105 protein-coding genes, 1 tRNA gene, 1 other RNA gene and 1 pseudogene (1 of these 108 running past the window's edge) are annotated in these 115,343 nt (G+C 63.7%); 43 read left to right on the plus strand and 65 right to left on the minus strand.

What is annotated here, in order from left to right; all coding sequences use genetic code 11:
• Positions 1-221 precede the first annotated feature (221 nt).
• On the plus strand, positions 222-452 hold the full coding sequence (locus PV760_RS11845) for a hypothetical protein (protein ID WP_026267218.1): 231 nt from the start codon (positions 222-224) through the stop codon (positions 450-452).
• A 184-nt stretch (positions 453-636) separates the two neighbouring features.
• Complete coding sequence (locus PV760_RS11850) at positions 637-1,020, plus strand: LapA family protein (RefSeq protein WP_055977078.1); 384 nt, start codon at positions 637-639, stop codon at positions 1,018-1,020.
• Positions 1,021-1,143: 123 nt separating this feature from the next.
• On the opposite strand, the gene PV760_RS11855 is transcribed toward PV760_RS11850, so the two are convergent.
• Together PV760_RS11855 and PV760_RS11860 are read right to left on the minus strand one after the other, a co-directional pair.
• A complete protein-coding gene (locus PV760_RS11855; protein WP_018778105.1) occupies positions 1,144-1,443 on the minus strand; it encodes a DUF4193 domain-containing protein in 300 nt (99 codons plus the stop codon).
• A gap of 156 nt (positions 1,444-1,599) precedes the next feature.
• The gene (locus tag PV760_RS11860) at positions 1,600-4,095 is read right to left on the minus strand and encodes a beta-glucosidase family protein (RefSeq protein WP_354627815.1); all 2,496 of its coding nucleotides are present in this window, start codon (positions 4,093-4,095) and stop codon (positions 1,600-1,602) included.
• A 100-nt stretch (positions 4,096-4,195) separates the two neighbouring features.
• Here PV760_RS11860 and PV760_RS11865 point away from each other — a divergent pair, with 100 nt between their 5' ends.
• From PV760_RS11865 to PV760_RS11885, 5 genes are all read left to right on the plus strand, one after another.
• Positions 4,196-4,852, plus strand: coding sequence for a TetR/AcrR family transcriptional regulator (locus PV760_RS11865; RefSeq protein WP_354627816.1), 657 nt, complete (start codon positions 4,196-4,198; stop codon positions 4,850-4,852).
• An 83-nt stretch (positions 4,853-4,935) separates the two neighbouring features.
• Entirely contained in the window at positions 4,936-5,571 is a 636-nt protein-coding gene (locus tag PV760_RS11870; RefSeq protein ID WP_354627817.1) for a hypothetical protein, read from the plus strand.
• 95 nt (positions 5,572-5,666) lie between these two features.
• Entirely contained in the window at positions 5,667-6,272 is a 606-nt protein-coding gene (locus tag PV760_RS11875; RefSeq protein WP_354627818.1) for a copper resistance CopC family protein, read from the plus strand.
• 78 nt (positions 6,273-6,350) lie between these two features.
• Complete coding sequence (locus PV760_RS11880; RefSeq protein WP_354627819.1) at positions 6,351-6,899, plus strand: copper chaperone PCu(A)C; 549 nt, start codon at positions 6,351-6,353, stop codon at positions 6,897-6,899.
• A gap of 10 nt (positions 6,900-6,909) precedes the next feature.
• Positions 6,910-8,157: a Dyp-type peroxidase gene (locus PV760_RS11885; protein ID WP_354627820.1), complete on the plus strand. Its 1,248-nt coding sequence runs from the start codon at positions 6,910-6,912 to the stop codon at positions 8,155-8,157.
• Between the two features lie 57 nt (positions 8,158-8,214).
• On the opposite strand, the gene PV760_RS11890 is transcribed toward PV760_RS11885, so the two are convergent.
• A complete protein-coding gene (locus tag PV760_RS11890; protein WP_026267216.1) occupies positions 8,215-9,561 on the minus strand; it encodes an aspartate kinase in 1,347 nt (448 codons plus the stop codon).
• Between the two features lie 157 nt (positions 9,562-9,718).
• The gene (locus tag PV760_RS11895) at positions 9,719-10,243 is read right to left on the minus strand and encodes a DUF427 domain-containing protein (protein ID WP_179128375.1); all 525 of its coding nucleotides are present in this window, start codon (positions 10,241-10,243) and stop codon (positions 9,719-9,721) included.
• 88 nt (positions 10,244-10,331) lie between these two features.
• Between PV760_RS11895 and PV760_RS11900 the strand changes: the two genes are divergently transcribed.
• Entirely contained in the window at positions 10,332-11,459 is a 1,128-nt protein-coding gene (locus PV760_RS11900) for a hypothetical protein (RefSeq protein WP_354627821.1), read from the plus strand.
• On the opposite strand, the gene PV760_RS11905 is transcribed toward PV760_RS11900, so the two are convergent.
• From PV760_RS11905 to PV760_RS11925, 5 genes are all read right to left on the minus strand, one after another.
• Positions 11,456-12,046: a dihydrofolate reductase family protein gene (locus tag PV760_RS11905; RefSeq protein ID WP_354627822.1), complete on the minus strand. Its 591-nt coding sequence runs from the start codon at positions 12,044-12,046 to the stop codon at positions 11,456-11,458. The genes PV760_RS11900 and PV760_RS11905 overlap by 4 nt on opposite strands.
• Positions 12,047-12,082: 36 nt before the next feature.
• Positions 12,083-12,682: a recombination mediator RecR gene (gene recR / locus PV760_RS11910; RefSeq protein ID WP_018778094.1), complete on the minus strand. Its 600-nt coding sequence runs from the start codon at positions 12,680-12,682 to the stop codon at positions 12,083-12,085.
• A 33-nt stretch (positions 12,683-12,715) separates the two neighbouring features.
• Positions 12,716-15,994 (minus strand): DNA polymerase III subunit gamma and tau, encoded by a 3,279-nt coding sequence (locus tag PV760_RS11915; RefSeq protein ID WP_354627823.1) that lies wholly within the window; start codon positions 15,992-15,994, stop codon positions 12,716-12,718.
• Between the two features lie 34 nt (positions 15,995-16,028).
• An RNA gene (ffs, locus tag PV760_RS11920) (signal recognition particle sRNA small type) lies at positions 16,029-16,125 on the minus strand.
• A 79-nt stretch (positions 16,126-16,204) separates the two neighbouring features.
• On the minus strand, positions 16,205-16,528 hold the full coding sequence (locus PV760_RS11925) for a YqfO family protein (RefSeq protein ID WP_039239596.1): 324 nt from the start codon (positions 16,526-16,528) through the stop codon (positions 16,205-16,207).
• Positions 16,529-16,832: 304 nt separating this feature from the next.
• On the opposite strand from PV760_RS11925, the gene PV760_RS11930 reads away from it, so the two are divergent.
• Positions 16,833-16,917: transfer RNA gene (locus PV760_RS11930), tRNA-Ser, on the plus strand.
• Positions 16,918-16,981: 64 nt separating this feature from the next.
• On the opposite strand, the gene PV760_RS11935 is transcribed toward PV760_RS11930, so the two are convergent.
• Complete coding sequence (locus PV760_RS11935; protein WP_055977164.1) at positions 16,982-17,911, minus strand: LysR family transcriptional regulator; 930 nt, start codon at positions 17,909-17,911, stop codon at positions 16,982-16,984.
• Between the two features lie 123 nt (positions 17,912-18,034).
• Here PV760_RS11935 and PV760_RS11940 point away from each other — a divergent pair, with 123 nt between their 5' ends.
• Positions 18,035-21,496: a proline dehydrogenase family protein gene (locus PV760_RS11940; RefSeq protein ID WP_354627824.1), complete on the plus strand. Its 3,462-nt coding sequence runs from the start codon at positions 18,035-18,037 to the stop codon at positions 21,494-21,496.
• A gap of 160 nt (positions 21,497-21,656) precedes the next feature.
• Here the strand turns inward: PV760_RS11940 and PV760_RS11945 are convergent, their stop codons facing one another.
• Positions 21,657-22,577 carry an oxygenase MpaB family protein gene (locus PV760_RS11945; protein ID WP_354627825.1) on the minus strand — a complete coding sequence of 307 codons (921 nt, stop codon included), beginning with the start codon at positions 22,575-22,577 and terminating at the stop codon, positions 21,657-21,659.
• A gap of 98 nt (positions 22,578-22,675) precedes the next feature.
• Positions 22,676-24,118: an MFS transporter gene (locus PV760_RS11950; protein WP_039239599.1), complete on the minus strand. Its 1,443-nt coding sequence runs from the start codon at positions 24,116-24,118 to the stop codon at positions 22,676-22,678.
• A gap of 96 nt (positions 24,119-24,214) precedes the next feature.
• Between PV760_RS11950 and PV760_RS11955 the strand changes: the two genes are divergently transcribed.
• The 6 genes and pseudogenes from PV760_RS11955 to PV760_RS11980 all read left to right on the plus strand — a co-directional run bounded on the left by PV760_RS11955 (position 24,215) and on the right by PV760_RS11980 (position 29,840).
• A complete protein-coding gene (locus PV760_RS11955) occupies positions 24,215-24,607 on the plus strand; it encodes a MarR family winged helix-turn-helix transcriptional regulator (RefSeq protein WP_018778087.1) in 393 nt (130 codons plus the stop codon).
• A gap of 110 nt (positions 24,608-24,717) precedes the next feature.
• Positions 24,718-25,422, plus strand: coding sequence for a hypothetical protein (locus PV760_RS11960; RefSeq protein ID WP_354627826.1), 705 nt, complete (start codon positions 24,718-24,720; stop codon positions 25,420-25,422).
• 218 nt (positions 25,423-25,640) lie between these two features.
• Entirely contained in the window at positions 25,641-26,273 is a 633-nt protein-coding gene (gene sigK, locus PV760_RS11965; protein ID WP_181423317.1) for an ECF RNA polymerase sigma factor SigK, read from the plus strand.
• A gap of 336 nt (positions 26,274-26,609) precedes the next feature.
• Positions 26,610-28,157: a M23 family metallopeptidase gene (locus PV760_RS11970; RefSeq protein WP_354627827.1), complete on the plus strand. Its 1,548-nt coding sequence runs from the start codon at positions 26,610-26,612 to the stop codon at positions 28,155-28,157.
• A 95-nt stretch (positions 28,158-28,252) separates the two neighbouring features.
• Positions 28,253-28,734 (plus strand): annotated as a pseudogene (locus PV760_RS11975) (glutathione peroxidase).
• 140 nt (positions 28,735-28,874) lie between these two features.
• Positions 28,875-29,840 carry a phosphodiesterase gene (locus PV760_RS11980; RefSeq protein ID WP_018778080.1) on the plus strand — a complete coding sequence of 322 codons (966 nt, stop codon included), beginning with the start codon at positions 28,875-28,877 and terminating at the stop codon, positions 29,838-29,840.
• Here the strand turns inward: PV760_RS11980 and PV760_RS11985 are convergent.
• The gene (locus PV760_RS11985) at positions 29,818-31,233 is read right to left on the minus strand and encodes a stealth family protein (RefSeq protein ID WP_018778079.1); all 1,416 of its coding nucleotides are present in this window, start codon (positions 31,231-31,233) and stop codon (positions 29,818-29,820) included. The genes PV760_RS11980 and PV760_RS11985 overlap by 23 nt on opposite strands.
• A gap of 229 nt (positions 31,234-31,462) precedes the next feature.
• Positions 31,463-32,383, minus strand: coding sequence for a Cof-type HAD-IIB family hydrolase (locus tag PV760_RS11990; RefSeq protein ID WP_055977010.1), 921 nt, complete (start codon positions 32,381-32,383; stop codon positions 31,463-31,465).
• 145 nt (positions 32,384-32,528) lie between these two features.
• Here PV760_RS11990 and PV760_RS11995 point away from each other — a divergent pair, with 145 nt between their 5' ends.
• Entirely contained in the window at positions 32,529-32,828 is a 300-nt protein-coding gene (locus tag PV760_RS11995; protein ID WP_018778077.1) for a type II toxin-antitoxin system VapB family antitoxin, read from the plus strand.
• A gap of 58 nt (positions 32,829-32,886) precedes the next feature.
• Positions 32,887-33,531, plus strand: a complete 645-nt coding sequence (locus tag PV760_RS12000; RefSeq protein WP_354627828.1) for a LytR C-terminal domain-containing protein — start codon at positions 32,887-32,889, stop codon at positions 33,529-33,531.
• 76 nt (positions 33,532-33,607) lie between these two features.
• Here the strand turns inward: PV760_RS12000 and PV760_RS12005 are convergent, their stop codons facing one another.
• On the minus strand, positions 33,608-34,303 hold the full coding sequence (locus tag PV760_RS12005) for a TetR/AcrR family transcriptional regulator (RefSeq protein ID WP_018778075.1): 696 nt from the start codon (positions 34,301-34,303) through the stop codon (positions 33,608-33,610).
• Positions 34,304-34,420: 117 nt separating this feature from the next.
• Between PV760_RS12005 and PV760_RS12010 the strand changes: the two genes are divergently transcribed.
• The 5 genes from PV760_RS12010 (at position 34,421) to arfA (ending at position 40,409) form a co-directional block, all read left to right on the plus strand.
• Positions 34,421-35,419 carry a LacI family DNA-binding transcriptional regulator gene (locus PV760_RS12010; RefSeq protein ID WP_039239608.1) on the plus strand — a complete coding sequence of 333 codons (999 nt, stop codon included), beginning with the start codon at positions 34,421-34,423 and terminating at the stop codon, positions 35,417-35,419.
• A 182-nt stretch (positions 35,420-35,601) separates the two neighbouring features.
• Positions 35,602-36,936 (plus strand): extracellular solute-binding protein, encoded by a 1,335-nt coding sequence (locus PV760_RS12015; protein ID WP_026267213.1) that lies wholly within the window; start codon positions 35,602-35,604, stop codon positions 36,934-36,936.
• A gap of 35 nt (positions 36,937-36,971) precedes the next feature.
• Complete coding sequence (locus tag PV760_RS12020) at positions 36,972-37,919, plus strand: carbohydrate ABC transporter permease (RefSeq protein WP_354627829.1); 948 nt, start codon at positions 36,972-36,974, stop codon at positions 37,917-37,919.
• A gap of 2 nt (positions 37,920-37,921) precedes the next feature.
• On the plus strand, positions 37,922-38,818 hold the full coding sequence (locus tag PV760_RS12025; protein WP_018778071.1) for a carbohydrate ABC transporter permease: 897 nt from the start codon (positions 37,922-37,924) through the stop codon (positions 38,816-38,818).
• 52 nt (positions 38,819-38,870) lie between these two features.
• Positions 38,871-40,409 (plus strand): arabinosylfuranosidase ArfA, encoded by a 1,539-nt coding sequence (gene arfA / locus PV760_RS12030; protein WP_354627830.1) that lies wholly within the window; start codon positions 38,871-38,873, stop codon positions 40,407-40,409.
• A gap of 80 nt (positions 40,410-40,489) precedes the next feature.
• On the opposite strand, the gene PV760_RS12035 is transcribed toward arfA, so the two are convergent.
• Positions 40,490-41,188 carry a DsbA family oxidoreductase gene (locus tag PV760_RS12035; protein ID WP_425524459.1) on the minus strand — a complete coding sequence of 233 codons (699 nt, stop codon included), beginning with the start codon at positions 41,186-41,188 and terminating at the stop codon, positions 40,490-40,492.
• Positions 41,189-41,316: 128 nt separating this feature from the next.
• Here PV760_RS12035 and PV760_RS12040 point away from each other — a divergent pair, with 128 nt between their 5' ends.
• On the plus strand, positions 41,317-42,390 hold the full coding sequence (locus tag PV760_RS12040; protein ID WP_354627832.1) for a glycosyltransferase family 4 protein: 1,074 nt from the start codon (positions 41,317-41,319) through the stop codon (positions 42,388-42,390).
• Between the two features lie 52 nt (positions 42,391-42,442).
• Positions 42,443-44,578, plus strand: a complete 2,136-nt coding sequence (locus tag PV760_RS12045) for an amylo-alpha-1,6-glucosidase (protein ID WP_354627833.1) — start codon at positions 42,443-42,445, stop codon at positions 44,576-44,578.
• Here PV760_RS12045 and PV760_RS12050 read toward each other — a convergent pair.
• From PV760_RS12050 to PV760_RS12085, 8 genes are all read right to left on the minus strand, one after another.
• The gene (locus PV760_RS12050) at positions 44,575-45,105 is read right to left on the minus strand and encodes a GNAT family N-acetyltransferase (RefSeq protein WP_018778066.1); all 531 of its coding nucleotides are present in this window, start codon (positions 45,103-45,105) and stop codon (positions 44,575-44,577) included. The two genes, PV760_RS12045 and PV760_RS12050, sit on opposite strands and share 4 nt — an antisense overlap.
• A gap of 82 nt (positions 45,106-45,187) precedes the next feature.
• Positions 45,188-46,516, minus strand: coding sequence for a NosD domain-containing protein (locus PV760_RS12055; protein ID WP_354627834.1), 1,329 nt, complete (start codon positions 46,514-46,516; stop codon positions 45,188-45,190).
• A gap of 29 nt (positions 46,517-46,545) precedes the next feature.
• The gene (locus PV760_RS12060; RefSeq protein WP_079581602.1) at positions 46,546-47,487 is read right to left on the minus strand and encodes a carbohydrate kinase family protein; all 942 of its coding nucleotides are present in this window, start codon (positions 47,485-47,487) and stop codon (positions 46,546-46,548) included.
• A gap of 13 nt (positions 47,488-47,500) precedes the next feature.
• The gene (locus PV760_RS12065; RefSeq protein WP_354627835.1) at positions 47,501-49,060 is read right to left on the minus strand and encodes a glycoside hydrolase family 32 protein; all 1,560 of its coding nucleotides are present in this window, start codon (positions 49,058-49,060) and stop codon (positions 47,501-47,503) included.
• Positions 49,061-49,100: 40 nt separating this feature from the next.
• Positions 49,101-50,150, minus strand: coding sequence for a LacI family DNA-binding transcriptional regulator (locus PV760_RS12070; RefSeq protein WP_039239627.1), 1,050 nt, complete (start codon positions 50,148-50,150; stop codon positions 49,101-49,103).
• Between the two features lie 86 nt (positions 50,151-50,236).
• Entirely contained in the window at positions 50,237-51,166 is a 930-nt protein-coding gene (locus PV760_RS12075) for a carbohydrate ABC transporter permease (RefSeq protein WP_181423318.1), read from the minus strand.
• Positions 51,166-52,053 carry a carbohydrate ABC transporter permease gene (locus PV760_RS12080; RefSeq protein WP_144650214.1) on the minus strand — a complete coding sequence of 296 codons (888 nt, stop codon included), beginning with the start codon at positions 52,051-52,053 and terminating at the stop codon, positions 51,166-51,168. The genes PV760_RS12075 and PV760_RS12080 overlap by 1 nt, the downstream gene beginning before the upstream one ends.
• Before the next feature lie 74 nt (positions 52,054-52,127).
• Positions 52,128-53,414: an ABC transporter substrate-binding protein gene (locus tag PV760_RS12085; RefSeq protein WP_354627836.1), complete on the minus strand. Its 1,287-nt coding sequence runs from the start codon at positions 53,412-53,414 to the stop codon at positions 52,128-52,130.
• A 352-nt stretch (positions 53,415-53,766) separates the two neighbouring features.
• Between PV760_RS12085 and PV760_RS12090 the strand changes: the two genes are divergently transcribed.
• On the plus strand, positions 53,767-55,119 hold the full coding sequence (locus tag PV760_RS12090) for a NosD domain-containing protein (RefSeq protein ID WP_354627837.1): 1,353 nt from the start codon (positions 53,767-53,769) through the stop codon (positions 55,117-55,119).
• A 133-nt stretch (positions 55,120-55,252) separates the two neighbouring features.
• Here the strand turns inward: PV760_RS12090 and PV760_RS12095 are convergent, their stop codons facing one another.
• The 4 genes from PV760_RS12095 to PV760_RS12110 are packed head-to-tail and all read right to left on the minus strand — an operon-like array spanning position 55,253 to position 58,759.
• The gene (locus tag PV760_RS12095) at positions 55,253-55,645 is read right to left on the minus strand and encodes a universal stress protein (RefSeq protein WP_018778057.1); all 393 of its coding nucleotides are present in this window, start codon (positions 55,643-55,645) and stop codon (positions 55,253-55,255) included.
• A complete protein-coding gene (locus PV760_RS12100; protein WP_354627838.1) occupies positions 55,642-57,249 on the minus strand; it encodes a tripartite tricarboxylate transporter permease in 1,608 nt (535 codons plus the stop codon). Before PV760_RS12100 ends, PV760_RS12095 begins: the two co-directional genes overlap by 4 nt.
• Positions 57,249-57,752, minus strand: a complete 504-nt coding sequence (locus PV760_RS12105) for a tripartite tricarboxylate transporter TctB family protein (RefSeq protein WP_039239631.1) — start codon at positions 57,750-57,752, stop codon at positions 57,249-57,251. The genes PV760_RS12100 and PV760_RS12105 overlap by 1 nt, the downstream gene beginning before the upstream one ends.
• Positions 57,749-58,759 (minus strand): Bug family tripartite tricarboxylate transporter substrate binding protein, encoded by a 1,011-nt coding sequence (locus tag PV760_RS12110; protein WP_354627839.1) that lies wholly within the window; start codon positions 58,757-58,759, stop codon positions 57,749-57,751. Before PV760_RS12110 ends, PV760_RS12105 begins: the two co-directional genes overlap by 4 nt.
• 251 nt (positions 58,760-59,010) lie before the next feature.
• Here PV760_RS12110 and PV760_RS12115 point away from each other — a divergent pair, with 251 nt between their 5' ends.
• Together PV760_RS12115 and PV760_RS12120 are read left to right on the plus strand one after the other, a co-directional pair.
• On the plus strand, positions 59,011-60,588 hold the full coding sequence (locus PV760_RS12115; protein WP_354627913.1) for a sensor histidine kinase: 1,578 nt from the start codon (positions 59,011-59,013) through the stop codon (positions 60,586-60,588).
• A complete protein-coding gene (locus tag PV760_RS12120; RefSeq protein ID WP_354627840.1) occupies positions 60,585-61,253 on the plus strand; it encodes a response regulator in 669 nt (222 codons plus the stop codon). Before PV760_RS12115 ends, PV760_RS12120 begins: the two co-directional genes overlap by 4 nt.
• Positions 61,254-61,292: 39 nt before the next feature.
• Here the strand turns inward: PV760_RS12120 and PV760_RS12125 are convergent, their stop codons facing one another.
• The 12 genes from PV760_RS12125 to PV760_RS12180 form a co-directional block, all read right to left on the minus strand.
• Positions 61,293-61,769, minus strand: coding sequence for a heme-degrading domain-containing protein (locus PV760_RS12125; RefSeq protein ID WP_018778051.1), 477 nt, complete (start codon positions 61,767-61,769; stop codon positions 61,293-61,295).
• On the minus strand, positions 61,762-62,793 hold the full coding sequence (locus tag PV760_RS12130) for a Gfo/Idh/MocA family protein (protein ID WP_354627841.1): 1,032 nt from the start codon (positions 62,791-62,793) through the stop codon (positions 61,762-61,764). Before PV760_RS12130 ends, PV760_RS12125 begins: the two co-directional genes overlap by 8 nt.
• 4 nt (positions 62,794-62,797) lie before the next feature.
• Positions 62,798-63,682 (minus strand): TolB family protein, encoded by an 885-nt coding sequence (locus PV760_RS12135; RefSeq protein ID WP_354627842.1) that lies wholly within the window; start codon positions 63,680-63,682, stop codon positions 62,798-62,800.
• Between the two features lie 95 nt (positions 63,683-63,777).
• Positions 63,778-64,776, minus strand: a complete 999-nt coding sequence (locus PV760_RS12140) for a sugar phosphate isomerase/epimerase family protein (RefSeq protein ID WP_354627843.1) — start codon at positions 64,774-64,776, stop codon at positions 63,778-63,780.
• A 1-nt stretch (position 64,777) separates the two neighbouring features.
• The gene (locus PV760_RS12145) at positions 64,778-65,983 is read right to left on the minus strand and encodes a Gfo/Idh/MocA family protein (RefSeq protein WP_354627844.1); all 1,206 of its coding nucleotides are present in this window, start codon (positions 65,981-65,983) and stop codon (positions 64,778-64,780) included.
• 28 nt (positions 65,984-66,011) lie between these two features.
• On the minus strand, positions 66,012-67,133 hold the full coding sequence (locus PV760_RS12150; protein WP_055976951.1) for a Gfo/Idh/MocA family protein: 1,122 nt from the start codon (positions 67,131-67,133) through the stop codon (positions 66,012-66,014).
• Positions 67,130-67,876: a sugar phosphate isomerase/epimerase family protein gene (locus PV760_RS12155; RefSeq protein WP_055976947.1), complete on the minus strand. Its 747-nt coding sequence runs from the start codon at positions 67,874-67,876 to the stop codon at positions 67,130-67,132. The genes PV760_RS12150 and PV760_RS12155 overlap by 4 nt, the downstream gene beginning before the upstream one ends.
• Before the next feature lie 56 nt (positions 67,877-67,932).
• Complete coding sequence (locus PV760_RS12160) at positions 67,933-68,826, minus strand: carbohydrate ABC transporter permease (RefSeq protein ID WP_018778044.1); 894 nt, start codon at positions 68,824-68,826, stop codon at positions 67,933-67,935.
• On the minus strand, positions 68,826-69,788 hold the full coding sequence (locus tag PV760_RS12165; RefSeq protein ID WP_018778043.1) for a carbohydrate ABC transporter permease: 963 nt from the start codon (positions 69,786-69,788) through the stop codon (positions 68,826-68,828). Before PV760_RS12165 ends, PV760_RS12160 begins: the two co-directional genes overlap by 1 nt.
• A 15-nt stretch (positions 69,789-69,803) precedes the next feature.
• Positions 69,804-71,132, minus strand: coding sequence for an ABC transporter substrate-binding protein (locus tag PV760_RS12170; protein WP_018778042.1), 1,329 nt, complete (start codon positions 71,130-71,132; stop codon positions 69,804-69,806).
• Between the two features lie 109 nt (positions 71,133-71,241).
• Positions 71,242-72,054 (minus strand): hypothetical protein, encoded by an 813-nt coding sequence (locus PV760_RS12175; protein WP_354627845.1) that lies wholly within the window; start codon positions 72,052-72,054, stop codon positions 71,242-71,244.
• Positions 72,051-73,142 (minus strand): Gfo/Idh/MocA family protein, encoded by a 1,092-nt coding sequence (locus tag PV760_RS12180; RefSeq protein WP_354627846.1) that lies wholly within the window; start codon positions 73,140-73,142, stop codon positions 72,051-72,053. Before PV760_RS12180 ends, PV760_RS12175 begins: the two co-directional genes overlap by 4 nt.
• A 201-nt stretch (positions 73,143-73,343) precedes the next feature.
• Here PV760_RS12180 and PV760_RS12185 point away from each other — a divergent pair, with 201 nt between their 5' ends.
• A complete protein-coding gene (locus PV760_RS12185) occupies positions 73,344-74,561 on the plus strand; it encodes an ROK family transcriptional regulator (protein ID WP_354627847.1) in 1,218 nt (405 codons plus the stop codon).
• An 85-nt stretch (positions 74,562-74,646) separates the two neighbouring features.
• Positions 74,647-75,840, plus strand: coding sequence for an MFS transporter (locus PV760_RS12190; protein ID WP_079581591.1), 1,194 nt, complete (start codon positions 74,647-74,649; stop codon positions 75,838-75,840).
• A 236-nt stretch (positions 75,841-76,076) separates the two neighbouring features.
• Here the strand turns inward: PV760_RS12190 and aceB are convergent, their stop codons facing one another.
• Positions 76,077-77,729 (minus strand): malate synthase A, encoded by a 1,653-nt coding sequence (gene aceB, locus PV760_RS12195; protein WP_354627848.1) that lies wholly within the window; start codon positions 77,727-77,729, stop codon positions 76,077-76,079.
• Positions 77,730-77,986: 257 nt separating this feature from the next.
• Complete coding sequence (aceA, locus tag PV760_RS12200; RefSeq protein ID WP_275777861.1) at positions 77,987-79,318, minus strand: isocitrate lyase; 1,332 nt, start codon at positions 79,316-79,318, stop codon at positions 77,987-77,989.
• A gap of 155 nt (positions 79,319-79,473) precedes the next feature.
• On the opposite strand from aceA, the gene PV760_RS12205 reads away from it, so the two are divergent.
• Positions 79,474-80,988, plus strand: coding sequence for an XRE family transcriptional regulator (locus PV760_RS12205; RefSeq protein ID WP_020608529.1), 1,515 nt, complete (start codon positions 79,474-79,476; stop codon positions 80,986-80,988).
• Positions 80,989-81,534: 546 nt separating this feature from the next.
• On the opposite strand, the gene PV760_RS12210 is transcribed toward PV760_RS12205, so the two are convergent.
• Together PV760_RS12210 and PV760_RS12215 are read right to left on the minus strand one after the other, a co-directional pair.
• Positions 81,535-82,014: a hypothetical protein gene (locus PV760_RS12210; protein WP_144027632.1), complete on the minus strand. Its 480-nt coding sequence runs from the start codon at positions 82,012-82,014 to the stop codon at positions 81,535-81,537.
• A gap of 297 nt (positions 82,015-82,311) precedes the next feature.
• The gene (locus PV760_RS12215; protein ID WP_354627849.1) at positions 82,312-82,854 is read right to left on the minus strand and encodes a DUF6578 domain-containing protein; all 543 of its coding nucleotides are present in this window, start codon (positions 82,852-82,854) and stop codon (positions 82,312-82,314) included.
• Between the two features lie 72 nt (positions 82,855-82,926).
• On the opposite strand from PV760_RS12215, the gene PV760_RS21480 reads away from it, so the two are divergent.
• Positions 82,927-83,205 carry an immunity protein CdiI family protein gene (locus PV760_RS21480; protein WP_502921438.1) on the plus strand — a complete coding sequence of 93 codons (279 nt, stop codon included), beginning with the start codon at positions 82,927-82,929 and terminating at the stop codon, positions 83,203-83,205.
• Positions 83,206-83,944: 739 nt separating this feature from the next.
• Here the strand turns inward: PV760_RS21480 and PV760_RS12220 are convergent.
• Entirely contained in the window at positions 83,945-84,184 is a 240-nt protein-coding gene (locus PV760_RS12220; RefSeq protein WP_079581584.1) for a hypothetical protein, read from the minus strand.
• A gap of 101 nt (positions 84,185-84,285) precedes the next feature.
• Positions 84,286-85,059: an SAM-dependent methyltransferase gene (locus PV760_RS12225; protein ID WP_354627850.1), complete on the minus strand. Its 774-nt coding sequence runs from the start codon at positions 85,057-85,059 to the stop codon at positions 84,286-84,288.
• A 169-nt stretch (positions 85,060-85,228) separates the two neighbouring features.
• Here PV760_RS12225 and PV760_RS12230 point away from each other — a divergent pair, with 169 nt between their 5' ends.
• Positions 85,229-85,477: a hypothetical protein gene (locus PV760_RS12230; RefSeq protein WP_354627851.1), complete on the plus strand. Its 249-nt coding sequence runs from the start codon at positions 85,229-85,231 to the stop codon at positions 85,475-85,477.
• Positions 85,478-85,487: 10 nt separating this feature from the next.
• Here the strand turns inward: PV760_RS12230 and PV760_RS12235 are convergent, their stop codons facing one another.
• Entirely contained in the window at positions 85,488-86,102 is a 615-nt protein-coding gene (locus tag PV760_RS12235; RefSeq protein WP_354627852.1) for a TetR/AcrR family transcriptional regulator, read from the minus strand.
• 302 nt (positions 86,103-86,404) lie between these two features.
• On the opposite strand from PV760_RS12235, the gene PV760_RS12240 reads away from it, so the two are divergent.
• Entirely contained in the window at positions 86,405-87,334 is a 930-nt protein-coding gene (locus PV760_RS12240) for a cytochrome b/b6 domain-containing protein (protein ID WP_055976913.1), read from the plus strand.
• Between the two features lie 107 nt (positions 87,335-87,441).
• On the opposite strand, the gene PV760_RS12245 is transcribed toward PV760_RS12240, so the two are convergent.
• From PV760_RS12245 to PV760_RS12280, 8 genes are all read right to left on the minus strand, one after another.
• The gene (locus PV760_RS12245; RefSeq protein WP_018778029.1) at positions 87,442-88,278 is read right to left on the minus strand and encodes a hydroxymethylpyrimidine/phosphomethylpyrimidine kinase; all 837 of its coding nucleotides are present in this window, start codon (positions 88,276-88,278) and stop codon (positions 87,442-87,444) included.
• Between the two features lie 43 nt (positions 88,279-88,321).
• Positions 88,322-89,263, minus strand: coding sequence for a TAXI family TRAP transporter solute-binding subunit (locus PV760_RS12250; RefSeq protein ID WP_354627853.1), 942 nt, complete (start codon positions 89,261-89,263; stop codon positions 88,322-88,324).
• A gap of 28 nt (positions 89,264-89,291) precedes the next feature.
• Positions 89,292-90,707, minus strand: coding sequence for a sensor histidine kinase (locus PV760_RS12255; RefSeq protein ID WP_354627854.1), 1,416 nt, complete (start codon positions 90,705-90,707; stop codon positions 89,292-89,294).
• Positions 90,704-91,366 (minus strand): response regulator transcription factor, encoded by a 663-nt coding sequence (locus PV760_RS12260; protein ID WP_018778026.1) that lies wholly within the window; start codon positions 91,364-91,366, stop codon positions 90,704-90,706. The genes PV760_RS12255 and PV760_RS12260 overlap by 4 nt, the downstream gene beginning before the upstream one ends.
• Positions 91,367-91,550: 184 nt before the next feature.
• Positions 91,551-92,948: an MFS transporter gene (locus tag PV760_RS12265; protein WP_354627855.1), complete on the minus strand. Its 1,398-nt coding sequence runs from the start codon at positions 92,946-92,948 to the stop codon at positions 91,551-91,553.
• A gap of 288 nt (positions 92,949-93,236) precedes the next feature.
• Positions 93,237-93,704, minus strand: coding sequence for a hypothetical protein (locus PV760_RS12270; RefSeq protein WP_354627856.1), 468 nt, complete (start codon positions 93,702-93,704; stop codon positions 93,237-93,239).
• A 140-nt stretch (positions 93,705-93,844) separates the two neighbouring features.
• The gene (locus PV760_RS12275; RefSeq protein WP_502921440.1) at positions 93,845-94,759 is read right to left on the minus strand and encodes a TIGR01777 family oxidoreductase; all 915 of its coding nucleotides are present in this window, start codon (positions 94,757-94,759) and stop codon (positions 93,845-93,847) included.
• Positions 94,759-95,421 carry a TetR/AcrR family transcriptional regulator gene (locus PV760_RS12280; RefSeq protein ID WP_018778022.1) on the minus strand — a complete coding sequence of 221 codons (663 nt, stop codon included), beginning with the start codon at positions 95,419-95,421 and terminating at the stop codon, positions 94,759-94,761. Before PV760_RS12280 ends, PV760_RS12275 begins: the two co-directional genes overlap by 1 nt.
• A gap of 288 nt (positions 95,422-95,709) precedes the next feature.
• Between PV760_RS12280 and PV760_RS12285 the strand changes: the two genes are divergently transcribed.
• Positions 95,710-96,414, plus strand: a complete 705-nt coding sequence (locus PV760_RS12285) for a queuosine precursor transporter (protein WP_354627858.1) — start codon at positions 95,710-95,712, stop codon at positions 96,412-96,414.
• 143 nt (positions 96,415-96,557) lie between these two features.
• On the opposite strand, the gene PV760_RS12290 is transcribed toward PV760_RS12285, so the two are convergent.
• The 6 genes from PV760_RS12290 to PV760_RS12315 all read right to left on the minus strand — a co-directional run bounded on the left by PV760_RS12290 (position 96,558) and on the right by PV760_RS12315 (position 102,277).
• Positions 96,558-97,487, minus strand: a complete 930-nt coding sequence (locus tag PV760_RS12290; RefSeq protein WP_354627859.1) for a type IV toxin-antitoxin system AbiEi family antitoxin domain-containing protein — start codon at positions 97,485-97,487, stop codon at positions 96,558-96,560.
• A gap of 238 nt (positions 97,488-97,725) precedes the next feature.
• Positions 97,726-99,036 (minus strand): tRNA guanosine(34) transglycosylase Tgt, encoded by a 1,311-nt coding sequence (gene tgt / locus PV760_RS12295; RefSeq protein WP_039239673.1) that lies wholly within the window; start codon positions 99,034-99,036, stop codon positions 97,726-97,728.
• 47 nt (positions 99,037-99,083) lie between these two features.
• Positions 99,084-99,794, minus strand: a complete 711-nt coding sequence (locus PV760_RS12300; RefSeq protein ID WP_055976891.1) for an SRPBCC family protein — start codon at positions 99,792-99,794, stop codon at positions 99,084-99,086.
• 61 nt (positions 99,795-99,855) lie between these two features.
• On the minus strand, positions 99,856-100,872 hold the full coding sequence (locus tag PV760_RS12305; protein ID WP_354627860.1) for a DUF6707 family protein: 1,017 nt from the start codon (positions 100,870-100,872) through the stop codon (positions 99,856-99,858).
• 73 nt (positions 100,873-100,945) lie between these two features.
• On the minus strand, positions 100,946-101,485 hold the full coding sequence (locus tag PV760_RS12310; RefSeq protein WP_018778016.1) for an NUDIX hydrolase family protein: 540 nt from the start codon (positions 101,483-101,485) through the stop codon (positions 100,946-100,948).
• A 78-nt stretch (positions 101,486-101,563) separates the two neighbouring features.
• Positions 101,564-102,277: a hypothetical protein gene (locus PV760_RS12315; protein ID WP_354627861.1), complete on the minus strand. Its 714-nt coding sequence runs from the start codon at positions 102,275-102,277 to the stop codon at positions 101,564-101,566.
• Positions 102,278-102,361: 84 nt separating this feature from the next.
• Here PV760_RS12315 and PV760_RS12320 point away from each other — a divergent pair, with 84 nt between their 5' ends.
• Complete coding sequence (locus tag PV760_RS12320) at positions 102,362-102,976, plus strand: YdeI/OmpD-associated family protein (protein WP_354627862.1); 615 nt, start codon at positions 102,362-102,364, stop codon at positions 102,974-102,976.
• Here the strand turns inward: PV760_RS12320 and PV760_RS12325 are convergent.
• Positions 102,973-104,139 carry a glycoside hydrolase family 76 protein gene (locus PV760_RS12325; RefSeq protein WP_354627863.1) on the minus strand — a complete coding sequence of 389 codons (1,167 nt, stop codon included), beginning with the start codon at positions 104,137-104,139 and terminating at the stop codon, positions 102,973-102,975. The two genes, PV760_RS12320 and PV760_RS12325, sit on opposite strands and share 4 nt — an antisense overlap.
• A gap of 92 nt (positions 104,140-104,231) precedes the next feature.
• Here PV760_RS12325 and PV760_RS12330 point away from each other — a divergent pair, with 92 nt between their 5' ends.
• Both PV760_RS12330 and PV760_RS12335 read left to right on the plus strand, forming a co-directional pair.
• The gene (locus PV760_RS12330) at positions 104,232-105,023 is read left to right on the plus strand and encodes an SDR family NAD(P)-dependent oxidoreductase (RefSeq protein WP_039239682.1); all 792 of its coding nucleotides are present in this window, start codon (positions 104,232-104,234) and stop codon (positions 105,021-105,023) included.
• On the plus strand, positions 105,023-106,294 hold the full coding sequence (locus PV760_RS12335) for an acyl-CoA dehydrogenase family protein (protein ID WP_020608528.1): 1,272 nt from the start codon (positions 105,023-105,025) through the stop codon (positions 106,292-106,294). The genes PV760_RS12330 and PV760_RS12335 overlap by 1 nt, the downstream gene beginning before the upstream one ends.
• A gap of 23 nt (positions 106,295-106,317) precedes the next feature.
• Here the strand turns inward: PV760_RS12335 and PV760_RS12340 are convergent, their stop codons facing one another.
• Together PV760_RS12340 and PV760_RS12345 are read right to left on the minus strand one after the other, a co-directional pair.
• The gene (locus PV760_RS12340; RefSeq protein WP_018778010.1) at positions 106,318-107,145 is read right to left on the minus strand and encodes a DUF1684 domain-containing protein; all 828 of its coding nucleotides are present in this window, start codon (positions 107,143-107,145) and stop codon (positions 106,318-106,320) included.
• 233 nt (positions 107,146-107,378) lie between these two features.
• Positions 107,379-108,152 (minus strand): hypothetical protein, encoded by a 774-nt coding sequence (locus tag PV760_RS12345; RefSeq protein WP_354627864.1) that lies wholly within the window; start codon positions 108,150-108,152, stop codon positions 107,379-107,381.
• A gap of 149 nt (positions 108,153-108,301) precedes the next feature.
• On the opposite strand from PV760_RS12345, the gene PV760_RS12350 reads away from it, so the two are divergent.
• The 4 genes from PV760_RS12350 to PV760_RS12365 all read left to right on the plus strand — a co-directional run bounded on the left by PV760_RS12350 (position 108,302) and on the right by PV760_RS12365 (position 114,217).
• Positions 108,302-109,849 (plus strand): sigma-70 family RNA polymerase sigma factor, encoded by a 1,548-nt coding sequence (locus tag PV760_RS12350; protein WP_193590868.1) that lies wholly within the window; start codon positions 108,302-108,304, stop codon positions 109,847-109,849.
• Between the two features lie 95 nt (positions 109,850-109,944).
• Positions 109,945-110,784: an ATP-grasp domain-containing protein gene (locus PV760_RS12355; protein ID WP_227453677.1), complete on the plus strand. Its 840-nt coding sequence runs from the start codon at positions 109,945-109,947 to the stop codon at positions 110,782-110,784.
• A 240-nt stretch (positions 110,785-111,024) separates the two neighbouring features.
• Positions 111,025-113,823 carry a phosphoenolpyruvate carboxylase gene (gene ppc, locus PV760_RS12360; RefSeq protein ID WP_110504971.1) on the plus strand — a complete coding sequence of 933 codons (2,799 nt, stop codon included), beginning with the start codon at positions 111,025-111,027 and terminating at the stop codon, positions 113,821-113,823.
• Positions 113,824-113,911: 88 nt separating this feature from the next.
• Positions 113,912-114,217 (plus strand): hypothetical protein, encoded by a 306-nt coding sequence (locus PV760_RS12365; protein WP_018778005.1) that lies wholly within the window; start codon positions 113,912-113,914, stop codon positions 114,215-114,217.
• On the opposite strand, the gene PV760_RS12370 is transcribed toward PV760_RS12365, so the two are convergent.
• Entirely contained in the window at positions 114,214-114,873 is a 660-nt protein-coding gene (locus tag PV760_RS12370; RefSeq protein WP_035733737.1) for a DedA family protein, read from the minus strand. The two genes, PV760_RS12365 and PV760_RS12370, sit on opposite strands and share 4 nt — an antisense overlap.
• 54 nt (positions 114,874-114,927) lie before the next feature.
• Between PV760_RS12370 and PV760_RS12375 the strand changes: the two genes are divergently transcribed.
• Positions 114,928-115,343: the 5' portion of an O-acetyl-ADP-ribose deacetylase gene (locus PV760_RS12375; protein ID WP_193590870.1), read on the plus strand. Its footprint extends 121 nt past the window's final position; the window shows 416 of its 537 coding nt (coding positions 1-416); it begins with the start codon at positions 114,928-114,930; the stop codon falls past the right edge of the window.

Consider the following 115,343-nt stretch of genomic DNA (forward strand, 5'->3'; position numbering starts at 1 on the left):
AACACTCCAATGGGACACCCCAACTGAAAGACTGACCAAACTAATCGATGGTGTTGCACTAGCAAGCTGAAACCGCCGCACTCGGATTGTCATTAACTGCCAACTCGGCGCACGGCCGACCCGGAGCCTTTTCGGGCTTGCGGGCGTAAAATTGGCTCACTGAACGGCACGCACCAGCCCTGCCGCTTTTTCGCTCTCCGGTAAGAAGGGAGGTGGAAAACATGGGACGCAGAATGGAAGGCTTCGTCCACGTGACCGAGCGGCTGCAGTCCGTTTTTGGACCGGCAACCCACGGCGATACGGACAGCCCCGTGGTGCATAAGCATGATGATTTCGAATCCGCTTCCGAGGAAGATTTGAAGCACTTCGATATCGAGACTGACTCCGAGGGTCACCACTACGCAGTCCGCAACGACGATCCCGGGCCCACCACCACTGACTATGCCCTGTAGGACTATGCCCTGTAGCGGGGCATGAGATGCCGAAGGGCCGGACCGCGAACTCCGGCCCTTCCTTGCGTGCCGGCAAACGCGCCACCTTGACCCCGGTTTGGTGGCCGTGCCACTGTTGAGCAACTAGTCAGCATGCTTATTATGTAAATGCACGGTAGGTGCTGGCGTACTAAGGGGGCCGTCAATGAGTTTCCATGAAGATGCAGCAGGAGTTCCGGGCGGTTCGGCACGCCCGGACCGGGCCGGTTCCGGGCACCACGAGCGGGTGATCCCACCGTCCGCGCCAGGCCACGCCCGGCCCACCCGCACCGCAGCCCTGTGGGTAGCGGTGGCAGTCGGCCTGGTGGTCCTGGTGATGCTGATTGTGTTCTTCGTCCAAAACCAGGACATGATCACCGTCCGGTTCTTCGGGCTGGAGGGGACACTCGCCCTGGGCACCACGCTCTTCATCGCAGCGGTGGGTGGCGGAGTGCTGGTTGCCCTCGCCGGGGGAGCGCGCATCCTTCAACTCCGAATGGGCAATCATCGGCGCAAGAAGGTCGTGGGCGGTCCGGGAACGGCACCCTAGATTCATACGGCGCCCAGGTTTAACTGCGGAAGGACCGGAGCGCATGCTCCGGTCCTTCCGCAATTTAATCCCGACGCCGGCACTCCCTGACGACGTTCAGTCCGCCGGGGTGTTGGGGTCGTCTTAGCCTTCGCAGTCAGTGCAGTAGGCAACGCCATCTTTTTCGCGCGCGATCTGCGAGCGGTGGCGGACCAGGAAACAAGAGTTGCAAGTGAACTCGTCGTTTGCCTGCGGGATGACCTGGATGACCAGTTCCTCGGCGACGATTTCGCCACCGGGGCCATTGGCGTCAAGGCCGTCGGTTTCGTCCAGTTCCAGCACGACGCTCTTGGCCGTGGGGGCGCTGGCAGATTGAAGAGCCTGGAGCGACTGCTCCTGGTTCTCTTTTACATCGGTACGGAGTTCGTCGTAATCGGCTGCCACTTTTTAATGCCTCTTCGTGTTAGGGGGTTACCGGGTATGCAACGTACAGCATGCCATGAAAATTCCATACCATACCCCAGTTCTACAGCTTGTGGCGAAAACCACGTGCGTGGCGGTCAAAAAAAGGCTGCCACGCACGGAGATCCTACTCCTGTATTACCGGAGTTCTATGTCAAGGAACTGGAATTCGTCAGCTGCATGGCGACCCACCAGCAGGCGGAACGTGCCCTGCTCAAACTGCCAGCCGCCGTCGTAATGCGCAAATGCCTTGGCGGGGATCCGGACTTCCACGCTCTCGGTGCCGGCTGGAGCGAGGTGCGTTCCGGCGTAACCGGCCAACCAGCGGACCGGGCGCTCAACCGCGGAGGCCGGTCGGTCCAGGTAAACCTGCACCACTTCGCGGCCTGTACGCGAGCCCGTGTTCCTGACGGGCACGTGGACCACAACATCGTTCCCCGCCGTGACCACCTGCGGTGCGTGGGCGGTCCCGAGCTCGAACGTCGTGTATCCGAGGCCGTAGCCGAACGGGATGGCCGGCTTGGCTCCCCCTTCGGCTTCCTGCTTCAGCCATGCGCGGTAGCCGACGTGGATTCCCTCGGAGTAGACCACCTTGCCGTCAACGGGCGTGGTGCTCAGGACGGGGACGTCCTCCAGCGCGGCCGGCCAGGTTGTGGGAAGGCGGCCGCCGGGCTCTTCCTTGCCCAACAGGATGTCGGCGATCGCGCTGCCGAATTCCTGGCCTCCGAACCAGCCCAACAGGACCGCATCCACCGTGTCGAGCCAAGGCATCACCACCGGTGAGCCGGAGTTCACCACCACCACTGTCCGCGGGTTGGCTGCCGCCACCGCCTCCACCAGGTGGTTCTGATAGCCGGGGAGGTCAAGGTCCTTCCGGTCGAAGCCCTCCGATTCGATCGTTGCGTTGGTACCCACCACGACGACGACGACATCGGCCGCCCTGGCGGCCTCCACTGCCGCGTCGATCTCGGCCTGTGGATCAGCTACCACCGTTTCCTCGCCCAGGAGAATCGCGGTGAACGGAATGACCTGCTGCTTGGGCAGTTGGTATTCGGCCTCGATCCGCACGGTCTGCCCGGCAGCGGCTTCGATTGGGTGGGTTGTCTTGGGCGGGTCGAACAGCGCGGCGCCGAGGACTTCCGTGTCGTCCTCGAGCTCACTGTTGAACACCTCTGCTCCGTCCAGGGCGAAACGGATCCGGCCCACAGTACCGACGCCCAGGTGGTGCACGCCCGCTGTTTCGGCAGTCCAGTCCGTTTCCATCCGGATGGAGGCGGCGCCGTCGGGAATCCCCACGCCGAACCAGATCAGGTGGGACGCCAGGCGGTCTTCGCCCGAGATCTCCGAGCCGTCCTCCGCGAGGAACGTCACCCGGATTCCCGGAACGCCGGACACCGGGTTGTGCAGGCTCGTGCGGGGGAACGCCTGGATGCCCTCGGCCACCTTGGCGCCGCGCGCATAGGTGACTTTGACGTCGTCGGGCAATGCTTTCCGGAGGCCTTCGAGCGGGGACACGGTGTACTTGGGCATGACGGTGGCGCTGCCGCCGCCCTGCGTGCGGGCTTCGTCGGCGTTGTGGCCGATCACCGCGACGCTGCTGAGCGCCTTGGCATCCAGCGGCAGGAGGCCCTTGTTGCGGACCAGGACGGCCCCGCGGACCGCAACTTCACGCGCGACGGCGGCCCCGTCAAGCTGCGTCGGAAGCTGGGTCACCGCAGGTTCGAAACCCTCCAATGAGCCCACGCGGGCTGCCAGGCGAAGGATGCGGGTGACCTTTTCAAGGATGGCGTCACGGCTGACCCGGCCATCATGGACGGCGGCGAGTAGCTTGGGGCCCCAGTGGCCTACCGGGCCAGGCATTTCGAGGTCCTGGTGCGCGTTGGCGGCGTCGATTGAGCGGACGCCCGTCCAGTCGGAAACCACTACGCCGTCGAAGCCCCATTCGGTGGACAGCGGCGTTTCGAGGAGCTTGTTCTCGCTGGCAGTGGTCCCGTTGATGGAGTTGTAGGAGCTCATGACCAGCCAGGCGCGGGCCTCGGTGATGGCGTCTTCGAACGCCGCAAGGTAGAGCTCGCGCAAGGGCCGCTCGTCCACCACGGAGTCCGCCGTGAAGCGCTCGGTTTCAGCTTCGTTGGCGAGGTAGTGCTTGGGCGTTGCGCCGACACCCATGGACTGCACTCCGGCGACGTACCCGGCTGCCATGGTTGCCGTGAGCCGCGGGTCTTCGCTCATGCATTCGAAGTGCCGGCCGCCCAGCGGGGAGCGGTGCAGGTTGATGGTGGGACCGAGGACAGCGTGGACGCCCTTGCGCCGCGCTTCCTGGCCCAGGATCTGGCCGTAGCGGTGGGCGGTTTCGACACTCCACGTAGCCGACAACGCCGAGGAGGACGGAAGGGAAACGGAATCGTGGCGCTCGTCGAAGTCTTCGCCACGGACTCCGGCTGGGCCATCCGACAGCACCACGCGCGCCAGGCCGATCTCCGGGATGGCGTGCGTGGACCAAACGTCCGCCCCTGTCAGAAGCCGGATCTGCTGCTCAAGGCTGAGGCTTCGGGCGAGTTCGCGGATCTTCGTGTCGGCGTCCTGGCCTTCGGCGGGCGGGACGGTGACGGCGGCCGAGAGTGTCGGGTTCATTTCATGACTCCTTCGTGGCCCATCGTTGGGCATCGTTGTTGAGTCTAATCGTCAAAATCTAGTATGACTAGGTTTTGGTTTGCTCATCTACACTGAACGAATGTCATCGTCGAAGGCCCGGGGCCAGTACGCAAAGGGTGCGGAACGCCGAGAACAGATCATCCAGACGGCCACGGACGTCTTCGCTACGGAAGGTTTCGAAGGAACAGCGCTCAAGCGGGTCGCCGAGCTTGTGGGGGTCAAGGAAGCCACGCTTTTCCACTATTTCAAGGGCAAGCAGGAGCTCCTTACGGCGGTCCTCACGGAACGGGACAAGCGCTCTCTGGCGGCAACGGGGCAGAGTGACATCGGGCTGAACCACATGCCCGCCATCGCCGAACGGAATCGGAGCGAGCCCGGGCTGACCACGCTCTACGCGGTCGCATCGGCTACGGCGAACGACCCCGGGCACGACTCCCACGCGTACTTCCAGGAACGCTATTCGGTGATCGTGCGCGACGTCAGCGCGGACATTGCCCGCCGCCAGGAAGCAGGAGAAGTCCGGACGGATGTTGCAGCGATCCCTCTGGCACGGCTGGTCGTAGCTGCCTTTGACGGCCTTCAATTGCAGTGGTTGTACGACAAAGATGTGGACATGGCCGAGGGGTTGCGGCAATTGACGAACATCCTGCTGGCTCCTGGCGCTTCGGCCCCTGCCGGCGGCGCGGAGGACGACGGCGGTGCAGCTGCTGCGGGCGGCGCAGCGCCCGGATTGTGATTATGCTTGGAAGATTCTACGCTGCGTAGAATTACTTCATCATGGGAGGGCCCCCAGGCGGCCCCTCAACAGGCGGGAGGGACATGACGGCACGCACGGTGCGCTTCGCGCGCGGGTGGGCTGGAGCCGTTGCCGCCACCCTCATCGCTGCTGCCTCGCACGTGCTGTCCGGCGGCAACGCGCCGGGAGCCCCTGTCCTGATCCTGTCCTTGGCTCTTTCCGGGCTTGTGTGCATGGCCCTGGCCGGGAAAGTGCTGTCGCTATGGCGTCTTGCCACGGCCGTGCTGGTAAGCCAAACCGTCTTCCATGGCCTGTACAGCCTTGATCCCGGTGCCCACCACGACGTCGGGACCGTGGCCGCAGCAGGGCACGCCGGGCACGGGGCGCACACACTCGCTTCCGTCGCCGCCGCTCCCTCGGACCACTCCTCGCCGTCGATGGTGGTGGGGCACGTCCTCGCAGCCGTCGCCACCATCGCAGTCCTGCGGTACGGCGAGGTCACGGCTGTCCGTTTGCTGGCCGCCCTTGGCCTGCGCCTGATTCCTTTCCTGAGGATCATCCAGCCCTTGGCTGTGAACCCCGGGCCGAACGTCATCCCCTCGGACTGGGCTGTACGCCCGCTGCGCAATCTTGGCGTTCCGTTGCTTGCCATGCGCCATCGAGGACCGCCACGGCGTCCAGCAACGTCCCAGGCGCCCGGCGCCCTCATCACCCTATAAGCCCCGCCACCCCGTGAGGGGAGGCCATCCTTCCACGGACTGCCGGACCTTTTTCACAGGCAGCGGGGCGGGAAGCAGCCATGGCAAGAAAATCCTTGCGTACTTTTTCATGGCGAAACCCAGGACCCGGCGGAGCGTTCCTCCTTGCCGTCTTTGCGCTGTGCATCGCCTTCGGGCTCGTCAGCGCGCCGGCGGCGTCCGCCCATGACCAACTGGTTTCGTCCACACCTTCCACCGGCGAGCGGCTGGCCGTGCCGCCGTCGGCCATTGAACTGAAATTCAGTGCACCGTTGCTGGCCATCGGCCACGAAGTCCGCGTCGTAGATGCGGCATCAAAGAACTGGGTCCAGGGCGATTCTGCGCTGGACCGCGGGACCTTGACCCAGCCGCTCGCCCCGGGCATGCCCGACGGGGAGTACCAGGTCAGGTGGCGCGTGGTTTCCAGCGATGGCCACCCCATCAACGGCAGTTACTCATTCCTGGTGGGGGCCGGCGCCACAGCAGGTGCCATCCCGGACCCTGGAAACACGGCCACCCCCGGTGTTCCTCCCGGATCAGCCGAACCAGGAGCCACGGCCTCCACGGTCCAGGTACCCGATTGGCTGATTGCTGCAGCCCTCGGGGCGGTCGCGGGCCTCGCCTTGTATTTGGGCTGGGGCTTTTTCAAGCGCCGACGCCGGTCCGGCACGCGGGGCGGCTAAGCCACCAACCTGCCATCCCACCTGTTCCGGAGCTGATTCAGCCCGGTGCAGCACACCACTTTCACAGAGAGCATCACCATGACAAAAAGAAAAGTCATTCCCGTCGTGTCCATCCTGGCAGCGGCCTCGTTGGCCCTGACAGGTTGCGGACAAAGCAACACACCAACCACCACAGCCCAGTCCGCTTCCCGGTCCTCCCAACCATTGACGGTGAGTGACACGTGGATCAAAGCCGCGGACTCAGGGATGTCGGCCGCGTTCGGGACCATTCGGAACACGAGCGACAAGGATGTGACCATCGTCAGCGCGGCAGCACCGGTGGCCACCATGGTGGAACTGCACGAAACCGTGATGGGACCGGACGGAACCATGAAAATGCAGGCCAAACAGGGCGGATTCGTCATCCCCGCGAAGGGCGAACTCAAACTCGAGCCCGGGGCGAACCACATCATGCTCATGGACCTGACCAAGCCGGTCCAGGCCGGGGACCAAGTCACCTTCGACCTGAAGACGTCCGACGGCGGCTCGGTCACCTTTACTGCCCAAGCGAAGGACTTCACGGGTGCCAACGAGAACTACACAGCAGGCGAAGGCAGCGGTTCGGCACCCGCTGCGCCAGCCAAGTAGGGCAGCAGCCGTGGGAAGTTCCGGACGGGACAACACCACCCCCAAGCCCGGGGCCCGAGTGCGGCGGCGGCACCTCCTCTTTGGCGGTGCTGCCGCGGGCGTCGGAGCATTGGCCGCCGTGGGCACGCAACTCGCCGGGAAACCGGTCCCACCGCTGCCAAGTGATTCCGGGGACGGGGCAAACGGTGCCAGGACGGTGCCGTTTTACGGTGACAGGCAGGCGGGCGTTGGCACGGCTGCCCAGGCCCACGGTGTTTTCCTTGCTCTCGACCTGAAGGAAGGGACAACGCCTGAGCGGCTCAAGTCGCTCCTGAAGCTGCTGAGTGACGATGCCGCGAACTTGACCCAGGGAAAGGCAGCGCTGGCCGATACCGAGGGTGAATTGGCGCTTCGGCCCGCGCGCCTGACCGTCACGTTCGGCTTTGGTCCTGGCCTGTTCCGGGTTGCGGGCACCGTGCCGGTCCCGGACGGCGTATCCGGACTTCCGGCCTTCTCCATCGACAAATTGGTACCGGAGTTCTGCGGAGGTGACCTCCTGCTGCAGATATGCGCCGACGACCCCCTTTCGGTTGCGCACGCCCAGCGCATGCTGCTTAAGGACAGCCGCCGTTTCACCACGGTGCGCTGGGTCCAAACGGGGTTCCGGCGCGCCTACGGCACGGAACAGTCCGGAACGACCATGAGGAACCTTTTTGGCCAGGTGGATGGGACATCGAATCCAGTGCCGGGAAGCGCGGAGTTTGAGAAGGTTGTCTATGGCGACGGCGGTACCGGGTCATGGGCGCCCCACGGAACATCCCTGGTGATCCGCCGGATCAGCATGGACCTGGACAAATGGGACGAGCTGGACAGGTCCGGACGGGAAGAGTCCGTGGGCCGCAAATTGGCGAACGGCGCTCCGTTGACGGGCACGGCCGAGCACGACGAGCCGGACTTTGCCGCCGTCACGCCCGTCGGGTTTCCGGTCATAGCCGATTTCGCCCATCTGCGGAGGGCGCGCCCGGACGACCCGTCCCAGCGGATTTTCCGGCGGGCCTTCAACTACGACTCCGTTCCCGGGGCCGGGAGCGTGTCGGATTCCGGATTGATTTTCGCGTCCTACCAAGCGGACATCGGACGGCAGTTCGTTCCACTCCAGCGCCGCCTCGACGAGCTGGACCTGCTGAATCTCTGGACCACGCCCGTGGGTTCGGCCGTCTTCGCGGTTCCACCGGGATGCGCTCCCGGCGGTTTCGTCGGCGAAGGGCTTTTCGCCTGAAAGACATGAAGGACCGGAGCGCTGGCTCCGGTCCTTCATGTCGTCGTAGCGGCTGGCCTAGCGGCCGGTGCCGCCGTAAACGGTAGCCTCGGCGTCGCCGTCGAGCTCGAACGCATTGTGGATGGCGCGAACGGCGTCATCCAGGGCGTCGGCACTGGTGACAACGGAGATGCGGATTTCCGACGTGGAGATCATGTCGATGTTGATGCCTGCGTCGGAGAGTGCCTTGAAGAAGGTGGCCGAAACGCCGGGGTGGGAACGCATGCCTGCGCCGATGAGGGAGAGCTTGCCTACGTGCTCGTTGTACTCGATGCTCTCGAAGCCGATCTGCCCTTCAGCAGCGCGGAGGGCAGCCAGGGCGTCGGCGCCTTCCACGATGGGCAGGGTGAACGAAATGTCCGTGCGGCCCGTGCCGTGCGTGGACACGTTTTGGACGATCATGTCGATGTTCGAGTGTGCGTCGGCGATCACCTGGAAGATCGCGGCAGCCTTGCCGGGGATGTCGGGGACGCCCACAACGGTGACCTTGGCTTCGGACCGGTCGTGTGCAACGCCGGAGATGATTGGCTGCTCCAAGGCAACTCCCTCTTCAATCGTGAACTTTTCGTCGGCGCCCGGGATGACCCAGGTGCCTTCCTTCTGGCTGAATGACGAACGGACGTGCAGGGGCACACCAAAGCGGCGGGCGTACTCAACGCAACGCAGGTGGAGAATCTTGGCACCGGAGGCGGCCAGTTCCAGCATTTCCTCGCTGGAAATCCGGTCGATCTTCTGGGCCGACGTCACCACGCGGGGGTCGGCCGTGTAGATGCCGTCCACGTCCGTGTAGATCTCGCACACATCGGCTTCGAGGGCTGCGGCCAGGGCGACCGCAGTGGTATCGGAACCGCCGCGACCCAAAGTGGTGATCTCGTTGGTGCTGCGGCTCATGCCCTGGAAGCCCGCGACGATCGCGATGTGTCCCTTGTCCAGGGCGGTGCGGATGCGGTGCGGGTCGACGGCGATAATTCGCGCCTTGCCGTGGATGCCGTCGGTAATCATGCCGGCCTGGGAACCCGTGAAGGACTGCGCCGAGGCACCGAACTTGTTAATGGCCATGGCAAGGAGGGCCATGGAAATCCGCTCGCCGGCGGACAACAGCATGTCCATCTCGCGGGCAGGTGCGGAGTCCGTCACCTGGGCGGCAAGGTCCAGGAGCTCATCGGTGGTATCACCCATTGCGGAGACAACCACCACGACCTCGTTGCCGGCCTTCTGCGCATCCACGACGCGCTGTGCGACCCGCTTGATGCCATCGGCATCGGCAACCGAGGAGCCGCCGAACTTTTGAACGATCAGCTGCTTGGTAATGGCAGCCTCGTTGGAGAGCTCTTCGATCTTCACTTCGGTAGTGGGCATAGTCATGCGCGCACCCTCACTGCATCAATAGGGTTCGAACGCGGCATGCTGGATTCCAAATTGGAGCACGCCTGCGTAGCTTATTTGCCCAGTTTATCGCCGCGTGGAGTGCTGGCAGGAATTGTGACCATATGGCGGCCACACAAACAGCGGCCGGGGGAGCTCACCACCCGGCAGTGTCCGGAGCGCCCTTGAAAGGACCCACGATGTTCCGCGTAATCCAGCCGCCATAGAAGTTCCCGTCCTGGGGCGTTACCTGCTCGCCATCCACCTCGCAGGAGTCCATCCGGCCGGGGTAGAGGGCCACCCGGGTCCGCAGTGCTTCGAAACCGCGGCTGGGTTCCGGGTAGGTCCATCCGGCACGGGAAGCCACCATCCCGCCTGCCGCGACATCGAAATACCCGGCCATGCCCTTGTATTCGCAGAAGGTGGCGCCGTCCACGGGGACGAGCACCCCGGGCGCAAAGGCATCGAACGGCAGGTAGTAGACGGGCGGATGACTTGTCTCCAGTACCCGCACTGAATCCACGGTGTCAGCAATGACATGGCCACCCAGCCGCACCACGATCCGCTCCGAACGGGCCTCGACCTGCGGCGGCCGCGGATAGTCCCACACCGATTCCTGTCCAGGCGCGGGAGGGATGCGGTGCGGACGCTTGGAACGGGGGAAACCGGGAATGGGGACCATCTCTCCATGGTGCCACCTTCTCCCCGGAATGGATGTCGGTGCCGGTCCGCCCGGCGTACCATCCACATCATGAGGATTGCGTGTGGCAATGGCCGGCGTCCCTGACCATCCAGGCCGTGATGACGGCTGGAATGAGCCCGAGTACGAGGTCATCGGGGGTGGGCTGGTTGATGACCAGCCCCGTACCGGGCAGTCCGGCCATGGTTCCAATCCACCACGCGACGCCGGCTACAAGAACGCAGCCTTTAAGAACGCTGTCTTTAAGGACGCTGTCTTTAAGAACGCCGTCGGAATCGCCTGGCGGGATGCCCGGAAGTCCTTTTCATCGTGGCTGTTTTGGCTCTCATGCTGTTCAGGGGTGGCCCTCGCCGCAGGAACGGCTGCAGGACTGGTCGCCTGGGCTCTGCGGAATGGCTGGATCGAGAACGCGATGCCCGCGGCCACCTTCGTGATCATGGCGGCATTCCTGGGTTTCCCGGCAGCCGTGCTCGGCGTCGTCTGGGGATTCCGGCACGTCCATGAAAGCGTCCTGGTGATGCTACTGGCAGGGGCTCTGCGGGGGCTAGCTCTGGCTGTGGTGGCGTTGCCGTTTTTGCTCATGCTGGGCATCAGCAGCGGCGGGCCTCTCGCGCTGGCCGGTGCCGCCGTCGTCGTGGTGGTCCTTGAAGTGGCTGTGTTCGGGCTCATGGGGGCCGGTTCGCGTGCTTGCTTCGCTGCTACCGTCCCGGGCGTCGCCCTGGCCTCCGTGCTGGCGGCCTTTTTCTGCGCAGGAAATGTAGCCCTCACCGTTCACCTGCTGCCCGGAACCACGGACCTTGCCAGCGCTTCAGTCCCCGTGAACGTGGAGCGCGACGAAGCCGGGAGAATCACTGCCTATGAGTGTGTTGGCAGCTTGCACCAGGTGGAAGTTGCACACACGGACAGGGTGGCATGGTTGGCGGCGTCGCACCCGGCCTTGTTGCTAGCCAGCGTCGGGGCGGAGTTTGTTCCGCCGGACAACGACGTAGCCTGGGTTTTGTCCGGGCTCCAGTTCGCGGCTGACGGGCCTGCGAGGGAAGTCCCGTGTCTCGGCGGGGTCTCCAGCGACGGACTGGCACCCGCGGTGCCGGTGGCTCTCACGGGGTTGTTCCTGCAGGGCCTGCTCGCCGCGGTGGTGCTTGCTGCAGGCCGCTGGCTGGCCTCCCGACGGGTGACGACTGATTCGGCTTCCGGCTAGATCTTCCGCCGCACGTATTCGGAGATCACGACGCCCGAGTCGAATGCCGTGGTGCCTGCCTCGTCGAAAGCACGTGGCTGGTAGGTGCCGGGTGCAAAGAGCGGAATCCCGTCGCCAAAGAGCAGCGGGCTGCGTTTGAGCACGAGCCTGTCGATTTGATCGGCCAGCTGTGTGGCCAGCTCTCCGCCACCACAGAGCCAGATCGACCGGCCAGGCTCCGACTTCAACCGTCGCACCACCTCTACGGGGTCCTCGGAGGTCAACGTCAGGTTGGGATGTTCGCCCGGGATGTCAGCCTCGGATTTTGTCCGTGAGAACACCACTTGGCGGAGGTGTTGGTACGGGCTTGTCATGCCTACCGGCAGTCCGACGGCGTACGTGTTCCAACCCATGACTACGGTGTCGAACATGGTTCCGGTGCGCTCGATGCCCATGGCATCGGCAATGACCGTGGGGATGGCATCGGCAAAGCGTTCATTCTGGGCGGCCATATGATCGCCCTCCACGGGAAAAGCGTCGAACTCGCCTCCCGGACCGGCAATGTAGCCGTCCAGGCTGACGGCAACGTAGTAGACAAGTTCTCGCACGGGACCCCAATCACGATTGCTGTTGTGGTTGCGAGATTACAACAGGGCGTTGCGCCGGCCTTCGAAGGCGCGTCCCAGCGTGACCTCATCGGCATACTCAAGGTCTCCGCCGACGGGCAAGCCGGACGCTAGCCGCGTCACCGTGATCCCGATGGATTTGAGCATGCGGGCCAGGTAGGTGGCCGTGGCCTCACCTTCCAGGTTAGGGTCTGTGGCGATGATGATTTCCTGGATGGCGCCGTCGTTGAGCCGCGTCAGGAGTTCGCGGATGCGCAGCTGCTCGGGGCCGATGCCTGCAATGGGATTGATGGCGCCGCCCAGCACGTGGTACCGGCCGCGGAAAGAACGTGTCCGTTCCACAGCCAGCACATCCTTGGACTCTTCGACCACACAGATCACCGAAGGATCCCGACGGGGATCACGGCAGATGTTGCATGTTTCCTGCTCGGTGACGTTGAAGCAGACGGAGCAGAACTTCACGCGTTCCTTGACCGTGGTGATAGCCGTGACCAGGCGTTTCATGTCCTCGGGGTCGGCCTCCAGGATGTGGAACGCCAGGCGCTGCGCTGACTTGGGGCCCACGCCGGGAAGCCGGCCGAGCTCGTCAATCAGCTCTTGAACTGCACCTTCGTACACAATGTCCTCGTTTGTTTGAAATCAATGCCGGGATCAGCGGGTTTGCAGGGGAGAACCGTCCAAGGCGCGCTCTTCGATCAGCTTTCCGCCCAGAATACGCTCCACCGCAGCCCGCCCAAAGACCCTCGACTCTTCGATGGTTTCGTCCTCGGGACTGGGAATGTCCTCCGGCGCGGCGGCCGGCGCTGCCTGCGCCCGAACAGGCGCCTGCACACGTCCTGCCTGGGCTTCGGGGCTGTTAGTGAGCCGTTGGTACAGGCTCTGGCGTCCGTTCGGATTGCCCGACGGCGCGTCGTCCTCGAGCGTGGCGACGGAACCGCGTGCTTCCTCAGGTTGGGTCGCCAACGACGGCCACGTGGGGATGCTGCCGGCGGCCGGTGCACCCGAAACGGCCGCGCTGGGCGCCTGAGTTCCAGGCCAGTTCGACGCCGGTGCGACGTCCCAGCTGGAGCTTGGGTTCTCTTCGGCGTTGGTTGGGTGACCGTACGATGCGGCGGGGGCCGGCTCCGGGACCTGTGCCGCGGCCGGCTCATAGTCCGGGGTGTCCGCTGCTGGAGCGACGGTTTCTTCTGCTGCCTGCGGGTTTTTGCCGACGTTGGATTCCGTGCCGACCACCCACGTGCCCGGAGCTTGTTCCACCGCGCGGGACCACGGGTCATCCGAGGAGGCGTGTGCCGGGGTGGCTTGAGGCGCGGCTGTGCGTGTGGGCGCGCTTGCTGGTGCTGGTGCTGGTGCAGGTGCAGGTGTTGGGGCGGCAGAGGAGGCGGAGGCTGCTTGTGGGTAGCTCCGGGGTTCTCCCTGGTGGCCGTACGGTGGCTCCCAATCAGCCGGCGGCTCTTCCTCAAGTGGAGGGGCGTCCTCGTCCAGGGGCGGACCCCAGTCGTCGTCAGGGTAGGAGTACTCTCCGGCGGAGGAGGGGGCGGTCTCGACGACGGCAGGCACAGGCACAGGCGCAGCCTGAGCGGGGGCCGGTGGTCGTGTCGGTGTTGTAGCTGGAGCGGGAGCAGAAGCCGGAGCGGGCGTCTGGCCGGTTGCCTGAGCCGGCGCCGCAGTGGCAGGAACTGATGCTGCTGCCGGGACGGGGGTCGCCGGTGGCTGGGGCTGCTCTGCAGGAGCCACATCAGCTGCACGGGATGGCACCGAGGACGCAACTGTGCCCGCGTGAGCGCCGGCCGATGGAACGGTCCCCGAGGCAGGGGTGGCTGGAGCGAGGCCCCACGCCGAGTCGACCGAAGACACCGGAGCCGGTGCCGGCGCAGCCGTTGGCGTTGAAGCAGCCGGACTCTCCCGGCTAGTAGGCGCTTTTGGGTTTGGCTCAGAGCTCGCTGAACTGTTGCCGCCGGCCACTGCGACGATCTGGCAGTCGATGCCGATGGTCTTGTGGATTGCCTGGCGTAGGTTCTCGGAGTGGTCTGCGCGTCCAAAGGCACCAGCAAGGCCGCCGGTGGTGAACGCGAGGGTCAGCACCTGGCCGTCGAACTGGGCAACTTGGGCGTTGGGCTCAACTAGGGCCCACGTGCTGCGCTTGATCTTGGTCAGCGTTTGCAGCACATCGGGCCATGCCCGGCGAAGAGCCTCGACGTCCCCGCTGCCTCCGGCATTCGGAACCGGGGCAGCCGTGGGCTGCGGCGCTGACGCAGGTGCCTGAGATGCGGCCGGGGACGGCTGTGCCTGCGGCACTGCCTGAGAGGGCATCGCCTGAGACGGCGCTGGTTGTGACGGCGCTGCCGGGGGCGTTGCTTGTGATGGCTGCGTCTGCGGCGCTGCGGAAGCAGATGCCTGGACAGGCTCAGGCTGCGGGGTTTGTGCCGGGGTCGGAGCAGCCGCAGCACTCGGAGCAGACGGGGCCGCAGCGGCCTGGCCAGCGCGACCGGAAGACGTACGTTCCTCGACGGGCCAATCGTTGGTGGACACCCGCGGTGCTGAGATGGCATCGCGCGGACCAGCTGCGGTGGATGGTTCGGGAACGGCAGGGACTGAAGCCGCAGGGACCTGCTCCACTGCTGCGGGCTCAGTTGCAGGTGCGGGAGAAGCCGTGTGGGCCGGGGCCGACTGTGTAACGGGCGCGGCCGCCGGCGGAACAGCCGAAGCAGCCGCAGCTGTAGGCGCGCCGGCAGCAACAGCCGGTGTTCCGCCGTCGCCCGCGTAGTTCAGGCGACGTTCCACGCGATCGATGCGCGCGGCGATACCACGCTCGGTTTGTTCAGCGCTGGGGAGCAGGATGCGCGCGCACAGCAGCTCAAGGTGGAGCCGGGGCGAGGTTGCGCCCGTCATCTCCGTGAGCGCGGTGTTGGTGACGTCCGCGGCCCGGGACAGCTCAGCCGCGCCCAGGTTGGTTGCCTGGTTGCGCATGCGGGCGATCTGATCGGCGGGCATTCCTCGAAGGATGGCCTGGGCGCTTTCGGGCATCGCCTGCACGATGATGAGGTCGCGGAAGCGCTCCAGCAGGTCCTCGACGAAGCGCCGGGGGTCGTGGCCGGTCTGGATGACGCGGTCCACGGCGCGGAAAACGGTGGCGGCGTCGGCGGCAGCAACGGCGTCGACGATGTCATCCAGCAACGAAGCGTGGGTGTAGCCGAGCAGCGCCACGGCGAGCTCGTAGTCCAGGCCGTTAGGGCCGGCGCCGGCCATGAGCTGATCGAGCACCGAAAGGGTGTCCCGGACAGAACCCCCGCCAGCGCGGATAACGAGTGAGAGCACGCCGGGGGCAACAGGAACGTTCTCCTGCTGGCAGAGCAGCTCAAGGTAGTGCATCAGCGGCTCCGGTGGCACCAACCGGAAGGGGTAGTGGTGCGTGCGGGAGCGGATGGTGCCGATGACCTTGTCCGGCTCCGTGGTGGCGAAGATGAACTTGATGTGTTCCGGCGGCTCCTCCACGATCTTCAGCAGAGCGTTGAAGCCGGCAGACGTGACCATGTGGGCCTCGTCGATGATGAAAATCTTGTAGCGGTCCCGGACGGGGGCGAAGGTGGCGCGCTCACGGAGATCGCGGGCATCGTCCACGCCACCGTGGCTGGCGGCGTCGATCTCGATGACGTCCAGGGAGCCCGAACCGCCGCGGGCAAGTTCGATGCAGCTGGGGCACTTGCCGCAAGGCGTGTCAGTGGGGCCTTCGGCGCAGTTCAGGCAGCGTGCCAGGATGCGCGCGGAGGTGGTCTTGCCACAGCCGCGCGGACCGGAGAAGAGGTAGGCGTGGTTCACGCGGTTCTTCCGGAGTGCCGTCATCAGGGGCTCTGTGACGTGTTCCTGCCCGATAACGTCCGCGAAAGAGTCCGGGCGATACCTTCGATACAGGGCAGTTGTAACAGTCACAAGTGAAACCTACCTATAGGGACTGACAGTTAAAGTAAGTGACCCCTCATGCACCCGCCAGAGCCCATCTACCCTTGCTACCTTCCGGTCCTGGGGGAGTTCAACAGGATGACGCCACATGAGGGGCCGTCGATAAGCTTACCCGAACTTGGTTCGGGGTTCGAATCGGTGCGGACGGCTGTGCATAACGCTCGACGGCGGGTGGTTGGGTCACCGCCAGCCGTTCACCGGCCACGTCATGAAGGCCGGTTCCTCGTATGGGTGCGCCGCCCGCAGGGCCAGCACCACGCCGTCGAGCGCTGCCTCCTCAACCACGCACTCAACCCGGGTTTCGGGCACCTGCTCCTCGATGCCGACCGCTCCCACGAAGGGCTGCGCGCCGGGCTGGGGAGTGAACCGGCCTGTGCCCGGGGACGTGTAGAAACAGTGGGAGTAGTCGCCTATCCGTCCCGCGCCGGCGTCGCCGATGGCCAGCAGGACCTCTTCGAGATGCGACTCGGGCACGTAGACCACCAAGGCATGAAGCTGCGTCATGGGGACATCTTGTCAGCAAATTAGGCTACAAAGCGGTCTCAACCATTGCAAAAGAAGGGGTGGCAGCGGACCATGGGTATGTACACCGATTGGGGCAATCTCAAGGTTGTGAGCTGCGGGGCCTGGGGGCGAGGGGCCGGACCCGGTAGCTCAACGGTTGTGCCGCAAGAATGGGCGCGTTGGGGGCGTCCATTTTTCCGTTAAGCGGCGTGCTCCCCTGGCTGGGCAAAAGGGGCGATTCGGCCCGATTACACGATGCCGAAATTCTCAGGTACAGTAGTATCTGCTTTCGAATCGGAAGCAAGGAGAATTCGCCTAGCGGCCTATGGCGCACGCCTGGAACGCGTGTTGGGTTAACGCCCTCGGGGGTTCAAATCCCCCATTCTCCGCGTTTGGCCCCGGTCCAGTGGACCGGGGCCTTTTGCGTTCCCTGGACGCGGCGGCTGAGCCTGGCTAGCCTGCGTCCGCCTGTTGTTCGGCGTCCTGCTGTTGGGTTGCCGCCACGCGTTCCAGTACCTCGCGGCACGCTGCGGTGGCCGGGTGGATTCTGCCGGCTGTCCTGGTGGAGGTGAACACGGTCCGTTTCGGCAGGCCCGGGAGATCCAGGAGCTGGACCGTCCTGCTTCGCCCGGTCCAGACGAGGTCCGGCATGAGGGCCACGGCATTTCCGGACTCGATGAGCCGGATCTGCGCCTGGAGGTCGGCCGTTTCGTAGCGCACGTCCGGTTCGAAGCCTGCGGAGCGGCACGCCTGCTCGGCCCAGTGCCTTGAAGCGGCACCACGGGGTTCCATGACCCACGGCATCGAGGCCGTGTCGGCCAGGGTCGCAACTGTTTCGCCGCCCAGCCCGACCGGGGGAGTGGCCAGCCGGATGGCATCGCTGGTCAGCGTGACCCGGTCCAGTCCGCTGTGGTGCGGCGCGGCATGGCCGGGGTATTGCTCGGCTACCACCAGATCGAAGTCGCGGGCCCAGGTTTCGTAGAGGGCGGTCTCGGGCTCGCGCTGGGTCATTTCCACGCGCACTTCCGGGTACTCCCGGCGCATAATGCTGAGGAAATCGGGCAGCAGCGCCAGTGCTGCGGACTGGAACACGGCCAGGCGCACGGTCCCGGTCACCATGGACAGGGATGCAGCGAGCTCGGTTTCCGCCCGTTCCAGGGTCTCCAGCAGCGCCGCGGTGTGTGCCACGAGGATCTCGGCCTGGGGCGTCAACTGGACCCGGCGGCCCGCCTTGCGCAGCAGTTCCACCCCGGCTTCCTTCTCCAAGAGCGTCAATTGCTGGGATACCGATGAAGGGCTGTATTGCATCGCGTCGGCGACCTCGGCCAGGGTCCCGCGGATCTTCAGCTCGTGCAGCAAACGCAGCCTACGGACATCCAGCAAGGCGGCCTCCAAAGATTCGGGATGGGTAATCAATATTCGTCAGAAAAGATCGCTTTTCCTAATGAGATTGTAGATCCATACTGATGGAAACAAACAAACTTCTCCGTCTCAGAAGGAGCCCCCATGACCAGCACCCTCCCGGATGCCACCGCCCCGCGCACCGAGGAATCGGGGCAGTTCGATGCTCTGGCCCAGGAAGCCATTGCCTTGGTCCGCCACTGGTTGACTGAAGCCGGCAAGATCCCCGTGGACGTCTCCGCCCAGCGCCTCGCCGGCGTCCTGAAGGACCCGAACGGCCTTGACTTCACGGTTGGATTCGTCGACGGCGTCATCCGCCCCGAGGACCTGTCGGTCGCCGGCCGTAAACTCGCCGAGCTCGCCCCGAAGGTTCCCAAGTTCCTTCCCTGGTACATGCGCAGCGCTGTCCGGGTGGGTGGCGTCATGGCCCCGATCCTGCCGCAGATTGTCATCCCGATCGCCCGCCGCGTGCTCCGCGAGATGGTGGGCCACTTGATCGTTGACGCCACCGACGCCAAGCTCGGTCCGGCCATCGCCAAGATCCGCCAGGACGGCGTGCACCTGAACGTGAACCTCCTCGGCGAAGCCGTCCTGGGCGAGCACGAAGCCCAGCGTCGTCTGGAAGGCACCCTGAAGCTGCTGGCCCGCGAAGACGTTGACTACGTCTCCATCAAGGAATCCTCCACAGTTGCTCCGCACTCCCCGTGGGCCTTCGACGAAGCCGTCGACCACGTTGTTGAGAAGCTCACCCCGCTCTACCGCCTCGCAGCGTCCTTCCCCAAGCCCAAGTTCATCAACCTGGACATGGAGGAATACAAGGACCTCAGCATGACCATCGCGGTGTTCAAGCGCATCCTGGACATGCCGGAGTTCAAGAACCTGGAAGCCGGCATTGTCCTCCAGGCCTACCTGCCTGACGCACTTGGTGCCATGCAGGAACTGCAGGAGTGGGCCTCCGCCCGTCGCGCCGAAGGTGGCGCACCCATCAAGGTCCGCGTCGTCAAGGGTGCCAACCTCCCCATGGAGCAGGTTGAAGCCTCGCTGCACGACTGGCCGCTGGCTACCTGGGGCACCAAGCAGGACTCGGACACCAGCTACAAGAACGTCATCAACTACGCCCTCACCCCGGAGCGCGTTGACGCCGTCCGCATCGGCGTCGCCGGTCACAACCTCTTCGATGTTGCCTTCGCCTGGCTCCTGGCCAAGCAGCGCGGGGTTACTGAGGGCATCGAGTTCGAAATGCTCCTGGGCATGGCAACCGGCCAGGCCACCGCGGTCCGCAAGGATGTCGGCAGCCTCCTGCTCTACACACCGGTGGTCCACCCGGGCGAGTTCGACGTCGCCATCGCCTACCTGATCCGCCGCCTCGAAGAGGGTGCCAGTCAGGAAAACTTCATGTCCGCGGTCTTCGAACTCAGTGAAAATGAGAGTCTCTTCAAGCGCGAGCAGCAGCGCTTCCTGAGCTCACTGGCCAACATGAAGAGTGAAGTTCCGGGGCCCAACCGCAAGCAGGACCGCCGCCTTCCGGCCGAACCCGCCCCCACCGAGGGCTTCCGCAACACCCCTGACACCGACCCGGCACTCCCGGCAAACCGTGCCTGGGGCCGCGACATCCTCAAGCGCATCCCGGGATCCACGGCCGGGAACAAGATCGTCGAATCCACCAAGGTTTCCGACGCCGCCGAACTCGAGCAGATCATTGCCTCCGCCGTTGACGCCGGGAAGGCCTGGGGCGCCCGTCCCGCCGCCGAGCGGGCAGCCATCCTGCACCGCGCCGGTGAAGTCCTTGAGGCCCGACGCGCCGAACTCCTGGAGGTGATGGCTTCCGAAACCGGCAAGACCATCGACCAGGGCGACCCCGAGGTCAGCGAAGCAATCGACTTCGCGCACTACTACGCCGAGCGCGCCAAGGACCTGGAAACGGTCGACGGCGCCACATTCGTCCCAGCGAACCTCACCGTGGTGACACCACCGTGGAACTTCCCCGTGGCGATCCCCGCAGGCTCGACGCTCGCAGCGCTCGCCTCAGGTTCCGCCGTCGTGATCAAGCCTGCAAAGCAGGCCCGCCGGTCCGGTTCGGTCATGGTGGATGCGCTGTGGGAAGCCGGTGTGCCGCGTGACGTTCTGGCGCTGGTGCAGCTCGAAGAGCGTGAACTGGGAACCCAGCTGGTCTCGCACCCGAGCGTTGACCGCGTGATCCTCACCGGTGGCTATGAAACCGCTGAGCTGTTCCGCTCCTTCCGCCAGGACCTGCCGCTGCTCGCCGAGACCTCCGGCAAGAACGCCATCATCGTCACCCCGAGCGCCGATCTTGACCTCGCAGCCAAGGATGTCGTGTACTCGGCGTTCGGCCACGCGGGCCAGAAGTGCTCGGCCGCTTCGCTGGTGATCCTGGTGGGCTCGGTCGCGAAGAGCGCCCGCTTCCACAACCAGCTGATCGACGCCGCGCGCTCCCTGACCGTTGGCTACCCGGAGAACGCCACCACGCAGATGGGGCCGATCATCGAGCCCGCCAACGGCAAGCTCCTGAACGCCCTCACCACCTTGGGCGACGGCGAAACCTGGGCCATCAAGCCCGAGCGCCTCGACGAGACCGGCCGCTTGTGGTCCCCGGGCATCCGTTCGGGCGTCAAGCGTGGCTCCTACTTCCACCTGACCGAGTTCTTCGGCCCTGTGCTGGGTGTCATGACAGCTGAAACCCTCGAAGAAGCCATCGCCATCCAGAACGAGATCGAATACGGCCTCACCGCCGGCCTGCACTCCCTGGACTCAGCTGAAATGGGTGTCTGGCTGGACAAGATCCAGGCCGGAAACCTGTACGTCAACCGCGGCATCACAGGTGCGATTGTGCAGCGCCAGCCGTTCGGTGGCTGGAAGAAGTCGGCCGTCGGTGCGGGAACCAAGGCAGGCGGACCGAACTACCTGATCGGGCTCGGCTCGTGGGTGCCAGCCGAGGCCAAGGGCCAGCGGGGCACCGTCCTTCAGGGTGCTGCTGCCCAGCTCCTCGCTGCAGCCAAGTCCGCTGACGTGACCGCCGAGGAATACGAGACCCTCCAGAAGGCACTCTTCAGCGACGCAGCAGCCTGGGAATCCGAGTTCGGCACCTGCAAGGACGTCTCCGCCCTGACAGCAGAGCGCAACGTCTTCCGTTACCGGTCCCTGCCCGTGACCATCCGCCTCTCCGAAGGCGAGCGGCTCGCTGAGCTGATCCGCGTTGTGGCAGCCGGTGCAGTGGCGGGCTCGAAGCTCACGGTGAGCTCCGCCGTCGCACTTCCTGACGCTGTGGTGACCGCTTTCGCCGGTCTGGGCGTCAACGTGCGGATCGAGGACGACGCCGCGTGGCTGGGCCGTGCGGCCAACTTCGACGCCGGCCGGATCCGCTTGATCGGTGGCGACTTCGCCGCGCTGAGCGCAGCGATGGGTGGCCGTCCCGACGTCGCGGTGTACCACGGCGCCGTGACCCAGGCCGGACGGATCGAGATGCTGCCGTTCCTCCGCGAGCAGGCGGTGTCCATCACGGCCCACCGCTTCGGCACCCCGAACCACCTGTCGGATCACCTGATCTAGTTCGCGCGCCGAGGGGTGAGCTCTCGGCACAATAAATGCCCGTAAAAGGTTGAAAGCCAACCCCTCGGCGAACCCCACACAAGGTGAGGTCCCGCTGAGGGGTTGGCTTTCTGCATTTCGCGGGTTCCCCAAAAGGGTGAGAGCTCGCCCCTGGGTGATGTCAGGCGGCGTAGCCGAGACGTTGCAGTCTTTGCCGCGCCGCCTGTTCGCTGGGGCCGTGTGGTCCCAGAGCGAGCCGGACCATGCCCAGCACCACCCTCGCCGCCGTGATGACCGGCAGCGGGACGAAGCCCAGCTGGGCACGCTGGAGCCCCAGCAGTTCCCTGTACTTCGGTTCAAGGCTTGCGACGGCGGCCGCGAACAGTATGCGGTAGCCGGGCTTGAGGAGCGGGCTCAGGGGAGGGTGCCGAATGAACGAGACGGTCTCTGCCAGGCGGTCATCCGCCCGGAGGATGCCAGAGGCGTACCAACCCTCCAGCTCGTCACGGACCTGCGCTTCGGTGAGCGGCGGATCTTGAACGCCGATGAGTCGGCCTGCCGCAGCCCATTCGCGGACGTAGGCGTCGGCCCCGCCCGGGATGGCAGCACCCCAAATGCGGTTGGCCGTGAGGAACGAGTCGGCGTAGGTGACGTGGACCCAGCGGAGGAGTTCGGGATCATTGGCCGCGTACGGTCGTTGGACGCCGAGCCCATCCACATAGGTCCCGCGGACGCGTTCGTGGATCCTGCGCACCACGGCGGTTGCGGACTCGGCCGCTTCGGTGGATCCGTAGGTCACGGTGAAGATCCACCGGACCGTGTTAGCCAGGCGACCCAAGGGGTCCTTCTGGAAACCCGAGTGCTCATACACTCCGGCCAGCGCGCCGGGGTGGAGGGCCTGCATCAGCAGGACCCGGATGCCTGCCACGATGGTGGCGACGTGGCCGTGAACCGCCCAGACGGCCGAGCCCGGGAGGTGATATCCGGCGTCGTTCCCTTCCGCCAGGCGCGGCACCCACTCAGGCGGCGTCCCCGACGTGCCGGTGAACGTGCGCTGCAATTCGTGGCGGTACTCAGTGAGGTAATTCCTCATGCATCCCATGAGACCGCAGATTCGCCAGACCGTACAGAGGGAGTTTCTGTACAGCTAATGCCCTTATGAAGGGCTCATAAGGGCATTAGCTGTACAAAAACTCCGGGTTAGGGGCGGACGCGACGACGGGAAGGCGCTGCGGCCACCAGAAGGGCGGCAATTGCGACGGCGGCACTCAGGATAAGTCCCGGACGGTACTGTTCCAGCATGGCTTGGGCGCTGACTGTTCCCGCGGCCTGGCCGTGACCGCTGACCAATGCGGTGGTGACGGCGAGGACCAGCGCCGCCCCAACCTGGGTGCTCGTTTGGATCAGGCCCGCAGCGAGTCCCTGTTCGGAGTCCTTGATCCCGGCTGTGGCCTGGACGTTGATGGAAGGGAAGGCCAGGGCAAAACCGACGCCCAGCAGGACCACCGAGGGCAGGATGTCCAGGGCGTAGTTCGGAGTTGTGCCCACGCGGAGGAAGAGGACGTAACCCAGGCCGAGGGCGGTAAGGCCGGTGAGGATCAGCTGCGTAGCCCCGAACTTTTCGATGAGCCGGTCCGCAAACGGTGCGCTGGTGGCCACCAGAAGGCCGGCCGGCAGCAGAGCCAGCGCCATACCCAACGGTGTCCAGCCGAGGACGGACTGCAGGAACATGGTGACGATGAACTGGAAGCTCAGGTAGGACCCGAACAGTCCCACGGCGCTGAGGTTGGCCCTTGCTACCCAGCCTTCCTTCAGGATGCCGAAACGGATCAGCGGATGCTTGACCTTGTTTTCAATGATTGCAAAGGCTGCCAGCACGGCGACAGAAACTGCGAACCCGGCGATTGTTGCCACAGATCCCCAGCCCTGCTCCGGTGCTGAAACCAAGGTGTACACAAGGCCGAGCATGCCCAGTGCCAGCGTCACCGCACCCCAGATGTCGTGTCCGCTGTTTTCGGCGGACGGCTTGTCCTTGGGGATGAATTTGATACCCAGCAGGACCACGACGACGGCGATCGGGACGGAGACCAGGAAGGTCCAGCGCCAGCTGAGGCTGGTCATCAGGCCGCCGACCACCAGTCCCAGCGAGAATCCGCTGGCTCCGAACGTTGTGAAGATGGACAGCGCCTTGTTGCGCTCGCGTCCTTCGGCAAAGTTCGTGGTGATGATCGAGAATCCGGTAGGTGCGGTGAAGGCCGCTGCGAGGCCCTTCACGAAACGCGTGGCGATCAGGACAGCGGGGTCGTCCACCAGGCCGCCAAGGAGCGACGCTGCGGCGAACACCGTCAAGGCGATGAGGAAGATTCGACGGCGGCCCAGCAGGTCCGCGAGGCGGCCACCAAGGAGCAGCAGGCTGCCGTAACCAAGGACGTAGGCAGAGACGATCCACTGCAGCGAATCGGTTCCGAGGTGGAGTTCTTGTCCGATGGATGGAAGCGCGACGCCAACCATGGATACGTCCAGCCCGTCCAAGGCCAGGACGGTGCAGACGACCATCAACAGGAGCCATTGGGCCCGTGTCCAGCGAACAGCTGAAACCAAGGGCGGCTCGGCAGAGGTTTTGAGGGTGGTGGGTGAGGTCATGCGATCAATCTATATGACACGTCATTCAATGACAAGGAATATGACGCGGAATCTTATGACGTGGATTTTAAGTGGTTCATGAACTAGAATCGGGGCATGGCAACGACGCGTGACCGCCAGCTGGAAGACCGTGAACTGGTCGAGCAGTGGCGCGACATCCAGAGCTCCTACTTCCGAACCGCAGGAGCAATCGACCGCGCCCTGGAAGCCAAATTCGACATCGGCCTCAATGAGTTCGAAATCCTTGACCTCGTGGCCGAGAGCGAAGAGTCGTCGTGCCGCATGAAGTCCCTGGGGGAGCGGACCCCCATGACGCAAAGTGCTGTCTCCAAAGTGGTGGACCGCTTGGAAAAGGCGGGCTTGGTGTCCCGGCAGACCTGCGAAGAGGACCGCCGCTCGCTGTTCCTGGAACTTACTGAGGCGGGCCGTGCGCTCCACTCCACCGCCGCCGTCGAACACCGCGCGCTGCTCAAGGAAAACCTGGGCTGATCCGGCCGCGGGCAAACCCCGGGCGTCCCGGGGGGCTCCCTCAGTGGAACATTGACACTCGAAAACTTAGGCCCGTTTACACGTGCCCTATGTTGGTTCATAGTCGAGCCATGAGAGAGGCTGGCATTCTTCCTGAGGACGCCCCCGACCCCCGTGTCGCATGGGCCGACAATCTCAAACTCATGCCCATTCCGATCATTGGACTCGCGCCCCAACCTTCGCTGGAGGACACGGACTCCGTCGGGCTGACCTATTGCTTGGATGATCGTGGATACAGCGATATGACCGCGAGCATCACCTACACTCTCTGGCGAAACCCGGATGATCGCTCAGACCCGGTAAACCTTGCAGACCTCGACGAAAAGACACGCAGATCGATCGAGGAAGTTCCGCCATGGCCCCGGCCGCGCTGGCTGATCGAGCAGGTGGAGCGACTGCGCTACCCGCAATTGTGGGAGGCCGTGCGAACGGTCTGGCACCGCGATCCATCCGAGCGCTCATCGGTTCAATGCCTCCTGGTTGACCATGTCAACCACATCCTGATGAATCAGTACCGGCAGGAGATTTGGCCGGGCAGCAAACCTTGGGACCAACACGCACCCCCAATAACCGGTCGGGTGGTCAACAGTCAGGTCAGAATCGTCATCAATGGAGTCAGTGTGCCCGGTGCGGAGGTTGATATGGACCCGTTCGTCTACGGCGTCGGCGCCCAACTAGCAACCGGCGGCGTCGTGACGGCCGTGCTTCCACGCGCCGAGCTCAAGAGCATCCAGCTCCAATTCACTACCCGTGTGAAAGGGCCACAGCGCCCGTAAGTCGATCCTGTGCCGGGCGGCTGTGGATCGTACCCCCCCCGGTGAAATGGAGAAATTTCACTCGGAAAACTAGCTAGACAGACTAGTTATATGTATTCTTACGATTGTTCCTGTCGCTTCCCAACGGAGTCGTGATTGTCCTGACTACTTTCATCGAAGATCCACCGTCTGGACTTTGTAATGTCCTGGGCAAACGCACCGACATCACGGATAGCCACGTGGACCTCACTCGATCTACCCTGGACGGCACCGCTGCGCCGCAGGGTAGCGGTGCCGTCCACAGCGATACTCCCGCTCCCGAAGACCACGACACGAATCTCATCGGATTACTGCGGGCTACCGGACAGGGCAGTCAGGAGGCCTTCACAGAGTTTTACGGGCGCACCTCACCTCGGGTTTTTGGGCTGGCGCGCCGAGTGGTCCTGGATCCTGGCCTCGCCGAGGAAGTAGCCCAGGAGGTCTTCATTGTGGTGTGGCGTGACGCGGCAACCTACGATCCTGCAAAAGGTAGCCCGACCACTTGGCTGTTGACGATCGCCCACCGCAAAGCTGTGGACAAGGTTCGTTCGCATCAAAGCAGCAACACCCGCAACGCACGATGGGCCGCCGCGTCCTGGACCCGGCCCTACGACGAGGTCGCAGCCTCGTTTATGGACCGAACGGAAATGCTGCAACTCACGGACTCACTTGCAGCACTATCGCCGTTGCAACGTGAAGCGATCGTCCTGGCCTACTTCGGCTCCCTCACCTACCGCGAGGTCGCCGAAAGACTCTCAAAACCGCTACCTACCATCAAGTCGAGGATCCGGGATGGTCTGAATCAACTTCGAGGACACCTCGGACCCGTCTGAAGGTCAAAGCCGCCGAATACCCACGGTCGGTCAGAGGCCTGGGTGCCGCCGCGCGAAGACCCGCCCGCGTGAGGCCCGCCCTCAAAACTGCCGGTAAAGGGGCCCTTAACGCAACGCATTCACTCGACGGTAGAGGTGCTTTTCGAGCCTGTCGTTTCCCATGAGTATCCACAGCAAATGCGCCCCCGGCGAAGCTCAAGACGTCTTGAGCAAAAACTGATCCAACCTTTCGCTCCACGGCGCCCGCGAAGCCTTTATTTCTGAGGTGATACCCGCAACAATGGTGCTTGCACGCCAGGCTGGGGTTTGGTGCCGCTGGCTTTTGGGGAGTGTTTTGTGGGCAAGCATCATGAATCAGACCGGGCGATTGACCTGATCCGCACTGAAAAATTCCGCCGCGTTCTTATCGCCGGATGCCTTGCGGCCCTGGCCTTCTTCGCCTTCGGCTTCCAGCCCCTGATGTCCGTCCCCGCAGGAAATGTGGACGGAACAGTTGCCCAGGGCGTCGTAGGCCCCACGGCATTGGGGAGCCTTACCCCGCCGGAAGCCGAAACCATGGTCCTTGACCCCACACAGGCGCCCCCCGAGCAAACGCCCGGCACGCCAATGGTCTTCTTTGACCGGGCGATGGTCCGGACAGTAAGCAAGGACGGTTCCACCGGGCTGACGGTGGCTTCGGCCGGACTCTCCCGTCCGCCCGCCGGCAGCCTCTACGCCCCTCTCGAAGTCCTCAATCCTAGTTCCCCCTACGGTTACCGCTACAGCCCACTGACCGGGCTGGCCGGTGAGTTCCACTGGGGGCAGGACTACGCTGCAGCTTGCGGAACGCGTGTTTATGCAGCCGACGCCGGCGTGGTCCGCGCGGTTGGCTGGCACATCTGGGGTGGCGGCAACCGGGTGGAGATCGAACACGGCAACGGCCTGGTCACCACCTACAACCATCTTCAAGCCATCGGAGTGACGCAGGGCCAGTCGGTCCGCGTCGGCGAAGTCATTGCCGAGGTTGGCACCACCGGTTGGTCCACGGGATGCCACCTCCACTTCGAAACAATCGTGAACGGACTCCACACCAACCCCAACGGTTGGACGTACCTGCCCATAAAGCAGGTGGATCCGCTGCAAACCATGACGTTCGTGAACTACCAGCCGGGAGTTGGCACGGGAGCCTCCGCGCCCCAGTGGGCCGTCCCCGTTGCCGACGGCACCAACCGCGCCGTCATCGGCGGCGAACACGAAGAACCCGTCGCGCCACCAGTGGTGGTCCCGCCCGTCACGTCAGTCAACCCGCCCGGCCCTGTGGTGACGTCACCGACACAAACCACGACGCCGGTACCGTCACCGTCCGTGACGGCGACGCAGACAGCACCCGCGACGCCGACGGTCACCCCGACCCCCACAGCGACTCCCACGCCGACGGTCACCCCGACGCCGACAATCACGCCGACACCCACCGATACTCCGACGTCCCCGCCCGCGGTTCCTGAAACCACCACAGCTCCGGTTGCGCCGACGGATCCGGTATCAACCGTCCAGGCACCAACCGTCCAGTCAGCTGTCGCACCGCCGCCGGCCGCCGTCGTCGAACCACCCGCGCCGCCCGCACCCGCGGTCGTGGAGCCCGCACCCGCACCACCTGCACCTGCACCCGCGGTCGTGGAGCCGGCACCTGCGGTGGCACCGATCGTTCCTACGGTTACGCAAGCCGTGGCACCCGCTCCGACGCCTGTGGCCCCGGCACCCGCGCCGACGCCGGTGGCGGTCCTCCCGTCCGCGCTTCCGGTTGTGACGCTCCCGCCCGGTTACATCCTGATCGCACCGGACCTGGTCCAGCGGCCGGACGGCGTAATAGTGCCTTTGTCCACGCTCGTCATTCCCGCTCCCTAAAAACCGCAAGGGCCTGCATTTCGTGGCCCTCAGCCGGCTCCCGTAAGCTCGATGGCGGCGATCCCGCCAGCCGAAGACGTCAGGAAGCGAATCCCATGACCAGCCTTTACAGCATTCCCATCACGTTCAATGACGGCTCCGAAGGTGACTTCGGACGGTTCCAGGGCAAGGCTGTAATGGTGGTGAATGTGGCTTCGGAGTGCGGCTTCACCCGTCAATACGCGGGCCTTGAGGCACTTACGGCAAGTACCGCGGGCAGGGACTGGAGATTCTCGGCGTCCCCTGCAACCAGTTCGGCGGCCAGGAGCCGGGCGCAGATGCGGAGATCGCGGAGTTCTGCGAGCGTAACTTTGGTGTCACGTTCCCGCTGACCAGCAAGGCGAACGTCCTGGGCAAGGAGCAGCACCCCCTTTTCGCCGAGCTCACCCGGGACGACGACGGCCAGCCCGTCAAGGTGAAGTGGAACTTCGAAAAGTTCGTCATTAACCGGGCGGGAGAACTCGTGGGGAGATTCCCATCCGCAGTGGAGCCTGACTCCGAAGACCTTTTGACGGCAGTGGAAAAGGCGTTGGCTTAAGCCGCCAAACCTGAAGGGAGGAAAGTAATTTTCCAACATTCCGCCGGAAATTAGCCAGTTGTTGGCTTGTTGTCTGGTTGGATTGGCCCTACTGGATTGACACGGGAGACGCCGTCTCCCACCAAACGCTAAGGCAAGCTATGGAGCTCATCGAGGCAGAGTACCCCCACCCAGGTCATGTGCTTTTGCACTTAAGCGATCTTCACCTGGTGGGTGGTCCAGGCACGCTCCACGGCTCAGTCGACAGTTCTGCCCGGTTGCAGGAGATCTGCCAACAGATCATTGCTTCCCGGATCAAGCCCGCGGCCATCATTTTTACCGGCGACCTCGCGGACAAGGGCGAGCTCGAAGCCTACAAGCGCCTCCGCGTCATGATAGAGCCGGTCTGCGACGCCCTGGGTGCCAAGGCGATCTGGGCCATGGGAAACCATGACAACCGGGCTAACTTCCGCACCGCCTTCATGGACGCCTCGGAAGCAAGCCAGCCGCAGGACCCTGTTGACCGCAGCTACTTCGTCGATGGACTCCGCATCATTACCCTGGACACCACGGTCCCGGGCCACCATTACGGTGAACTGTCCGAGGCCCAGCTGGACTGGCTGGCAGCCGAGCTCGCGACCCCGGCGCCGGACGGCACCATCCTGGCGCTGCACCACCCGCCGGTCCCGTGCGTGCAGGACCTCGCGGTCCTGGTGGAGCTGCGCGGCCAGGCCGCTCTGGCCGCCGTCGTACGTAATACCGACGTCCGGACCATCCTGGGTGGACACCTGCATTACTCCACGACGGCGAGCTTCGCCGGCATCCCGGTGTCCGTCGCCTCGGCGACGTGTTACACCCAGGACCTGGGCGTGCGCGCGGGCGGGCAACGGGGACGCGACGGCGCCCAGTCCTACAACATGATCCACGTGTACGAGCACACCATAGTGCACTCCGTGGTGCCGATGTCCGGCGGGGTCACCGTGGGCGAACCCGTGGACGCGGCGGAGGTTCAACGGCGACTGGCCGCTGCCGGCATCCGCATCCCGCACGAGTCCCGTGTGGGAGCCCACACTTCCCCGGGAACCCTGACATCGTCCTTGCCGCTTATTTCTCCCAAGGCGCCTTGACCGGGAAGTACTTCTCCAGGAAGTCGGTCACCAGCTCAGCTCGTTCTTCCGAGTCAACCTCAGGGAAGCTGCCGTCGTTCAGGCAGAAGAAGTCCATGTGACGCTTGGCCAAAAGCTTGGGCAGGTAGTGCAGCCCGGCCCACATGGTGGTGTCCACATACCTGACCTTGGCGGCGGTCTGTGTCACGGCGCGGCCGGTCAGCAGGGCGTAATAGTGGTACAGCGAGTTGGTGACCGAGATGTTGTCCGCGGCGCGGAAACGGCTGCCTGCGGTCTTGGCGAACTCGGCGGGGAATTCCTTCTCCATCTGTGCCACCACGCTGCGCCGTAACGGGGCAGCGGTGTGCTCCAGGTGCCGCGTGGTGATGCGGCCGAAACGTTCCCAGAGAAGCTTGCGGTTGACGCGGGCGGCGTTCTCAAAGCCGCTGCGTTCGGCGTCGTTCTCGCCCAGGCCGATGCGGGTGTCCGCTTCGATGAACTTGGTGATGCCGCCGGGCGTGAAGAACATGTCCGGGCCCACGGGCCGGCCAAAGAACATGTCGTCATTCGAGTACAGGAAGTGCTCGGACAGGCCCTCGATGTGGTGGAGCTGGCACTCCACTGCCTGGGAGTTGTGGGTGGGCAGCACGGAAGGATCGGCGAAGAATTCCTCGCTCCGAACGATCGTCACGGCAGGGTGGTCGGCCAGCCACTCGGGGGCGGGAGAATCGGTGGCAATGAAGATCCGCCGGATCCACGGCGCAAACATGTGCACCGAACGCAGCGCGTACTTGAGTTCGTTGATCTGCCGGAATCGGGCCTCATGGTCATCGCCTTCACCAAGGACGGCTTCGGCCTGCTGGGCGCGCCTGCGTGCGATGTACTCGGGATCGCTGCCATCAACCCAGGAAAAGACGATGTCGACGTCGAAATCGATGTCACTGGCGTGGTCGGCGAACATGTTCTCGATAGTGGGCCAAGCCAAACCATGCCGCTGCACGGTTCCGCGGACGGCGTCCTGCCGGAGCATGGTCCGGCGCGTCAGTGAGTTCTCCACGGGGAGTTCCAGGTGGTCGCCTTCGAACCTCCACAGCTCAAGCTGGACGCCCAAGGCGGGGCCGTACCAAAGCCCGCCGCCGACCTCGACGCGGGGGCGGTACAGGCGGAAGATCCGGGCCTTCCTGTTGGCCGAGAGTTCGCCGTCGGCCACCAGCACGGAGGTCTTCTTCCTGGCGTCCACCGTCATGGCGTAGAAGGGCTCGTTCTTGAAGGCAGCAGCCAGTGCATCCCGGACGTCCTTGCGGGACTCCCAGTCGACGGCGATGACCGGACGTTCGTCGTTGCCCCGCACCAGGATGAAATCGATGCCTGCGGCATCCAGCGCGGCCCGCACAGCCAGGAGGTCCGAAACCATTGCCTGTTGAGGTGTCAGGTCGCTGTTGATCAGGGCGTACCGCCCACGGTGACGGACGACGTCGGACCTGTGCTTGAGATGCGCGACGACGGCAGGCGAAACCGCCTCCGCAATCGTGTCCTCTTCGACGGAAGGGCTGCCGTGGTAAATCGGATCGACCTGTGCTTGTGTGATGGCTGTTTCTCCGGGATCTTCGGTGTTTCTGGGTGTAGGTGGTGCTGCGTCGCCGCTAGATGGCCAGGGCCTCGCGCCAGCTGCGGAGGAACGCACCGCCGGCGTCGTCGTGGATCACGTCCTCTGCAAGGTCAAGGTCTGCGGCAGTCAGGATGGTGTAGGGCTTCACCGGTATGCCGTCCGCGGGCCGGACATCTACGTGCTTCACGTCATGATCGTTGTGGTGTAGCCAGTCTGCCATGGCGTAGTCCGTCCGGGAATCTCCCACGGTGCGCCAGGAGAGCGGGGTGATGCCCTGGGCGGCCAGGAGTTCAACGGCCCGGCTTGCTCCAAGGTCCTTGCCCAGGCGCACGGACTCGATGTCCGTGGAGATGATGGTGGGGTCCAGACGGTAGTCCGCGGTGTCATCGGATCCGGGCGCGTGATGGTCCAGGATGGCGGCACTGAGGCCGTGCCGTTCCATGATGCCCAGGGCGTCGGCGTCGAAGAGTTTCTGTTCAGCCAGGTAATCCGCGCTGGCTACGTTCAGGTGCTGCTCCACGGAAACCATGGCGCGCTTTGTCTCATCGAAGAACATGTGGGCGGAGTAATCCTCGGCCACAAGCCGGCGGATATCGTCGCCGTAGGCCTTAGGTACCGCGAGTTCGTGGTCCACGTGGATGGGGCCGGGGCCGTCAGCGGTGTAGCTGAACCACACGGCTCCCTTCTCGCAAATGGCGTGGATCACCGTGTTGGCGGGCATGCCGGCGGCGATCATGGGTTCCATGACCTGCTGGGCGATGAACGCGTCCGAGCGGCCCGTGTTGAAGATGACCGGGATTCCGGCTGAGGCAAGTGCCACCATGTCGGCGATGATGTCCGGTTTGACGTCGCGCGTCACAGGGCTGGCTATGGGGCCATCGACGTCCAGCAGCAGGGCCAGTGCGGGCTCGGTGCGGGCAGCGGCACGGTCAGTACCTGGGAACGGTTGGGTCATGCCCCTATTCTGTCAGTCCCGCAGACCCACCACACAGCTATGACGTCTGTGACGCCCCGCGAAGGATAGTCACCTTTTGGCTACAACCTTCCTGTGCCGCGGGTCACAAGTTCCGTTACGGCGGTATCTTCCATAGGCTTGCAGGGTGATCTTCAAAGCTGTGGGCGAGGGACGCCCGTACCCTGACCATGGATACTCCGCGCCCAGGGACTGGGCTGCCCTGCCCCCGCGCCCTGTCCGCCTGGACGATCTGGTCACCACCAAGCGGACCTTGGACCTGGAGGCATTGCTGGCGGAGGACTCCACTTTCTTTGGCGATCTGTTCCCGCACGTGGTCCAGTACCAGGGCGTGATGTACCTCGAGGACGGTCTTCACCGGGCGGTCCGCACGGCGCTGCACCAAAGGACTGCTATCCACGCACGTGTATTGGTCATCGATGGCTAGGCTGTCCGGTCCGGGGGAGGATAACTCCCGGCCAAAAAAACGTAAGCGTCCCAAAGATGTGACGCAGCTCCATGGCCACCGTGTTGTGACGGGGCCGGAGCTACGGGCAACCTTTGCCGACGACGCCCCGGTCCGGCGAGGCAGCTTCGGGCGTCGTTTGTTCCACGGCATTGTCCTGGTGGTGTTGCTCGGAGTGATCGCTGCGGGCGCAGTTGGTGCCTGGGCGGTCATGAACGGCGTCATCAAAGTCCCGACGGCGATTGCGAGCAAAGCCCCCACCAGCCTGTGCCCTTCCACCACTTTCGACTACGTACCCAACAACACCGTGCGGCTCAACGTCCTCAATGCCACGTCCCGCGGCGGACTCGCGGCAACGGTAGCCGACCAGTTCACTGCCCGTGGATACACAGTGGCGTCCGTGGGCAACAGTGACACCACGTATTCAGGCATCGCCGTGGTGGTATCCGGGGTCAAGGGCCAAGCTGCCGCCTTTAACATCCAGCGCAACCTGGCCGGAACGGACTATTTCCAGGACAACCGCGAAGACGAATCGGTGGACGTCATCATCACCCCGGGTTATGAGGGCCTGGTGGAGCCGCAGCTGGTGGATCAGACTCCCGGCAAGCTCCTCTGTCCGCGTGAGGAACTGCGGATCGCGGACAACTCCAAGTGGCCCATCATCCCCACACGACCCGCAGGCTGACACGCTTGCCGGTTTTCGCCACTCAAAGTCGTGGGCGACGCGGGGATTTGCGTGGCGTCAGCCCGTTTGGGTGGCACTAAACAGTTGGGGTAGCGGTGGCCAGCAGGACCGGCCTGCCGGCGTCGTCGAAACGCGCACCCGCACCCAACTGGATGAAACGCACGGTCTGAGCTGTCTGCGCCTCTTGCGCGGCAAGAAGCCCGACGTCGGAGGCCGGGGGCGGCGGGGGAGTCCCGCCGTCGGGCGTCCGGTTGCGTCGCGCGGCACTTGCCGACAGTGTGCCGTGGATGAGTCGCGCGAGCTGGGTGACGTCGATGTCCGGAAGGTAGCCCTGATGGACACCATCCCGGAGGATGTCCTCGAGCAAGGCGTTGAGGTCGCCCACGTGGTCTGCGAGCTTGGCGAAGGAGCCGGGGGAGAGGACGGCTGCCATGGCCGGACCCGGCGGCAGGTGGCGTCGGCTGAGGTCCTCCACCTGCGCGCGGACGTAGAGGGCCAGCCGGTCCACCGGGTTCTGGAGCGCGGCCAGGGATTCCCGGAGGTCGACGATGAAACGTTCGGTCTCGTCCAGGGCGTACGCGATGAGGAGCTGCTCCATGTCCGCGTAATAGTTGTAGACCGCTGTGCGGCCAACGCCTGCATGGCGGGCGACATCGGTCATGGTCAATCCGGGCAGGCCATGGGTGAAGAGGAGCTCGCCGAAGGCCGTGAGAATCCGACGTTGGGTCTCGGCGCGTTGGGCAGCGTTCGTGGGGGCCGTGATCCTGGGCATATAGACACTTTACAGTGATCTGTCAGCAAACCGGGTCCCGACGCGGTACCCGGGGAACCGGGCGGTAACATCGTGGAAAACGGGAAAATCCGTGAAACATTGCAGCAAGGGGGCGTCTTGCGCGCAACGGTCAAAGACGTAGCGCGCCGCGCGGGGGTCTCACCCAAAACGGTCTCGAATGTCATGAACGGAATCGTTCCGGTGAGTGGACCTACGCGGCTGAGGGTTGAGCAGGCCATGCAGGAGCTGGACTACGTCCCCAACCTCTCGGCCCGTGGACTGCGCAATGGACGCTCGGGTGTGATCGGCCTGGCATTGCCCAACCTCGGCACCCCGTTCTCTGCGGAACTCGCCCAAAGCCTCGTTGAAGTTGCCCATGCCCGGGGCTGGAGCGTGCAGATTGAAGAAACCGGTTCCGACCCCCAACGGGAACAGGAACTGATGACACGTGCGCGGGCCAACCTGATCGATGGCCTGATCCTGAATCCCGTTGTTCTCGATGAGAGTGCCGTGCGGGTGGGTGTGGCGTTGCCTCCGGTGGTCCTGTTGGGTGAGGTGTCGCAAGAACTCGCCGACCGCGTTTTTGTGGACAGCTTTGCCGCGGCCCGGGATATGACCTTGGCCCTGGCCCGCCCGGGGCGGCGCCGCATAGCGGTACTGGGCATCAACCAGGGAAGGAAATCGGCCACCGCCATCCAACGGACCCAGGGATATGAGGCAGCCCTGCGCTCCCTGGGCATCCCGCGGGACGAATCCCTCATGATCGCCTGCGATGAATGGACGCCTGGCTCCGCGGCTGAGTCCGTCATGCGGTATCTCGACAGCAACCCGCTGCCGGAGGCACTCTTCTGCTTCACGGATTCAATGGCCCTTGGTGCCTTGAACGCTTTGTGGAAGCGCGGCGTGCGGGTTCCCGAAGACATTGCTGTGGCCGGTTTTGACGATATTGCCGATGGCCGGTTCGCTGTACCGTCGCTCACCACCGTGTCCTTTGACAAGCGCATGATCGCTTCCGAGGCGTTGCGCCTGCTCACCGAACGTATGGCGGACAGGGGCCATGGACAGCGCATAGTGTCCGTTCCGTACAGCATCGAAGAGCGGGACAGCACCCGATAGGTTCCCGAAGAAAACAAATTGTTGGCGCTAACAATTTCTCTTGCCCTGCACATTACAACGATGTAATGTGAGACCTGCGTCACCCATGGGCCACCTTTTACCCACGCGTGGAGACGCAGCGAAGCCGGACTTTCGTGCAGCATTGTGTGTCCTTTCAGCGGACCCTTCCAAAGGAGTGACGGGTGAAGCAGTTTGAATCTTTGACCGGGAGAAGTTTGTCCCGGAGACAGCTATTGACAGGCTCGGCGCTGCTGGGCGGCGGGCTTTTGGCCACGGGCCTCACAGGATGCGGCGGATCGGCGGGAGCCGCGGCCGTCCCGACCATCAACTTCTGGCACCTCCTCTCCGGAGGAGACGGCACCAAGATGCAGGCCATGATCGCCAACGCCAACAGCGCCAATCCGGGCTTCAAGGTCCACCCAACGGTGTTGGCCTGGGGACCGCCCTACTACACCAAGCTGGCCATGGCATCGGCCGGCGGACGGCCGCCGGAAGTAGCCATCATGCATGCCAGCCGGGTTCCCGGCTATGCCCCCGGCGGCCTCATCGAGCCCTGGGACCTGGGCCTGCTGGCAGAGAACGGCATCACGCCGGAGAACTTTGCCCCGCGTATCTGGGAAAAGAGCCAGCAGGACGGAAAGGTGTTCTCGCTCGCACTGGACTCCCACCCGTTCATCATGTTCTACAACACGGACATCGCCGGTAAAGCGGGGCTCCTGGAAAGCAACGGCCTCTTGCAGGAAGTGAACTCGCCGGACGGATTCAAAGCCATGGCACTGGAGATGCAAAAGGTCACCAAGGCCCACGGCCTCTCCTTCGGATACCTGAACCTCGGCTCGCAAATGTGGCGCCTGTTCTACACGCTCTACAAGCAGCACGGGGCCGAGATCGTACTGACTCCAGGCCAGCCCATGCAGGCCGACAGGGACGCTGCCGTTGAGTCACTGGAATTCATGGCGTCGCTCTTTGATGACACGATCGCGGCCAAGGGCAACGACATCAACACCGGCATCGCCGAGTTTGTCAGGGGCGACTCGGGAATGCTCTTCAGCGGAGGCTGGGAACTGCCCACCATGAAGAAGGCCAAGCTCCCCGTTGACGCTGCCACCATCCCGACGCTCTACGGGACGCCCGCGTCGTACGCCGATTCGCATTCCTTCGTGCTTCCACGGCAACTCGCGGTGGATGAAGAAAAACGCAAGGACGCCTACAAGTTCGTCAGCGACATCCTTAAGGGGTCGTTGTCGTGGGCCGAGGCGGGGCACATCCCGGCATACCAGCCCGTAGTGCAGTCGCAGGCATACCGGGAACTCACCCCTCAAGTCCACTATGCCAACGCCGCAGACATCATCGCTTACGACCCCGAGGCCTGGTTCAGCGGATCAGGCTCGGACTGGCAGAACTATTTTGCCGAGTACATCCAGAACGTACTTCTGGGACGCAGCAAAGCAGCTGAGGGGTGGGACGGTTTCGTGGCCCGCACCAACGACCTTCTATCCCGGCCCAACCCGGTCTGACCGGCACAGCACACCGAGCGACAAAGGAGTCCTTCATGAGTTCCTCTACAGTGTCCCGGCAGACCAGCCAAGTACGGACAAAACCCACTCCCGGCACCAAGACCGGGCCCTCCATGCGCAACAGCAGGGACAACGTGAGCGGCTGGACCTTCGCGGCGCCGTTCCTCGTCTTCTTCCTCGTGTTCCTTGTATGGCCAATCCTGTACGGCTTCTACATGAGCCTGACGGGCAAATCCCTCACGGGAGCCAACGACGTCCTCATTGGATTTTCCAACTACTCCGAGGCCTTTGCCGATGCCGGTATGTGGCGTTCCCTGGGAAACACGCTCTATTTCACCGTGATCAGCACCGTGCCATTGGTGCTGGTGGCGTTGGTGATGGCTGCGCTGTTGAACATCGGCCTTCCCGCCCAGTGGCTTTGGCGGCTTTCCTACTTCGCGCCCTTCCTTCTGGCATCCACGGTTGTCTCCCTGTTCTTCGTCTGGATGTACAACCCGCAGCTCGGACTGATCAACGATTTCCTGTCCAAGTTCGGCATCCCGAAGATCGGGTGGCTCAACGATCCCAATGTGGCCATGTGGTCGATCGTGATTGCAACGCTCTGGTGGACCGTGGGATTCAATTTCCTTCTGTACTTGGCGGCAATGCAAAACATTCCCGCTCAGCACTATGAGGCAGCATCGCTGGACGGCGCCGGAGCCTGGCGGCAGTTCTTCTCCATCACGCTGCCACAGCTCACCCCCACCACGGTGATGATTGTGCTGCTCCAGATCCTCGCTTCCCTGAAGGTCTTCGACCAGATCTACCAGATGACATCCGGCGGTCCGGGCGGATCGACCAGGCCCGTGGTCCAGTACATCTTCGAAACCGGGTTTACCGGATACCGGCTGGGATACTCCGCAGCCATCTCCTACATCTTCTTCGGACTGATCGTGCTGGTCTCTGCCTTGCAGTTCGTCATCACCCGCCGCAGGAGTGCATAGCCATGGCAAATACAACCCTCACCCGATCCATCCCGCGCAGCACTGCCGGCCAGGTCATCCGCCAACCACGCAAGAAGCTGACAGTGGGCAAGGCCGCAGCCGTCGTGGTCGCCGCCGTCCTCGCTGTCCTCTGGTTGGTTCCCTTCGCCTGGGCAACGGTCACCGCCTTCAAATCCGAAGCGGACGCCTCGGCCTCGAAGGTCAGCTGGATCCCGCCGTCGGGCTTTACGTTCGACGCTTTTGCCAACGTCTTCCAAGCCGGCAACATCCCGCTCTGGACATGGAATTCGCTCTACACCTCCGCTGCGATCACCCTCATCACGCTGGTGATCTCCGCCCTCATCGCTTATGCATTGTCCCGGATCGAGTTCAAGGGCAAGAAGGTACTGATGACGGCCATCATCGCCAGCATCATCGTGCCGCCGCCGGTACTCATGATCCCGCTTTTCTACCAAATGCTCGCGTTCAAGATGATCGATACCCCGTGGGCCATCATCCTTCCGCAGGTGATCCACCCCGCCATGGTGTTCGTCCTCAAGAGGTTCTTCGACCAGATTCCGCGTGAACTCGAGGAAGCGGCCGTGATGGACGGGGCCAGCCGGCTCCGGATCTTCATGCAGATCATCCTGCCGTTGTCCCGGCCGATCCTGGCCGCCGTCGCGATCTTTGTGTTCATCGGCGCGTGGAACAACTTCCTGTGGCCGTTCATCTCCACCAACGACGATTCCCTGCTGACCCTTCCGGTGGGCCTGCAGACCATCAAGAGCGCCTACGGCGTGCAGTACGCCCAGAACATGGCGTCGGCATTGCTGGCCGCGCTGCCGCTGATTGTCGTCTTCCTGTTCTTCCAACGCCAGATCATCAAGGGCATTTCCACCACAGGACTTGCCGGGACCTGACCGGTCCGCATTGCTGCACCACCAGACCTGAAACACACAACCAAGGAGATACATGTCCCGCGCACGCATCACCCTCGATCGCGACTTCACCATCGGGGAGGTACCCCGCCGGCTCTTCGGCTCCTTCGTGGAGCACATGGGCCGCTGCGTCTACACCGGGATTTACGAACCCGGCCACCCGGAGGCTGACGACCACGGCTTCCGCCAGGACGTCCTCAAGCTCGTCAAGGAACTCGGCGCCACCGTTGTCCGGTACCCCGGCGGCAACTTCGTCTCCGGCTACAACTGGGAAGACGGGATCGGTCCACGGGAAAACAGGCCCCGCCGCCTGGATGGCGCCTGGCACACCGTGGAGACCAACGCCTTTGGCCTGCACGAATTCGTCGACTGGTCCAGGCGGGCCGGCACCGAAATCATGGAAGCCATCAACCTGGGCACCAAGGGAGTCGAGGAAGCCCGCGCCATTGTGGAGTACTCCAACCACAGCGGAGGCACGTACTGGTCTGACCTCCGGGCGAAGAACGGCCACAAGGACCCGTTCGACATCAAGCTCTGGTGCCTCGGAAATGAGATGGACGGCCCGTGGCAGATCGGGCACAAGACAGCCGATGAATACGGCCGTCTGGCCCAGGAAGCCGCCAAGGCCATGCGATACGTGGATCCGTCCATTGAACTCGTCGCGTGCGGCAGTTCGAATTCCAGGATGCCCACCTTCGGGGCCTGGGAGCAGACCGTCCTCACGCACACCTATGAGGAAGTGGACTATGTGTCCCTCCACGCCTACTACTTCGAGGAGGAGGGCGACGTCGGCAGCTTCCTGGCGTCCGCCGTCGACACCGACTACTTCATTGAGTCAGTGATCGCTACGGCCGATGCCGTCAGGGCCAAGGGCAAGCACAAGAAGCACATCAACCTGTCCTTTGATGAGTGGAACGTCTGGTACCAGCGCGGCCGGGACACCGAGGACCAGCTGAGCAACATCGTCAAGGCTCCGTGGCGCGAACACCCGCGTGTCATCGAGGACCAGTACAACGTGACCGACGCCGTAGTGGTGGGGACCCTGCTCAACTCGCTGCTGCGCCATGGCGACCGGGTAAAGATCGCCAACCAGGCGCAGCTGGTCAACGTGATCGCACCGATCCTTTCCGAGGAAAACGGGCCGGCCTGGAAGCAGACCATTTTCCACCCGTTCGCCCGGATGGCAGAGCTCGCCACAGGACAGATCCTGCGGCTCTCAGTTGATTCGGACAAGTACTCCAACAACCGGTTCGGGGACACCGACCTGGTGGACGTCAGCGCAACGTGGAACGAGGAAACGGGCCGGGTTGCCTTGTTCTTCGCGAACCGCGGCCTGGAGGAAGCGGCCGACGTCGAGACCGCCCTGCGAGGGTTCGACGCCCGGCAGGTGGTCCGCGCCGAGGTCCTGGAAATTCCCGACGGCGGCGACCGCTTCACCATCAACAGCCAGGACCAGCCGGGCCGGGTTGGGCTCAAGCCGCTGGACGGCGTGAAGGCGACTGGTTCGGAGCTGCGCCTGACGCTGCCCGCCTTGTCCTGGGCCGTCGTGGAGCTTGAGGTGGCGAAGGCCTAGCCCTCGCCAATAAAGCAACGCGGGGTCACTTATGGCCTATCCCAAGGGGGATTTTGGGCCATAAGTGACCCCGCGTTGGGTTAAACGCTGCAGCCGTCCGGGCCGCAGGCCTCGGCGTCGGAAGCGCCGACCGGGATCAGCGGGTTGGCTTCCTGCCATGCCTGGTTCAGGGCCTGGCTGAAAAGTTCGGCAGGCTGGGCACCGGAGATGCCGTACTTGCGGTCGATCACGAAAAACGGAACGCCGGTCACGCCGATGGCACGGGCCTCGTTGATGTCTTCATTGACCTCGTCCGTGAACTTGTCGGACGTGAAGAGTTCGGCAACTTCCTGTGCCGGCAGGCCGAGGGCTTCACCGAGCTCCGTCAGGTACTCCTGGTTGCCGATGTCCTTGCCGTGCTCAAAGTGGTCGCTGAGCAGTCGTTCCTTGGCGGCGTCCTGGCGTCCGTGGCCGGCAGCCAGGTGGATGAGGCGGTGGGCGGTGAAGCTGTTGGCCACAACCACCTTGTCGAAGTGGTAATCCAGGCCTTCGCCCTTGGCGGTCTCCGTGACGTGCGCGAACATCTGCTTGACCTGCTCCGGAGCCATGCCCTTGCGCTGGCTGAGGTAGTCCAGCTCCGTGCCGTCATAATGCCCCGGAACGGACGGATCCAGCTGGTAGCTCTTCCATTCGATGTCCACGGAGTCGCGGTGGGGGAACTCTGCCAGGGCGGTCTCGAAACGGCGCTTGCCGATGTAGCACCACGGGCACGCGACGTCTGACCAGATCTCAATCTTCATGGTTGCGTCAACCCCGCCCGGCTCCAGGGCATTCCGGCGGCGGCCTGTTATTTTCCTCACGGGACGCCTAGCCTTGAGGAGGGTTATGAAGCCAGCCCATGGTTTGGGGGTTATGCGCGGAGGCCCGGATGCGCATTGGACTCATTGTTGGACCATGGTTTACCGTCCCGCCCGAAAAATACGGCGGCACGGAAAGGGTGGTGGACGCCCTCGCCCGCGCGCTGGTTGACGCCGGGCATGAAGTCCTCCTGGCGGCGGCCTCCGACAGCACCTGTCCGGTGCCCCGCATCCCCGGTTTCGGCCCAAGCCAGCCGGATGCGCTTGGCCTGACCCTCAGCGAGCTGGACCACGTCATCAAGGCCTACCGCGGGCTGGGCGGGGTGGACGTCATCCACGACCATACGCTGGCCGGCCCCCTCTATGCCCACCGTCCCCCTGCCATCCCCGTGGTCACCACCATCCACGGCCAGTTCACCGCCCAGTCGGCGGAGCTCTACCGCGCCATGGAGCGGGACACGTCCATCATCGCCATCTCCAATGACCAACGGTCCATGTTCCCGGACCTCAACGTTGCAGCGGTCATCCACCATGGCTTGGACTTGTCCACTGTGTCCATGGGGGACGGGCTAGGCGGTTATGCGTGCTTTGTGGGACGGATGTGCCAGCACAAGGGGCTCATGGAAGCGGTAGCGGTTGCCCGCGAGGCCGGTGTACCGCTGAAAATAGCCGCCAAAATGCACGCCAAAGACGAACAGGACTTCTTCCGGGAAGTCGTGAAGCCGGCCCTGGGCCCGCAGGAGGAGTTCCTGGGTGAACTCTCCGACCCTGAAAAATACGAGCTCATGGGCGGTGCCGTGGCATTGATCAACCCCATCCAATGGCCCGAGCCTTTTGGGTTGGTCATGATCGAGTCACTGGCCACGGGCACACCTGTTGTGGCCACCCCGATGGGTGCCGCTCCGGAAATCGTCAAGCACGGCAAGACCGGCTTCCTGGGCGAAGTCCGGGACCTCGCCGGCTTCCTGGATACCGCCGCACGCTTGAGCCGGGCCGAATGCCGGCGCTCGGTGGACGAGTACTTCAGCGCCGGCCGGATGGCTGCCGAGCATCTGGCCCTCTATTCGCGCATCCTTCAACAATTCAGCAGCAAGGGGCTTCCCGACGGCGGCTACGTGGAAGAGAATCAGAGGCAGGCCTCGTAGCCAGAGGTTGCTTGTCCGCGAAACCAACCCCGCCAGAGGAGCCCTGCCGCGCATGACCGCTTGGAACGCAGACACGGAAGCCGGAGCATCCGAACTGGGGGCGGTGACCGTCGTCGAAGGCTCGTCCTTCTGCATTTCCGCCCACCCGGGCGACATCCACGCAGGCGGTTCGCAAGGCGCGTATTACCAGGACACGCGCATTGTGTCCCGCTGGGTGCTGCGCATCAACGGCGAACCCCGGGAGCCCCTGGTGGCCCGCAACCCGACGTCGTTCCAGGCTGAATACGTGGGCCGGGCGTGTACCGAGGACGGGCGCTTTGAAAGCCCGCTGCTGGTCCGGCACCAGCGCAGCGTCGGATCAGGGCTCCGCGATGACCTCACCATCACCAACTACTCCGGCACCCCGTCAACGTGCACCATCGAACTGCTGATCGACGCCGACCTCGCCGACCTCTTCGACGTCAAAGGCGGCAGGGTGGGAACCGCCGAGGAAACCATCAAGGCGGCGCGGGAGGACGGACTGCACATAGACGCCCTGCACTCAAGCGGACAGCGACGGGGAGTGCTGTTCCAGGCGCACGGGGCAAAAATCACGGAGGAAGGACTGACGTTCAACGTCACCATCCCTGCCCGGGAGCAGTGGTCGACCACCATCATTGCCCTGCCGCTGGTCAACGGTGAGGCCCCGGACGATCCCTTCACCGCAGGAACGCCCCTTAAACACAGCACGGGAGCACGCCGACAGACCCAATGGGAGGAGCACGTTCCGCGCATCACGGTCAGCGACCAAAACGTCACGGACGTCCTTGCCCAAAGTCAGCGGGACCTCGGGTCGCTGAGGATTTTCGACGACGAACACCCCGGCCGTGCCGCCATCGCCGCCGGGGCGCCGTGGTTCATGGCCCTCTTCGGACGGGACTCCCTGCTTGCCTCCTACATGTCCCTCATGGTTGATCCGAGCCTGGCCGCCGGGACGCTCCAAACACTGGCCGGACTGCAAGGCAGCAAGGTGGACCCCGATTCCGAAGAGGAGCCCGGGCGCATGCCGCACGAGGTCCGGCTCGGGATCACAGCGGGGTTGTCGTTGGGCGGCACCGCCTATTACGGCACAGCCGATGCGACGCCGCTTTTCGTCTCCACCCTGGGCGAGTTGAGCCGCTGGGGCCTGGGCGAGGACATCATCGAGTCCCTCCTCCCTCATGCTGACCGGGCCATCGAATGGATGGAGAAGTACGGCGACCGTGACGGGGACGGGTTCATCGAATACCAGCGCCCCAACAACCACGGCCTGGTGAACCAGGGATGGAAGGACTCGTGGGACGGGATCAACTTTGCTGACGGCCGGATGGCGGAGGCACCGATCGCCCTGTGTGAAGTCCAGGCCTACGCCTACGCGGCCTACGTGGGCCGGTCCCTGCTGGCGCGTGCGGCGGGCGACACCGCCGTCGAACGCCGTTGCGCGGACAAGGCCGCAGAGCTGAAAGAGGCCTTCAACAAGACCTTCTGGTTGCCGGACAAGGGTTACTTCGCCTTGGCGCTGGACAAGGACAAGAACCCCGTGGATTCGTGTACGTCCAACATGGGCCATTGCCTGTGGGTGGGCATCGTCGACGAGGACAAGGCGCCGCAGGTGGCGGAGCGGCTGATGACCAAGGAGATGTTCACCGGCTGGGGCATCCGCACCCTCGGCTCCGACATGGGTGCCTACAACCCCGTCAGCTACCACAACGGCTCAGTCTGGCCCCACGATACGGCGCTCGCCGCCACGGGACTCATGCGCTACGGCTTCGTGGACGAAGCCAGCCGGGTGGCCAGTGGACTGTTCGACGCCGCCGAGCACTTTGGCGGTCAGCTCCCTGAGCTCTTTTGCGGCTTTGACCGTTCAGAGTTCGCGGAGCCCGTACCGTATCCGACGGCGTGTTCCCCGCAGGCGTGGGCGGCTGCGGCACCGGTCCAACTGGCCCGGATCCTGTTGCGGTTCGATCCCGATTTCACGCGGGACGTGCTCCACTTGGCTCCTATCCTCCCGGAGTCCTTCGGTGGGTTCACGGCCGACAACGTGCTGCTCGGGAGTTCGCGGCTCACCGTGCGGGCGTCCGGTTCCTCGGGTACCGTCAGCGGCCTTCCGGAGGGACTCCATTTGCGCAACGACCCCCGGCCGCAGCTGGCCGGGGACTTGTTTGGCTAGAGCCTGTTCTCCATGACGAAGTCGTGTTCCACCGTGTTGCCGAGCTTGAACGATTTGGTGCCGACGCGCTGGAAACCGCTCTTCTCGTAGAAGCGGATGGCCTTGGCGTTCTCGCTGTTGACGCCCAGCCACACCCCGGATGCGCCCTTGTCCGCGGCCAGGGCCAGGGATGCCTGGATCAGCCGTGCTGCGGCGCCCTTTCCGTGGTGGTCCGGGTGGACGTAGCATTTGCTCAGTTCGGTGGAGGGCTGCGCCGAAAGCACCGAGGCGACGTCGGGGTCGCTTGCCGGCTTGGCGATCAGCATGGTGTACCCGGTGAGCTGCCCGTCGTCGTCGAGCACCATGACCGTGATGTTCGCATCGGCGAGGTATTCCGAAAAGTTGGCCTCGCTGAGTGTCTTCTCAAGGTGCGCCTGGATATCGTCCGGTGAGGAGCCCGGCGGGCACGCCAGCGGGAAGGTGATGGCGGCAAGCTCAGCCAGCTTCCCGGCGTCGTTGGCTGTTGCGGTGCGGATAGTCTCTGGCACGTGGTCCCCCTTGCGAGTTTTTGTACAGGTAATGCCCCTAAGAACGAATCTTAAGGGCATTAGCTGGACAAAAACTCCCAGGTTAAGGGGTTGGACGGACGGCGTTGCTTGCCCGGTCGGCGGTGATTTGGGTTTCCCTACCCGAGTCGAGGATAGTGTTCCGCGCTGATTCCGGGTCCACCAGGACCGCGGTCACGGCCAGGTCTTCAGCCGCATCGGTGGTCAGCAGGGCATCCACCTGGGCCTCGAAGCAGTCGTCGCTGGCGTTGGCGTGCACGTTCAAGGCCACCACGTGGTTGTTGGAGACGAAATTGCCCGCGCCTTCACGCAAGCGGATGATGACCGGCGTTGCGCCTTCCGGACGGATGCTCTCCGAGTCGATGATCTGTGAAAAGTGGTTGCCGATCACCGAGTTGTTGTTGCCGCTTACACTGAGGACCCCGTGGAGGTCATCCAGCCCGTTATCGATCCCGAGGAACGGCGTCCAGGGCTCGTGGTCGCGGAGGAAGTGATTGGTGGCCACGAGGTTTTCCGAGCTGTTCCGCTCCAGGACCACCATGCCCGGATAGAAGGAATGCAGGCGGTTGTTGGTGATGTTGGAGCGCGTCACACCGCTGAAATGGACGCTGCTGGCACCCCGTGGGAAGACGTTGTTGGCCGTGACCAGGAGTCCGCCATGGTTCTCCGCATAGATCGAGTGGCCCTTGAATCCCGCGCCGATCAGGTTGTCCGTGATCTTCGATGCCTGACCCCAGCCTCGCAATTCGATGCAGCTTCCGCATTCGGCGATGAAGTTGTTGTGGATGGAGAGGGCATCGGCGTTGTGGATGGTCAGGGCGTGTTCGAGGTAGATGAAGCCCATCTCGTTGACCCGGAAGGAGTCGTTGGCGCTGGCAACGTGAATCCCGGTCTTGCCATTGACGTATGTGTTCTCGGCCGGCAGGTCAGAGCCGTCCGGGGTGAAGTGCAGGCCATCAATGCAGAAGTTGGCGAATTCCACCGAACTGATCCGGGGGCTGCCCGCACGATGAACAAGGAACGCTGCTCCGCTGGCCGGGTCCGAGCTGTCAGCGGGAGGAAGATCCACCAGCACGCGGCTGCCGCCGGGCCACAGCTCATGAAGGCCGGACCATTCGTCCTGGGGAACGTTGAACCTGATGCTCGAGGACGTGAACCCGTGGCCTGAGCCCTGGATCCGAAGGAAGCTGATGTCGATCAGGACCTGCGTGCGCAGCCGGTAGTCGCCCGGTGGCAGGTAGATCACCGCACCGGGCTTGCCGCCGTCGTTCACATCTGTGGCGTTCTGGCGTTCCTTGACGTCGGCGATGATGCTGTTGATGACCTCGCCGACATCCTTGGACGGGTCGCCGGTGGGCCAGGTGGTCACATCGTAGTAGTTGCTGCTGGACATGGTGTGGATCCTCGTGGAGTTGGGGGTGGTCAGGTGGCGGGCTGGTGTTCGGGCAGTTCGGCCAGCAGCTCGTCCGACGTCGGCGGGTTGGCGCCCGCACGACGGACAGTGATGGCTGCGGCCTTGGCGGCCCGGCCGCCCAACGACTCCAGGGCCTCCTCATTGAGTCGGTCAACTCCGGTCTGGAGGAGCCCGTAGATCAAGGCGGACATGTACGAGTCGCCCGCGCCAATGGTGTCAGCCACGGTGGACGTCACGGAGGGAACCAAGACCTGGGCGCCGGTGGTCGAGAGCATGGATCCTTCCGAACCCTTGGTCACCACCACGAGGCCGGTCCCAAGGCCCAGGATGCGCCGTGAAGTGTCTTCGAGGGACAGGCCCGGGTAAAGCCAGTGCGCGTCCTCATCACTGAGTTTGACCACGTCGGTGAAAGGAATGAGTTCCTCGAAAGTGGTGGTCGCCTGGGCGTGGCTGCCCACCAGGGCCGGCCGGATGTTGGGATCGTAGGTGACCACACAGCGTTGATGTACCTGCTCAAGAAGATCGCGCACAGTTGCCGCTCCGGGTTCTAGGAAGGTGGCAATCGATCCTGTGTGCAGGATCTTGGGCAGGGTGGTTGGGGTGATCCGGGGAAGGTCCCACTGAATGTCGAAGTCGTAGCGTGCTGAACCGTCCGACGCCAGGGTGGCGGTTGCCGTAGCGCTGCGGACGCCTGCGCGGGCACCGGCCAGGAGTTCGACGCCGGCACCGGCCAGGTGCCGCTGGATGGCAGCACCATGGTGGTCTTCTCCAATGGAGGTCAGCAATGAGGTAGGCACGCCGAGCCTGCCGAGGCCGTAGGCCACGTTCGCCGGAGATCCTCCCGGATGCTCCACGGTGCCGTGGGTCGAGACGACGATATCCACCAGGGCCTCGCCCACAACCATGACTTCGGTTGCCGGACTGCTGGTTGGCTTTTGGATGTTCTGCATAGGAACCTGCTCCTTAGGCGGGTGTTGAGACAACGAGCTTGAGAACTGTGGCGGTGCCGCCTTGGGCGGACAACCGGGTTTCCCGGCTGTCGGCATCCGGATAGACCAGGTCCGTCAGGACCACCGTGCCGTCCTGGGCGAAGACTTCCACGGAGCACTGGTCCACCACAATGAGCAGCTTAAGGACGCCGTCTTCCAGTGCAACCGGTGCGGATTCGACGGATGCGAACTTCCCGTGGAACGAGGTGTGCCCTGACTGGGTCCGGTCAAGGGTCAGCCTGCCGCTGCCCGGGGTGTAGTTCAGCAGGGTGCCTTGGCGTCCGTCGGAGCTGGCCAGCAGTCGCAGCTCAACACGCTCTGCGGTTCCCGGCGCGATCTCAGCCTCAATAACCTGCGCCGTGCCCGGTACGGCGTCCGGCAAGGCGAGGGCTTCCGACCCCAACTCGATGGTGCCCACGCGAAACAGTTCTTCCTCCGGACCCGCGAGGACGGGGTACTGGACCAGCCGGGCGGTGCCGCTGATCGATTTCAGCTTCAGCTCGCGGGCGAGGGTCATGGAGGACCGCCACGGTGCTGTGGGCAACTGGTTGGCGTAGTCCCAGTTATTCATCCAGCCGATGATGATGCGCTTCCCATCCGGGACGTCGCTGAAGGACACCGCGGCGTAGCAGTCGCGGCCCCAGTCCAACCACAGGCATTGCTGCAGTGCCTCAGCCCTGGCAGATTCGTCCGGCAGGGAGGTGACTCCCGCTGGCGCCGCAAGGGAACCCGCGTCCGGAACGAAGCTGACGCCGTCGAACTGTCCTACGAAGTACTGTCCGCCGGAACCTCCCGCGACAGCGCCGGGATTCACGTTGACGATCAGCACCCACTTCATGTCCTCAGGATCCCCGTCCACCGCCAGGGGAAAGAGGTCAGGGCATTCCCACTCACCGGCGTCGGCGTTGGCCGGGCCAAAGTCGCTCAGGAAGTCCCAGGTTTTGAGGTCGTCGGAACGGTAGAGAACCACCTTCTGCTGTTGGGCTTCGACGGCGACCATGACCCAGTACGCGCTCGCTCCGCTGTGGTAACGGAAGACCTTGGGGTCCCGGAAGTGGGCTGAGTCCCGGGTGAGCACCGGATTACCGCCGTACTTTTGCCAGGTCATTCCCGAATCGGCGCTGTACGCCAGGGACTGCGCCTGCGTGCCGCTGTGTTCGGTCCCGGGCTTGAAAGCGCTCGTATATATGGCCACCAAAGCCGGCGCCCCGGCTGTGCCGAAACCGGAGGTGTTGCCGTGGTCCACCACCACGCTTCCGGAGAAAATGTCCTCTGTTTCATCGCCTGCGATAGCCACGGGGTGTTCGGTCCAGCGCAGGAGGTCCGGGGAGGTGGCGTGCCCCCAGGACATGTTGCCCCAGACGCTGCCGTAGGGATTGTTCTGGAAGAAGAGGTGGTACAAACCGTCGTGGAAGACCAGGCCGTTGGGGTCGTTCAGCCAGGTGTCCTGTGCCGTGAAATGGATGGCAGGCCGGAACCTGGGAGTGACGGCCGGGGCTGTTTCCGGGCGTGCGGCGTCAAGGCTACTGGACATGTGGTGCGTTCCTTTTGGGACGTTGAAGGGCTGGTTGGGCTTACCGTGGAGCCGCGACCGAGTCACGGCGAACCAGGGGACAGCCCAGGACGGTGGGGTGGAGCGCCATTAAGGAAAGATCTTCTTTGCCCTCGATGGCATCAATAAGGTGATCCGTTGCCCAAGCCCCCATCTCGTAATGGGGGAGGGCCACGGTGGTAAGGCCGGGGTAGAGGTTGGCGGCAATGAGTTCCTGGTCATCGAAGCCCACTACGGAGAGGTCCTTGGGAATGCTGAGCCCTAACTCGGCGGCTGCCCGGTAGGCGCCCATGGCCATCCGGTCGTTGTAGCAGAACAGTGCCGTCGGCACGTCAGCGCGGTCTTCCCGGGCCAGGATCCGTTTGGCAGCCGCATAGCCGCCATGAACTTCGGAGACTTCGGACTCGACCGGTGCGGCATCGCCGTCGAGCCCTGCTTCGGTGAGCATGGCCCGGAAGGCCTGGAGCCGCTGGCGGGTGGCGGGTACGTCGTCGGTGTTGTTGATGAATCCAATCCGGGTGTGGCCGGCGTCCAAGAGTGCCCCAACGGCGGCGCGGGCGCCGCCGTCTTCGTCCGGGACCACCGCGGTGATGTTTCCGCCGATGGCCACGGAGTCCACCAGGACCGACGGTACGTTTTCCAGGTTCCGGGGAAGTTCCACGTTGCGGTGGTACATGGTGGCGTACAGGATCCCGTCCACCCGCCGCTCCAGGAGGGCCTGGACGTCGGCTTGCCTCGATTCGAGACTGGCGGAGCCCGGAGTGTTGATGATCATCAGGTTGTAGCCCCGGGCCTTGGCCGCCTCATCAGCGCCGAGGATGATCCGGCCTGCATGGGGTGTGGTAGCGATTTCCTCGCTGACCAGGCCGAGCATTCCTGTCCGCTGCGTGCGAAGGGCCTGGGCCAGGCGGTTGGGGCCGTAGCCGAGCTCCTCGGCGGCATTCCGGACCTTGTCCCGGGTTTCACTGCTGATCCGTGCGTAAGAGACCTCGTTAAGGACGTGGGAGACGGTGGTGACGGACACGCCGGCGGCGACGGCAACGTCCTTGATACCGATGTTCTTGCTGCTCATGTGGCTCCCACGTCCTTATGGTTGGCGATGCCCCGGAAGGGCTATCAGTAGGCTACTCGTTGATGGTGGCAGTGGCCTTGGTGGCATTAGCCCTTGACTGCGCCCAGCGTCATGCCCGCGACGATCTTGCGCTGCAGCAGAAGCGTCAGCAGGATGACCGGAATCGAGTACACGGCGGCCAGGGCCGTCATGGATCCCCAATCCAGGCCGAACTGGGTTTGGAAGTTCGCGATCACCACAGGTGTGGTTTGCGAACGGATGGCGGTCATCAGGAGTGCGAACAGGAATTCGTTCCAGGATGCCAGGAAGGCGAAGATCGCAGTGACCGCAATGCCGCCGGACACTACCGGGATCACTACCCGCCACAGGGCGCCCAGCCTGCTGCAGCCGTCCACGGTTGCGGCCTCTTCAAGGTCCCGGGGGACGGATTCGAAGAAGCTGCACATCAGCCAAATGGAGAGCGGCAGAGAGATGGTGGTATGCGCAATGGAGAGGGCGATCGGGGTATCGGACAAGCCCGCCGAGGCCATCATGGACGCCAGCGGAATGCCGATGGCCACGGGTGGAACCATGCGGGTCACCAGTGCAGCCATGATGAATACCTGACCGCTGGGGGTCTTGTAGCGGGTAATGCCGTAGGCGGCCGGAACGGCCAGAACCAGCGATAGCAGGGTGCTGATGACGGCGGTCTGGATGCTGTTGATGAAGGATGCCACCACCCCGCTTCGGCCCAGGGCGTTGGTGTAGTTCTCCAGCGTCCATTCCCTGGGAAGGATGGTCGGTGGGACGGCGATGGTATCGATCGGCGTCTTGAAGGACGTGAACAGCAGGTACAGGAACGGGAAACCGTAGAGGACCATGGCCACTGCCAGCAGGATCCAAAGGATGGTCCGGGTGCTGCGCCGGCCGGCTTCGAGGCCTTCGCGGTTGGCCCCGCGCCGCTTGCGCAGCGGCTGCGCTTCCGGGAAGTCCGACGACGGCGGGCTGGCTTTGGTGGTGACGCTTGTGGTGCTCATCAGTTGTCCTTTCCTGGCCGCCAGATGGTGGTCACTGCAACAAAGGCAATGGCGAGCATTGCGAGGAGGTAGATGGTGCCCATGGCACTGGCCAGGCCGGGGTCGCCGAAGCGGATCATGGTGCGGTAGATCAACAGGCTCATCGTCTCGGAGGCTGACTGCGGTCCGCCGTTGGTCTGGATGAGGATGGTGTCGAAGGCCCTGGCCGCATCGATTCCGCGGACCACCAGTGCAACGGCGATCACTGGGCGGAGCAGGGGAAGGATGATCCGGAACAGGAGTGCCGGAGCCCGTGCACCATCCAGGCGGGCGGCCTCAATCAGATCGCCGGGGATGTTCTGGAGGCCTGCGAAGAGCACCAGGCACATGAAGGACGTGGTGAGCCAGATGTCCGGGATGGCCACCGAGAACAGCACGATGTTGGGGTCGGACAGCCAGCCGATCTGGTTGGGGTCCGAAAGGATCCCTGCCTGGTGGAGGAGTGTTCCGATCAGACCGAAGTTGTCGATCATCAGGAACTTCCACAGCAGGCCCGCCACGATCGGGGCGATCATCAACGGGTAGAGGAAGACGGTCCGCCAAATCTGGGATTTCTTGCCCAACGTGGTGAATAGCAGCGCCATGCCCAGGCCGAGCGCGAATTCGAGGGTCACCACCACCAGGGTGTAGGCGAACGTACGCCACCCGGCGCTGGTGAAGGCCTCGGAGGTGAAGGCGGTGACGTAGTTTTGGAACCCCACAAAATCGCGGGGCCCGCCTGCGATGGGGGAGATCTTGAAGAAGCTGTCTGCCACCAGGCGGAAGAGGGGGTAGGCCACGAATACGGCCAGGAACAGTGCCGCGGGCGTCATCAGATAGAGGGCGAAGCGGCGATCGGAGATACGCACGGTATTTCTTTTCTGCTGGTTGGGACCGCGGCCGGCACTGTCATTCAGTTGCTAACGGTGCCGGCCGCGGAGTTCTACTTCAGGAGGTCCTGGATCTGTTTCTTGGCATCGGCCAGGAGGGCTGAGGTGTCGCCACCGGCCACGGCCTTCTGCAGCAACGGGATCAGGACGGTATCAACGATCTGCTGCCACTTGGCGGTAGCGGGTCGGGTGGCCGTTGCCTGGCCGTTGAGGGTCTCGATCAGCGGCTTGAAGCTCTCGTAGCCAGGCTGGTCCTGGTATTTTTCAAACGCGCTGATACGGGAGGCCAAACCGAGCTTGGATTCGATTCCCTTGTCGTTGTAGTCATAGGCGCACTTGACGAACTTCTTGGCGGCGTCAGTGTTCTTGGTGGCTTTGGGAACGGAGAGGTACCACGGTCCCGGAACACCTGCGACGCCGGCGCTGCCGCCAATCATTGCTGCGGCTCCCACCTTTCCTGCCACCGGAGCATCGGCGGGAATCTGGCGGTAGGCGTGGGCCCAGAAGCGGGTCATGGCGGTCTTGCCCTGGTTGAACAGGTTTTGTGCTGCTGCCCAGTCAACCTGCGCTGCACCGCTCGGGGCATCCTTAGCCAAGCTCATGTAGAAGTCCAGGGCTTCCTTGTGGGCGGCGTTGTCGATGACCACATTGTTGTCCTTGTCCAAGACCATGGGGGAGCCCGCCTGAAGGACGTGCGCCAGCCATTCAGTTTCCACGGCGCCCTTGACGTCCGTGCCGTACATGCCGTCCTTGGTGAAGAACGCGGAAATGTCCTGGTACTGCTTCCACGTCTTGGGGGCGGCGAGCTCGTAACCGTACTTGGCTTGGAAGTCAGCCTTGTTCTTGGCGTCCTCGAACAGGTCCTTGCGGTACAGGATGATCTCGGCATTGGTCCAGGCCGGCATGCCGATGAAGTGGCCATCCACGTTGGCTTCCTTGACGAGGGCCGGGAAGATGTCCTTCTTGACGTCGTCCGTGAAGAGTTCGTCCAGGGGTTGCACGGCGTCCTTGAAGCTGGGAAGCCATACGGAGTCGAGTGCGGCGACGTCGAAGGAGACGTTGCCGGAGGAGAACTCGCTGGAGAGGCGGTTGAACATGCCGTCGTAGGGGAGTTCGACGAAGTTCACGTCGATGCCGGCGTCCTTCTTGCACTGCTCGGCTACGCCTGTCAGTTCGGCGTGGCCGCCGGCTTCAACCAAGACGTTGACGGAGCTGGAGCCGCCCGATCCGCCTGAGGATGGTGCGGGACCGCCGGCGCCACAACCGGTGGCAACGAGTGCGACGGCGGTGCACAGCCCGCCGAGGGTGACGAGCTTGGAGATGGTGTTTCGAGTGGACATCGCTGTCGACTCACTTTCTCTTGAACGGAAATTGCAGAGAGATGGGGATTTCACGTCTTTGGCTTGAAAAATCGTTTTGCCAAAACGACTTGGCAACACCTTAGAGCTGGAAGTTCGGGAGTGTCAAGAGCCACTTGCGGCGCGCGGTCTTGCCAAAATTACTCCTCGGATTTTGTCGTTGACAGTGTTGTTCGATGCCACTTACTGTTTGTTCCGGCTCCCGATAAAACGATTTGGCATTTTTGGCATGGACGCCACGCTCACTACGCCATTGCCCGGACGCAGGAGTCCGGGCCAATGGGGCGGGGCCAATCAAGCAACACGAATGAACAAGGACCGGCAGGAGACCAATATGGAAATTGACGAGACGCTTGACGTGAAAAACACCAGTCGTCGGATGCTCGTCGGCGCTGGAGCCGTGGGCTCGCTGGCGGCCGCGCTAAGCCTGGGGATGTCCCCGGAAGCTGAAGCTGCGCAGGATACGAAAGCCGGCCCCTTCAACTCGCCGAACACCTATGACGTCACAGCTTGGCGGATCAAGGGCCAGCCCAAGGTCACAGCTGAGTCGGATATCGGCGCCGTCATCAACGACATCATTGCCGACATCAAAAAGCGCCAAACGACGCCGGACACCAGGCCGGGAGCCGTGGTGATCATTCCCCCAGGGGACTACGACCTTCGCACCCAGGTGGTAGTGGACGTGGATTACCTCACCATCGCGGGCTTCGGCCATGGCTTCTTCTCCCGCAGCATCAAGGACAACGTGGACCCTAAGGGATGGCTGAACCTCCAGCCAGGCGGCAGCCACATCCGGGTCCTGACGCCCTCTTCCGCGCCACAGGCATTCCTCGTGCGTCGGGGCGGCAGTCCGCGCCTGTCCGGAATCGTGTTCAGAGACTTCTGCCTGGACGGGGTCAATTTCACCCCGGACGGGAACAGCTACAGGAACGGGAAAACGGGCATTGAGGTCGCATCCGACAATGACTCCATCCATATCACCGGGATGGGATTCGTCTACCTTGAGCACGCCCTGATAGTTCGCGGCGCAGATGCCCTCCGGGTCCACGACAACATGATCGCCGAGTGCGGGAACTGCGTCGAACTAACTGGTGCCGGGCAGGCAACGATTGTCAGCGACAACCTGATGGGTGCAGGACCCGAGGGTGTGACGCTTCTGGCTGAAAACCACGAGGGCCTGCTTGTCACGGGGAACAACTTCTTCCCGCGAGGACGAAGCCTCATCGAGTTCAACGGCTGTAACCGCTGCTCCGTATCGTCGAACCGGTTTCAGGGCTTCTATCCTGGCATGATGCGCCTGCTGAATGGATGCAAGGAAAACCTCATCACGTCCAATCACTTCCGCAGGGGCACCGAGGGGTTCCCCCCTTTTATCAATCGCACAAACGGTCTCGATGACCTCTACGGCGTTCTCCATACGCTGGGAGACAACAACCTCATTTCAAACAACCTCTTCGCCTATGACGTCCCACCGAACAAGGTTGTCCCCGCAGGCGCCCAGCCAACCATCATCCTGATCGCAGGAGGGGACGGCAATGTCGTAGCCACTAATCACGTGGTCAGCAACGTTGCCACCCAGCACGTGGTTCTTGACGGATCCACCACCCATTCAAAGGTGCTCGACAGCGGATCCGCAACCACCATTACGTCCTACAGCCCGGACACGGCAATCCGGCCCACACCCTAAGACCCGGAAAGGAAGGCGCGGCTTTAAGTACGACGGCGGCTGGTCACCAAGGGCGACCACCCGCCGTCGAGCGTTTTTGTACAGCTAATGCCCCTAAGAACGCCTCTTAGGGGCATTAGCTGTACGAAAACTCCTAGTCCGCCTTCACCGCAAGGACCGGGCAGTCCGCTTCCAGGAGGATGCGCTGGGAAACGCTGCCCATGATGAGCTTGCCTACCGGGCTGCGGCGGCGGAGGCCGATCACGATCAATCCGGCGTCGTGCTCGTCGGCAGCATCAAGCACCTCGGCCGCTGCGTCATGACCGCGGATGGGTTGCTTGATGATGTGCTGGATGCCGTGCTCAGCCAGCCGGTCCTCGATGCTCTGGATCTCCGGCTCCTGGGCATAACGGTTGTCCACCAGGGCGTCGCCCTTGGAGGAATTGATGACCAACAGGGTGTCGTTGCTCTTCTTGGCCTCGGCGATGGCCTGCGTCAGTGCTGCTTCGCCTTCTGGTGTGGGGACGTATCCCACCACGATGGTCATGGTTTCTCCTGCCGATGGTGTGCGGGCATGGTTGGTTCGGTCTTCGTGGTTGAAGGCGTCGCCGGGGTCTGCGGCTCATCCTGGTCCGAAAGCATGGACGGCCCTGTAAGCGCAACCGTCGGACGGTTCCGCCGGATGAGCTTGAGGACCAGCGGCCAGGCCAGGATGATTCCGATGATGACGTAAATACCGACGGCGATCGGCTCGCTCCAGAGCCCTGCCGGGTCGCCTGCACTGAGCTGCAGGGTCTTGCGGAGCTGGCCTTCCAGCCGCGGGCCCAGGATAACGCCAAGAATGAGCGGCAGGACGGGGAGTCCGAAGCGGCGCATCATGAACCCCAAAGCACCCAGTATCAGCAGGATCACCAGGTCGAAGGCCTGGAGGTTCACCGAGTAGGCGCCCAACGTGGCGAAGAACAGGATGCCTGCGTACAGGTACGGGCGGGGCAGTTGCAGCAGCTTCGCCCACAACGGTGCCAAGGGCAGGTTGATCAGCAGAAGGAGCAGGTTGCCGATGAAGAGGCTCGCGATCAGCGCCCACACCAGTGGTCCCTGGCTCGAGAAGAGCTGCGGGCCGGGCTGGATGCCGTAGGACGTGAACGCTGCCAGCATCACTGCCGCGGTTGCGTTGGTGGGCAGGCCGAGGGCCAGCATGGGAGTGAGGGTACCGGCGGCGGCTGCGTTGTTCGCAGCTTCCGGACCCGCCACGCCTTCGATGGCTCCATGGCCGAACTCTTCGGGGTGCTTGCTGAGGCGCTTCTCGGTGACGTAGCTCAGGAACGTGGGGATTTCCGCTCCGCCTGCCGGCAAAGCCCCGAACGGGAAACCGAAAACCGTGCCGCGAAGCCATGGCTTCCAGGAGCGTTGCCAATCCTTCTTGCCCATCCAGGGACGGCCAACGGGAATGACGTGCAACGGGGTGCGGCGCAGGTGTGCCGCCACCCAGAGGGCCTCGCCCACCGCGAAGATGGCCACAGCCACCACCACAATGTCCAAACCGTCGGACAACAGCGGCTGGCCAAACGTGAGCCGGCTCTGGCCCGTAACGGAGTCCAGGCCCACCAAACCGATGGCCAGTCCCAAGCCGAGGGAGGCGAAGCCGCGCAACCGCGACGACCCCAGTACCGCAGTGACAGCCAGCAGGGCCAACATCATGATCGCGAAGTAGCTGGGGGAGCCCAGGCTGACCGCGAACTTCACAACGATCGGTGCGCAGACCGCAAGGAGGGTAGTGCCAATGGTGCCTGCCACGAACGAGCCGATGGCCGCCGTCGCGAGTGCTTGCGCCGCCCGCCCCGCCTTGGCCATCTTGTTGCCTTCGATGGCCGTCACCACGGACGACGATTCGCCGGGAGTATTCAGCAGGATAGAGGTGGTGGAGCCGCCGTACATTCCGCCGTAGTAGATACCGGCGAACATGATGAAGGCGCTGGTGGGTTCAAGTGCGTACGTGACCGGGAGCAGCAAGGCAACGGTCATGGCCGGACCGAGCCCGGGAAGGACACCTACAGCGGTGCCGAGGATGACGCCGATCATGGCGTACATGAGGTTCAAAGGAGTGAGGGCGGTGGAGAACCCGTCCATCAAGGAGGACCAGACGTCCATCAGAGGATTCCTTCCAGGAGTCCGGCCGGCAGCGCAATGCCCAGGCCGAGGTAGAAGCCGTAGAAGGTCAGCAGGGAAAGTGCCACGGAGATGAGTCCGTCACGGACATAACGGCGGCTTCCGAGGGCAAGGACGCTGCCCCAGAAAAGCACCGTGCCGGAGATGACCCAACCAGCCCAATCGATCAGCAGGATGTTGAGCAGGAAGGCTCCCGCCAGCGGCAGGACGGTCTTCCAATCGGCAGGGTGCGCCAGGTCCACATCCTCGCCGCCTTCGGCCTCGCCCCTGCCGCCACGGAGGACATTGATGGCAAGCAGAACGGCGCAGGCCACCAGGAGTCCGGCAACGATGAACGGGACAGTCTTTGGACCCACAGGGTCCGATTTCGAGTACGGGGTTACCAGGCCGTTGGCGTCCAGGAAGACCAGGACTCCGACCACGCCGAGCAGGAGGGCGACCCCCAGCTCGGCGCGGCCTTTCAAGCCTGTTGCTGGAGAGCTCACGCCAAGCCAAGCTTGGTGAGGACGTCCGCCACCCGCTTGTCCTGGTCAGTCAGGAACGTCTGGAAATCGTCGCCGGTGACAAAGGCATCCGTCCAGCTGTGGGTCTTGAGTGCTTCCTTCCAACCGGCGGACTCGTGCATCTTCTCCAGCGCGGCGATCAGGGATTTCTTGTCGGCGTCGCTGATGCCCGGAGGGGCTACGACACCGCGCCAGTTGGTAAACACGAGGTCGATGTTGGATTCCTTGAGGGTGGGGGCGTCCACGCCGTCAAGCCGCTTCTCGCCGCTCGTGGCAAGGACACGGACCTCTCCGGACTTGATCTGTTCCAGGTACTCGCCTGCGCCGGAAGCTGCGAAGCCGAGCTTGTTGCCAAGGATGGCGGGAAGGAGGTCGCCACCGCCGTCGTAGGAGACAAAGTTGACCTTCGTGGCGTCGATGCCCACAGCGCCGGCCAACTGCATCGGCAGGAGGTGGTCCGGGCCGCCGGGCGAGGAGCCGCCGCCTACGGAGATCGACGCGGGATCTGCTTTCCACGCCTTCACCAGGTCATCGATGGTCTTGTAGGGGGAGTCCTTGCTGACCATGATGGCGCCCGGCTCTTCAATCAGCTTGGCCAAGGGCGTGGTGTCCGTCAGTTTCGATTGTGACTTGTTGGTGTAGCTGGCACCCACCACGCCCAGGCCCATGAGCATGGTCAGATCGCCGTTGCCCTTTTCGTTCACCACGCGGGCCAGACCCACAGTGCCGCCTGCGCCTGCAAGGTTGAACACTTCAGTGTTGTTGGCGATCTTCTCATCGTCCAGGACCTTGGCCGCTGCCCGGGCGGTGGTGTCGTAGCCGCCACCGGGAGTGTTCGGAACCATGATCTGGAGGCCGGTGATGGGTCCGGCGGCAGCGCCGGAGCTTTCGGAACCAGTGGAGTTCTTGCCGGTGGCACCACAACCGGTGGCCATCAGGGCGAGGCCGGCGGCGACGGCGGCGACTCGCAATGCGCGGATCTGGCGCATGGTGTTCCTCTTCTCAGTTTTGAATTCTCTGCAGGGCGATCAACGTTGTGCCCCGTGAACTGATGCTAGGGGCCGCAGTGACGCCGATCACTCTTGTGTTCGCAGTGATCTTTAAGTTCATTGCGTTCACGCTCCTGGACGGTCCATTACTGCTCTGGGGTATAGTTCCGATACGCCACGCGGAGCGCCCCCAGACACCTCCGGACTCTGGCACCACCAAAGGAAACCACGCAGTGACTCGAAGAAGAGGAATGTCCCTTGCCGGGCAATACCTTGTGCTGCAGTTGCTGATCGTCCTGGCGGTGCTGGTGGCGGTGGTCGCCATCTCCCTGGCGCAGTCGGCCGCCGCGTTCGAACGGACAGAGGGCAGGCGGGCGTTGTCGGCAGCCGAAGCCCTGGGCAACAACCCCACCGTACGCGCGCTGCTCCCCACGGCGGAACCGCGCGGCGGTTCGGCGCTTCCCGCCGTCGCCGAATCCGTCAGGACAGTCTCGGGTTCAGCGCACGTGGCCCTGGCAAAACTGGACGGCACAGTCATCACGGCCTCGGACCCCGGACTGATCGGCCGGCCCTTGCCACTGGGAGAGAGCCGGGTGATGGAGGGCAGGGCCTGGACCGGCGTCGTCACCAGCAACAACGTGACAGTGCTGTCCGCCCACGTGCCGGTGATCGACGACTCCGGGCAGATGATCGGCATCGCATCCATCAGCCGCAACTACCCGTCCACCTTGGAAAGACTGGGAGACGCCGTCCCCAACCTCCTCACCTACCTGGGCGTGGCCAGCGTCCTGGGGGTGGCGGGTTCGCTTCTCCTGTCCCGTCGTGTCAAACGGCAAACCCTCGGCATGGAACCGCGGGAAATCACCGGACTGGTGGAAAACCGCGAAGCCATGCTGCAGGGCCTCAAGGAAGGTGTTGTGGCGTTGGACCCCCATGAGCGGATCACGGTGGCCAACCAGAGCGCCCGCCAGTTGCTCGGATTGCCCGACGACTGCGTAGGCAGGAAGCTGCGCTCCCTCCCCGTCGAATCCGCCCTGAAAGTGGTGCTGACCCGCGAACAGTCGGACCCGGACCAACTGGTGCTGGTAGGGGAGCGGCTGGTGGTGATGAACCGGGTGGCGCTGCGCTCGCATGGGCGCGACATCGGTTCGGTGACCACCCTGAGGGACCGCACCGAGTTGTCCTCCCTTGAGAGCGAACTTGGTGCCACCCGTACGGTCACGGACACCCTCCGCGCGCAGGCCCACGAGTTCGCCAACCAGCTCCACGTCATTTCGGGCCTCATCCAGATCGGCGAGTACGATTCCGTGGTGCAGTTCGTCAACGGTGTCACCGTGGAGCGGACCCGGCTCAACGACGACGTGACCCGGCGGATCGAGGATCCCGCGCTCGCTGCCCTGCTGATCGCCAAGGCCAGCCTGGCCACTGAGCGCGGCGTCGAGTTGAAACTGGACCCCCGGTCCGCGCTTCCGCGCGTCAAGGACGAACTGTCCCGGGACATCACCACCGTGGTGGGCAACCTCGTGGACAACGCGTTCGACGCCGTCACCGGCCTCGCCGGGGCATCGGTCCGCGTGCTCGTGGAGGACTCGCCGGACGGTGTCGGGGTGACTGTCCAGGACAACGGCCCGGGAGTGCCCGCCGGTTCTGCCGAGGAGATCTTCCAACAGGGCTACTCCACCAAGGAACCGGGACCGGGGGATGCCCGGGGCTTCGGCTTGGCGCTTTCGCGGGTCATCTGCCGGCGCAGCGGGGGCGAACTGACCGTGGCCAACGACGACGGTGCAGTGTTCACCGCACGATTCAGCAAAGGGGCTCTCCACAAGTGATCAAGGTCTTGATTGTCGATGACGACTTCATGGTGGCCAAGGTTCATGCCGGGTTCATCCAGCGAAGCCCCGGTTTCGGGGTGGTGGGTGTTGCCCACACCGGCGCACAGGCCTTGGCGGAAACGCGTAGGCTGCAACCCGATCTTGTGCTCCTGGACATCCACCTCCCGGACATCAACGGCCTGGACCTCATGCACCAGTTGCGGGACGTTGCCCCGGACCTCGACGTGCTGGTGATCAGTGCAGCCCGCGAGGTTGAGACCGTGCGCAAAGCCCTCCGCGGCGGCATCGTCCACTACCTGATCAAGCCCTTTTCCCAGTCCGATCTTCAGGAACGGCTGGAGCACTACCTCAGCGCCTACCAGGGGCTGGATGCTTCCAAGGTCGAGGCTGAACAATCCGACGTGAACAGGGTCTTTGGGTTGGGTGTTTCCGAGCGGACCCTGCCGAAGGGCTGCAGCGTGGAGACCCTGGAACTGGTGGAGTCCGCGTTGAAATCAGCACCGGGTGATTTGTCAGCCGCTGAGCTTGCAGAACAACTCGGGACCTCCCGTGTCAGTGCCCGCCGCTACCTTGAGTACCTCCACGACGAAGGCGCCTTGGACGTTCGACTCAAGTACGGCGTCGGACGTCCCGAAAGGCGCTATGTGCTGAAGGAGCGGTGAGGCCAAACCAGCCCTGGCCGGGTTCGAGCCCTGCTGCCCCTAAACCCCGACCGTCTTCAGGTAGTTCCGGATGCCATCGACCACCAGTTGGTGGTCCTCGTCGGAGCTGAGGCCGGACACCGTCACAGCCCCGATCACACCTGCACCACGCACGCGGAGAGGGAAGGAACCACCCGCCAGGGTGTAGTCCTCGTGGGCCAGCCACCCGTTGCCCAGGGGGCTGTGGGTACGGGAGGCAAACAGCTCGGTCAACAGTGCCGTGCTGTGCTCGAAACGCAGCACCGAAGCTGACTTCCGGCGGATCCACTCTTCCTGGTCCGCCGTGGCGCCGGGCAGGACGCAGCGGAAGAGCACGATGTTGTGCCGGCGGATGTCGATGGCAACCCCGAACTCCGAACTGATGGCATGATTGGCGATCAACGAACCAAGGCGCCAGGCGTCATGGTGATCGAACGAAGCAAAGACCAGTTCTTCTTCCTGCCGGCGAAGCTCGGCGAGGCGTGGGGATTCAGTCACGGTGGTTTCCTTCCGGGGCGGCATCAGCGTCGTAGCTCAGCCCGATCTGGCGGCGGATCTCATCCATGGCAGCCATGACGGCAACGCTCTCGTCCGGCGGAAGGATGGTGCCTGCGGTGGAACCTTCCCGGACCAGGCGCTCCAGCTCAGCTGCCTGGAACTGCATGCCGCGACCGTTCACGGGCTGCTCGTAGCGCTCACCCACGGAACCGTCGGCCGCATGAACGGTGAAGGGGACAGGGTTGTACCAGGTGTGTTCGACGTCGATCCAGCCTTCGGTTCCGATCACCATGGCCCGGTTGGCGCTTGCTGCGTCAAGTTCGCAGTCGACGATCGCCTGCGCACCGCCGTCGTAATCGAAAACCGCCGCAGTCTGGCGGTCGACGCCGGTAGCAGTCATGGCAGCGCTGGCCCTGATCGAGGCCGGCGTGCCCAGGATGTCGAACGCGAAGGAGACCGGGTAGACCCCCAGGTCCAGCAGTGCGCCGCCGCCCAGGGCGGGATTGTTGAGGCGGTGTGCCGGGTCCTTTGGGAGGTTCTGGTTGTGGCTGGCCACCACCTTGCGGACTTCGCCGATGGTGCCTGCGGCGATGATTTCCCGGAGACGGATCATGTGCGGGAGGAAACGGGTCCACATGGCTTCGAGCGCCACGAGCCCCTTTGATTCCGCGAGTCCTACAATGTCCCGGGCTTCACGGGCATTCATGGTGAACGACTTTTCCACCAGCACGTGCTTGCCGGCGTTCAAGGCCAAGAGGGCGTTCGCGTGGTGGAAGGGGTGCGGCGTGGCGATGTAGACCACGTCAACCAAGGGGTCGGCCACCAGGTCTTCGTAGCTGCCATGCGCGGTGGCGATCCCGAATTTTTCCGCGAAGGACCTGCTGGACTCTGCCGAACGCGAACCCACCGCCTGGACAGTGAAGCCGTTCTCCTTCAAATCCTGCGTTTGCAGCCCGGCTATGAATCCGGTGCCGAGGATGCCCCAGCGGATGGTTCCGTCGGAAGTACCGTTGCTTAGGGTCACGTAGTTAGTCCTTTGCAGAGTCAGTGAGCGGGTACGCCACATACGCAAAGCGCGCGGAGTCCGGCGACCAGCTGTTGACGTTGAGGGTACCTTGGCCACCGAAAAGTGGCCATGCTTGGAGTGGGGTGGTCCAGTCCTTGGTCGAAACAAGCACGACGTCGACGGGCACGTCAGCGGGGTGTCCAACGGTACCGCCGGGGAACCGGATGTAGCTGGCGTAGTGGCCATCCGGGGACAGGTGGGGGAACCAGTCGACGGTGTCGGACTTCAGCAGCTGAGTAAAGTCGCTGCCGTCCGGTCTGATCCGTGCAAGCTGGGCATGGCCCGGTGTTGTTGAGAACGACTCCGTGTTCAGGTAGATCCATTGCCCGTCAGGCGAGTATTCGGGCCCGTCGCAGTGGCCTGAACCGACGTCGACCCGGGCGGCAGCGCCGCCGTCGGACGCCGTGGTCATGAGCTTGCCGGGCTGCTTGAAGTCGCCGGCCTTAATTCCGACGTACGCGAGTTCCGTGCCGTCGGGGCTGGCGCCGTGGAGGAAATGGAAGGAGCCGTCGTCCTCGGTGATGCGGGTGGCAGGGCCGCCCTTGAGCAGTCCACGGTAGATATGGCCGTCGTTGGCGGAGAGGAAGATGCCGGTGCCGTCCGGTGCCAGGACGTGGTCGTTGTTGAGGTCTGGGATGCCACTGAGCGGGATTTGGGCCAGTTTCGCAGTGGAAGTGTCAAGACGCCACAGTTTCCCGTCCCCGTTCAGGATGAGGGCTGAACCGTCCATGGTCCAGTTCGGGGCTTCGAGGAGAATGTGGTCAGTGGCGTAGAGGGTTTCGCTGTGGCCCGTGACCGACGCGATCCGCACCTCGCAACGCTGGCCGGGTTGAAGGGTGCGGATCACGGTTGGCTCCTTGCCACTTTGATGGGAGTTTTTGTACAGATAGCGCCCTGAAGAAGGCTTCTAAAGGGCGTTAGCTGTACAAAAACTCCGGAGGGTTAGTCCTGGCTGAAGGCGGCGTCGAAGCTGGTCTGGGAGGCGGGGAAATCGAACTTCTTGAGCGCGGCAAGGGCTTCGGGGGCGCCGTGCAGGCGGTCCATGCCGGCGTCTTCCCATTCCACGGAGATAGGTCCGTCGTAGCCGATCGCGGTCAGGGCGCGGAAGGACGATTCCCAGGGCACGTCGCCGCGTCCGGCGGAGACGAAGTCCCAACCGCGGCGCGGGTCGCCCCACGGCAAGTGGGAGCCCATGACGGTGTTCCGGCCCGTAGGGCGGAGCTTGGTGTCCTTGCAGTCCACGTGGTAGATCCGGTCCTTGAAGTCCCAGATGAAGGACACGGGATCGATGCCCTGCCACATGAAGTGCGACGGGTCCCAGTTCAGGCCGAAAGCTGGCCGGTGTCCGATCGCTTCGAGGGTCCGGACGGTGGTCCAGTAGTCGTAGGCGATCTCACTCGGGTGGACTTCGTGGGCGAAGCGGACCCCGCATTCGTCGAAGACGTCCAGGATGGGGTTCCAGCGGTCGGCGAAGTCCTGGTAGCCGGCCTCGATGACTTTCTCGGGGACAGGCGGGAACATGGCGACGTATTGCCAGATGGAGGAGCCGGTGAACCCGACGACGGTGTCCACGCCGAGCGCTTTTGCGAGGCGGGCGGTGTGCTTCATTTCTTTGGCGGCGCGTTGGCGCACGCCTTCGGGGTCGCCGTCGCCCCACACCTTGGACCCAACGATCGCCTCGTGGCGGAAGTCGATGGGGTCATCGCAGACGGCTTGGCCCTTGAGGTGGTTGGAGATGGCCCAGACCTTGAGGTTGTACTTGTCCAGGATGGCGAGTTTGGACTCGACGTAGCCGGGTTCGTCCCAGCGCCAGGCATCCAGGTGGTCTCCGGAGACGGCGATTTCCAGGCCGTCGTAGCCCCAGCCCGAGGCAAGGCGCGCGACTTCCTCGAAGGGGAGGTCGGCCCACTGGCCGGTGAACAGGGTGTACGGGCGGGGCATGTCAGGCTCCTTCGGTAGGGTTTGCGTGCAACTGGATCAGTGAGCTTTTGGCGGCTGCGGACTCTTCCACGGCGGCGAGGATGTGCTGGACGTTCAGGCCCTCTTCGAACGACGGCGATGGCTGGCTGCCGTCGCGAACGGCAAGGAGGAAGTCCCGGATCTGGTGGGTGAAGGTGTGTTCCCAGCCGATGATGTGGCCTTGCGGCCACCATGCTTCAAGGTAGGGGTGAACGGGCTCGTTGACCAGGATCCGTCGGAAGCCCTGCTCCCGGACCGGGACGGTGGCGTCCAGGAAGCCGAGTTCGTTCAGTGCCTCGAGGTCAAACAGGATGGTGCCTTTGTCTCCGTAGATTTCTAGCTTGAGGGAGTTCTTCTGGCCCGTGGCCACCCGACTGACTTCAACGGAGGCGATTGCTCCGGAGGCGAGCGTCAGCGTTGCCCAGGCGGCGTCGTCGACCGTGACATCCTCCGGACCATCCGGTCCGGGGCGTCGATCCACGAACGTCTGCAGGCGGCCGGAGACCTCGGTAACGGCATCGCCCAGAAGGAACAGGACCTGGTCAATCGCGTGCGAAGCGATGTCGCCGAGCGCGCCGGAACCGGCGGTTTCCTTACGGAGGCGCCAGGTCATGGGGGATTGCGCGTCGGAGAGCCAGTCTTGGAGGTAGGCGGCACGGACGTGGCGGACGGTGCCGAGGCGGCCCTCGGCGATGAGTTCGCGGGCCAGTGCAAGGGCGGGGACGCGGCGGTAGTTGAAGCCGATCATGGACTGCACTCCGCGTTGGCGGGCTTTCGCGGCAGCGGCGGTCATCAGTTCGGCCTCACCCAGCGTGTTGGCCAGCGGCTTCTCCACCAACACGTGCTTGCCCGCTTCAAGGGCGGCGATGGCGATTTCCGCGTGCATCCAGCCCGGGGCGCAGATATCGATGATGTGGATGTCATCGCGTTCAATCACGGAGCGCCAGTCGGTGGCGGATTCGGCCCAGCCGTACTTGGCAGCGGCCGCGGCTACCTGGGTGGCGTCCCGGCCAACGAGCACTTTCTGCTCGAAGGCCGGGACGTCGAAGAAACTGGCCACATTCCGCCACGCATTCGAATGGGCCTTCCCCATGAAGGCATAGCCGATGGCTGCAACCCCCAGGGGGGCCTTATCCTCGCTGGAAGCCAGCCTGTCGGAAGGCAGGGACGAGTGTGTGGGCGTGCTCATGGTCAGGTTCCTCGCTGTTGCTGCGGACTTAGAGTGTGGCGGTTTCGGGAGCCCAGTCCTCAGGGACTGCCGCCGAAGCCGGCGCGTTGCTGGTGACATCCACGAACGTGCCCGACTCCACGGACTCGGCGATCGAGACCATGCTGTCCAACACGTGGTAGGCCAGATCGCCGGTGGCGCGGTGCGGAGTTCCGGCCCGGAGCGCCCGGGCCATGTCCAGCACACCCAGGCCGCGGCCGTTGGCGGGGCCGGTTGCGGCGATGATCTCGGGTTCTTCCGCGCCTGGACGCCAGAGCTTCAGTTCGCCGTCGAAGTAGTTCGGGTCCGGCAGTGAGAGGGTCGCCTCAGTGCCGGTGATTTCCACGAAGCCCATCCGGAGGCGCGGCGACTCGAAGGAGAACACGCTGTGGCTGGACTGTCCGCCTTCGAACTGCGCCATCGCGGACACATGCGTGGGAACCTCGACGGCGAACTCCTCGCCGGCCTTGGGTCCGGAACCGATGACGCGGGTGGCCTTGGCGGAGGAGCCGACGGCGGCCACCTTGCGGACGGAGCCGAAGGTCTGGATCAGGGCCGTGAGGTAGTACGGACCCATGTCGAACAGCGGGCCGGCGCCGTGTTGGAACAGGAAGGCCGGGTTCGGGTGCCAGGATTCCGGACCCGGGGTCTGGAACGTGGTCATGCCGGTCAGCGGCGTGCCGATGTCACCGCGTTCAATGATGCGGCGCGCGGTCTGCAGGCCGGCACCCAGGAACGTGTCCGGTGCGGTTCCGAGGCGGATCCCCGCTGCATCTGCGGCCTTGAGGAGGCCCAGACCGGATTCACGGTCCAGCGAGAACGGCTTCTCAGTCCATACGTGCTTGCCCGCGTTGACGGCAGCGGTGGCTACCTCGACGTGCGCCGCAGGAATGGTCAGGTTCACAATGATTTCGACGTCGGGATGGTTCAGTGCCAGCTCCGGCGCGCCAAACTCGGCGATCCCGTATTCCTCGGCGCGGGCCTTGGCTGCCTCTTCGAACAGGTCGGCGATCACCAGGACTTTGACGTCCGGGAAGGTGGTGAGGTTATCCAGGTACTGCTTGCTGATGTTGCCCGCGCCGATGACGGCGACGCCTACGGGGCCCTTGCGGGTTGAGGGTGTGAAGCTCATGCCTTGGCCCCTGCCGATTCTGCGTTGAGGAATGCGAGGCTCTCCGTGATTCCTTCGAAGATGTCGCCTGAATAATCGTCGAACTCCACCACGCCCACTTCCAGGGACTTGGCAGCTGCGATGACATCCAGCACCGGAATGGTGCCCTGGCCGGCAGGCTGCTGGGCTTTGGTGTCTGTGTTGCCCGGGCCGTCCTTGATGTGGATGAGCTTGACCCGGTCACCCAGGCGGGCCAGCAATTCGACGGGGTCCTGGCCTCCGACGGCTGCCCAATACGTGTCTACCTCGAGGACGAGTTCCGGATCCAGCAGTCCTTCGAAGTATTCAAGCGCAGTGGTGCCTTCGATGGTGGACTGTAGCTCCCAGGCGTGGTTGTGGTAACCAACCCGGATGCCGTACTCGGCGCCTTTCTTCGCGGCGGCGTTGAGCTTGGCTGCCGTGCCCTGGATGGTTTCCGCATCCTGCCAGTGCTCAGCCGGGAGGAACGGATCGATGACGGTGGTGATGCCCAGCTCTTTGGCGGCAGCGAAAATTTCGTCCTGGTCCTGTGACAGGAGCGGGGCGTGACCGGACGGAGCGGTCAGGCCGTTCTCCTTCAAAGCCTTGCCGAGTTCCGAAGCTGTGGCCACGAAGTTGTACGGCTCCACCTGCGTGTAGCCGATCTCAGCGACCTTCCTGATGGTTCCAGGCAGGTCCTCCTGGATGGCGTTGCGGAGGGTGTACAGCTGGAGTGAGTAAGACATGGGTTTCCTTTTCGGGAGTGGTTTTCCGGGAGTTCGGGGACTTGGCGCCAGTCTAATCAGCGGCCGGCCAGGGAGCCGCCGATTCCGCCGACGCTGAAGTACTTGTTCAGGGTGGCGAAAACAATGATCGGCGGCAGCATCATGACCACGGCCAGGGCCATGACGGATGTCCAGTCAGTCGCGTTTTGCTGGAAGAAGGATTGGACACCCATGGGCAGGGTGAAGATCTCGTTGGAACGGAGGAACACGATGGCAACCAGGTAATCGTTCCAGGCGAGCAGGAAGGCGAAGATCGCGGTGGAGAGGATGCCCGGCAGTGAGTTGCGGAGCACCACCTTGGTGAAGGATCCGAAGACTGAGCAGCCATCGATCCAGGAGGCTTCTTCGAGGCTGATGGGGATGGAGTCGAAGTAGGCGGCCATCATCCAGGTAGCCACGGTCATGGTGGAACCGACGTAGATGATGGTGATGCCCAGGAGGTTGTCCACCAGGCCCATGGCAGCGAAGAGGATGAAGAGGGGGACCACGGAAGTGATGATCGGCAGGGACTGCATGACGAACAGGAGCAGTGAGTAACCGGACACTGCCTTGGAACGTCCGCGGGAGAGGACGTAGCCGGCGGGAGCGGCCACCGCGACCGAAACCAGGACAGTGGACAGCGTGGTGACCAGGCTGTTCTGCAGCCAGGTGGCGGCGAGCGTCCCGTTGAACACGTTGGCCAGGTTCTCGAAAGTAAACCCGGTGGCGGTGCTGTTGGCTCCGGGAGTGAAGGCCAGGACCACAGTGACCATGATGGGGACCAGGACGATCACCGTGATGGCCAGGATCAGGGCGAACCTCCACCAGCGTCCGCGCATACCGGCTTCGGAGAGCACCCGGCGGGTTTTTCCGGAGTCGGTGATGCCCAGGGCGGGACCGGATTCGGGGTGGGCGTGAAGTACTGTGCTCATTATTCGACGCTCGACTTTCGGATCTGGCGGTACAGGATGACGGAAATGACCACCAGGGTCATGGTCATCAGGAAGGCGATGGCGACGCCGGGGCCGGTGGCGAAGTCCTGGAAGACCGTGCGGTAGGCAAGGACCACCAAGGAGGTGGTGGCACTGACGGGACCGCCGCCGGTGAGCAGGTAGATGGTCGGGAAGTCATTGACGCAGAAGATCGTCATGAGGATCCACGAGATGTACGTGGAGCGGGCGATCAGCGGGAGCGTGATCTGCGTGAACTGCTGCCACTTGGAGGCGCCGTCCATGCTGGCTGCTTCGTAGACGGTGGTGTCCACCGAGGCCAGGGCCGCGGAGATCATCATCATCATGAAGGGGAAAGAGACCCAGACCTTGAACACCATCACGGTGATGGATGCCAGTGTGGGGTCGGCCAGGAAAAGCGGGGTCCCCAGTCCCAGCCCGCGGAAGATCGACGGGATCAGGCTGTCGGGGGTGGCCACCAACCAGTTCCAGGCGGTGGAGGAGACGACGATCGGCACGACCCACGGCAGGAGCAAGAGGACCTTGAAGGTATTGCCTGCGGGGATCCTGGTCCGCAGCAGCAGGGCCAGGCCCAGTCCTACCAGCCAGGAGCCGAAGACTCCGACAATCGTGAACCAGAGCGTGAACTGTGCAGCTTTCCAGAACGCCGGGGAGGACAGGACGCTGGCGAAGTTCTCGCCGCCCACGAAGTTGCCGGTCTGGAGGAGGTCGCCGTCGTGGGTGGCCTGTACCGCGGCGTGGATCAGCGGGTAGCCGTGGATCAGGACCAGCAGCACCACCGAAGGCAGCAACAGCCAGAAGAAAGTACGGGTGGTCTGCGCGCTGAGTTTGCTCTTGCGTTTGCCGGGGCCGGCCCCCGAGCCGCCGGGGGCCACTCCCCGGCGGGCCCGGGACAGGCCCGATGTTGCAGTAGTTGATGACATGGCAGAGGTACCGTTCTACTTCTTCAAGACCGATTCGAGGCCGGACTGGAAGGCCTGCAGGGCGCTCTTGGCATCAGCTGCCTGGCCGGTAAGGATCGACTGGCTGAACTGGTTCAGCGCCTGGCCGCCGTCAAGGGCTGCGAGGTTTGCGTTGAGCGTGCTGCCCTGGGCTGCGAAGGTCTTGGCGATCGGCTGCCAGTCCTTGACGATCTTGACGTTGTTGGGGTCGTCGGCAAACTCGGGCAGCTCGGTGATCGACTTGAAGACGGGCAGTGCGGACATGAGCTTCTGCTTCCACAGTTCCTTGAGCTGGCCCAGGTAGTACACAAGGAACTCTTCCGAGGCTTCCTGCGACGGGGTGTTCTTGTACATCATGATGTTGTTCGGGAACACGATGGTTGCCTTGTCACCGTGCGGACCGGTGATGGGGTCGGCCACCAGCAGGTCTCCGGAGGTGTCGCCGACGCGTTGCGGCACGTTGACCTGGAACAGGCCGAAGCCGGCCTTGCCGTCCTTCCACTGTGCTGACATGTTGTCCGTTGTGTAGCTGACGGCTGCGGGATCCACGATGCCGTTGGAGACAAGCTCGCGGACGAATTCGATGGCTTCCACGTTGCGGTCGTTCAGGAGGTCCAGCTCGCCGTCCTTGTTCCAGACACCGCCGCCGTTGTTGACCATCATCATGATCATCGAGTGGTTGCCGTAGTTGTTGCCCGAACCGGCGCCCGTGGCGAAGCCGAACGCGCCGACCTTCTTCAGCGCCTTGCCGGCTTCAAGCAGGGACGGCCAGTCGGTGGGCAGCGACACGCCCGCCTTCTCGAACAGGGACTTCCGGTACCAGAACACGCGCATGTCCAACTGCCACGGCACGGCGACGTATCCCTTGTCGGACTTGAACGGGTCCAGCACGCCGGGCAGGAAATCATCGAACTGACCGTTGGACTTCAGCTTTTCAATGACTTTGTCGGCGTACGCGATCTGGCCCTGCTGCTCGAACTGGAAGGCCTGGAAGCCGCCGCCGGTGGAAACGGCCGGGCCGGTCTTGGAAGCGATGGCCGAGGAGAACGTCTGGTAGAAGTTGTTCCACTGGATGATCTGGTAGTTGGCCTTGGCGTTGTTCGCGCCGGAGAAGCCTTCTGCGATCTTCTTGGCGGATTCGTTGTAGGCGGGGGTGGCCCACGGCATGTCCCAGAACTTGACCGTTCCACCAGCGCCGCCACCTCCGCCCTGGGTAGCCGAGCCTCCGCCGCAGGCTGCCAGCAGCGGCACGGAAGCGGCCGCCGCGGACAGGCCGAGGAAATTGCGGCGGGAGAAGGACCGGGTGGCTGCGGACTGAACATTCATAGTGATTCCTTTCGGGACCGGCGACGCTGTGCGTTGGTTTGCCGGTCCAGCTCAACTTTGAGTAGGGCAACGGATACTGAATGGCTGGTGGAACGGAGGTGCTGGTGTTTCAGGTGAGGGTTGCGATGGATTCCGAAACCGCAGCGAACTGCTGCAGATCCGAGGGGAGGGTGCCGGCGTCGAGGTGTTCCTTGAGCCGGCGCCAGGTGGCGCGGTGAGCAGATTCGTAGATCGTGGGAAGAAGCAGTTCACCGTGTGGACCGGTGACTTTCACGGTGGCCGGCCAGGCAGCCACCGGATCCGGCAGCGAAACGGCGGCGCCGCCGTCGTCTGTCAGCATGGTGATGGTGACGCTTGCGGGCCGGGCGTTGGAAAGGATGCCCTGCAGGGCCACCGGTGCGCCGTTGGCGAGTACCGCCGTCGCGGTGTAGCCGTGCGGCCTGCGGTCCAGGAGCCTGAGGTTTCCCAGCGGTCCGGTGAGACGCACGACGGCGGCAAGTTGGTCCGCGAGCAACGCGCCGCTGTCTGTTCCCACCGGAGCGGTGGCGACGACGTCGAGGACTACGGCGCGGCCGGCCATGGACCGGACTGCGTCCTCGGCTGCCGCGGTGGCCGGGTTGGACGCCCAACGTTGGTCGAGGACCACGGCCGATTTGTGCCGTGCTGCCGTCTCTGTGAGCTCGTTGACGTTTTCGGGTGAAGGGTTGACCACCACGATGCCGCGGGCTCCCGCACTGATGGCTTCCACGGCGTGCCGGGTCCAGTCGGGCTGTCCGGCGATGACCTGGACGTCGGCGCTGTTTTCATCCGCGGCCGGGCAGAACGATTCGGGCAGGGAAGCCACTGCCAAGGCAACGGCGCCTGCTTTCTGCGCCTCGGGTGTGGCCTGGACTGTGTAGTGCTCGAAGGCGGCGGCGCTCATGCGTGGACTCCTTCGGAGACTGCGGGCTGTACTGCCGTCCGGCGATCAAGGGTGGCCACCGTGGCCTCGGCGATGTCCAACGCGAACGTGAGGTCGTCAATCAGGGTTTGGGCAGACGGCGGCTGCTTGGTGCCGGCGGCGAGGGCCGCGAGTTCGCGCCATTCGCCTTCGTAACCGTTGTGCTCAAAGGGGCCAAGGATGGTTTTCTGCGACCCGCGGGAGAACGTTGCCACCGCTGAGCCGGCCTGGACGTACGACGGGGTGAAGTCGATGCGGAGGGACTCGTCGTCGGACAGGGCTTCGAAGCTCCATTCGGGCTTCCAGGTGTTGTTCATGGCTGCGCGGAGCTCAATGGTCCGGGTGGGGGTCCGGAGGGAGATGACGTAGCCGAACGGGCGGACATGGCGTGCTTCAAGCACTTCGATGTCCTTGAAGTCCCGCGTGAACCTGCGGATCAAGGGGAGGTCGTGGATGGCGAGCCCCATGACCCCGCCGCGGAGTGCGCCTTTGATGACCTCGGGGTCCGAGTAGTCGGGGGCACCGCCGGCGGGACGGGTGATGATCTCTGTGGCAAAGTCCTCAAACCGTGAGTTGGGCGGGAGGACGATGGAGGAACGGATCGTGTGTGCCTTCTCCGGAAGTTCGCCCCAGTTGTTCCGGGCGGCGAGCCAGCCGGGATCGAAGGTGTGCATGGCGCCCACGATGATCGGTACTCCGGTTGCCGCGCTGACGGCGGAGATGCGGGCAGCTTCTTCGGCGTTCATGGCGAAGGGCTTCTCGCAAAGGACAGCCTTCTTGCCGGCGTGGCATGCTGCGATGACCTGCTCGGCGTGGAACTGGTGGGGGCTGCAGATGGCCACGATGTCCACGTCCGGGTCACCCAGAAGGGCGTCGATGCTGGTGCTGTGGGTGGCGCCAACGCGGGCGGCAACGGACTCAGCCACCTTGGGGTCGACATCCATGATGTGGCGGACAGACAGGATGTGGTCCAAACGCGCCAAGGATGGCAGGTGGATGGCCTGGGTGACCGGGCCGGCGCCGAGGATGCCAACACCCAGGATTCGGGTGGCGTCTGTAGGGCTGGACAAGTTCAGTTACCTCTTCGTAAGCGGACTGGCGCATGAGCGGAACGGGAGGGATCGATGCTGTGGATCCCTGACATCGAGCGTCGTGATGTGCTGCTCATCACAACCTAGGGGGACTTTTGTCGATCGTCAAGCAAAAGTTGAAATATGGCCGACAAACTTTCATTGCATGACATGCATAAGCAATCGTGCTTCACTAAATGCATGACTCCAGCACCCGGAAACGACGCCGGAAACACCATGGTCTTAGAGGCCGGCAACCTGTCGCGCGCTGGCGATCTCTTCCAACTTCTCCGCGACGGCCAAGCCCGGACACGCGCCGAACTTGCCCTCACCACCGGACTTGCCCGCTCAACCGTGGCTTCCCGCATCGACGCCCTGATCAACTCCGGGCTGGTCGGCCCGGCCGGTGAGGCAAGCTCCAGCGGCGGCAGGCCGCCGTCGCGCTTCGCCTTCAACCCGGCCGCGCGCGTCGTGCTGGCGGTCGACGTCGGAGCGACCCACGTGATTGTTGCCGTCACCGACCTCGGGGGCAGCATCCTGGCGGAGCGCCGGCTGGGACAGGAAGTCGCCGACGGGCCCGAGGTAGTGCTGGGCCGCGTGGTTTCAGCAGGCCGGGAGCTGCTTGCCGAAGCCCGACGGGAACCGGGCGACCTCGCCGGGATAGGCATCGGCCTCCCCGGGCCCGTGGAGCATGACACCGGACGGCCCGTGAAGCCGCCGATCATGCCGGGCTGGGACGGATTCGACGTCGTCACTTACGTTCAGCGCTCGCTGCCTGTTCCCGTACTGGTGGACAACGACGTCAACATCATGGCCCTGGGGGAGCGGACCGCCTACTGGCCCGACCACGACAACTTCCTGTTCATCAAGGTGGCCACCGGCATCGGTGCGGGCATCATCAGCAGCGGTGAGCTGCAGCGGGGCGCCAACGGCACCGCCGGCGACCTCGGCCACGTCCGGGTGCCACGTGGCGACGACGTCCTCTGCCGCTGCGGCAATCACGGGTGCCTTGAAGCGCTCGCCTCCGGTCCCGCCGTCGCGCATCAACTGCAAACGCAGGGGCTGGAAGCCACCAACGGCGCCGATGTCCTGCGGCTCGTGGGCGAGGGAAACCTCCAGGCTATCCAGGCGCTGCGACAGGCCGGACGCGATGTCGGAGATGTCCTGGCAACCGTGGTCAACCTGCTCAATCCCTCCATGATCATCATCGGCGGCAGCGTGGGGGAGGCAGGCGAACACCTGGTGGCCGGAATCCGCGAAGTGGTCTACCGGCGGTCGTTGCCGTTGGCCACCACGCATCTTCGGATCGGCATTTCCATGGCCGGAGACCGCTCCGCGATCCTGGGTGCCAGCCAGATGGTGACCCAGTACGTTCTCTCGCCTGCGGTGATTGAGGCCACACTCCAAGCGACGGGCTAGGCCTTCATGGATGCCGTGGGGCGGCCGGGGGCGTGATAGCAATGAAACTGATGAAAACGCTTCCTGTCCCTTCCCGGTCCGCAACATGAGCCAGTTCCTCGCCAAAGTTCCCCGAGGCTGGCTGATCCTCGCCTGCATAGGGCTGATTGCCTTGAACATGCGCGGACCGTTCGTCGCCGTGGCGCCCGTAGTGGATCTGCTCCGACAGGACCTTGGCTTCTCCCCGGTTGAACTCGGACTGCTGACAGGCATCCCCGTGCTCTGCTTCTCCCTGGCTTCGCCGTTGGCTTCGTTGGCCGGACGCCGGCTGGGCGCCGAATTCGCCGTCATGCTCACGTTGCTCGGCGTGCTGGCCGGTGTGGTGATCCGTTCCAGCAGCGGTGGCGCCCTGGTCATGGCCGGCACAGTGGTCATTGGCGTGGCCATCACCATCGGCAACATCGCCGTGCCGCTGATCATCCGCCGCGACTTCGCTCCCCGCCGGCAAGCGACAGCGATGGGCGTCTACACCGCGGCCCTGAACATCGGTTCGTTCCTCACCTCAGTGGCCACGGCTCCGCTGGCCGAGCTGGTGGGGTGGCGGCTTTCCTTGGCTGCCAGCGCGCTGCTGGCCTTGGCGGCAATCCTGTTTTGGGTGCCCACAGTGGGTACGCGCCGGGCCTTTGTCCCAGCCGCGGTTGAGGCTGCCGTCCCTTCAGGTTCGGGACCAGTTGCGGGGGTGGGCTGGTTGACCGTCGGCCTGACGCTCGGCTTCGCCGGCCAGGCGTTCTCCTACTACGGCGTCACCGCGTGGCTGCCAAGCTTCCTGTCCGACGAACTCGCCATGGGCACGGCCGAGGCCGGCGCGGGCTCCTCACTCTTCCAGATCTTCGCGATTGTGGGCGGCCTGGGCGTCCCGCTCCTGGCCCGTTTCACCAGTACGACGACGGTTGCGGTCACCTTGAGTGCGATGTGGCTGACCGTTCCCGTTGGCTTGTTGCTGGCACCGGGCTTCTGGTGGTTGTGGTCCTCGCTGGGAGGCGTTGCCCAGGGTGGTGGAATCACGGTGATCTTCATTGCGATCATCAAGTTCGCCCGCTCGCAGGCCGCCGCAGGAAAGATGTCCGCCGTGGTCCAGGGTGTTGGCTACTGTTTTGCTGCCCTGGCGCCCACCGTTGTCGGATACGTGCACAGTGTTACCGACGGCTGGACGGGTCCGCTCTTCGTGATCCTCGGATCGGTGCTCGCGTTCTGCGTGTGCACGACGTTGTCCGTGCGCTGGGTGGCCCGGCAGCGCTAAGGGGCCGGGCCGGGCCGCGGGGCCGGCTGGGCCCCTCCAGCGGCTGATTCGGGGGTTCGCTGCACAGGATGCCGTGCGCACGGCATGGTGTGCAGCGAACCATCGAATCCGGAGGGCCTTGAGCATGGAAAAGCCCCGTTGCTGGGCTGCCTCCCCGACCATCGGGGTCACTTGTTGCGAAGAGTGCAGGCAGCCCAGCGTCGGGGCTTGGCGTGTCGACGACCAGTACAGTGCAGCTAGGCGGCGACGAGTTCCTCTTCCGTGGCCTCTTCACGGGCCTCGGTGAGGAAACGGGCGTAGGCGGGGATGGTCAGGAAGGTGGGGAATTCCTCAGCCAGGGTGACTTCCTCGAAGATGGCGCGGGCATCTGCAAAGCGATCCCCATCGAAGCGTTCCAGGCGGGCGAATTCCTCGTCCAACATGTCCTCTACCCATTCACGGCTGATGATGTCGCCCTGGTCAGTGATGGCGTGGGAGTGGATCCACTGCCACAGCTGGGACCGCGAAATTTCGGCGGTGGCGGCGTCCTCCATGAGGTTGTGGATGGCGACAGCGCCGTTGCCCCGCAGCCAGGACTCGATGTAGCGGATGCCTACCTCGATGTTCAGGCGTACCCCGGCCTCCGTGATGGTGCCCTCGGTGGTGGAGATGTCGATCAGCGCACGGTCATCCGGGGTGACGTCCTCGCGGGAACGGTCCAGCTGGTTGGGGCGGTCTCCGAGAACTGAGTCGAACACTTCGCGGCACACCGGCACCAGGTCCGGGTGGGCAACCCAGGAGCCGTCGAAACCGTCGTTGGCTTCACGGGTCTTGTCCGCACGGACCTTCTCGAACGAGGCGGTGTTGGCGGCCTCGTCCTTGCGGTTGGGAACAGCGGCAGCCATGCCACCGATCGCCATGGCACCGCGGCGGTGGCAGGCCCGGACCAGTTGCTCGGTGTAGGCCCGCATGAACGGCTGGGTCATGGTCACCTGGCCGCGGTCCGGGAGCACGAAACGCGGTCCGCGGGTCCGGAAGTTCTTGATCAGGGAGAAAATGTAGTCCCAGCGGCCGGCGTTCAAACCAGCTGCGTGGTCCCGCAGTTCGTAGAGGATCTCTTCCATCTCGAACGCTGCCGTGATGGTCTCGATCAACACCGTGGCGCGGATGGTGCCCTGCGGGATGCCGAGCAGATCCTGGGCCAGGACAAAGATGTCGTTCCACAGCCGTGCCTCGAGGTGGTTCTCGATCTTGGGCAGGTAGAAGTATGGGCCTTTGCCCTGCGCCAGCAAGCGGCGGGCGTTGTGGAAGAAGAACAGTCCGAAGTCCACGATTCCGCCGGCGATGGGTTTGCCGTCAATCAGCATGTGCTTCTCCGGCAGGTGCCAGCCACGGGGACGGACCACGATGGTGGGCAGATCCTCGGCCGCCTTGAGCTTGTATTCCTTGCCCTCGGGAGAGGTGAAATCGATCCGGCGCTCCAACGCGTCGGTCAGGTTCAGCTGGCCCTGGATGACGTTGCGCCACGTCGGCGTGGACGAGTCCTCCATGTCGGCCAGCCACACCTTCGCACCGGAGTTCAGCGCGTTGATGGTCATCTTCTTGTCCACCGGACCTGTGATCTCAACACGGCGGTCCTCCAGTCCCGGTGCCGGGGGAGCGACCCGCCAGGACGGATCATTCCGGATACCCTCAGTTTCCGGGCGGAACCGCGGATCCTGACCGGCGGCGATCTGCCCACGGCGGGCATGCCGTGCCTGCATCAGCTCCTGACGACGATCCGCCGTAGCCCTGTGCAACTTGCCAATGAACTCAAGGGCATCCGGCGTCAAAACCTCGTTCTGCCGGCAAATGGGCTGCGCGGTGATAGTGATGCCATTGATAGTGAAGTTGTCAGTGAAGCTGTTCATTTCAATCTCTCCTATGAGAAGCAAATGTTCGACGGCGGCACTTGCATGAGCGGGCCAGGTTGGAGGGGGAAACCCTCCGCGTGCTATTCCCCATCCCGGCCGCATGGCCTCGCGGGGCTCGGCCGGCGGCCGGGACAGGGCCCCTTTTACGCACGCTTCCGGGTTCCCCCGCCAAGCCGGTGCGTTCACGCTCGGGCGACAATCGCCGTCGTGCCTTCCGGTGAGCGCAGCGAACAGCTCACCTTTGGGCGTTTGGTTTAGTGGAATTGGCCCTCTTCGGTCGATCCGACCAGTGCGAGGGTGGATGCGTTCGGGTTGAGCGCGGTTGCGATGTCGTCGAAGTAGCCGGTGCCGACTTCGCGCTGGTGCTTGGTGGCGGTGTAGCCGCGGGACTCGGAGGCGAATTCCTTCTCCTGGAGCTCGACGTAGGCGCTCATGCCTTCACGGGCGTAACCGTGGGCGAGGTCGAACATCGAGTAGTTCAGGGCGTGGAAGCCGGCCAAAGTGATGAACTGGAACGTGAAGCCCATGGCACCGAGTTCGCGCTGGAACTTGGCGATCGTGGTGTCGTCCAGGTGCTTGCGCCAGTTGAAGGACGGGGAGCAGTTGTAGGAGAGCATCTGGTCCGGGAACTCGGCCTTGACCGATTCGGCGAACTTGCGGGCCAGCTCCAGGTCCGGGGTGCCGGTCTCCATCCAGATGAGGTCGGAGTACGGTGCGTAGGCCTTGGCGCGGGCGATGCAGGGTTCGATGCCGTTGCGGACTTTGTAGAAGCCCTCCGCGGTACGTTCACCGGTGATGAATTCCTGGTCCCGCTCGTCGACGTCGGAGGTGATCAGGGTTGCTGCTTCGGCGTCGGTGCGGGCGATGACCACCGTCGGGGTACCGGCGACGTCGGCTGCCAGGCGGGCTGCGTTCAGGGTCCGGATGTGCTGCTGGGTGGGGATCAGCACCTTGCCGCCCAGGTGGCCGCACTTCTTTTCCGAAGCGAGCTGGTCTTCCCAGTGAACGCCCGAGGCACCTGCGGTAATCATGGATTTCATGAGCTCGTAGGCGTTCAGCGGGCCACCAAAGCCTGCTTCGGCGTCGGCGACGATCGGGACCAGCCAGTCTTCGACGGTCTTGACGCCTTCGGCATACTCGATCTGGTCCGCACGGAGCAGCGCGTTGTTGATGCGGCGGACAACCTGCGGCACCGAGTTGGCCGGGTACAGGGACTGGTCCGGGTAGGTCTGGCCCGACAGGTTGGCGTCGGCGGCCACCTGCCAGCCGGAGAGGTAGATGGCGCGGAGGCCGGCCTTGACCTGCTGCACAGCCTGGTTACCGGTCAGTGCGCCCAGGGCGTTGGTGTAGCCGCCGGTGGGAGCTTCCTCGGTGAGCTGCTTCCAAAGCTTCTCGGAACCGCGACGGGCCAAGGTGTGCTCTTCGGAGACGCGGCCACGGAGGCGGACGACGTCGGAAGCCGAGTAATCACGGGTGACGCCTTCCCACCGCGGGTTGGCGGACCATTCGAGTTCCAGCGCTGCTGCCTGCTCGCTTGCTGTCTCCTGTGCGGAGTGCTGTTCTGCTGGTTCAAACGATGCGGTCATTGCATGTCTCCTAATAATCCAAGCGGGGCTCCCCGGGCCGGCCTCCGCTGCACCTTTGCTGCATCGGCCGGCTTACCCGGGTCTGTATTTCTTTTTCGTAAGACTTACTTTTCTGCACTTCCAAGAGGGTTGCTAGAGGAAAACTATGGAAAGAAATGCACTTCTTCGCGTATTCTCAAGAAATGTCGCCTGTGAGCTGGAATCGCGAAGTCGCGTCGCCGTCGTTGTCCCCTGCGTCCCCCGAACTGGACGTCATCAGCCTTGGCCGCCGCGTGCGCCATCTGCGCAAGCAGGCGGGACTGACGCTCGATGACCTGAGTGCCGCCGTCGGGACCGCGCCAAGCCAGCTGAGCCTGATCGAAAACGGCAAGCGCGAACCCAAACTGGGGTTGCTTCAGCAGCTCGCTGCGTCCCTCAACGTGAGCATCGACCAGTTGCTCGGGGCGGAGCCGCCGAGCCGTCGCGCGGCCCTGGAAATCGAGCTGGAACGGTACCAGCGCGGACCGCTCTACGAGTCGCTGAACCTGCCGAAAATCCGCATCAGCTCGCGGCTTCCGCTGGATGTTCTGGAGTCGCAGGTGGGGCTGCTTCAGGAACTCGAACGCAAACTTAACGAGCAAGTCGCGACGCCGGAAGAGGCCCGCCGCGCGAACGGCGAGTTGCGTGCCATGATGCGTGAGCGCGGTAACTATTTCCCCGAGTATGAAGCCGAGGCACAGAAGGTCCTCAAAGGGGTCGGGTACACCACCGGTCCGCTCAGCCAGCACGTCATTGCTGACATCGCCGAGAACCTTGGTTTCTCCCTCCATCACGTGGGCGATCTGCCGCACTCGACGCGGTCCGTGACGGATTTGAAGAACCGCAGAATTTATCTGACGCAGAACCAGCGCCAGGATCACGACCCCCGCTCAGTCCTGCTTCAGGCGCTCGGTCACTATGTCTTGGGGCATGAAACTCCGCGGAATTATGGGGACTTCCTGGCGCAGCGGGTGGCCACCAACTACTTCGCTGCGGCATTGCTGCTGCCGGAGCAGGCCACGGTGGAGTTCCTCCAAAAGGCCAAGGCCGCCAAGGAAATCGCTGTGGAGGACATCCGCGACGCCTTCGCTGTGTCCTACGAGACCGCCGCGCACCGGTTCACGAACCTGGCCACCAAGCACCTGGGCATCACCACGCACTTTCAGAAAACCCACCAGTCGGGCATCATCTACAAGGCCTACGAGAACGATGGCGTGACCTTCCCGCAGGACCACACCGGGGCGATCGAGGGCCAACCGTCGTGCAAAGCGTGGACATCCCGGGCCGTTTTCGATGTGCCGGACAAGTTCAGCGCCTACAGCCAGTACACGGATACGCCGTCGGGCACGTACTGGTGCACGGCCCGGACGGAGCGCTCGGCAGCCGGTGAATTTTCTTTGAGCATCGGGGTGCCCTACCAGCACGTGAAGTGGTTCCGCGGCCGGGAAACGACTGCCCGTGCCACATCCAACTGCCCGGACCCGAACTGCTGCAAGAGGCCCCCGGCTTCTTTGGCGAACGAGTGGGCCGGCAACGCATGGCCTTCCGCCCGGGCCCACTCGCACCTGCTTGCCGCCATGCCTCCGGGCGCGTTCCCGGGCGTGGACGAGACCGAGGTGTACTCCTTCCTGGCGGCGCACTCCGAGCGCTGACGGTCATTCTGTCAGCGCGGAAACCTGCTATCTGCATGGAACACTCTGCTATTCGATACGCAATATGGCGGCCCCAACAACGTTGGGGCAAGCGAGAGATTCCGAGGTCCCATGTTCACATAGCGTGCCCGGTAAGGGATAGGAATAGCGCACACTGCTCTCATGGCATTTCAGTACTACCGGAGGCCGTGGAACGAGTCTCGAGCTGACCAGTGTTCCTCTTGGGGCGCCGTTACTTATCACTTCGAAGTGGGTGATGAAGGCTGTCCGAGTCGCCACATCGAGGTTTACGATTCTGGCGCGACTCTTCGTTATGGTCCTGGGCATGAAGAGGACGATTTTGGTCTTCTGGCGGAGGGCCCAATGGATCCGCGAGAAGAGTGGCGGCCAGGGGCAATTACCCAGGCAGAGTTCGGACGGCTGTGACATAATCCGCCCTAGTCACTACCTGTGTCTGCTGAGGGATCCCTATCCGGACACCGCGCTTCTAGGTGCTCCGTGGGCCAAGGGGTCAGTCCTGGCTGGCGTACTGCAATCGCGGAGTCTTTACGAATCGATGATCTCGACCAAATTGGTCGCGGATACTTCAAAGCGGTATTCCGCAGAGTCGACGTCCCTGACAATTACGATGTGGCCATCAAAGGATGCCTCCTCAACTACTTCTCTGAAGTGAGCCTGGCCTCTTTCCCCATCCGGCCCAATCAGCCACATGGAGGTTTCGCACACTAGTAACCAACATGGGCCAGCAACGAAAACCACCAGGAGGTCTTCCTCATCAAAGGGGATAACTTTCGGGTCCGCATCCTTATGTGAAGGCAGAGCGATTATGCTTCTTGCCGACCATACATAGGCAATCTCACCGCTGATGCCGAAAGATACATCTCGCCAGCCCGGCACCACGAAGTCCCAACCTTGGGCCCCGCTCAAAGTGATGGTCAGTTCCGTCCGCCGAATATCAGATGTCGGTGTCTGGACGATTGAGAACACCCTGTCGTTCGCCACGAATCTGGAGATCATTGGTTTCATTTTCGCTCTGTCCTTTAGCCGATCGGCTTGCGGGCTAAAAGTCAGCGCTTCCGAGGGACGTTGGCTCGAACGTCGGCGGCTTGAACTTCATCGAGCACCCATCGTTGGTACTTCGGGTGGTCTGGGTATTTTTTACGAAGGTAGTCCCGGACGACCTTCCCTGGTCGCTGTTCGTCGGTATAGCCGAGTTCCCGAGCGAGTTCGGTAGGGTGGTAGGTAGTCACAACTCTGAGTTTAGACGCGACCTGCCCGCCGCCCGTAAGCGGACGCCGGTGCACCATTCGGAACTGCTGCATGTCACTGTCTCGGCGTTACGACGGCGCTATTCTCTTCGTCGTAGTCTGCAAGTGATAGGACATAGCCGTAGAGATAGTCGGCCTCGACGTCGTCAAAGGCACTCATTTGCGAAAACGTATTCACTGTCTGGCCTGGGCCGGTGTTGGCGGGGCTTTCGTCATGTGCAGTATCGCGCACCCATGAACCGGATGTGTCGGCTACCGGCTGCAGGGTTGCCTCGCCAGTCACGGGTACGAGGCCTTCGCGTGCCCGGGTCTGACGACAGCGCACGCTGCAAAGCTCGGCTACCTTGCCCGATACCCGACGCGAAGGCAGGTCCACCGCATCGCCATACGAATCGAACTGCCAGTCGATGACCAGACGATGACCGAACAATCGAGAAACCCAATCCCGGTCGGCCGGATACACTGTCCAATCCACCGTGTCACCCACCCTAATGAACAGGTGATCTTCCGCAATTTGCCAGTCCGTAAGCCATACAAACATGTGACCATCGTCGCAGACCTTGGTGAGGTTTTTCGTGTCCGCTAAAGGATCCTTCACCGGGGCGGCGCTAAGGGTAGTGTTGCCTTCAGGGAGCCACTGCAGACATTCGCTAGGGGCGATAATCAGACAGTGATCCAAATAGAATTTTGGCCGGACTATGGCCCAGGCCCACTGTGGGAGCAAGGAAAACCTGTGGATCTGCGATCTCTGGGGCTCCCTCGCGAGCTCTCCGAGCAGCTCATGTCTTGGAATTCTCAGTTCGAAGAAGACAAAGTCCCACTTTCGGGCCCAGGCGACGCTGGCTGGGTTGCGGAGGGAGTACGCCTTCTGCGCCAGGTTCGCCTTCTGCTGGGAACTGGCTACAACGTCGTAGTCACTGAGCCTTGGTGGGGAGAGGCTCCAATCTGAGATTGCGTTCAGTGCTCGCACAATTCAGGGCATGCAACGATCACGGAACGACGGCCTCTGCTCCCGGTCCCGGCTGTCCGATCAAAGATGGGCTTACGCAACGGTCCCAAGTTGCGCGGCAGTGCGCTCGACGGTGCCGGCTCTACTGGCTAACGGCGCGTCGGTCACTTCGGCACGAATCTACTCGATAGCTTGGACCGCCATCAGATGCGTTTGAGTTCGGATCGGGGAAAGGCGTTCCATCGAAGCGGCAATCGACCCAGCCGGATGTAGCGATTTCCGCAACCAGTTTGGAGTGCGATATTGAAAAGCGATGAGCTTCTAGCAGCTGCTGAAGCGACATCAATTGCGGAAGGCATAGATGAATGGCATAGCTTGATGAAGGTGCTGCTTAAGCATCTGTCAGTTCTGCCCATTCCGTCGGAGATCCAGTCCTCTCTGGAGACTGCTGAAGCTTATTGGAGCGGTGACCGCCCCCTCAACACCGAGGATTTAGAGTCAGCAAAGTCAAGAACTTGGGATTACGTACACTCATTCCCGGGGAGGACCGATCTAGAGACCCAGGAAGGTAGGACGGCCCGCGCCCTTTTATGTGTCACCGAACCAGACGGAGACGTCGAAATGCGGTCAATGACGGCTGACTGGTTCGCGGCAATGATTTGGAACGAGTCCTGACCTCGAATGACGTCCGGTAAAGGATCCCTTGCGGCGCGGCACAGCCAGCCGAGATGAATTTTTCTCAGGCTAGATCTTCCAATGTTGAAAGAACCAAACGACGAACGTACAGCAACTCTTCCGCCCGGTCTTCGCCGAGGTACTCCTCGATAAGAACGCCTTCCAACGCCTGAGCGGTAGAGATGGACCCGTCGCCGCTTAAGAACCTATCGGCTGCTTGCTGGAGCCTTTTTGAAACACTCATGACACCGTAAAGGTACCAAGGCGTTGGGTCATCTGATGCAGCCCGCAAGGCGGTCGGCATACGGGCACCCTGAAGACCCTGTTGTCGATGATTGGGCAAGATCCGGTCGATGATCTTCCCGCCACAGAACGCATGGACTTGCTCGGCAGTCTGCTGGACTTCTAACCCCGTAAGCAGAAATACGCCATCCCGAGTACGCCCCGGTAGCCTTCTTCATATGCAGCGCGCTGTTCCTCATGTCTCGCGCGGACGTGCTCTGCCGCGGGGTGGTCGGCATCATGTGCTTCCAGCCAGCGGGTGAACCTGTCGCGATACCCGGCCTCAAAGACGTCCCACTCCTGAACGCTTGCCTGGTCGTGGTCCACTATCTCGAAACCAGCAGCGCTAATCTGATCGCGTAGCGCATGTTCTGTCAGGTACTCGTCATCACGCCCAGCGAGTGGTGCGGTGGCGGCGGGATGAGGTGCTGCTGACCAGATTGCCTCGCCATAGACGAGCCTTCCGCCGGGCAGCACCAAAGCCCGAAGGGCCCGCAGGGCTGCGGCGTAGTCAAGCGGCTGCGCGTTCTCTACCGGCGGTCCCCAGATCTGGCTCGCACCGATGCAGATGACCGCGTCTGCGGGGCGATCCTGGGCTTCCAGCCCGGGCACTGAATCAAAAGTCACTCTCTCAAGCAGTGCACGAGCCAAGGCTTGTTGCCTGGCCCGGTTGATGAACACGGAAGCACTGTCCACTCCGCGTCCACGAGCCTGCGGGGCCGAGTCCAAGACCCGAAGGAGCAGTTCACCCCATCCGCACCCCATGTCCAGAACCTCAGCCGGCGCCGGGTCGGTCAGGAACGCCACAAGGTGTGCAGCACGTTCTTCAGAGAGCGGGGTAAGCCAGGTCAGGGACTCGTACAGGGGCGGCAGTTCAAGCGAAGTACTGTCGGTCACTCAATGATGTTCTCACGACTCACCGAAGCGACTGCTTGTCTACTCGCACTGCACTCCAGTTGGCTGCGGGGGGCGAGGAATCCAGGGAGAAGCCTCCCTCTGTCGCTGTACATTGACGTCAACAACCCCCAGAGCAGCTACCCGTGGAGAAGCCGGATAGACTCCACTTATGGCCACTACAAGCGAGTCACTGTTGATGAGGCAAAGCCGCCGGCAGAGAGCACTGGCGCTCGTATTCGGCCTGTCGATGGTGGGTTTGTTGGCCTCGATTTTCCTGACGGGTGGTAGCCCGCTCTTCCCGGGGATGACGGGACCGCTGCTGGTTCTGGTCTGCTTCCTCGCCGCCGCAGGTAGCGTCGTCGGATTGGCCATCACCAGGTCGAGGCGAGCTGCCGAGGAAGCCGTTCACGGCAACTAAGGGCCGAGCCTCAGCGGACCAAGCGGCCCACCAGCTCGGCCGCCGCACCCACAACCTCGTCCGCCTCGCGCTTGGTGGCACTCAACGCCACTTCCTGCCCCGAAACAGTCACGATGTCCGTGATCACCGCTACCGTCAATCGACCGAGGGTGTCGTCGCTGGCGCCAAGCAGGACCGAGTTCTGCCGGACCCATTCGCGTCCGCGCTCGCGCCGCAAAACCTCGAAGCCCGGGGGAGTGTCGCCCTCAATGAACACCCTCTCCAGTTCCCGGTGCTTCCAGGTGTAGTCGAAGTAGCTGCGGCTGCCCACGTTGAACAGTGCCAGCGGGTCTGTCTCGCCTGCCTTGCGTGCCTTGGCCACTGCGGAAGCCACCAGTCGCTCATGTTCATTCTGGTAGTCGTTCCACAGGGCAAGGAACAGCTCGGTCTTGCCGCCGAAGTGGTGGTAGAGGCTGCCTACGCTCGATCCTGCGCGGGAAACAATGTCCGAGATGCTGGCATTGGTGAATCCATGTTCCACGAATACCCCGGCCGCCGCGTCCAGCAAGGTGCGCTGCGTAGCCGCTGTCCGGGTCCATTGCCAGGAGCCCGCGTTGCTGGCAACTTCGGAGGTCTTGCGGACCATGGTGGGGCTCCTCCCTCAGTCAGAACGAAGACCGGTGTGTCTACTGCCTATTTTCTGGAATCCTACCCCCGGAATAATCCACATAGCGAACAGCGAACCTTGACGGACCAGTGAGTGAAAGGAAATAATTCTGGAAGTCTGTTCTAGAAATACATATTGCGGCATGTATCCGAATGCTGCGATTTTTGACGTCGGACGCCCCGAAACCCGGGTGCCGTTTTCACCGTCGGGCTGCAACTGGTTGAATCGCTATATAGCGCCAACTGGTCGCAGCCAACCAAGCCAGAGAGGAACGCGGCCTGATGTCCGTTTCAAGCAAGTCGTCCGGGATCACGTCGAACAGGTGGTTCAAGCCCGTCGTCGTCACCGCAGGAGCTTTGGTGGTGGCACTGATCCTCGTGCTCGTTGCGCAATGGCTTCGGACCCTTCAGCCGGTCCAGCAGTTCCTGACGGACTACCCCGGCCATTCCGCAATCCCCGACGGCACGCCCACGGGGTTCCCGGCCTGGCTTGGCTGGCAGCACTTCCTCAATATGTTCTTCATCGTTTTGATCATCCGTTCTGGCTGGCAGGTGCGCACCACCACTCGCCCGCCGGCGTACTGGACCCGGAACAACAAGGGCCTCATCAAGACAAAGAACCCACCCGCCAAAATCAGTCTGGACCTTTGGTTCCACCTGACGCTGGACGCCCTCTGGGTTTTGAACGGCATCATCTTCATCGTGCTCCTCTTCGCCACCGGCCAATGGTTGAGGATTGTTCCCACCAACTGGGACGTCTTCCCGAACGCCGTCTCGGCCGGCCTGCAGTACGCCTCCCTGAACTGGCCGGTGGAAAACGGCTGGAACAACTACAACAGCCTCCAGCTGCTGACGTACTTCATCACCGTCTTTATCGCCGCCCCGCTGGCCATCATTACGGGCATCCGGATGTCTGGGGCATGGCCCAAGAAAGCCGCGATCAACAAGTTCTACCCGATCGAACTGGCCCGCAAGATCCACTTCCCGGTGATGATCTACTTCGTAGCCTTCGTCATCGTCCACGTAACCCTGGTGCTGGCCACCGGTGCGTTGAACAACCTCAACCACATGTACGCCTCGAACAACGATTACAGCTGGTGGGGATTCGCCATCTTCGCAGCATCGATCGTGTTCACGGCGGCCGCTTGGTTCCTTGCCAGGCCACTGTTCCTGCGACCTATTGCCTCGCTCATGGGCAAAGTCTCGCGCTAAGCGCCTGCAAAAGAAGAGCCGCCCCGGAAGGCTTTCCAGGGCGGCTCTTTCGCGCGCAGGCGCTTGGCTTTCGTACGCAGGCGCTAGCCTCTCGCACGCAGGAGGCGCTAGCTCAGCGCGCCACCCTGCCACAGGGCATCAAACGGCGCCCCCGAGGCCACGCGGTTCTTGATACCCGCCGTCACGAAAGCTTTGGCCGTGCGGGCTGCTTCCACCGGGGTTGCGCCCTTTGCCAACTCCGCGGTCACAGCAGCGGCAAGCGAGCAACCGGCGCCCGACACGGCAACCTCGCCCACCTTCGGGGCCCGCAGGACTTCCAGCGTGTCGCCGTCGTAGTAGACGTCGACGGCGTCCGGGCCTTCCAGCCGCACCCCGCCTTTGGCGAGGACTGCCGCGCCGCTGATTTCGTGGATGCGGATGGCAGCAGCCTTCAGCGATTCTTCGTCCGTGATGGTGAGCCCGGACAGCGACTCGGCTTCAAAATGGTTCGGCGTCACGAAGGTAGCCAGCGGCAGGATTTGTGCCTTCAAAGCCTGGTCGGTGTCCAGCGCGTGGCCCGGTTCCTGGCCCTTGCAGATCAACACCGGATCCAGCACCACGTGCTTGAACGAGCCGTCCGTCAAAGCCTTCTCCACCGTGCTGATGGTTGCCGGGCTTCCAAGCATGCCGATCTTCACGGTATCCAGAACCGACGGTGCGCCGGAAGCGGCGCCGTATGCCGCCGTCGTGGCTTCCAGTTGGTCCGCGATGACCTGCTGGTCCACCGGCACGAAGCGGTGGTTCCAGTTGTCCTGCGGGTTGAAGGAAACGATGCACGTGAGGTTCGCGATGCCGAACACTCCGAGTTCCTGGAAGGTCTTGAGGTCGGCCTGGGCGCCGGCGCCACCGGTCGCTTCGGAGCCGGCGATGGTCAGGGCAATGGCAGGGGCAACGGCAGAAGTCATGACTTCATTTTGGCAGTTGCTCCGGTTTGACTCCTAAACGGGGCTAGCCGTGCAACGCCCGGTAAGCGGCCTCAGCGGCTGGATGCAGCGGCACTCCGGCAGTGTTGATCAGCGTTTCGGGACTGAGGAACTGGACCCCTGCGCTGGACTTGGGAACCAGGTCCTGGGCCTGCTCCACCAGGAGTTCGACGGTCTGCCGGACAACGTGGTCGGCAAGATCGCTCCGGCACAGGAGAAGGTTGGCGACCCCCACCGTCCAGACGGCGGGCGCGTCCCCGTAACTGTTGGCGGGGATGAGGACCCGGTCGTAGAAGAAGCCTGACTGTGCTCGCGTTGCCGGAATCAGTTCGGAGAGATCAAGAAGCCGCACGCGAAGGTCCTGCGCAGCCGCGGCGATCGGCGCCGTCGGGACCCCTCCGGACTGGATCATGACGTCGATCGAACCACCGGCAAGGGCCGCGATCGCCTGGTTCAAGCCAAGGTTGACCTGTTTCAAGGACCGGTCCGGCGTGGCGGACTGCGGTGCCAGCCCCGCTGCGGCGATGATCCTTCCGGCGGTGAGGGTGGTCCCCGAACCGACTTCGCCCACCCCCGCGGTCTTGCCGGCGAGATCCGCGAAAGACCGGATCGAACTGTCCTCCCGCACAATGCAGTGCACGTAGTTCTGATAGACCTTCCCCAAAGCCCTCAGGCGTCCTTCGCTGTGGCTGTTCGCGGCGGGTTGGGCTGCCGCATCGGCGAGGGCGACGGCGAAGGTCGCCTCGCCGGACAGCACCCGTTGGATGTTCTCAAGGCTCCCGCCGGTGGTCAGTGCCCGCGCCTTGTCGGCGATCCGTTCCCGTTGCAGCAGGTCCGCCAGGAGGGTGGCGAACTCAAGGTAGAAGCCGCCCGATTCGCCACCGGCCACCGTGAGTTCCTGCGGCCGTTCCTCCGCGGAGCAGCCAGCCGTTGACGCCAGCAGGCCGAACGACACAGCTGCCCTCATGGCATTCCTTCGCGTCAATGTGCGGCTTTCAGGCATCGGAACCGCCCTGCGGGTGCACAAACTCGAGGCGCGCCGTCAACCCGTGCGGCACGCGGGCTTCCAGCACCAACCTTGCTCCGTTTGCTTCGGCCAACCGTTCCACAATGGTCATGCCCAGGCCATTGCCCGGGATCTTGCTGTGCTGCGGCGCCCGCCAGAACCGGGTGGTTGACGCGGCGAGCTGATCGGCGGGGAGGCCGGGACCGTCGTCGGAAACCACGACGGCGGTGCCACCCGGGGTGGGTTCGGTCGCCACCGTGATGTGGGAACCTGGGGCGTATTTGACGGCATTGGCCAGAAGCTCGCCCACCATATGCGCGAGTTCTTCCGGATTGCAGGCGATGGTGATCGGCCGGCCCGGCTCGAGAAGCGTGATCGTGGCACCTGCCTGAAGTGCAGAGGGCGTGGCCCGTTCCGCCTCACCTTGCAGGACAGGAAACGGGTCGATGACCGTCAGGCGCTGGTGTCCCGTTCCCTGGTCCGCGCGGGCAGCCCCGGCAGAGGCGCGATGTTCCGCAGTGGCCAGCTTCAGCACGCCGTCGAGCATTTCCTCCACGCGCTCAAGTTCAGCGACGACGCCCGAAGCGGCGGCCTTTTCCGGTTCCGATCGCAAGGCGAGCTGCAGCAGATCGATCCGCAACCGCAACGCCCCCACCGGATTGCGGAGCTGGTGCGAGGTGTCGGCGATGAGCCGCCGCTGCGACTCCATGCTCTCGCTCACGGCCTGGGCCATGGTGGTGAAGGAGCGGCTGAGTTCGCGCAGCTCAGGCGGCCCGGCTTCAGGCAGTTGGGTGGTCGCGCCGGTGGTTTCGAGCTCGTGGACGGCCTTGCTAAGGCGCTGGACCGGGCGCAAAACCCAGCCGGTGATACGGGCAGCGGCCAGCAGGAGCAGCGCGCCAAGCGCCACGGCGGCAACGACGACGACGAGCCACCGCTCCCGTAGCTTCTGCCGGGCGGCGTCGAGGTTTACCTCCATGACAACTTCACCGAGAACCTGGCTTGCCGTGCCGAAGGACCTTGAGATGATCTCGTTGCCCGTCCCGAAGGCGCGGATTGGACTGAGCGTTGTGTCGCTCAGGTTCAGGCTTGCCCTGCCGAGCGCGTCCATGACCGCCGGTTGATCGTCGCGAAGGCCGCCGGAATGGATGCTCTGGCCTTGCATGTGGATCAGTATTCCTTCGCCGTAAAGCTCGGCGTAGCGGTCCATTTCACGCTGCAGCTGAGTGGTGTTGTTGTCCTCCAGGGCGTCACTGGCCAGCTGGGCGAAGCGGTTGAGGGCAGCGACCCTGTTGATCTGCAGCTCCTGCGTGAGCTCCCGGCTGGCCGACGTCAGGATCACGCTGGACACCGTCACCACAATCACCACCACCAGCAGGCTGAGGATGCCCAGGACCCGGAGTTTCACGGCTGCTCGACGCGGTAGCCGACGCCCCGGACATTGATGATGAAGCCGGGCAGCTGGAGCTTGGACCTGAGACCGGTCAGGTGCACATCCAACGACCGGGAGTGCGCAAGAAACGCGTCGCCCCAGAGCGCGTCCAGGATTTGTTCCCGGGTGACCACCGAGCCCGCATGCCTGACCAGCAGGCCCAGGAGGTCGAACTCCGTGGCGGTGAGGGCCAGTTGCTTGCCGCCGACCGATGCCACACGGCGGTCGAGGTCCACCTCCAGCTCACCGAGGGCGATAGTGTGTGGTGCTGCCTGGCCGCCGCGGTTGGTCCGGCGCGTCACCGCCTCGATCCTGGCCAGCAATTCCACGAGTTTCACGGGCTTCACCAGATAATCGTCGGCGCCCGAGCGAAGGCCAAGGACCACGCTCCGCTCGTCATCGCGGGCCGTCAGGATCAGGATGGGGATCTGCGTGACCTGGCGGAGTTTCCTGAGGACGTCCAGGCCATCAAGGTCCGGCAAGCCCAGATCGAGCAGGATGACCTCGTGCTGACGGTGGGCCAGGAGCGCGTCCTCGCCGCGGGAAACCCGGGTGTGCTTGTGCCCGGCAGAGGCGACGGCGGCGCTCAAGGCTGAGGCCATGGCGTCGTCATCCTCGACGATGAGCACATGCACGGTGTAGTCCTTCGGGGTTCGCTGAGCGGGGATCGCTGGTGGGTTCGTTGGTCGGGTTCGTTGGTTGGGTTCGCTGGTTGGGTTCGCTGGTTGGGTTCGCTACTAGAGCTTAACGTTGTGAGGCCCGCTCTGCGCCCTTCGGAGTATCCAAAGAGTGCAGAGCGGGCCCCAAGAGGCAGCCAAGTCAGGCGTTGACGCGATCCTTCTTGTCGCCGTCGTCGTCTGCAGCGGCCCGGGCCTTGAACGCGTGGCCCTGCTCCGCATCCAAGTGCGTCGGCTTCTTGTTCTTCAGCGCGAAGATGTACACCAGCAGCGAGATGAAGATGGCCGCCGTGACGTAGGTGAAGAACAGGTCCACCTGGTCCGACTTCTGCAAAGCTGCACCAATCAGCGGAACCGTACCGCCGAACAGCGAGTTGGCGATCGCGTAGCCGAGGCCCACACCGAGCGCACGGATGGATGCCGGGAAGAGTTCGGCCTTCACCAAGGCATTGATGGACGTGTAGCCACCCACCATCAACAGGCCGCCGAACATCAGCAGGAATGCCACGAACGGATCCTTGGTCCCGGCCAGCGCCGAGAGCAAAGGCCACGTGAACAGAACGCCCGTCACACCGAACCAGATCAGCAGCGGCTTCCGGCCGATCTTGTCCGAAAGCATGCCGTAGACGGGCTGGAGCAGCATGAAGATGAACAGCGCCCAGAAGTTGATCACGGAGGTGTCCGTCTTGGCTATACCGGACGTATCGTTCATGAACTTCAGGATGAAGTTGGTGTAGGTGTAGAAGGCAACCGTGCCGCCGAGCGTGATGCCGATGCAGATCAGCAGCGGCTTCCAATGCTTGGTGAACAGGAGCTTCATGGTGCCCGGCTGGGCTTCGCCTTCAACCTTGATGTGCGCAGCGCGCAGCTGATCGGCAGAGAGGGTCTCTTCCATGGAGCGTCGCAGCCAGAGCACTACCAGGGCAGCGACGCCACCAATCGCGAACGGAATCCTCCAACCCCACGCGGTCAGGTCTTCCTTGCTCATGGTGTTCTGCAGGATCACGAGCACCAGGAGTGCCAGCATCTGGCCGCCAATCAGCGTCACGTACTGGAAGCTGGAGAAGAAGCCGCGGCGTTTGGCCGTAGCAGCCTCGGACATGTAGGTGGCGCTGGTTCCGTACTCGCCGCCCACCGAGAAGCCTTGGACCATGCGGATGAAGACCAGGAGGATCATGGCCCATAGACCGATGACGTCCTGGGTCGGCATGATCGCAATGGCGAACGAGCCGGCGGACATCATGGTCACACTGAGAGTAAGCGCGGCTTTACGGCCCTTGCGGTCGGCGTAGCGACCAAAGAACCAGCTACCGATCGGGCGCATGAGGAACGACGTCGAGAACACGGCCATCGCTTCAAGGCCGGCTTGGAGATCGTCCGAGGAGTTGAAGAAGTGCGACTGGAAATACGCCGCAAAAGCGGTGTAGACGTATACGTCGAACCACTCCACGAGGTTGCCCGCGGAGCCTTTGAGGATGTTGCTCACTGCCTTGCGTGTCTGGGCGGCTTCGCTCAGAGGTGCAGCTTGTTGGGTGCTCATCAATGAACCTTCCTGGCGGCTGCGCATGCGGCAGCCGTGTCTTGCATGAGTTCGTTCTGTCCATGAAGCTCGTGCTCATGGCGTCCTTGCGCATGGCTCTTCGTCGACTAAGAAAGGCCCTCTTGGGGTGAAGAGGACGTATTCCAAACTATGGGTGATGCACGGCACAACCAACGTGGGAGGGGATTTCCTAACACTTCCTTAGGTTTCGGGGTGAGGTGGAGGGGGTCCCGTTCCGGGTACAACCGGCGCTTGCTCACATCCCTAGGGTTTGGTGGGGACGCTTGCTCACATCCATCCGTCCATGATCGGGAGGGGCCTATTGATGCGAACGAGCTTCCAGACTGCGAGCCGTCCGAAGCCAGCTGCAATGGCTATGGACATTGAAAAGAAGATCGCGCCGTTCGGGGAGAGCCCGCCGAATGGCGCGCAGACGAGCAACGGGGCGAGGAAAAAGACCGCCACGTGGATCCATTGGTTGGTGATGCGTCGCAGGACGAGGCCGAGCAGAGATCCGGCCGTAACACCGATAGCCCACACTGGAATCAGGCTGTATATGAAGAAGACGAGGGCCCAGCCCCCCGGTGACTGGACTGCAAGCAACAGGCAGAAAGTCAGATGCGCCACCGCGACGCCGACAGCGAGGCCTCCGCCTCCGATCACTACCGGGTCTTTCGATCCGTATCGCCGGCTATTCCGCGACCCAAGCGCCACCAGTCCGTACTCGGACTCGTCCGCCCAACTGTCATCGTTCATAGTTGCTCCCGGTTTGGTGAGTGAGGGTTGGGCGGATGGGGCGGTTTGGTGAGTGAGGGTTGGGCGGATGGGGCGGTTTGGTGAGTGAGGGTTGGGCGGATGGGATAGTTACGTGAGTGAGGGTTGGGCGGATGGGGTGGTTACGTGAGTGAGGGTTTGGGGCGCCCCGTGGCGATCTCGTTAAGCGCACCGGCCAACGATGGGTATTCAAATGCGAACCCCGCGTCGAGCAGTTTCCGGGGCTCCACCCACCGGCTCTTCAGCACCAGCTCGGTCTGGGTCCGAATGAGAACAGAGCCAGCCTCGAGCAGCCACGACGGCGTCGGGATGCCAAACGCAATACCAAGGCTCCGCCGAACCAGTGCCATCAGCTCCCGATTGTCCACCGGGTAGGGTGACGCTGCGTTGACCGGACCGGTCAGCTCAGGCCGCTCGTGGAGAAACAACACTGTCCGGAACAGGTCCTCCACATGGATCCAGCTGAACTTCTGCCTTCCGGGCCCCATGTGCCCACCCAAACCCAGCCGCGCAAGGTTCCGGAAAGGAGTCATGACCCCGCCGCCGGGACCCAGCACGATCGCAATCCTGAGCGGAATCTTCCGGGTCTCCGGCACAACAGCCGACGCCAACTCGTCTTCCCATGCCCGGGCAACGTCGACGGAAAACCCGCTGCCCAGTTCGCCTGAGATCTCTGACTGCGGACGGTCCTCGGCATGCCGATAAATGGTGCCGGTACTTGAGTTGATCCAGGTCCTGGGCGGCTCGTCACATGCAGCAACGGCCCGGCCCAATGCCCGTGTGGTCAAAACCCTGGAGTCCAGGATTTCCTGACGGTGGCGCTCGTCATAGCGGCAGTTCACGGATCGTCCGGCGAGGTTCACCAGCAGTTCCGTGCCGTCCAGCGCCTTGGTGATGGCGCCGTCGTCGTTCCATTGCGCGTCAGACGAAGGGCCGCGTCCAACCGTCCGCACCTGCCATCCGTCATCAGCAAACCGCCGTCGGAAGTAGCTGCCGATGAAGCCGCTCGCGCCCGCGATCACCACGGTCCGGGTCATCACGAGTCCTCCTTCACGCTGCGGACGAGTCCCAGGACGTCGTCAAACACCTTGCTCACTCCGGGAATTTTCGCGAGCGACAATCCACGAGCCACCAGCGGTGCCGCACCGTCGATCAGTTTTCGCGTGCGGCGTTGGCCCGCGGATTTGTCGTAAACCCAGAACAACGCGACGCCCATGTATGCCAGCCACAGCAATTCGGGCAGATCGGCGCGCAGTTTCTTAGCGACCGCGGGGGAGGAACCCTCGACGGCGGAACGGAAGATCGCGAGCGAAGCGTCGCGGGCGGCGGTGGACGCCTCGCCGAACGGGTTGACAGGGGACGTCGGCCGGATGGCCGTTGAGATGAAGTCGGAACCGAATTGGTGATACGGCGCCATGACATCAATTCCGGTGTGGAGGACCGCCTTGAGCCGGCCCGCGAGGTCTTGGACATTTTCGAGTGCCTGCGCTGCGGCAACTGCATGCTCATCCTGTACCTGGATGTATAGCTCTTGGACCAGTTCATCCTTTGACGCGAAGTAGTAGTACGCATTGCCGACCGACACCCCGGCTTCCTGGGCGATGGCGCGCATGGTGGTTTTTTCAAAGCCGACCTCGCGGAACATCTTCAGCGCGACGTCGGCCACCAGTTGGCGGGTCTGCTCACTTTTCGCGGCCATGCAGTGCTCCTGACGGAAATTTTGAACGTGTTCAGAAATGAGTATGGCACATTCTTGAACGTGTTCAAAAGAGGAGGGGGTGTGGGGTGTGAGGGAGGGGGTTGGTTGAAGGGGGTGGGGGGTGTGGGAGGGGGTTGGTTGAAGGGGGTGGGGTGTGAGGGAGGGTTTGGTTGAAGGGGGTGGGAGAATGGTGGAGGTGCCGGCTGCATGCCCCACCACCCCAGTGCTAATACAGCGGGGCTCCTCGGAACAGGATGCCTGCGCGAACCACTACGAAATGGATGACCCATGCCCTCGCCCTCCGGCTCCAGCACGCTGAGCAAGCCTGCACCCCGCTTCGCCTCGATCGGATCACCGTACTTCGGCATCATGCTTGCCGTCATGGCCGTGGTGCTGATCCTGTCCAATATCGGCGCCTCGAAGGGTGTGGTGCTCGGGCCGATCATCACCGATGGCGGGTTCTTCCTGTTCCCGCTGGCCTACATCCTGGGCGATGTCGTGAGCGAGGTCTACGGCTTCAAAGTGGCACGCAAGGCCATCATCACTTCCTTTGCCCTCTCGGTGTTCGCATCCCTCTGCTACTGGGTAATCATCATCCTTCCCGGCTTCAACGACGACTACGGAACCGCCAAGCAGGCCGCCATCGAGGGCGCCCTCGGTCCCGTGCCGCAGATCGTGCTCGCGTCGCTGCTTGCGTTCCTGGCCGGCCAGACCATCAACTCGTGGATCCTTGTGAAGATGAAGGCACGCACGGGTGAGAAGAGCCTGTGGGCCCGCCTCATGGGCTCCTCGGTGGTGGGCGAGTTCGTGGACACCCTGATTTTCTGCAGCATCGCGGCGTCGGTCATCGGCATCACCGACGCCGGCTCGTTCGTCAACTACGTCCTGGTGGGCTTCGTCTACAAGACCGCCGTGGAGTTCCTGTTCGTGCCGGTCACCGTGCTGGTTGTCGGCTGGATCAAGAAGCGCGAGCCGAGCTACGGAGTTAGCTGACTTCGCCGGAACAGCGCTGCGGACGCTGGGGCTGCGCGAGATCGCCGGACACGAGCGGCGACCTCGCACAGATCCCGCTTCCCGCACAGTCCAAACGATCTCGCGAACCAGCACGACGGCGGTCCTCGCGGCCGGCGTTGAGCTCACCGACGGAGGGCTTTCAGGACGCGCGCTTTGAACTCCTGCTCCTGAAACAGGTCCCGCCACTCCACCCGGATAAAGAACCAGCCGTCCTCAACGAGTGCTTTCTCCCGGCGTCGTTCCTCAAAGATCACCCGATCCGTACGGGCGTACTTGAAGTACTTCACCTCTCCGTCGAACTCCAGGGCAACCTTCTCCTTCTTCCACGCAAAGTCCATCCGGTAGCTGCCGATCCGGCTTTGCACCTCTACCTGCGACTCGGGCATCGGCAACTTGAGCCGCTGGAGGAGATCACGGCACAGCGTCTCACCTGCGGATTCGGAGGCGGGGTCAGCATTGGCCAAGCATCTCCGCAGGGTCGTGACTCCTCGGCGTCCCGTTGAGGCACCGGCGCACGCCATCATGAGAAGCCTGTCGGCTCCGAGCCGAAGCGCATGATCCATGATGATCAGGGCCTGCGGGTAGCTCAGGGTCATGGCACAGTCCACCACCGTTCGTTCCAGGTCCGTTACGGGTAGGTACTCCACGGTGACGATCTGGGAGGCCGGCAACCGCAGCCTGTGGCCGCGGACGTCCTTGCCAAGCCGGCCGCTGGAGGGGTTGGTGGGAAGAATGACATGGATCAGCTGGTCCACGTTCCATAGGAACAAGCCGTGCAGGCGGGCCGCGGAAGTATGGCTGTAGACGAAGTCCCCTTTGGACGTGACGAGCGTTCCGTGAGCATGCGCGTGAATCAGTTGTTTACCGCGGGCGTCGACGGGCTGTTTGTCCCACGCCGCCTTTCGGACGTAGCATCCCCGGCGTACACGGAGAAGCTCACCCTTCCGGACCAATCCGGCGATTGCGCGTGAACCAAGTCCCAGTTCGTTGAGTTGCTGTGTGCGCCACAGTGTTCCCAGCTGGGGGAGGGTCGGCATAAGTTTCTGGCTCATGTAACCAGCCTTGGCTGCGCGTCCGCCCCAAGACAGCCCCTGCTGCCGCTATGTGGAAAATGCTTGAGATCGCTGTAGTCATGCCGACGACGCGGGAGCTGTGCGAGGTCGCGGCTCAGCTCCAGCGATTTGGAACCGGACTAGCGATTTGGCGCCGGACCCGCGATCTCGGGGCGGGCGCGCCAGCGGGAGCGCGCCAGCGGGACCGGGCCGGGCCGGGAGCGAGCGCAACCCCGGCCTACGAGTAGTAGCGCCCCAGCGTCTCGGCCTTGAACTCAAAGAAGTCCCCGGATTCGATGGCAAGGCGGGCATCGTCCACCATCTTCACCACGAACCGCTCGTTGTGGATGGAGATCAGCGTTGCCGAGATCATTTCCTTGGCCTTGAACAGGTGGTGGATGTACGCGCGGGAGTAATTCACGCACGTGTAGCAGTCACAGCCGTCCTGCAGGGGGCCGAAGTCCGTCTTGTAGCGGGCACCCGACAAGTTGAAGCGCCCGAACGGGGTGTAGAACGCGGAGTTCCGGGCCACACGGGTGGGGGAGACGCAGTCGAACGTGTCGGCGCCGTTCTCGATGGCCGTAAAGATGTCGTCTGGCTCGGAGATGCCCAGCAGATGCCGCGGCTTGTCCTCCGGAAGTTCCTCGTTACACCAGCGGACGATCGTGCCCAGGTTTTCCTTCTCCAGCGCACCGCCGATTCCGTAGCCGTCGAAGGGCATGGCACCGAGGTCCTGGCAAGCCTTGCGGCGAAGATCCTCATACTGGGCGCCCTGGATCACGCCGAACAGTGCCTGGTACGGTTTGCCCACGCGGGACGCGGTCAGTGAAGCGTGCTCTTCCAAACACCGCAGCGCCCACAAACGGGTCCGCTCCAGTGACTCTTCCTGGTACGCCCGCGAATTTTGCAGCGTGGTGAGCTCGTCAAAGGCGAACATGATGTCCGCGCCGATCTGGTGCTGGACCTGCATGGAGATCTCGGGGGAGAAGCGGTGCCGGTCCCCGTTCAGGTGCGACTTGAACCAGACGCCGTCATCGTCAATGTGGGCCAGCCGCTCCTTGCCGGGAGCCACGGCGTCATCGGGGCCGGAAGAATCCACGTTCTTCATGTCGATGACCTTCTTGAACCCCGAGCCCAGGCTCATCACCTGGAATCCGCCGGAGTCGGTGAAGGTGGGCCCGGACCAGTTCATGAACGCGCCCAGCCCGCCGGCGGCGTCGAGGATTTCGGGGCCGGGCTGCAGGTACAGGTGGTAGGCGTTGGCAAGGACGGCCTGGGCGCCGAGCTCGGCTATGGACTCAGGCAGCACCGCTTTGACGGTGGCTTTGGTCCCGACGGCGATGAACGCGGGCGTCTGGATGGTCCCGTGCGGCGTGGTGATGGTCCCGGTGCGGCCCAGGAAGGCGCCGCCGTTGGCGTCCACTTGAGCGTCCGACGGCGAGCACGTCTCAGTCAGGCGCGTGCCCACCGAGAAGGAGAACTCGGATTGCCGGTCGGACAAACCGGGCAGCGCAGGGGAAGAAGCAGGAGCAGGAACTGAAGCTGGCACGCTACCAAGTGTGCCAGCTTTACCGTGGGTAACCTGCCCGGGTAAGGCTACGACCCGTAGTTTTCAGCTTTCCAGTTGTCCCACGACGACCGGATGTCCGCCAAGGTGTGGGCCCCCAGATCGTACGTGGAGGCAATCACCATGGAGCCGCCGTCGGGCCTTTTCTCCGGAATTGGCAGCTGCTCGGCGACGATCAAAAGCCCATCCCCGTGCTCGGCGTAGCTGTGGACGGTGAGGCCAACCTGGTGCCGGCTCTTGAACCAGACCTTGCCGGAGATCTTCTCACCCGTCGCGAGAGTGAGTGAGTACTCCTCCCCAACGGGCGGCAAATCTCCGAGCCCCAGCTTCTCGATCGCGGGGCCGCCTTTGCCCGGCAGCGAGACGAAGTGCGTCCGCCGGTGCCCGTGCGGGTGCCGTTCCAGGGCGAAGCGCAGCTGGTGCAGGAACGTGAGCCAGCCCTGCGTGATGTCCTCGTCCCAGTCAGCCCACTCGGAATCGTGGTCCAGGGCGACCCTGGTGATTCTTACTTCCGTGCCGCCGGAGACAGGGTGCAGTTCAAAGATGTCCCCGCCGTTGACGGTGAGGCTGGTGTGATCGGGTCCTTCCACAACGTCCGTGTTGAAGTAGATTTGCTTGATTTCGTCGGCGAGATCGTCGGCTTCCCAACCGTGCCATTGGGCAACCAACGACGGTTCGCGCAGCATGTTCCAAACCTGCTGCGCATCGGCATTAACCACAACGCTCAGATTGTTCGTCATGGCCCCGAATCTACCGCCGTTGGCGCCCACATAACAGGTCTTGAATTTCCCGGAAAACGGCTTAGGCGCGGACCGATTCCAGTTCGTTTGCGATCCTTCGGGCCAGCTCGTCCTCGCCAATGGTCTTGGACCCGCCGTGTGCGCGCAGGAACATCAGCGCTTCGAGGCGCAGGAAGCGCCATTCGCGTTCGGCTTCGTGGTTGCCGTTGTCGATCGCGCGGAAGATTTCCTTGTCATAAAGGTTGGGTTCGTTGAGCGAGCGCTGCCGCACCCTGGCGTTGATCCGGGCCTTGAACGGGTCCTCTTCCTGGGACTCCGGTGCCCGGAGCAGCTTCTCGTAGACGGCGGCGCGTTCAGGCTGGCCGGCCTCGCGGCAGATGAAACTGGACAACGCCAAAGCACGCTCGATCGACGCCCACCGGTCCAGGTTTCCATCGAACGGCAGAACGTTCAGCAGGTCCGCGACCTCCAAAGCGTGGTCCGGATCGCGCAGCACAATGCACAGATCGAATGCGAGGTTGCTGAGGTCCCGGAGGCAGCTTCCGGATTTGGTGTTGATGCCCTTCGCGAGCCGGTCTGCGAGCACTTGCACGCCGTTTTTGCCCTTGTGGTTGGCCGCGGCGGCGCTCACCACAGCTTCCGGGGTTCCTTCGGGTTCGGGAATGAGCGCGAGTTCTTCAGCACTCGGTCCCGTGTAGGCGGGCGGCGTTTCCGGGCGTGGAGGCACGACGACGGCGGGTCCGGCGGGAGCATCGGCGTCGGCTTCGGCGTCGGCTTCGGAAGCGGCGCCGGAGTCGGGCCCGGGCGAGTCGGCCGTGCCGGCGTCGCCGGCGTCCGCGCCTGAGCCGGCCGGAGCCCCGTCGCCCACAGGAACACTGGACCCGACAGCGATCCGCACCGTGCCGCCGTCGTCCATTGCCAGGCGCAGCAAAGCGGCAACGCCGTAGTCATCGTTTTCGACGTCGATACTGACGATTTCCTGGGCCGGCCCGTCACCGGGTGGGAACACAAAGTCCCCGGGCCGCAGGTCCCCAGCCTGCTTCTCTCTGTACTGCTGTGTGGCTGGGCTGTGAGTCATCGGAAGTCCTTTGGTTCTCTTGGGGTCCGCCGTCCAGTCTACAAAGACGCGCTGCTGCCGGGGCCGGGACCCGCTAGAGGATCACGCCCGAGAATGCCAAAGCCTGCCGCACGAGGTTGCCCCGGCCGCCGTCGAATTCCTGCTGGACGTTCTCGCTCAGCACTTCCTGAGGCGTCATCCAGGTCAGTTCCAGGGCGTCCTGGCGCGGATCGCATTCTCCGGTCACCGGGATGACATAGGCCAGGGAGACGGCGTGCTGGCGGTCGTCCGTGAAGCCTGTCTGGGACGGCGCCGGGAAGTATTCGGCCACCGTGAAGGGGACCGGGCTGATGGGCAGTTGCGGGAAGGCTAGGGGACCGAGGTCCTTTTCCATGTGCCGTAGAAGCGCCGCGCGGATGGTTTCGCGGTAAAGGACGCGGCCGGAGACGAGGTAGCGCACCATGTTGCCATCGGCGTCGCCTTGCAGGAGCGTGCCAACCTCGTTCACGTATCCGAGCGGATCCAGTCGGACGGGGACGGCCTCCACGTAGACCATGGGGAGGCGGCCGCGGGCTTCGAAGAGGTCCTCATCAGAAAGCCAGCCTGGATACGGGTCCGGTGTACGTACGCTCATGGTTAAGTTCTACCGCATCCCCGGCCGAAGTTCCGTGGAGGCATTCCGGTTGCCGGGGCCGTTACGCTCTCGGCTGTATTACGGATGGGAGCCGGGGGCCTTCTCCACCACAATCGACGCCGGCGCGGAACCGCCCACGGCATCCGGATTGGCCACGTACAGGACGTCCTCGCTGATCCTCGCCTCGATGTCCGCTGCCTTCAGCCGTCCCAGCAAGGGTTCCAGGTCGCCGTCGTATTCGAACGCGAGGTCGCCGTTGGTGCTGTCCGCGTCGTGGATTACCCGCAGGACGCCGCCGTTCTTTGTGGTGAAGGAGGCCGATTCGTCGTCGTCGGCGCGTGGGCGTGCGCCGATGTTCCGGAGGTCGACGGCGGCCAGGGCCACCAGCGGGCTGACCCAGGTCGCCACGACAGTGAGGGCGGGATCAGCGTCGGCGGACGTGGCCCAGGAGCCATCAGCGGCACGCGTGGCCGGGAAGGCGAAGAACTCGAATCCGTCGTCCGACGAGATCCGGACGGCAGGCCCGTCGGGGCCATGGTGGACTTCGGCTTGCGTGCCGTCGTCGTCGGTACGCCGCGCGAACTCTTCCAGGTCTCCTGCCTCGACGCTGAAGACCGTGCTGCCATCCAGGGGGTGTCCGTGCTCCACACGCCCCAGGGCCACGCGCCCGGAACCGGCGTCGAACTCCAACCAGTCACCGTCCTCGACGGTCACCACCAAACCCAGGGCCCGCATGAGTACAGACCACTGTTCCGGACGGGACGTGTAATGGATGGGGCGTGCGCGCAACATTGGTCCTCCAGGTTCTGGGCGTCGTTCCAAGCCTATTCCGCGTGCCCGTATCGGGTCCCGCCCTTTCACCAGCAGAATGGGACCATGCCCATTGAGCTTGAGGAATTGGTAGTCAAAGACGGCACGGCCTGGCGCGCCTGGCTGGCTGAACACGCAGCAGAGAGCCCTGGCGTGTGGTTGATCCTGCACAAAAAGGGCGGCAACGTCACGGAACTGGACTACGACGCCGCCCTGGACGAGGCCCTGTGTTTCGGTTGGATCGACGGGCAGTCCAGGAGCCGGGACGCCGAAAGCTACTTCCAGCGCATGACCCCGCGGGGTCGCCGCAGCATCTGGTCCGCGCGGAATGTGGGCCATATTGCCCGGCTCGAAGCCGAGGGCAGGATGACCGACGCCGGCCGCGCCGCCGTCGACGCTGCGAAAGCCGACGGCCGCTGGGAGGCTGCCTACGCCGGCCCTGCCGACTCCGTGGTTCCGGACGACCTCGCCGCTGCCATCGCTGAAGTGCCCGAAGCGCAGGCCATGTTCGACGTCCTCACGTCCCAGAACCGCTTCGCCCTGATCCACCGCACCAACCTGGTTAAACGGGCCGATACCCGGGCGCGCAAAATCGCCGGGTTCGTGGAGATGCTGTCCCGCCACGAAACGCCTTATCCGCAAAAGAAACAGCCGGGAACACCCCCGAAACACGCCGGCTAAAGCGTGGCGGCGGCCTCGAAAGTCATCCAGGCCTGCAGCTGGGTGGAAAGTTCGACGGCGGCACCCGCCGGATAGGTCTCGGTCGCCGGACTCAGGGGGTTGGGGGAGAAAAGCAACGGAGTGTGTCCTGTCGGCGTGCCGCGCACCAATTCCGGTGCTTCACGGCGGCCTGTCCAAAAGGCCCCGGCGGTGGCGAGGACCAGTTCGCGGGCAACCGTGCGCGCCTCCAGGGGAAGCCGTTCGTCCCGTCCCGCCAAAGCGAGGTAGCGGACCAGGATCCCGGTGAACAGGCCGCCGTCGCCGGTTCCATCGCCTCGGATCACCCGGGTGCCGGGAACCGTCAACTCCCGGTCAACGGCCGCCACCAGCTGCGCTGCCCGTTCAAGGTTGTCCGGGCCGCCGAGTTCCAGCAGCGCCCCAAGAACCGGGCCTTGGTTGTAGGTGTACACGGCTTCCTCCAGGACGGGTTCACCGTTCCTGATCCGGATCCCGTCCTGATAAACGCCGCGTTCGGGATGAAGCAGCCTGGAATTGAGCCATCCCACCAGGGCCTGTGCCCGCTCGCGGCGGCCGGTCCGGGCGAAATACAGGGCCACGGGTGTGGTAGCAGGAGTGTTCTTGAAGTCCCTCTTGGTACTCCAGAACGTCCCGCCGCCCAGGTCATCAGTGGACGCAGAATCGAACTGCAGCGTCAACCGTTTTTGGACGTACGCGTTGCGTCGGCGCCCCGGTTTCCGGGTCTCCTCCGCGAGCCTTTCGAGCCTGAGCGTTGAGAGGGCGAGCCATGCCATGTCGTCGTAGTAGTGGTTCTCGAACCTGAACAGGTTCCTAAGCCGGATAGTGGTGACCAGCCGGGAAGCGAGCCTTCCGGCGCTCGGGCGGGAGCCGCCGTCGAACCTTGTTTTCCTGGCGAGCTCCCGGCGACCCGTGTCCACCAGGCAATCCACATAGTGCGCCTGCCACCAGTAGTGCCAGGGGCCCAGTAGGCTGCGGAGCGTGTTCCCCGGGATGCTGATGGCGCCGATGTGCGTGCCGGGCAGGAAGAGCAGCCGCCGCCCGAAGCTGCGGGTCACGGAACGGGCTGCCTGGTCGGCGCGGCCGGCCCAATCGGCATCATCCGGGGTGGGGAGCGGTTGGTTGTCGAGGGCATCGTGCACTGGCATGGGAACAGCCTATCCGGGGACCGGGTGTGCACTGGCTCACAATTCCAGTTAACATGCATTAACGGATTTGGGTTCTGCATCAAGGAGGATGGATGGACATCAACGGCACGGTGGCACTGGTCACTGGAGGAGCTTCAGGTTTGGGCGCTGCCACCGCAAAGCGCCTGTTCGACGCCGGAGCATCAGTAGTCCTGCTGGACCTGCCCCAGTCCGCAGGCGAGGCCTACGCGGCGGAACTCAACGCCGGGAGCAGCGGAGGCAAGGCGGTCTTCGCTCCTGCGGACGTCACCAACGAGGCCCAGGTCCAGGCCGCCGTGGACGCGGCGACATCACTGGGGCCGCTGCGCATCGTGGTCAACTGCGCCGGTATCGCAACGCCGGGAAAGGTCCTCGGCCGGGACGGCGTCCTGCCCTTGGAGACCTTCAACAAAGTGATCCAAATAAACCTCATCGGCACGTTCAACGTGATCCGGCTGGCAGCTGCTGCCATGGTGGAAACAGAACCGGTGACCACCGGGCTGGGTGGTCCCGAACGCGGCGTCATCATCAACACCGCATCCGTGGCGGCCTTCGAAGGCCAGATCGGTCAGCCCGCCTACGCCGCCTCCAAGGGAGCGGTGGCTGCCATGACGCTGCCGCTGGCGCGCGAGCTGGCGCGCTCGCTGATCCGGGTGGACACCATTGCCCCGGGCATCTTTGAAACACCCATGATGGCCGGACTTCCCCAAGCGGCCCAGGACTCGCTGGGCCAGCAGGTCCCGCACCCCGCACGCCTGGGCCGGGCTGCCGAATACGCCAACCTGGCCGCGCACATCGTGGAAAACGCCATGTTGAACGGTGAAACCATCCGCCTGGATGGGGCCATCCGGATGGGCATCAAATGATGGGCGACTACAGCGGCACACCGGTAACGGCGGGATCCTCAGGTGGCACCCAGGCGTCAGCAGCGGATCTTCCCACAGCGGACTTCTTCGACTTCGAGTCGCTCCTGAGCGTCCAGGAACAGCGGAAACTCAACGAACTCCGGGCGTTTCTCGCCTCCGAGATCGCGCCGTACGCCGGGCAATGGTGGGAGAAAGCGGAATTTCCGGAGCATATCCTGCCGAAACTAGCCGCGCTGCGGCTCAGCGCGCCGGCCCAGCGGGGGTATACCCATCTTTTCGCCGGCCTGGTCATCGCGGAGATGACGCGCGTCGACACCTCGATCGCCACCTTCTTCATGGTCCACCACGATCTCTTCGTCGAGTCCCTGTACGACTTCGGCAGCGACTCCCAGCAGGACCGCTACCTCGACGACGCCTCGAACCTCCGCACCACAGGCGCCTTTGCGCTCACCGAACCGGACCACGGTTCCGACGTCGCCGGTGGCATGGAAACCACGGCCCGCCGCGTGGCACGCCCAGCGTCCGACGGCGGCGACTACTGGGTGCTCAACGGCGCCAAGCGCTGGATCGGCAACGGGACGTTCTGCGATTACATGCTGGTATGGGCCAAGGACGAAGCCGACGGAGCCGTGCGGGCATTCATCGTGGACGCTTCGTTGCCCGGCATCACCAGGAGCCGGATCGAGAACAAAATCGCACTCCGGACCGTGCAGAACGCCGACATCGTCTTCAGGGACGTGGAAGTGGCCGAGGCAGACAGGTTCTCAGGCATCAGCAGCTTTGCCGACACCAACCACCTTCTGCGCGGCTCCCGCATCATGGTCGCCTGGCAGGCGGTAGGCCAGCAGTTGGCCGCCTTCGACGTCGCCCGGCAGTACGCCGTCGAGCGCTTGCAGTTTGGAAAGCCGCTGGCCAGGTTCCAGCTCATCCAGCAGCACCTGGTGGAAATGCTCGGTAACGCGGTGGCCAGCATGGGGATGATGGTCCGCATAGCCCAATTGCAGGAGGATATCTTCACTGACGCGCAGGGTCTCCGGCACGGTGGTGCGGATATGGCCCAAGTGGCGCTCGCGAAGGCCTACTGCAGTGCGCGGATGCGCGAAACCGTGGCGCGGGGGCGTTCCATCCTGGGCGGGAACGGGATCGTCACCGATTACCGAATGGCCAAGATCTTCGCTGACGCCGAGGCAATCTACACCTACGAAGGCTCCTATGAAATCAACTCGCTGATCGTTGGCCGCGCCGTGACGGGCGTTTCCGCTATCGCCTAGGCCCAGGCCGGAGCCGGGGCTGCCTAGGCCTGGGGGACCTTCTCACCGGCCTCCACCCGGACATCAATCGAATTTCCCCGGACGGGCATGGGGCAGGTGCCGTATGGAGTGAAGGCGCTGGGGTAGTTGATGGCACGGTTGAAATCGATCACCACCGAGCCGTCAGGCCGGGGCCGGGGAATGAAGACCTTGCGCCACTCGTCCGTTGTGTCGCCATTGGTTTCATCGTGGAACGTGACGTTGAGCGCGCCGAGCTTCTCCGCCTCGGCATGGAGCCGGATCCCGTGCCCGATGCCGGGGACATGGAAAACAACCTCGCCCACGGAACGGTGTACGCCGTCCACCAGGGGGTTGGCCGTTCCGATGGGGACGTCCTGGGGTTCTTCATACGGCTCGAAGCGGCCAGTGACCACCCAGTCAGGGTTGTAGTCGTAGGTCGGCACGCCCGTGAACTCTGTCAGGACCGGAGATGCGTCATCCCGGGTCCGGATGGCGTACTTGTCGGCACGCATGGCCAGCTCAACCACTACCTGCTTGCCGTCTGCGCCTCCGTACTGGACCCACATCAGGGATTCTTCGTCTTCCAAGACCGCGCTGATGGTGCCGTCCACCTTGTCACCGCTGGCCACCAATGTGAGGCCGTCTGCGGCGCTGGCAGTCAGGAATGCTGTTGTTCCGTCAGTGGACCAGAGCCCGGGCGCGAGCTCGACCTCGGACGGTTCTTCGGCCAGCCACTGGAAGGAGGTCAGGGTCAGCCAGCCATGCCCTGTGGCAAGCGCTGAGTTACGGCCCTCACGGAACCGCTCCCATCGGGCGATCCGCGGGTCGGTTGCTGTGGCAGATGAACTCATGGCTCTCCTTGGCTGGCGGTGGTGCGTTGGTGCACTTTCCTCAACCATGCACCGGGCTGCGGCATTCCCCGAATTCCTGTCTCCGGCACATGGCGTTGGAACGGCTCGCGCTGGCCCCCAACCCATGCCAGCGCGAGCCGCGTTTGATGGTCGATCCCCGGAGAGCCCGGGAACGATCCATCAGAGGGTGAGTGGCCGTACCGCGCATTTCATGACGCGATGGAACCCGGGTCTTAGTTCGATTCGAAGAAAGAGACCGCCGGGGCTTTGGAGGGGACGGCCGTTGATACTGCCGCCGTCCCTCCTGCCAGTGGATAGAACTTGATGCGCGACGGCCTGAGGGCGCCGTCACCGACCTCCTCCATGGCTGTTCTGCATTTCATCACCCGGGCGAGGTTGCCTTCACTGAGCGGAAAGAGAACATGGACAGCGGAGTCCAAGTACATGGCTGTGGCGCCTGTTCCACCCAGTTGCGCCTTGACGACTTCCCCTATGAGGGCCAGCAACGTCCAGCAATGACTGCGGGTTTCCTGCGGGCCGGGAACCGAGATGACGGCCAGTGCGTGTGCCCCCTGGCATTCAGTGGCGATCCCGGACACTTCATGGATGCGTCGCTGAAAATGGGCTTTGCTGGCCAGGCCCGTGTACACGTCGGTGCAGGAAATGGGCGGGGCCGTCTCAGCAACTTCCGCCCAGCCTTCTGCCAGTGATTGGAGGGCATCGATGTCCAGGGATTGTTTGGCCGCAGTAAAAAGTGCCCTGAAATCCGTCATGGTCTCGCCGATGCTCACGCCGTTCCTCGCCCTGGCGGCGCCCAGGGATTTTGCTGAGGTTGCCGGAACCGCCGCGCTTGTGGCGAGGGATGTCACCACGGAGCGGACGTCCGGCTGAAACCAATCCGAGCGGAAACGCCAGCCGGCCTGATAGCTGGTGCTCTGCCATCTGCGCAGCAGAAGGTGCCGCGCAAAGGTGCATTCGCCCAGTGATTTTGTGCGGAACGATGTCATATTCGAGCAGTGCACTTTTCGGGCGTTTCGTGACGAAACAGCTCCAAGAGATCGTTGGTAAACATTGTGGACAAATTCGCGTCACGACTCCCGGGCGACCCCCACTTCATATGTATGGGCAGGGTTCATTACGTTTTGGGGGCGCTTAGATGGCACGGCGGTCACGCTCGAGCAACAAATCAAACCGCGGAGTCAACGACGATGGACATCTGATTGAGCTGGTCCGCAGCGGGGATATGTCGGCCTTTAACCACCTGTATGAGCGCCACGTAGCCATTGCCTCCACCGTTGCCAAGCGCAATGTGGATAATCCGAGCGATGCTGAAGATGTCGTGGCCGAGGCCTTCCAGTCAGTTCTTCAGAGCCTGGTGGCCGGCAAAGGCCCGGACACATTCTTCCGGGCATATCTGTTGTCCACGGTGACCCGGTTGTCGCATCAGCAGAATCGTAAGAGCAGCAGGGTTGTTCCCAGCGGGGATGATTCGGTGCTGGACCAGACCATGGCCGAGCCCGATGCCGCCGTCCAGGCTTTCGAGTCGAGCACGGTGGCCCGGGCGTTCCGCTCATTGCCGGAACGGTGGCAGGCAGTCCTGTGGTACCTGGACGTTGAACGCATGAAACCGGCGGCTGTTGCGCCAATACTGGGAGTGTCGGCCAACGCCGTTTCCGCTTTGGCCGTACGAGCCCGTGAAGGTCTGCGGAGACAGTACCTGCAGTTCCACCTTGACGAAAAAGCCGAGGGCGCCTGCGCGGAATTTGTCACGAAGCTCGGCTATTTCATTCGCGGCGGCCTCTCCAGCGGTGCCGAGGCCAAAGTCCGCGGACACTTGCGCGGCTGTGCAAAATGCACGGCAGCCCTCGCCGAGCTGAACGATGTCCAAGGAACCATGCGTGCCGTCCTTCTGCCCTTGATCACGGGCATCCCGCTTGCAGCATGGGTGGGGAAAGGTGCCGGACTTGGGATGCTGGGCGGGATTCTGCCGGTCAAGGGTTTCCTTGCCGTACCTGCGCTTGCGCAGCCGGCGGTCATGGCCCTCTCCACTGCTGCCGCCGTTGGATTGGTGCTCGGTGCCGTGGGAATCGTCGACCTCATTTCGCCCGATGCTTCATTGGAGCCCCGGGCCCTTGAAACCGGCGCTGTGCATGTGGATCCCAGTCCATGGCCCTTCACACCCCCGCTCCCACCTACACCCACTACCGCGCCCACACCTGCCCCTGCTCCCGTGGAAGAGCAACCGGTACCCGTCACTTCCCCCGAACCGGTGGCGACGCCTGCTCCGGTGCCGACGCCGTCCGCCGCCACCGCGCCCAAGCCGCCTTCGACGTCGCTGGCCGTTGTCGGCGGTTCAGCGAAATGGGTCACTACGACGGATCGGAACGGCGCGAAGACTTCCAGCGTTTCAAGCTGGGATATCGCTTTCACCGCGTCAGGCACACAACCCCTGGGAAACGGCAAAGTCGTCATTGCGCTGGAAAACGGTGACCTGATCCAAGCCAGGTCCGTTGCGGCTCCTGATGGTTGGTCGTGTTCGGCAGCAAGTTCCAATGCTGTCTCCTGTGTAACGGATTCAGTCCAGAGGAGCGACCTCCACTTCCATCTGGAGTCCGCCCCCAAAGTGCCCAATACCGGCGGAGTGCTCAGGTACTCCCTCAGCGGCACGGGGCTCACGCCGGCCAACTTTGCCTGCGAGTACTGAGGGGAGTTGCGATGGTGCGGGTGTTGGTAACAGGCGTTGGCGGTTCAGCCGGGCTTTCTTTGTCCCGTCAGTTGCGGGACCAAGGACACTGGGTTTTGGGCGTTGACATGCGGCGGATCCACGCTTCGGCGGCAGATGCTTTGGCGGTGGTTTCGCCAGTCGACGCACCGGCGTATTTGTGGGAGCTGCGCGGACTCGTGGCGGCCCACGGGATCGAGTTGGTCATCCCTACGGTGAATGCGGAGCTGCTCAACGCCTCGGTTGCCCGGGAAGGCTTCGCACCCGGGGTGGAGGTGCTGATCGCCGATCCGGCTCCGATGTCCATCGCGCACGACAAATACCTGACGATGGGATGCCTTGCCACCGCGGGGGTGGGAGTTCCCGATTTCGGGTTGCCGGGGGACTTCAGCTCCGTTAACGAGGCCATGGCCAGGATGGGCGGATGCCTGGTGGTGAAGCCAAGGGTTTCGCGTGGTGGCCGGGAGGCGCGGGTGTTGACAAGACACAGCGACGGCGGCCGGAACGCCGAACGGTTTTGGCGTTCCCTGGATGACTCCTGGCTTGTTCAACGCTGTGCCTCCGGAACCGGATACGCGTCAATGGTTCACCGAGATGGAGCAGGCCATGACCACGACACCCTTGTGGTGGTCCTGGAGAAATCCAAGCTCACCCGCGGACGTTCGGACAACGTGGTCCCGCTCAAGAGACTGGAAGCGTCGATGGCGCCCGACGTGGCCAGGACGGCAGCGGCAGCGACTGAGGCGTTGGGGCTCACGGGCGCCGCTGCCATCGACATCCGTCGAATGCCCGACGGGCGCCCTGTGGTTTTGGAAGTCAATGCCCGCTTTGGTGCCAACAGTGCCTACGCGCCCGAGCTCCTGGAGCACGCCATGAGGCAGTACGCGGCCGGGCAGATGCTCCGGGGAGCCGTGTGACTGATTGCAGTCCGGCAGGCTGGCTGGAACGAGCTCGAACCAACCGGGTTGGGACCCGGTGGTCGTCGCGGAGCCCGGCCATAGTGCGTTACGGACGGGAGTAGAAGCCCGTGCCAAATTTTGAGACGCATTCTTTGCTGGGGTCGGGGCCGGGTAAGATCCCGTAGGAAACAACAGTAATCCGGCTCACAGTATCCAGCGCAGTGTACGGGCCAAACCTGACCCCGAAGGTATGTATCCATGGTTCACACTGCCCATCAAGACACCGACCTCGCTGCAGAACTGCGGGCCGACGTGCGTCGCGTTTCGACTCTTCTGGGGGAGTCGCTGGTTCGGCAGCACGGTCCGGAATTGCTCCAGCTCGTGGAGCAGGTGCGTCTGCTGACCAAGGAATCGAAGGAAGCCGCGCGGGGCGGCGCGGATGCGACGGGTCCATGGAGCGCGCACGACGTCGTAGCCCAGGTCCGCGAGTTGCTCGCCTCCCTGCCACTGGACCAGGCGACGGATCTGGTCCGCGCCTTTGCGTTCTATTTCCACCTCAGCAATGCGGCCGAGCAAGTGCACCGCGTCCGGGGACTCCGCACCCGTCAGGAAAAGGATGGCTGGCTGGCCAAGGCCGTGTCCGAGATCGCCGGGCAGGCAGGCCCGCAGGTTCTCCAGGACGTCATCAATGAACTCGATGTGCGTCCCATCTTCACGGCGCACCCCACGGAGGCTTCGCGGCGTTCTGTGCTGGACAAGGTCCGCAAGCTCTCTGATGTCCTGGCCGAAGCTACGGAGGAAGGCACCTCGGCGAGGCGCCGCCAGGACCGCCAGCTTGCCGAAATCATCGACCAGATGTGGCAGACGGATGAACTCCGCCAAGTGCGCCCCACTCCGGTGGATGAAGCGCGCAATGCCATCTACTACCTGAACAGCATCCTCACCGATGCGATGCCGGAGATGCTGACTGACCTGTCCGAGCTCCTCGAGGAACACGGCGTGAAGCTGCCCGCAGCGGCTGCCCCTCTTCGTTTTGGTTCCTGGATTGGTGGAGACCGCGACGGCAACCCGAATGTGACGGCTGCCGTGACCCGCGAGATCCTGCAGCTCCAGAACCAGAATGCCGTGCGGATCAGCATTGCCCTGATCGATGAGCTCATTTCGGTCCTGTCCAACTCCACGGCCCTTTTCGGTGCCGACCAAGCGCTGCTTGATTCCATCACCGAGGACCTGAAGAACCTGCCGGGCCTGGATAAGCGCATCCTTGAACTGAATGCGCAGGAGCCGTACCGGCTCAAGCTGACCTGCATCAAAGCGAAGCTGATCAACACGGGCCGCCGGGTTTCCGGTTCCACGCACCACCAACCGGGCCGCGATTACGCCACCACGTCCGAGCTGCTGGCAGAGTTCGGCTTGCTCGAGGATTCCCTGCGGAACCACTCGGCCGGACTGGTGGCCGATGGTGCCCTTGCGCGCGTTCGCCGGGCCATCGCCGCCTTCGGCCTCCACCTGGCCACCCTGGACATCCGTGAGCACGCCGACTACCACCATGACGCCGTCGGACAGCTTGTGGACCGCCTCGGTACCGAAAAGCCGTACGGCGAGCTGACCCGCGAGGAACGGTTTGCGTTTCTCGGTGCGGAGCTCGCGTCACGCCGGCCCCTCTCCGGCCACCCGATCAAGCTCGAGGGCACGGCAGATGGCACGTACGACGTTTTCCGGAGCATCCGCCAAGCACTGCACACCTATGGCCCGGACGTGGTGGAAACCTACATCATCTCCATGACCCGCGGCGCGGACGACGTCCTGGCCGCAGCTGTGCTGGCCCGCGAGGCCGGCTTGTTCGACCTCTTCGGAGCCAAGCCCCACGCCAAGATCGGTTTTGCTCCGCTGCTGGAAACCGTGGAAGAGCTGCGTGCTTCGGCGGAGATCGTGGACCAGCTGTTGTCCGATCCTTCGTACCGCGAACTTGTCCGCCTCCGCGGCGACATCCAGGAAGTCATGCTCGGGTACTCGGACTCCAATAAGGAATCCGGCGTGATGACCAGCCAGTGGGAGATCCACAAGACCCAGCGCAAGCTGCGCGACATTGCTGCGAAGCATGGCGTGCGGGTGCGCTTGTTCCACGGCCGCGGCGGTTCGGTTGGCCGTGGTGGTGGACCTACCTACGACGCCATCATGGCCCAGCCGAACGGTGTGCTCGAAGGAGAGATCAAGTTCACCGAGCAGGGCGAGGTCATCTCGGACAAGTACTCGCTTCCTGAACTGGCCCGCGAGAACCTTGAACTGTCCCTGGCGGCGGTGATGCAGGGTTCGGCGCTCCACCGCACTCCGCGTACCTCCGAAGACGAGCGCGAGCGCTACGCCAACGTCATGGAGACCATCTCCGACGCCGCGTTTGCCCGGTACCGCAAGCTCATTGACGATCCCGACCTTCCTGCCTACTTCCTCGCCTCCACCCCGGTGGAGCAGCTGGGGTCCCTGAACATCGGATCACGTCCTTCCAAGCGTCCGGATTCCGGGGCAGGACTTGGCGGGCTCCGTGCCATTCCGTGGGTCTTCGGGTGGACGCAGTCCCGGCAGATCGTTCCGGGCTGGTTCGGTGTGGGCTCAGGGTTGAAGGCTGCGCGCGAGGCCGGGAACACCGGACAACTCGTTGAAATGATGGACCGTTGGCACTTCTTCCGTTCAGTTATTTCGAACGTGGAAATGACTTTGGCCAAGACGGACATGGAGATTGCGGGGCACTACGTTTCCTCCTTGGTCCCTGAGGAACTGCACCGCTTGTTCCACATGATCCGTGACGAGTACGAACTCACCGTGGCTGAGGTTGAACGGCTCACCGGTGAGATGGAGTTGCTGGACGCCCAGCCGACGCTGAAGCGTTCCCTGGAAATCCGCGACCAGTACCTGGATCCGATCAGCTACCTGCAGGTGGAACTTCTCCGCCGCGTACGCGAGGAGTCGGTCTCCGGTGCCGAGATCGACGAGCGGCTTCAGCGGGCCATGCTCATCACGGTCAATGGCGTGGCAGCCGGCCTGCGCAACACCGGCTAGGCAGCCGCCGGACCGGAATGCTCCCTCACTTCCTGGTGGGGGAGCATTCCTGCTTAAGCGGGCCACGGGAGGGCGTTAGGGTGGTGGGATGCCGTCGTTCCAGACCAAGTTGAAGATCACTGGCCTCAAGCCGGGCAACGCTCCTGAGTCCGTCATGGCCGCAGCGGTCGAAGCCTTGGAAACCCGCCACCACGTTGAAGCGAACCAGCTGGATATCGTGGGCGGCGTCCCGCAGATCAGCCTTCGTTTCATGGTGGATGCCCGGGACTATTCGGGTGAGAACGACGAGGCCCGGACGTCGGCTGCGATGATGCGTGACGCCGTCGAACGTGTTGCGGTGACCGGCAGCCTGTACGTGCTGCGCCGGAACCGGGGCCGCTGGTCGCCTGTCTAGGGCTGCAGGCCCTCTTCGGGCCGCGCTACGTCGCCGGGAGCGTCGCCGTCGAACGGTTCGTCCACGGGGGAGCGGGTCCCGCGCCGCCGGGTGACGATCAGGCCAACAACCACGCCGATCACCAGGCCCACACCAACGCCGATAAGCGAGCTGGCCCAAAACGGCAGCTTGGTGGTGGAGCCGGTGAAGTAGCCCAGACCCACCTGCCACACAGCCCACAGGACTCCGCCCAGGCTTGCACACAATCCGAATCCGCGGACCGAAACGTTGGCAATTCCTGCTGCGGCCGACGTCGCGAGCCGGCCGCCGGGGATGAAGCGCGCGCCGATAATGGTGCCGTAGGTGGAGGAGCGGCCGGCTTTGGCGATGGCCTCGTGGATTCCGCGGTGGACCCGGCGGCCCCATGACCAGCGGTCCAGGACATGGCTGATCCGCCGTTTGAACAGCAGGAAGACCGCCATGTCCCCGAGCCAGGAGGCGAAAGCGGCCAGGAAAAGAATCAGCCAGAAGTTGGCGTGTCCATCGGCTGCGAGCGCTCCACCGGTGATGACCACCATTTCGGAGGGGATGGGCGGGAAGATGGCATCGCCCAGCACAATGGGGACGATCCACAGGTAGATAGCGGATCCCCATGTCTCCGGGGCAGTGATGTCCATGGGCACAAGGTACCGCACTTGCCGACCCCGCCGCGCGGGCGCGAGACTGTGGGCATGCGCATCGACATCCTGCACGGTGACATCACAACGCGTTCAGTGGACGCAATCGTCAATGCAGCCAATTCGTCGCTGCTCGGTGGAGGGGGAGTGGATGGGGCCATTCACCGGGCCGCCGGTCCGGACCTTCTTGATGCGTGCCGGGGGCTGAGGCACGCGGAATTGCCCGGCGGGCTGCCGGTTGGCGCGGCTGTCGCGACGCCTGGCTTCCGGCTTCCGGCACGTTGGGTCATCCACACGGTGGGCCCCAACCGGCATGCCGGAGAAACTGATCCGGCATTGCTTGGATCCTGCTTCCGCGAAAGCCTGAAGGTGGCGGTCGGACTTGGTGCCCGGTCCGTCGCCTTCCCTGCGATCAGCGCCGGAATCTATGGATGGGACGCCCGCCAGGTTGCCGAGGTGGCGTTCGACGC

The organism is Paenarthrobacter sp. CC6 (assembly GCF_040560085.1).
GTDB classification, from domain to species: domain Bacteria; phylum Actinomycetota; class Actinomycetes; order Actinomycetales; family Micrococcaceae; genus Arthrobacter; species Arthrobacter nicotinovorans.

Coding starts and splice junctions, on each gene's coding strand:
- PV760_RS11845 (WP_026267218.1), top strand. CDS start 222: ATGGGACGCAGAATGGAAGGCTTCGTCCACGTGACCGAGCGGCTGCAG.
- PV760_RS11850 (WP_055977078.1), top strand. CDS start 637: ATGAGTTTCCATGAAGATGCAGCAGGAGTTCCGGGCGGTTCGGCACGC.
- PV760_RS11860 (WP_354627815.1), bottom strand. CDS start 4,095: ATGAACCCGACACTCTCGGCCGCCGTCACCGTCCCGCCCGCCGAAGGC.
- PV760_RS11865 (WP_354627816.1), top strand. CDS start 4,196: ATGTCATCGTCGAAGGCCCGGGGCCAGTACGCAAAGGGTGCGGAACGC.
- PV760_RS11870 (WP_354627817.1), top strand. CDS start 4,936: ATGACGGCACGCACGGTGCGCTTCGCGCGCGGGTGGGCTGGAGCCGTT.
- PV760_RS11880 (WP_354627819.1), top strand. CDS start 6,351: ATGACAAAAAGAAAAGTCATTCCCGTCGTGTCCATCCTGGCAGCGGCC.
- PV760_RS11890 (WP_026267216.1), bottom strand. CDS start 9,561: ATGACTATGCCCACTACCGAAGTGAAGATCGAAGAGCTCTCCAACGAG.
- PV760_RS11895 (WP_179128375.1), bottom strand. CDS start 10,243: ATGGTCCCCATTCCCGGTTTCCCCCGTTCCAAGCGTCCGCACCGCATC.
- PV760_RS11900 (WP_354627821.1), top strand. CDS start 10,332: ATGGCCGGCGTCCCTGACCATCCAGGCCGTGATGACGGCTGGAATGAG.
- PV760_RS11925 (WP_039239596.1), bottom strand. CDS start 16,528: ATGACGCAGCTTCATGCCTTGGTGGTCTACGTGCCCGAGTCGCATCTC.
- PV760_RS11940 (WP_354627824.1), top strand. CDS start 18,035: ATGACCAGCACCCTCCCGGATGCCACCGCCCCGCGCACCGAGGAATCG.
- PV760_RS11945 (WP_354627825.1), bottom strand. CDS start 22,577: ATGGGATGCATGAGGAATTACCTCACTGAGTACCGCCACGAATTGCAG.
- PV760_RS11950 (WP_039239599.1), bottom strand. CDS start 24,118: ATGACCTCACCCACCACCCTCAAAACCTCTGCCGAGCCGCCCTTGGTT.
- PV760_RS11955 (WP_018778087.1), top strand. CDS start 24,215: ATGGCAACGACGCGTGACCGCCAGCTGGAAGACCGTGAACTGGTCGAG.
- PV760_RS11960 (WP_354627826.1), top strand. CDS start 24,718: ATGAGAGAGGCTGGCATTCTTCCTGAGGACGCCCCCGACCCCCGTGTC.
- PV760_RS11980 (WP_018778080.1), top strand. CDS start 28,875: ATGGAGCTCATCGAGGCAGAGTACCCCCACCCAGGTCATGTGCTTTTG.
- PV760_RS11985 (WP_018778079.1), bottom strand. CDS start 31,233: ATGGTTTCGGACCTCCTGGCTGTGCGGGCCGCGCTGGATGCCGCAGGC.
- PV760_RS11990 (WP_055977010.1), bottom strand. CDS start 32,383: ATGACCCAACCGTTCCCAGGTACTGACCGTGCCGCTGCCCGCACCGAG.
- PV760_RS12005 (WP_018778075.1), bottom strand. CDS start 34,303: ATGCCCAGGATCACGGCCCCCACGAACGCTGCCCAACGCGCCGAGACC.
- PV760_RS12020 (WP_354627829.1), top strand. CDS start 36,972: ATGAGTTCCTCTACAGTGTCCCGGCAGACCAGCCAAGTACGGACAAAA.
- PV760_RS12025 (WP_018778071.1), top strand. CDS start 37,922: ATGGCAAATACAACCCTCACCCGATCCATCCCGCGCAGCACTGCCGGC.
- arfA (WP_354627830.1), top strand. CDS start 38,871: ATGTCCCGCGCACGCATCACCCTCGATCGCGACTTCACCATCGGGGAG.
- PV760_RS12035 (WP_425524459.1), bottom strand. CDS start 41,188: ATGAAGATTGAGATCTGGTCAGACGTCGCGTGCCCGTGGTGCTACATC.
- PV760_RS12040 (WP_354627832.1), top strand. CDS start 41,317: ATGCGCATTGGACTCATTGTTGGACCATGGTTTACCGTCCCGCCCGAA.
- PV760_RS12045 (WP_354627833.1), top strand. CDS start 42,443: ATGACCGCTTGGAACGCAGACACGGAAGCCGGAGCATCCGAACTGGGG.
- PV760_RS12055 (WP_354627834.1), bottom strand. CDS start 46,516: ATGTCCAGCAGCAACTACTACGATGTGACCACCTGGCCCACCGGCGAC.
- PV760_RS12060 (WP_079581602.1), bottom strand. CDS start 47,487: ATGCAGAACATCCAAAAGCCAACCAGCAGTCCGGCAACCGAAGTCATG.
- PV760_RS12065 (WP_354627835.1), bottom strand. CDS start 49,060: ATGTCCAGTAGCCTTGACGCCGCACGCCCGGAAACAGCCCCGGCCGTC.
- PV760_RS12070 (WP_039239627.1), bottom strand. CDS start 50,150: ATGAGCAGCAAGAACATCGGTATCAAGGACGTTGCCGTCGCCGCCGGC.
- PV760_RS12075 (WP_181423318.1), bottom strand. CDS start 51,166: ATGAGCACCACAAGCGTCACCACCAAAGCCAGCCCGCCGTCGTCGGAC.
- PV760_RS12085 (WP_354627836.1), bottom strand. CDS start 53,414: ATGTCCACTCGAAACACCATCTCCAAGCTCGTCACCCTCGGCGGGCTG.
- PV760_RS12090 (WP_354627837.1), top strand. CDS start 53,767: ATGGAAATTGACGAGACGCTTGACGTGAAAAACACCAGTCGTCGGATG.
- PV760_RS12095 (WP_018778057.1), bottom strand. CDS start 55,645: ATGACCATCGTGGTGGGATACGTCCCCACACCAGAAGGCGAAGCAGCA.
- PV760_RS12100 (WP_354627838.1), bottom strand. CDS start 57,249: ATGGACGTCTGGTCCTCCTTGATGGACGGGTTCTCCACCGCCCTCACT.
- PV760_RS12110 (WP_354627839.1), bottom strand. CDS start 58,759: ATGCGCCAGATCCGCGCATTGCGAGTCGCCGCCGTCGCCGCCGGCCTC.
- PV760_RS12115 (WP_354627913.1), top strand. CDS start 59,011: ATGTCCCTTGCCGGGCAATACCTTGTGCTGCAGTTGCTGATCGTCCTG.
- PV760_RS12140 (WP_354627843.1), bottom strand. CDS start 64,776: ATGCCCCGCCCGTACACCCTGTTCACCGGCCAGTGGGCCGACCTCCCC.
- PV760_RS12145 (WP_354627844.1), bottom strand. CDS start 65,983: ATGAGCACGCCCACACACTCGTCCCTGCCTTCCGACAGGCTGGCTTCC.
- PV760_RS12150 (WP_055976951.1), bottom strand. CDS start 67,133: ATGAGCTTCACACCCTCAACCCGCAAGGGCCCCGTAGGCGTCGCCGTC.
- PV760_RS12155 (WP_055976947.1), bottom strand. CDS start 67,876: ATGTCTTACTCACTCCAGCTGTACACCCTCCGCAACGCCATCCAGGAG.
- PV760_RS12160 (WP_018778044.1), bottom strand. CDS start 68,826: ATGAGCACAGTACTTCACGCCCACCCCGAATCCGGTCCCGCCCTGGGC.
- PV760_RS12165 (WP_018778043.1), bottom strand. CDS start 69,788: ATGTCATCAACTACTGCAACATCGGGCCTGTCCCGGGCCCGCCGGGGA.
- PV760_RS12170 (WP_018778042.1), bottom strand. CDS start 71,132: ATGAATGTTCAGTCCGCAGCCACCCGGTCCTTCTCCCGCCGCAATTTC.
- PV760_RS12175 (WP_354627845.1), bottom strand. CDS start 72,054: ATGAGCGCCGCCGCCTTCGAGCACTACACAGTCCAGGCCACACCCGAG.
- PV760_RS12185 (WP_354627847.1), top strand. CDS start 73,344: ATGACTCCAGCACCCGGAAACGACGCCGGAAACACCATGGTCTTAGAG.
- PV760_RS12190 (WP_079581591.1), top strand. CDS start 74,647: ATGAGCCAGTTCCTCGCCAAAGTTCCCCGAGGCTGGCTGATCCTCGCC.
- aceB (WP_354627848.1), bottom strand. CDS start 77,729: ATGAACAGCTTCACTGACAACTTCACTATCAATGGCATCACTATCACC.
- aceA (WP_275777861.1), bottom strand. CDS start 79,318: ATGACCGCATCGTTTGAACCAGCAGAACAGCACTCCGCACAGGAGACA.
- PV760_RS12205 (WP_020608529.1), top strand. CDS start 79,474: ATGCACTTCTTCGCGTATTCTCAAGAAATGTCGCCTGTGAGCTGGAAT.
- PV760_RS12210 (WP_144027632.1), bottom strand. CDS start 82,014: ATGAAACCAATGATCTCCAGATTCGTGGCGAACGACAGGGTGTTCTCA.
- PV760_RS12220 (WP_079581584.1), bottom strand. CDS start 84,184: ATGCCGACCGCCTTGCGGGCTGCATCAGATGACCCAACGCCTTGGTAC.
- PV760_RS12230 (WP_354627851.1), top strand. CDS start 85,229: ATGGCCACTACAAGCGAGTCACTGTTGATGAGGCAAAGCCGCCGGCAG.
- PV760_RS12235 (WP_354627852.1), bottom strand. CDS start 86,102: ATGGTCCGCAAGACCTCCGAAGTTGCCAGCAACGCGGGCTCCTGGCAA.
- PV760_RS12240 (WP_055976913.1), top strand. CDS start 86,405: ATGTCCGTTTCAAGCAAGTCGTCCGGGATCACGTCGAACAGGTGGTTC.
- PV760_RS12245 (WP_018778029.1), bottom strand. CDS start 88,278: ATGACTTCTGCCGTTGCCCCTGCCATTGCCCTGACCATCGCCGGCTCC.
- PV760_RS12250 (WP_354627853.1), bottom strand. CDS start 89,263: ATGAGGGCAGCTGTGTCGTTCGGCCTGCTGGCGTCAACGGCTGGCTGC.
- PV760_RS12265 (WP_354627855.1), bottom strand. CDS start 92,948: ATGAGCACCCAACAAGCTGCACCTCTGAGCGAAGCCGCCCAGACACGC.
- PV760_RS12270 (WP_354627856.1), bottom strand. CDS start 93,704: ATGAACGATGACAGTTGGGCGGACGAGTCCGAGTACGGACTGGTGGCG.
- PV760_RS12275 (WP_502921440.1), bottom strand. CDS start 94,759: ATGACCCGGACCGTGGTGATCGCGGGCGCGAGCGGCTTCATCGGCAGC.
- PV760_RS12280 (WP_018778022.1), bottom strand. CDS start 95,421: ATGGCCGCGAAAAGTGAGCAGACCCGCCAACTGGTGGCCGACGTCGCG.
- PV760_RS12285 (WP_354627858.1), top strand. CDS start 95,710: ATGCCCTCGCCCTCCGGCTCCAGCACGCTGAGCAAGCCTGCACCCCGC.
- PV760_RS12290 (WP_354627859.1), bottom strand. CDS start 97,487: ATGAGCCAGAAACTTATGCCGACCCTCCCCCAGCTGGGAACACTGTGG.
- PV760_RS12300 (WP_055976891.1), bottom strand. CDS start 99,794: ATGACGAACAATCTGAGCGTTGTGGTTAATGCCGATGCGCAGCAGGTT.
- PV760_RS12305 (WP_354627860.1), bottom strand. CDS start 100,872: ATGACTCACAGCCCAGCCACACAGCAGTACAGAGAGAAGCAGGCTGGG.
- PV760_RS12310 (WP_018778016.1), bottom strand. CDS start 101,485: ATGAGCGTACGTACACCGGACCCGTATCCAGGCTGGCTTTCTGATGAG.
- PV760_RS12315 (WP_354627861.1), bottom strand. CDS start 102,277: ATGTTGCGCGCACGCCCCATCCATTACACGTCCCGTCCGGAACAGTGG.
- PV760_RS12320 (WP_354627862.1), top strand. CDS start 102,362: ATGCCCATTGAGCTTGAGGAATTGGTAGTCAAAGACGGCACGGCCTGG.
- PV760_RS12325 (WP_354627863.1), bottom strand. CDS start 104,139: ATGCCAGTGCACGATGCCCTCGACAACCAACCGCTCCCCACCCCGGAT.
- PV760_RS12330 (WP_039239682.1), top strand. CDS start 104,232: ATGGACATCAACGGCACGGTGGCACTGGTCACTGGAGGAGCTTCAGGT.
- PV760_RS12335 (WP_020608528.1), top strand. CDS start 105,023: ATGGGCGACTACAGCGGCACACCGGTAACGGCGGGATCCTCAGGTGGC.
- PV760_RS12340 (WP_018778010.1), bottom strand. CDS start 107,145: ATGAGTTCATCTGCCACAGCAACCGACCCGCGGATCGCCCGATGGGAG.
- PV760_RS12345 (WP_354627864.1), bottom strand. CDS start 108,152: ATGACATCGTTCCGCACAAAATCACTGGGCGAATGCACCTTTGCGCGG.
- PV760_RS12350 (WP_193590868.1), top strand. CDS start 108,302: ATGGCACGGCGGTCACGCTCGAGCAACAAATCAAACCGCGGAGTCAAC.
- ppc (WP_110504971.1), top strand. CDS start 111,025: ATGGTTCACACTGCCCATCAAGACACCGACCTCGCTGCAGAACTGCGG.
- PV760_RS12365 (WP_018778005.1), top strand. CDS start 113,912: ATGCCGTCGTTCCAGACCAAGTTGAAGATCACTGGCCTCAAGCCGGGC.
- PV760_RS12370 (WP_035733737.1), bottom strand. CDS start 114,873: ATGGACATCACTGCCCCGGAGACATGGGGATCCGCTATCTACCTGTGG.